The 111053-nt window shown below is 62.1% G+C and carries 117 protein-coding genes and 4 tRNA genes (1 of these 121 running past the window's edge); 28 read left to right on the top strand and 93 right to left on the bottom strand.

Going from position 1 to position 111053, the window contains the following annotated elements:
* The 28 genes from rpsM to rpsL form a co-directional block, all read right to left on the bottom strand.
* Positions 1-50, bottom strand: the beginning of a protein-coding gene (rpsM, locus tag LB536_RS19705) for a 30S ribosomal protein S13 (protein WP_006205445.1). 319 nt of this gene lie to the left of the window's left edge; only the first 50 of its 369 coding nucleotides appear in the window; its start codon is at positions 48-50; the stop codon falls past the left edge of the window.
* Positions 51-269: 219 nt separating this feature from the next.
* Positions 270-866 (bottom strand): adenylate kinase, encoded by a 597-nt coding sequence (locus LB536_RS19700; RefSeq protein WP_224595563.1) that lies wholly within the window; start codon positions 864-866, stop codon positions 270-272.
* Positions 863-2203, bottom strand: coding sequence for a preprotein translocase subunit SecY (gene secY, locus LB536_RS19695; RefSeq protein WP_140758599.1), 1341 nt, complete (start codon positions 2201-2203; stop codon positions 863-865). The genes LB536_RS19700 and secY overlap by 4 nt, the downstream gene beginning before the upstream one ends.
* A 193-nt stretch (positions 2204-2396) precedes the next feature.
* Entirely contained in the window at positions 2397-2870 is a 474-nt protein-coding gene (gene rplO / locus LB536_RS19690; protein ID WP_224595560.1) for a 50S ribosomal protein L15, read from the bottom strand.
* 22 nt (positions 2871-2892) lie between these two features.
* Positions 2893-3090, bottom strand: a complete 198-nt coding sequence (gene rpmD / locus LB536_RS19685) for a 50S ribosomal protein L30 (protein ID WP_006205449.1) — start codon at positions 3088-3090, stop codon at positions 2893-2895.
* A 24-nt stretch (positions 3091-3114) separates the two neighbouring features.
* Entirely contained in the window at positions 3115-3678 is a 564-nt protein-coding gene (rpsE, locus tag LB536_RS19680; RefSeq protein ID WP_032933400.1) for a 30S ribosomal protein S5, read from the bottom strand.
* A 128-nt stretch (positions 3679-3806) separates the two neighbouring features.
* Positions 3807-4166 carry a 50S ribosomal protein L18 gene (gene rplR / locus LB536_RS19675; protein ID WP_027145576.1) on the bottom strand — a complete coding sequence of 120 codons (360 nt, stop codon included), beginning with the start codon at positions 4164-4166 and terminating at the stop codon, positions 3807-3809.
* A 138-nt stretch (positions 4167-4304) separates the two neighbouring features.
* On the bottom strand, positions 4305-4838 hold the full coding sequence (gene rplF, locus LB536_RS19670) for a 50S ribosomal protein L6 (protein WP_013895694.1): 534 nt from the start codon (positions 4836-4838) through the stop codon (positions 4305-4307).
* 88 nt (positions 4839-4926) lie between these two features.
* Positions 4927-5325, bottom strand: coding sequence for a 30S ribosomal protein S8 (gene rpsH, locus LB536_RS19665; protein ID WP_006205453.1), 399 nt, complete (start codon positions 5323-5325; stop codon positions 4927-4929).
* 12 nt (positions 5326-5337) lie between these two features.
* Positions 5338-5643, bottom strand: a complete 306-nt coding sequence (gene rpsN, locus LB536_RS19660; protein WP_010909282.1) for a 30S ribosomal protein S14 — start codon at positions 5641-5643, stop codon at positions 5338-5340.
* A gap of 27 nt (positions 5644-5670) precedes the next feature.
* Positions 5671-6249, bottom strand: a complete 579-nt coding sequence (gene rplE / locus LB536_RS19655; RefSeq protein WP_127278265.1) for a 50S ribosomal protein L5 — start codon at positions 6247-6249, stop codon at positions 5671-5673.
* Entirely contained in the window at positions 6242-6556 is a 315-nt protein-coding gene (gene rplX / locus LB536_RS19650) for a 50S ribosomal protein L24 (RefSeq protein ID WP_006205456.1), read from the bottom strand. Before rplX ends, rplE begins: the two co-directional genes overlap by 8 nt.
* 12 nt (positions 6557-6568) lie before the next feature.
* The gene (gene rplN, locus LB536_RS19645) at positions 6569-6937 is read right to left on the bottom strand and encodes a 50S ribosomal protein L14 (protein WP_006205457.1); all 369 of its coding nucleotides are present in this window, start codon (positions 6935-6937) and stop codon (positions 6569-6571) included.
* A gap of 84 nt (positions 6938-7021) precedes the next feature.
* Positions 7022-7261: a 30S ribosomal protein S17 gene (rpsQ, locus tag LB536_RS19640; RefSeq protein ID WP_010909280.1), complete on the bottom strand. Its 240-nt coding sequence runs from the start codon at positions 7259-7261 to the stop codon at positions 7022-7024.
* Positions 7262-7272: 11 nt separating this feature from the next.
* Complete coding sequence (rpmC, locus tag LB536_RS19635; RefSeq protein ID WP_006205459.1) at positions 7273-7473, bottom strand: 50S ribosomal protein L29; 201 nt, start codon at positions 7471-7473, stop codon at positions 7273-7275.
* A gap of 13 nt (positions 7474-7486) precedes the next feature.
* Positions 7487-7900 carry a 50S ribosomal protein L16 gene (gene rplP / locus LB536_RS19630; RefSeq protein ID WP_006205460.1) on the bottom strand — a complete coding sequence of 138 codons (414 nt, stop codon included), beginning with the start codon at positions 7898-7900 and terminating at the stop codon, positions 7487-7489.
* 27 nt (positions 7901-7927) lie between these two features.
* The gene (rpsC, locus tag LB536_RS19625; RefSeq protein WP_013895697.1) at positions 7928-8653 is read right to left on the bottom strand and encodes a 30S ribosomal protein S3; all 726 of its coding nucleotides are present in this window, start codon (positions 8651-8653) and stop codon (positions 7928-7930) included.
* On the bottom strand, positions 8653-9042 hold the full coding sequence (gene rplV, locus LB536_RS19620; protein WP_006205462.1) for a 50S ribosomal protein L22: 390 nt from the start codon (positions 9040-9042) through the stop codon (positions 8653-8655). Before rplV ends, rpsC begins: the two co-directional genes overlap by 1 nt.
* 2 nt (positions 9043-9044) lie before the next feature.
* Positions 9045-9323, bottom strand: coding sequence for a 30S ribosomal protein S19 (rpsS, locus tag LB536_RS19615; RefSeq protein ID WP_027044977.1), 279 nt, complete (start codon positions 9321-9323; stop codon positions 9045-9047).
* Positions 9324-9339: 16 nt separating this feature from the next.
* On the bottom strand, positions 9340-10173 hold the full coding sequence (gene rplB / locus LB536_RS19610) for a 50S ribosomal protein L2 (protein ID WP_027145574.1): 834 nt from the start codon (positions 10171-10173) through the stop codon (positions 9340-9342).
* 22 nt (positions 10174-10195) lie between these two features.
* Complete coding sequence (locus LB536_RS19605; protein WP_010909275.1) at positions 10196-10489, bottom strand: 50S ribosomal protein L23; 294 nt, start codon at positions 10487-10489, stop codon at positions 10196-10198.
* On the bottom strand, positions 10486-11106 hold the full coding sequence (gene rplD, locus LB536_RS19600) for a 50S ribosomal protein L4 (RefSeq protein ID WP_015317984.1): 621 nt from the start codon (positions 11104-11106) through the stop codon (positions 10486-10488). Before rplD ends, LB536_RS19605 begins: the two co-directional genes overlap by 4 nt.
* A complete protein-coding gene (rplC, locus tag LB536_RS19595) occupies positions 11106-11828 on the bottom strand; it encodes a 50S ribosomal protein L3 (RefSeq protein ID WP_023757978.1) in 723 nt (240 codons plus the stop codon). Before rplC ends, rplD begins: the two co-directional genes overlap by 1 nt.
* 61 nt (positions 11829-11889) lie before the next feature.
* Positions 11890-12198, bottom strand: a complete 309-nt coding sequence (gene rpsJ, locus LB536_RS19590; RefSeq protein WP_010909272.1) for a 30S ribosomal protein S10 — start codon at positions 12196-12198, stop codon at positions 11890-11892.
* Positions 12199-12267: 69 nt separating this feature from the next.
* Complete coding sequence (tuf, locus tag LB536_RS19585) at positions 12268-13443, bottom strand: elongation factor Tu (protein WP_013895701.1); 1176 nt, start codon at positions 13441-13443, stop codon at positions 12268-12270.
* Positions 13444-13510: 67 nt separating this feature from the next.
* Positions 13511-15601 (bottom strand): elongation factor G, encoded by a 2091-nt coding sequence (fusA, locus tag LB536_RS19580; protein WP_140765479.1) that lies wholly within the window; start codon positions 15599-15601, stop codon positions 13511-13513.
* A gap of 29 nt (positions 15602-15630) precedes the next feature.
* Entirely contained in the window at positions 15631-16101 is a 471-nt protein-coding gene (gene rpsG / locus LB536_RS19575; RefSeq protein ID WP_008875664.1) for a 30S ribosomal protein S7, read from the bottom strand.
* A 57-nt stretch (positions 16102-16158) separates the two neighbouring features.
* Entirely contained in the window at positions 16159-16530 is a 372-nt protein-coding gene (gene rpsL, locus LB536_RS19570; RefSeq protein ID WP_006333356.1) for a 30S ribosomal protein S12, read from the bottom strand.
* A gap of 465 nt (positions 16531-16995) precedes the next feature.
* Between rpsL and LB536_RS19565 the strand changes: the two genes are divergently transcribed.
* A complete protein-coding gene (locus LB536_RS19565; RefSeq protein ID WP_140765477.1) occupies positions 16996-17277 on the top strand; it encodes a transcriptional regulator in 282 nt (93 codons plus the stop codon).
* 144 nt (positions 17278-17421) lie between these two features.
* A complete protein-coding gene (locus tag LB536_RS19560) occupies positions 17422-18345 on the top strand; it encodes a Gfo/Idh/MocA family protein (RefSeq protein ID WP_224595614.1) in 924 nt (307 codons plus the stop codon).
* A 23-nt stretch (positions 18346-18368) separates the two neighbouring features.
* Here LB536_RS19560 and LB536_RS19555 read toward each other — a convergent pair whose 3' ends face one another.
* The 14 genes from LB536_RS19555 to tuf (LB536_RS19490) all read right to left on the bottom strand — a co-directional run bounded on the left by LB536_RS19555 (position 18369) and on the right by tuf (LB536_RS19490) (position 35574).
* A complete protein-coding gene (locus LB536_RS19555; protein WP_224595557.1) occupies positions 18369-19034 on the bottom strand; it encodes an O-methyltransferase in 666 nt (221 codons plus the stop codon).
* Positions 19035-19116: 82 nt separating this feature from the next.
* Positions 19117-23313, bottom strand: coding sequence for a DNA-directed RNA polymerase subunit beta' (gene rpoC, locus LB536_RS19550; RefSeq protein ID WP_140620685.1), 4197 nt, complete (start codon positions 23311-23313; stop codon positions 19117-19119).
* A 130-nt stretch (positions 23314-23443) separates the two neighbouring features.
* A complete protein-coding gene (gene rpoB / locus LB536_RS19545; protein WP_140765471.1) occupies positions 23444-27580 on the bottom strand; it encodes a DNA-directed RNA polymerase subunit beta in 4137 nt (1378 codons plus the stop codon).
* Between the two features lie 265 nt (positions 27581-27845).
* The gene (gene rplL / locus LB536_RS19540) at positions 27846-28223 is read right to left on the bottom strand and encodes a 50S ribosomal protein L7/L12 (protein WP_224595552.1); all 378 of its coding nucleotides are present in this window, start codon (positions 28221-28223) and stop codon (positions 27846-27848) included.
* A gap of 54 nt (positions 28224-28277) precedes the next feature.
* Positions 28278-28796, bottom strand: a complete 519-nt coding sequence (gene rplJ, locus LB536_RS19535) for a 50S ribosomal protein L10 (RefSeq protein ID WP_027146631.1) — start codon at positions 28794-28796, stop codon at positions 28278-28280.
* A 411-nt stretch (positions 28797-29207) separates the two neighbouring features.
* Complete coding sequence (gene rplA / locus LB536_RS19530) at positions 29208-29906, bottom strand: 50S ribosomal protein L1 (RefSeq protein ID WP_140811897.1); 699 nt, start codon at positions 29904-29906, stop codon at positions 29208-29210.
* A gap of 4 nt (positions 29907-29910) precedes the next feature.
* Positions 29911-30339: a 50S ribosomal protein L11 gene (gene rplK / locus LB536_RS19525; protein WP_010909262.1), complete on the bottom strand. Its 429-nt coding sequence runs from the start codon at positions 30337-30339 to the stop codon at positions 29911-29913.
* 175 nt (positions 30340-30514) lie between these two features.
* Positions 30515-31042: a transcription termination/antitermination protein NusG gene (gene nusG / locus LB536_RS19520; protein ID WP_015317996.1), complete on the bottom strand. Its 528-nt coding sequence runs from the start codon at positions 31040-31042 to the stop codon at positions 30515-30517.
* A 28-nt stretch (positions 31043-31070) separates the two neighbouring features.
* On the bottom strand, positions 31071-31274 hold the full coding sequence (secE, locus tag LB536_RS19515; protein WP_027146633.1) for a preprotein translocase subunit SecE: 204 nt from the start codon (positions 31272-31274) through the stop codon (positions 31071-31073).
* Between the two features lie 360 nt (positions 31275-31634).
* Positions 31635-31710, bottom strand: a tRNA-Trp gene (locus tag LB536_RS19510).
* A gap of 79 nt (positions 31711-31789) precedes the next feature.
* A complete protein-coding gene (locus tag LB536_RS19505) occupies positions 31790-31960 on the bottom strand; it encodes a putative glycolipid-binding domain-containing protein (protein ID WP_224595551.1) in 171 nt (56 codons plus the stop codon).
* Between the two features lie 39 nt (positions 31961-31999).
* On the bottom strand, positions 32000-32482 hold the full coding sequence (locus LB536_RS19500) for a group II truncated hemoglobin (protein ID WP_224595548.1): 483 nt from the start codon (positions 32480-32482) through the stop codon (positions 32000-32002).
* A gap of 96 nt (positions 32483-32578) precedes the next feature.
* On the bottom strand, positions 32579-34099 hold the full coding sequence (locus LB536_RS19495) for a hypothetical protein (protein WP_224595546.1): 1521 nt from the start codon (positions 34097-34099) through the stop codon (positions 32579-32581).
* A gap of 299 nt (positions 34100-34398) precedes the next feature.
* Positions 34399-35574 carry an elongation factor Tu gene (tuf, locus tag LB536_RS19490; protein ID WP_013895701.1) on the bottom strand — a complete coding sequence of 392 codons (1176 nt, stop codon included), beginning with the start codon at positions 35572-35574 and terminating at the stop codon, positions 34399-34401.
* A 294-nt stretch (positions 35575-35868) separates the two neighbouring features.
* On the opposite strand from tuf (LB536_RS19490), the gene LB536_RS19485 reads away from it, so the two are divergent.
* On the top strand, positions 35869-36756 hold the full coding sequence (locus LB536_RS19485; RefSeq protein WP_140760265.1) for a DMT family transporter: 888 nt from the start codon (positions 35869-35871) through the stop codon (positions 36754-36756).
* Positions 36757-36867: 111 nt separating this feature from the next.
* Here the strand turns inward: LB536_RS19485 and LB536_RS19480 are convergent, their stop codons facing one another.
* Positions 36868-37125 (bottom strand): GlsB/YeaQ/YmgE family stress response membrane protein, encoded by a 258-nt coding sequence (locus LB536_RS19480; RefSeq protein ID WP_127279958.1) that lies wholly within the window; start codon positions 37123-37125, stop codon positions 36868-36870.
* Positions 37126-37256: 131 nt separating this feature from the next.
* Here LB536_RS19480 and LB536_RS19475 point away from each other — a divergent pair, with 131 nt between their 5' ends.
* Positions 37257-37721 carry a YidB family protein gene (locus LB536_RS19475; protein ID WP_224595543.1) on the top strand — a complete coding sequence of 155 codons (465 nt, stop codon included), beginning with the start codon at positions 37257-37259 and terminating at the stop codon, positions 37719-37721.
* Positions 37722-37900: 179 nt separating this feature from the next.
* On the opposite strand, the gene LB536_RS19470 is transcribed toward LB536_RS19475, so the two are convergent.
* From LB536_RS19470 to LB536_RS19410, 13 genes are all read right to left on the bottom strand, one after another.
* Positions 37901-37974 (bottom strand) — tRNA-Gly (locus tag LB536_RS19470).
* Positions 37975-38060: 86 nt separating this feature from the next.
* On the bottom strand, positions 38061-38306 hold the full coding sequence (locus tag LB536_RS19465) for a cytochrome C oxidase subunit IV family protein (protein ID WP_181178677.1): 246 nt from the start codon (positions 38304-38306) through the stop codon (positions 38061-38063).
* Between the two features lie 5 nt (positions 38307-38311).
* Positions 38312-38944 carry a cytochrome c oxidase subunit 3 gene (locus LB536_RS19460; protein WP_140760258.1) on the bottom strand — a complete coding sequence of 211 codons (633 nt, stop codon included), beginning with the start codon at positions 38942-38944 and terminating at the stop codon, positions 38312-38314.
* Positions 38944-40584 carry a cytochrome c oxidase subunit I gene (ctaD, locus tag LB536_RS19455; RefSeq protein ID WP_140811903.1) on the bottom strand — a complete coding sequence of 547 codons (1641 nt, stop codon included), beginning with the start codon at positions 40582-40584 and terminating at the stop codon, positions 38944-38946. The genes LB536_RS19460 and ctaD overlap by 1 nt, the downstream gene beginning before the upstream one ends.
* Positions 40581-41540, bottom strand: a complete 960-nt coding sequence (coxB, locus tag LB536_RS19450) for a cytochrome c oxidase subunit II (RefSeq protein WP_224595540.1) — start codon at positions 41538-41540, stop codon at positions 40581-40583. Before coxB ends, ctaD begins: the two co-directional genes overlap by 4 nt.
* A complete protein-coding gene (locus LB536_RS19445; RefSeq protein WP_224595538.1) occupies positions 41537-42292 on the bottom strand; it encodes an SCO family protein in 756 nt (251 codons plus the stop codon). Before LB536_RS19445 ends, coxB begins: the two co-directional genes overlap by 4 nt.
* On the bottom strand, positions 42289-42786 hold the full coding sequence (locus LB536_RS19440; protein WP_224595536.1) for a hypothetical protein: 498 nt from the start codon (positions 42784-42786) through the stop codon (positions 42289-42291). The genes LB536_RS19445 and LB536_RS19440 overlap by 4 nt, the downstream gene beginning before the upstream one ends.
* Positions 42779-43918, bottom strand: a complete 1140-nt coding sequence (locus LB536_RS19435; protein ID WP_224595534.1) for a hypothetical protein — start codon at positions 43916-43918, stop codon at positions 42779-42781. The genes LB536_RS19440 and LB536_RS19435 overlap by 8 nt, the downstream gene beginning before the upstream one ends.
* Positions 43915-44454, bottom strand: a complete 540-nt coding sequence (locus LB536_RS19430; protein WP_224595532.1) for a c-type cytochrome — start codon at positions 44452-44454, stop codon at positions 43915-43917. The genes LB536_RS19435 and LB536_RS19430 overlap by 4 nt, the downstream gene beginning before the upstream one ends.
* Complete coding sequence (locus tag LB536_RS19425; RefSeq protein ID WP_140760243.1) at positions 44451-44978, bottom strand: DUF3341 domain-containing protein; 528 nt, start codon at positions 44976-44978, stop codon at positions 44451-44453. Before LB536_RS19425 ends, LB536_RS19430 begins: the two co-directional genes overlap by 4 nt.
* On the bottom strand, positions 44975-46354 hold the full coding sequence (nrfD, locus tag LB536_RS19420) for an NrfD/PsrC family molybdoenzyme membrane anchor subunit (RefSeq protein WP_224595530.1): 1380 nt from the start codon (positions 46352-46354) through the stop codon (positions 44975-44977). Before nrfD ends, LB536_RS19425 begins: the two co-directional genes overlap by 4 nt.
* Entirely contained in the window at positions 46347-49331 is a 2985-nt protein-coding gene (locus tag LB536_RS19415) for a TAT-variant-translocated molybdopterin oxidoreductase (RefSeq protein WP_224595527.1), read from the bottom strand. The genes nrfD and LB536_RS19415 overlap by 8 nt, the downstream gene beginning before the upstream one ends.
* Positions 49315-49971 (bottom strand): cytochrome c3 family protein, encoded by a 657-nt coding sequence (locus LB536_RS19410; RefSeq protein WP_140760237.1) that lies wholly within the window; start codon positions 49969-49971, stop codon positions 49315-49317. Before LB536_RS19410 ends, LB536_RS19415 begins: the two co-directional genes overlap by 17 nt.
* Before the next feature lie 188 nt (positions 49972-50159).
* On the opposite strand from LB536_RS19410, the gene LB536_RS19405 reads away from it, so the two are divergent.
* Entirely contained in the window at positions 50160-52616 is a 2457-nt protein-coding gene (locus LB536_RS19405; protein WP_224595526.1) for a membrane-bound PQQ-dependent dehydrogenase, glucose/quinate/shikimate family, read from the top strand.
* Positions 52617-52867: 251 nt separating this feature from the next.
* Here the strand turns inward: LB536_RS19405 and LB536_RS19400 are convergent, their stop codons facing one another.
* The 3 genes from LB536_RS19400 to LB536_RS19390 are packed head-to-tail and all read right to left on the bottom strand — an operon-like array spanning position 52868 to position 56783.
* Entirely contained in the window at positions 52868-55147 is a 2280-nt protein-coding gene (locus tag LB536_RS19400) for a xanthine dehydrogenase family protein molybdopterin-binding subunit (protein ID WP_224595523.1), read from the bottom strand.
* Positions 55148-55150: 3 nt separating this feature from the next.
* Positions 55151-56164, bottom strand: a complete 1014-nt coding sequence (locus tag LB536_RS19395) for an FAD binding domain-containing protein (RefSeq protein WP_224595520.1) — start codon at positions 56162-56164, stop codon at positions 55151-55153.
* A 1-nt stretch (position 56165) separates the two neighbouring features.
* On the bottom strand, positions 56166-56783 hold the full coding sequence (locus LB536_RS19390) for a (2Fe-2S)-binding protein (RefSeq protein ID WP_224595517.1): 618 nt from the start codon (positions 56781-56783) through the stop codon (positions 56166-56168).
* A 164-nt stretch (positions 56784-56947) separates the two neighbouring features.
* On the opposite strand from LB536_RS19390, the gene LB536_RS19385 reads away from it, so the two are divergent.
* From LB536_RS19385 to LB536_RS19375, 3 genes are read left to right on the top strand one after another with little or no spacing between them, the layout of a single operon-like run.
* A complete protein-coding gene (locus LB536_RS19385) occupies positions 56948-57130 on the top strand; it encodes a hypothetical protein (protein ID WP_140760226.1) in 183 nt (60 codons plus the stop codon).
* Positions 57131-57155: 25 nt separating this feature from the next.
* A complete protein-coding gene (locus tag LB536_RS19380; RefSeq protein WP_224595513.1) occupies positions 57156-58442 on the top strand; it encodes an HlyD family secretion protein in 1287 nt (428 codons plus the stop codon).
* Positions 58439-60040, top strand: a complete 1602-nt coding sequence (locus tag LB536_RS19375) for a DHA2 family efflux MFS transporter permease subunit (protein ID WP_140811917.1) — start codon at positions 58439-58441, stop codon at positions 60038-60040. Before LB536_RS19380 ends, LB536_RS19375 begins: the two co-directional genes overlap by 4 nt.
* A 105-nt stretch (positions 60041-60145) precedes the next feature.
* Here LB536_RS19375 and LB536_RS19370 read toward each other — a convergent pair whose 3' ends face one another.
* From LB536_RS19370 to LB536_RS19335, 8 genes are all read right to left on the bottom strand, one after another.
* The gene (locus LB536_RS19370; protein WP_224595510.1) at positions 60146-60754 is read right to left on the bottom strand and encodes a cysteine hydrolase family protein; all 609 of its coding nucleotides are present in this window, start codon (positions 60752-60754) and stop codon (positions 60146-60148) included.
* 11 nt (positions 60755-60765) lie between these two features.
* A complete protein-coding gene (locus LB536_RS19365; RefSeq protein WP_140760220.1) occupies positions 60766-61176 on the bottom strand; it encodes a DUF427 domain-containing protein in 411 nt (136 codons plus the stop codon).
* Positions 61177-61307: 131 nt separating this feature from the next.
* Positions 61308-62201, bottom strand: a complete 894-nt coding sequence (locus LB536_RS19360; RefSeq protein ID WP_224595506.1) for an alpha/beta fold hydrolase — start codon at positions 62199-62201, stop codon at positions 61308-61310.
* A complete protein-coding gene (locus tag LB536_RS19355) occupies positions 62198-62383 on the bottom strand; it encodes a hypothetical protein (RefSeq protein ID WP_140760215.1) in 186 nt (61 codons plus the stop codon). Before LB536_RS19355 ends, LB536_RS19360 begins: the two co-directional genes overlap by 4 nt.
* A 67-nt stretch (positions 62384-62450) precedes the next feature.
* Entirely contained in the window at positions 62451-62945 is a 495-nt protein-coding gene (locus LB536_RS19350; RefSeq protein WP_140811921.1) for a DUF1772 domain-containing protein, read from the bottom strand.
* A 214-nt stretch (positions 62946-63159) separates the two neighbouring features.
* Complete coding sequence (locus LB536_RS19345) at positions 63160-63591, bottom strand: hypothetical protein (RefSeq protein ID WP_140760212.1); 432 nt, start codon at positions 63589-63591, stop codon at positions 63160-63162.
* A 233-nt stretch (positions 63592-63824) separates the two neighbouring features.
* Complete coding sequence (locus tag LB536_RS19340; protein WP_224595504.1) at positions 63825-63983, bottom strand: hypothetical protein; 159 nt, start codon at positions 63981-63983, stop codon at positions 63825-63827.
* A 281-nt stretch (positions 63984-64264) separates the two neighbouring features.
* Positions 64265-64349: transfer RNA gene (locus LB536_RS19335), tRNA-Tyr, on the bottom strand.
* A 198-nt stretch (positions 64350-64547) separates the two neighbouring features.
* On the opposite strand from LB536_RS19335, the gene LB536_RS19330 reads away from it, so the two are divergent.
* Positions 64548-65396 carry a TrmH family RNA methyltransferase gene (locus LB536_RS19330; RefSeq protein ID WP_224595501.1) on the top strand — a complete coding sequence of 283 codons (849 nt, stop codon included), beginning with the start codon at positions 64548-64550 and terminating at the stop codon, positions 65394-65396.
* Positions 65397-65517: 121 nt separating this feature from the next.
* On the opposite strand, the gene LB536_RS19325 is transcribed toward LB536_RS19330, so the two are convergent.
* From LB536_RS19325 to gcl, 3 genes are all read right to left on the bottom strand, one after another.
* Complete coding sequence (locus LB536_RS19325; RefSeq protein ID WP_224595499.1) at positions 65518-66435, bottom strand: 2-hydroxy-3-oxopropionate reductase; 918 nt, start codon at positions 66433-66435, stop codon at positions 65518-65520.
* A gap of 191 nt (positions 66436-66626) precedes the next feature.
* Positions 66627-67424 (bottom strand): 2-oxo-tetronate isomerase, encoded by a 798-nt coding sequence (gene otnI / locus LB536_RS19320; protein ID WP_224595496.1) that lies wholly within the window; start codon positions 67422-67424, stop codon positions 66627-66629.
* A gap of 42 nt (positions 67425-67466) precedes the next feature.
* Positions 67467-69248: a glyoxylate carboligase gene (gene gcl, locus LB536_RS19315; RefSeq protein ID WP_224595493.1), complete on the bottom strand. Its 1782-nt coding sequence runs from the start codon at positions 69246-69248 to the stop codon at positions 67467-67469.
* Positions 69249-69455: 207 nt separating this feature from the next.
* Between gcl and bhcR the strand changes: the two genes are divergently transcribed.
* Both bhcR and LB536_RS19305 read left to right on the top strand, forming a co-directional pair.
* A complete protein-coding gene (bhcR, locus tag LB536_RS19310; protein WP_140760275.1) occupies positions 69456-70277 on the top strand; it encodes an HTH-type transcriptional regulator BhcR in 822 nt (273 codons plus the stop codon).
* Positions 70278-70421: 144 nt separating this feature from the next.
* Entirely contained in the window at positions 70422-70847 is a 426-nt protein-coding gene (locus tag LB536_RS19305) for a hypothetical protein (protein WP_224595492.1), read from the top strand.
* Positions 70848-70927: 80 nt separating this feature from the next.
* On the opposite strand, the gene LB536_RS19300 is transcribed toward LB536_RS19305, so the two are convergent.
* The 3 genes from LB536_RS19300 to LB536_RS19290 form a co-directional block, all read right to left on the bottom strand.
* Positions 70928-71233, bottom strand: coding sequence for a BA14K family protein (locus tag LB536_RS19300; RefSeq protein ID WP_140760197.1), 306 nt, complete (start codon positions 71231-71233; stop codon positions 70928-70930).
* Between the two features lie 313 nt (positions 71234-71546).
* On the bottom strand, positions 71547-71768 hold the full coding sequence (locus tag LB536_RS19295; protein ID WP_140760195.1) for a hypothetical protein: 222 nt from the start codon (positions 71766-71768) through the stop codon (positions 71547-71549).
* Positions 71769-71938: 170 nt separating this feature from the next.
* The gene (locus LB536_RS19290) at positions 71939-72106 is read right to left on the bottom strand and encodes a hypothetical protein (protein ID WP_224595489.1); all 168 of its coding nucleotides are present in this window, start codon (positions 72104-72106) and stop codon (positions 71939-71941) included.
* A 154-nt stretch (positions 72107-72260) separates the two neighbouring features.
* Between LB536_RS19290 and LB536_RS19285 the strand changes: the two genes are divergently transcribed.
* Positions 72261-72336: transfer RNA gene (locus tag LB536_RS19285), tRNA-Thr, on the top strand.
* Positions 72337-72504: 168 nt separating this feature from the next.
* Here LB536_RS19285 and LB536_RS19280 read toward each other — a convergent pair.
* A complete protein-coding gene (locus tag LB536_RS19280) occupies positions 72505-73041 on the bottom strand; it encodes a DUF2569 family protein (protein WP_224595487.1) in 537 nt (178 codons plus the stop codon).
* 159 nt (positions 73042-73200) lie between these two features.
* Complete coding sequence (locus LB536_RS19275) at positions 73201-73815, bottom strand: TetR/AcrR family transcriptional regulator (RefSeq protein ID WP_224595485.1); 615 nt, start codon at positions 73813-73815, stop codon at positions 73201-73203.
* 91 nt (positions 73816-73906) lie between these two features.
* On the opposite strand from LB536_RS19275, the gene LB536_RS19270 reads away from it, so the two are divergent.
* Genes LB536_RS19270 through LB536_RS19250 form a run of 5 tightly spaced genes read left to right on the top strand, consistent with a single transcriptional unit; the run spans position 73907 to position 78503 of the window.
* Positions 73907-74992: a spermidine/putrescine ABC transporter substrate-binding protein gene (locus LB536_RS19270; protein WP_224595483.1), complete on the top strand. Its 1086-nt coding sequence runs from the start codon at positions 73907-73909 to the stop codon at positions 74990-74992.
* A 13-nt stretch (positions 74993-75005) separates the two neighbouring features.
* Complete coding sequence (locus LB536_RS19265) at positions 75006-75893, top strand: ABC transporter permease (RefSeq protein ID WP_224595481.1); 888 nt, start codon at positions 75006-75008, stop codon at positions 75891-75893.
* Positions 75894-75895: 2 nt separating this feature from the next.
* Positions 75896-76678 (top strand): ABC transporter permease, encoded by a 783-nt coding sequence (locus LB536_RS19260; RefSeq protein WP_224595478.1) that lies wholly within the window; start codon positions 75896-75898, stop codon positions 76676-76678.
* On the top strand, positions 76675-77739 hold the full coding sequence (locus tag LB536_RS19255) for an ABC transporter ATP-binding protein (protein WP_224595477.1): 1065 nt from the start codon (positions 76675-76677) through the stop codon (positions 77737-77739). Before LB536_RS19260 ends, LB536_RS19255 begins: the two co-directional genes overlap by 4 nt.
* 2 nt (positions 77740-77741) lie before the next feature.
* Positions 77742-78503, top strand: coding sequence for an MBL fold metallo-hydrolase (locus tag LB536_RS19250; RefSeq protein ID WP_224595475.1), 762 nt, complete (start codon positions 77742-77744; stop codon positions 78501-78503).
* Between the two features lie 7 nt (positions 78504-78510).
* Here the strand turns inward: LB536_RS19250 and LB536_RS19245 are convergent, their stop codons facing one another.
* The 4 genes from LB536_RS19245 to LB536_RS19230 all read right to left on the bottom strand — a co-directional run bounded on the left by LB536_RS19245 (position 78511) and on the right by LB536_RS19230 (position 83013).
* Positions 78511-79212: a TetR/AcrR family transcriptional regulator gene (locus LB536_RS19245; protein ID WP_224595472.1), complete on the bottom strand. Its 702-nt coding sequence runs from the start codon at positions 79210-79212 to the stop codon at positions 78511-78513.
* A 21-nt stretch (positions 79213-79233) separates the two neighbouring features.
* Complete coding sequence (locus LB536_RS19240; RefSeq protein WP_224595470.1) at positions 79234-80661, bottom strand: amidase; 1428 nt, start codon at positions 80659-80661, stop codon at positions 79234-79236.
* Between the two features lie 99 nt (positions 80662-80760).
* Positions 80761-81795: an extracellular solute-binding protein gene (locus tag LB536_RS19235; RefSeq protein WP_140760159.1), complete on the bottom strand. Its 1035-nt coding sequence runs from the start codon at positions 81793-81795 to the stop codon at positions 80761-80763.
* Between the two features lie 288 nt (positions 81796-82083).
* On the bottom strand, positions 82084-83013 hold the full coding sequence (locus LB536_RS19230) for a hypothetical protein (protein WP_224595468.1): 930 nt from the start codon (positions 83011-83013) through the stop codon (positions 82084-82086).
* A 187-nt stretch (positions 83014-83200) separates the two neighbouring features.
* Here LB536_RS19230 and LB536_RS19225 point away from each other — a divergent pair, with 187 nt between their 5' ends.
* Complete coding sequence (locus LB536_RS19225) at positions 83201-84103, top strand: hypothetical protein (RefSeq protein ID WP_224595466.1); 903 nt, start codon at positions 83201-83203, stop codon at positions 84101-84103.
* A 16-nt stretch (positions 84104-84119) separates the two neighbouring features.
* Positions 84120-85304 carry a UDP-galactopyranose mutase gene (gene glf / locus LB536_RS19220; RefSeq protein ID WP_224595464.1) on the top strand — a complete coding sequence of 395 codons (1185 nt, stop codon included), beginning with the start codon at positions 84120-84122 and terminating at the stop codon, positions 85302-85304.
* 33 nt (positions 85305-85337) lie between these two features.
* Here the strand turns inward: glf and LB536_RS19215 are convergent, their stop codons facing one another.
* Positions 85338-86306, bottom strand: coding sequence for an NAD-dependent epimerase/dehydratase family protein (locus LB536_RS19215; RefSeq protein WP_224595612.1), 969 nt, complete (start codon positions 86304-86306; stop codon positions 85338-85340).
* Positions 86307-86539: 233 nt separating this feature from the next.
* Positions 86540-86731: a hypothetical protein gene (locus LB536_RS19210; RefSeq protein WP_127869399.1), complete on the bottom strand. Its 192-nt coding sequence runs from the start codon at positions 86729-86731 to the stop codon at positions 86540-86542.
* Between the two features lie 333 nt (positions 86732-87064).
* On the opposite strand from LB536_RS19210, the gene LB536_RS19205 reads away from it, so the two are divergent.
* Together LB536_RS19205 and LB536_RS19200 are read left to right on the top strand one after the other, a co-directional pair.
* A complete protein-coding gene (locus tag LB536_RS19205) occupies positions 87065-87838 on the top strand; it encodes an NAD kinase (RefSeq protein WP_140813335.1) in 774 nt (257 codons plus the stop codon).
* A 192-nt stretch (positions 87839-88030) separates the two neighbouring features.
* On the top strand, positions 88031-89608 hold the full coding sequence (locus LB536_RS19200) for a DEAD/DEAH box helicase (RefSeq protein ID WP_224595462.1): 1578 nt from the start codon (positions 88031-88033) through the stop codon (positions 89606-89608).
* A 151-nt stretch (positions 89609-89759) separates the two neighbouring features.
* Here LB536_RS19200 and LB536_RS19195 read toward each other — a convergent pair whose 3' ends face one another.
* The 7 genes from LB536_RS19195 to LB536_RS19165 form a co-directional block, all read right to left on the bottom strand.
* Positions 89760-90365, bottom strand: coding sequence for a hypothetical protein (locus LB536_RS19195; RefSeq protein WP_140813334.1), 606 nt, complete (start codon positions 90363-90365; stop codon positions 89760-89762).
* Between the two features lie 255 nt (positions 90366-90620).
* The gene (locus tag LB536_RS19190) at positions 90621-91271 is read right to left on the bottom strand and encodes an OmpA family protein (RefSeq protein WP_140760139.1); all 651 of its coding nucleotides are present in this window, start codon (positions 91269-91271) and stop codon (positions 90621-90623) included.
* Between the two features lie 152 nt (positions 91272-91423).
* The gene (locus LB536_RS19185; RefSeq protein ID WP_224595610.1) at positions 91424-91792 is read right to left on the bottom strand and encodes a GFA family protein; all 369 of its coding nucleotides are present in this window, start codon (positions 91790-91792) and stop codon (positions 91424-91426) included.
* Between the two features lie 116 nt (positions 91793-91908).
* A complete protein-coding gene (locus LB536_RS19180) occupies positions 91909-92286 on the bottom strand; it encodes a hypothetical protein (protein ID WP_224595460.1) in 378 nt (125 codons plus the stop codon).
* Positions 92287-92796: 510 nt separating this feature from the next.
* Positions 92797-93928, bottom strand: a protein-coding gene (gene prfB / locus LB536_RS19175; protein ID WP_224595458.1) for a peptide chain release factor 2 whose coding sequence is annotated in 2 segments (ribosomal slippage) — positions 92797-93861 and positions 93863-93928 — 1131 coding nt in all. Because the reading frame shifts where the segments join, the coding sequence is not laid out codon by codon here.
* 123 nt (positions 93929-94051) lie between these two features.
* Complete coding sequence (locus LB536_RS19170; protein ID WP_224595457.1) at positions 94052-96496, bottom strand: penicillin-binding protein 1A; 2445 nt, start codon at positions 96494-96496, stop codon at positions 94052-94054.
* A 213-nt stretch (positions 96497-96709) separates the two neighbouring features.
* The gene (locus LB536_RS19165) at positions 96710-97972 is read right to left on the bottom strand and encodes an N-acetylmuramoyl-L-alanine amidase (RefSeq protein ID WP_224595456.1); all 1263 of its coding nucleotides are present in this window, start codon (positions 97970-97972) and stop codon (positions 96710-96712) included.
* A gap of 653 nt (positions 97973-98625) precedes the next feature.
* On the opposite strand from LB536_RS19165, the gene LB536_RS19160 reads away from it, so the two are divergent.
* Positions 98626-101583 (top strand): ribonuclease E/G, encoded by a 2958-nt coding sequence (locus LB536_RS19160; protein WP_224595454.1) that lies wholly within the window; start codon positions 98626-98628, stop codon positions 101581-101583.
* 97 nt (positions 101584-101680) lie between these two features.
* Here LB536_RS19160 and LB536_RS19155 read toward each other — a convergent pair whose 3' ends face one another.
* Both LB536_RS19155 and LB536_RS19150 read right to left on the bottom strand, forming a co-directional pair.
* Positions 101681-102610, bottom strand: a complete 930-nt coding sequence (locus tag LB536_RS19155) for a glutaminase (RefSeq protein WP_224595452.1) — start codon at positions 102608-102610, stop codon at positions 101681-101683.
* A 4-nt stretch (positions 102611-102614) separates the two neighbouring features.
* On the bottom strand, positions 102615-103763 hold the full coding sequence (locus tag LB536_RS19150; RefSeq protein ID WP_224595450.1) for a pyridoxal phosphate-dependent aminotransferase: 1149 nt from the start codon (positions 103761-103763) through the stop codon (positions 102615-102617).
* 147 nt (positions 103764-103910) lie between these two features.
* On the opposite strand from LB536_RS19150, the gene LB536_RS19145 reads away from it, so the two are divergent.
* The 6 genes from LB536_RS19145 (at position 103911) to aat (ending at position 109256) form a co-directional block, all read left to right on the top strand.
* Positions 103911-105305: a M48 family metalloprotease gene (locus LB536_RS19145; RefSeq protein WP_224595448.1), complete on the top strand. Its 1395-nt coding sequence runs from the start codon at positions 103911-103913 to the stop codon at positions 105303-105305.
* Between the two features lie 63 nt (positions 105306-105368).
* Positions 105369-106190 (top strand): DsbA family protein, encoded by an 822-nt coding sequence (locus LB536_RS19140; protein WP_140760117.1) that lies wholly within the window; start codon positions 105369-105371, stop codon positions 106188-106190.
* A gap of 145 nt (positions 106191-106335) precedes the next feature.
* Positions 106336-106770, top strand: coding sequence for a type II 3-dehydroquinate dehydratase (gene aroQ, locus LB536_RS19135; protein ID WP_027146847.1), 435 nt, complete (start codon positions 106336-106338; stop codon positions 106768-106770).
* A gap of 26 nt (positions 106771-106796) precedes the next feature.
* Positions 106797-107258 (top strand): acetyl-CoA carboxylase biotin carboxyl carrier protein, encoded by a 462-nt coding sequence (gene accB / locus LB536_RS19130; RefSeq protein WP_140760115.1) that lies wholly within the window; start codon positions 106797-106799, stop codon positions 107256-107258.
* A 10-nt stretch (positions 107259-107268) separates the two neighbouring features.
* Positions 107269-108612: an acetyl-CoA carboxylase biotin carboxylase subunit gene (gene accC / locus LB536_RS19125; RefSeq protein ID WP_224595446.1), complete on the top strand. Its 1344-nt coding sequence runs from the start codon at positions 107269-107271 to the stop codon at positions 108610-108612.
* A gap of 26 nt (positions 108613-108638) precedes the next feature.
* Positions 108639-109256 carry a leucyl/phenylalanyl-tRNA--protein transferase gene (gene aat, locus LB536_RS19120; RefSeq protein WP_140760111.1) on the top strand — a complete coding sequence of 206 codons (618 nt, stop codon included), beginning with the start codon at positions 108639-108641 and terminating at the stop codon, positions 109254-109256.
* A gap of 10 nt (positions 109257-109266) precedes the next feature.
* On the opposite strand, the gene LB536_RS19115 is transcribed toward aat, so the two are convergent.
* The 3 genes from LB536_RS19115 to LB536_RS19105 all read right to left on the bottom strand — a co-directional run bounded on the left by LB536_RS19115 (position 109267) and on the right by LB536_RS19105 (position 110838).
* Positions 109267-109650 (bottom strand): hypothetical protein, encoded by a 384-nt coding sequence (locus LB536_RS19115; protein ID WP_140813356.1) that lies wholly within the window; start codon positions 109648-109650, stop codon positions 109267-109269.
* 63 nt (positions 109651-109713) lie between these two features.
* A complete protein-coding gene (locus tag LB536_RS19110; protein WP_224595445.1) occupies positions 109714-110301 on the bottom strand; it encodes a DUF2155 domain-containing protein in 588 nt (195 codons plus the stop codon).
* 138 nt (positions 110302-110439) lie between these two features.
* Entirely contained in the window at positions 110440-110838 is a 399-nt protein-coding gene (locus tag LB536_RS19105) for an NADH:ubiquinone oxidoreductase subunit NDUFA12 (RefSeq protein WP_140760106.1), read from the bottom strand.
* Positions 110839-111053 lie beyond the last annotated feature (215 nt).

Genomic DNA, 111053 nt, shown 5'->3' with positions numbered 1-111053 from the left:
ATGACGACGCGCTTGTTGGTCGGAATGTTGACGCCGGCTATACGAGCCATGTTCTTCTCTTCTCCATATGGGCCGGCCAACCCTCGAAAACAAGGCAGGTCCGGCGCTGTCCACATTGCCCCGCGTCCGGTGGAGGCCGGCCCTTGCGGGAGTTTCCAGTTCAAAGCGACTACCTTGCCCTTGCGGACAAGCAAAGTGCGCATCTGACAGGAAGACGGGCCGCCATACCGCAGCGAACCGTCTCCGTCAAGCTCAATCTTTAAATTCCCTTACCGCGCCTTTGTAGCCGCCGCGAGCACGGCTTCGATCTCGGCGGTTACCGCGTCGATACTAGCCATGCCGTCCACAGTCTTGAGCTTGCGCTTGGCGTAATAGTAGCCGGTCAGCGGAGCGGTCTTCTTGTAGTATTCCCGCAGGCGCTCTTCGAACACGGCCGGATTGTCGTCCTTGCGCACCGGCTGGCCGGCCGTCTTGGCATCATCGGCGCGCTTGACGATCCGGCCGACCAGGGCCCTGTCGTCGACGACGAGTTCGACAACCGTGTCGAGGCCGATGCCACGCTCCGAGAGCATCGATTCAACCGCATCGGCCTGCACCAGCGTACGCGGGTAGCCGTCGAGGATAAACCCCCTGGCACAGTCGGCCTGATCGATACGCTCGGCGACGATGGCGTTGACGATGGCGTCGGATACCAGTTCACCGGCATCCATCACCGCCTTGGCGCGCTTGCCGACCTCGGTACCCGCCTGGACGGCGGCACGCAGCATGTCACCCGTCGAGAGCTGGGGTATGCCGTGTTTTTCTACCAGTCTTTGTGCTTGTGTCCCCTTGCCCGCCCCCGGCGGCCCAAGCAAAATCAACCTCATCTGGCTTTCTTCCCCCCGCGCAGCTTCGACTTCTTGATCAGGCCTTCATATTGGTGCGCGATCAGGTGACCCTGAATCTGCGCAACAGTATCGAGCGTGACACTGACCACGATCAGAAGCGATGTGCCACCAAGGTAGAATGGTACGCCAGTCGCCGAGATCAGGAACTCCGGCAGCAGGCACACCAGCACTAGGTAGATGGCGCCGACGACGGTGATGCGGGTGAGGACGTAATCGATGTAATCGGCGGTGCGCTCGCCCGGGCGATAGCCCGGGATGAAGCCCGAATGCTTCTTGAGCTGGTCGGCGGTGTCCTTCGGGTTGAAGACAATCGCTGTGTAGAAGAAGGCGAAGAACACGATCATCGCCGCGTAGAATGCCATGTAGAGCGGCTGGCCGTGGCCGAGCGAGGCCAGGATGGTGCTGGCCCAGGCCGGCATGTTGGTCGCCTGCGAGAAACCGGCGACGGTCGCCGGCAGCAAGAGCAGCGACGACGCGAAGATCGGCGGGATGACGCCCGACGTGTTGAGCTTGAGCGGCAGGTGCGAGGTATCGCCCTGGAACATGCGATTGCCGACTTGGCGCTTCGGATACTGGATCAGCAGGCGGCGCTGAGCCCGCTCGAAGAAGACGATGAGCGCGATGACGACAATGGCCAGCACGATGATCGCCAGGATCAGGCCGGTCGACAGCGCGCCGGTGCGGCCGAGTTCCAGTGTCCCCGATATGGCGCGCGGCAGGCCGGCGACGATGCCGGAGAAGATGATCAGCGAAATGCCGTTGCCGATGCCGCGCGCGGTGATCTGTTCGCCGAGCCACATCAGGAACATGGTGCCGCCGACCAGCGTGACAACGGTCGAGAGACGGAAGAACATGCCGGGATCATTGACGATGCCGTTCCCGTTCTCCAGTCCCACCGAAATACCATAGGCCTGCACCAGCGCCAGGAGCACGGTGCCGTAGCGCGTGTATTGGTTGATGACCTTGCGGCCTTGCTCGCCTTCCTTCTTCAGCGCTTCCAACGAGGGAATGACCGAGGTCATCAGCTGCATGATGATGGAAGCGGAGATATAGGGCATGATGCCGAGCGCGAAGATCGCCATGCGCTGCACGGCACCGCCGGCGAACATGTTGAACATGCCGAGCACGCCCTTGCTCTGCGAGGAGAAGGCATGGGCGAAGGCGTCGGGATTGATCCCGGGAAGCGGGATGTAGGTGCCGAGACGGTAGACGAGCAACGCGCCGATGGTGAACCAGATGCGTTTCTTCAGGTCCTCCGCCTTGGCGAAGGCCGAGAAATTCAGATTCGAGGCTAGTTGTTCAGCAGCCGAAGCCATGCCTGATTCTCCGCTTGGTAACGCTTGATGGCCCGTGGGGTCAGGCGGTGCGTTTCACCGAAGCTCACGAGATAAGCTCCGGGCTGTAAACATGCAAGCGGCCGCGTTGACGCGGCCGCTAAATTGAGCAGATCAAAGCGCGATCGAAAGCAAAAACGAATGCCACTCTTGCCGACCGCGCTTCAAATTGCCGTTACTCGGCAGCTGCCTTTTCCGGCAGCTTGACCGAACCGCCGGCCCTTTCGATCTTCTCGATCGCGGCCTTGGAGGCGCCGGCGACGTCGAAGGCGAGCTTGGCCTTGAGTTCGCCATCGGACAGCACGCGCACGCCATCCTTGACGCGACGGATGACGCCGGCGGCGACAAGCGCCTCGGCCGTCACGGTTGCCTTGACGTCAAGCTTCTTGGCATCGACGGCTTCCTGAATGCGGGCCAGCGACACGACAACGAAGCTCTTGGCGAAGATGTTGTTGAAGCCACGCTTCGGCAGGCGCCGATAGAGCGGCATCTGGCCACCCTCGAAGCCGTTGACGGCAACGCCGGAGCGCGCCTTCTGGCCCTTGACGCCGCGACCGGCGGTCTTGCCCGAACCGGAGCCGATACCGCGGCCGAGACGCTTCTTGGAGTGCGTCGCGCCGTCCTTGTCACGCAGATCGTTGAGTTTCATCTTGCTTCTCCTGCGCTTTGGCTCAGCCCTCGTCCACGACGCGGACGAGATGCTGGACGGCAGCGATCATGCCGCGCACGGAGGGCGTATCTTCCAGCGTGCGCTGCTTGTGCATCTTGTTGAGGCCGAGGCCGACCAGCGTCGCGCGCTGTTCCTTCGGACGGCGGATCGGCGAGCCGATCTGCTCAACGGTGATGGTCTTGGTTGCTTTCTTGGCCATGGTCAAAATCCCTGGTCAGATCGACTATTCTTCAGCCGCAACGGCGGTGCCGCGGCGGGCCTGAAGGGTCGAATACTTGATGCCGCGCGCAGCAGCCACATCCTTGGGATGCATCTGGCTCTTCAGCGCGTCGAAGGTGGCGCGAACCATGTTGTAGGGGTTCGACGAACCCATCGACTTGGCGACCACGTCATGCATGCCGAGCGTCTCGAAGACGGCGCGCATCGGGCCGCCGGCGATGATGCCGGTACCCTGCTTGGCGGCGCGCAGCAGCACGCGGCCCGCACCCCAGCGTCCTTCGACGTCGTGATGCAGCGTGCGGCCCGAGCGCAGCGGCACGAAGATCATGTCGCGCTTGGCCGATTCGGTCGCCTTGCGGATGGCTTCCGGCACTTCGCGCGCCTTGCCGTGACCGAAGCCGACACGGCCCTTCTGGTCGCCGACGACGACGAGTGCGGCGAAGCCGAAGCGGCGGCCACCCTTGACGACCTTGGCGACGCGATTGATGTGGACGAGCTTGTCCACCATGCCATCGTCGCGCTCTTCACGCTCGCGGCCGCGGCCGCCTTCCCTACGTTCCTGTGCCATATCCTGTTCCTTGTTCTTTTCCGGAAGCACGGGTTGCTGATTGCTGACGCCACTTTTGGGTCGTCAGCGGTGAACTTCTCCTTTGCATGATCTTGTCCGAAAAGTCTGCAACTTTTCGGGATCATGCATTAGAAGCTGAGACCGCCTTCGCGGGCTGCCTCGGCCAGCGCCTTGACGCGGCCGTGGTAGATGTACGGGCCACGGTCGAAGACGACTTCCTTGATGCCGGCCTTGGTGGCGCGCTCGGCGATCAGCTTGCCGATCGCGGCGGCGGCGGCAGTGTCGGCGCCGGTCTTGAGCGAACCCTTGAGGTCCTTCTCGAGCGTCGAGGCGGCAGCGATGGTGTGGCCCTTGGCGTCGTCGATCACCTGAACGTAGATGTTCTTCGACGTGCGGTGGACCGAGAGACGCGGACGCTCGCCGGCGACTTTCTTGATCTGGCGACGGACGCGTTGCGCACGGCGCTGGATGGCTTCCTTGGTACCCATGATGTCTTCCTTGCCTTCAAAAAACGGGGGCCGCCATATGCGGTAGGCGAAACGCCTCCCGCGACCGCTCCCCGCGGCGTTACACTTCCGTGGCTTGGCCGGGTCCGAAAAGTCCGCGACTTTTCAGGGCCAAGCCGATTACTTCTTCTTGCCTTCCTTGCGGACGATCTTCTCGCCGGCGTAACGGACACCCTTGCCCTTGTAAGGCTCGGGACCGCGGTATTCGCGGATCTCCGCGGCAACCTGGCCGACCTGCTGCTTGTCGATGCCGGCCACGGTGATTTCGGTCGGCTTCGGCACGGTGATCGTGATGCCGGCAGGCGTCTCGTAGACGACATCATGGCTGAAGCCGAGGGCCAGCTGCAGGTTCTTACCCTGCAAGGCAGCGCGATAGCCGACGCCGGTGATCTCGAGCTTCTTCTCGAAACCGTCCTTGACACCCTGCAGGATGTTGACGATCTGCGTGCGCGACATGCCCCACTTGGAGCGGGCTGTCTTGGTCTGGTCGCGCGGCTGGACAGCGATCTCGCTGCCTTCCATCTTGACCAGCACTTCGTCATTCACCACGAACTTCAGCTCGCCCTTGGGGCCCTTCGCCGTAACGGTCTGGCCGTTGACGGTCGCGGTCACGCCCTGCGGCAGCGAAACGGGTTTCTTTCCAATACGAGACATTTTGTTGTCCTCGTCACTTCTCTTGTTTCAGGTCTCTGTCTTCGGAACGATCCGAAGACCGGATTCCAATTTGCGGTGAGCTGCCAGATCAGAAGATCTGGCAGAGGATCTCGCCGCCGACGTTCTGCTCGCGTGCTTCGTGGTCGGCCATCACGCCCTTCGGTGTCGAAAGGATGGCGATGCCGAGGCCGTTGGCGACGTGCGGGATCGACTTGGCCGAAACGTAAACGCGGCGGCCGGGCTTCGAAACGCGGGCTATTTCGCGCACGACCGGAGCACCGTCGAAATACTTCAGCTCGATTTCGATTTCGGACTTGCCGTTGTCGAAGTCGGTCTGGCTGTAATCGCGGATATAGCCTTCAGCCTTCAGCACGTCGAGGACGCGGGTGCGCAGACGCGAGGCCGGCGTCGAGACACTCGACTTCTTGCGGCCATAGGCGTTGCGGATGCGGGTCAGCATATCGCCGAGAGGATCGCTCAATGACATGTTATGTCCTCCTTACCAGCTCGACTTGACCAGGCCCGGGATCTGGCCGTTATTGCCGAGATCCCGAAGCGCGATGCGCGATACTTTGAGCTTGCGATAGTAGGCGCGCGGACGGCCGGTGACTTCGCAGCGGTTGCGGATGCGGATCTTGGCCGAGTTGCGCGGCAGGGCAGCAAGCTTCAGCTGAGCGCGGAAGCGCTCTTCCATCGGCTTGGACTGATCCATGATGATCGCCTTCAGCGCGGCGCGCTTGGGACCGTACTGGTCGGCAAGCTTGCGGCGCCTGTTGTTCTTCTCGACTGAGCTGGTCTTTGCCATTTCAGATTTTTCCTTTTCTCGCTGCCGTTACTGGCGGAAGGGGAAGTTGAAAGCCTTGAGCAAAGCCCTGGCTTCGTCATCCGTCTTCGCAGTCGTACAAACGATGACGTCCATGCCCCAGATCTGATCAACCTTGTCGTAGTTGATCTCCGGAAACACGATGTGTTCCTTGATGCCCATGGCGTAGTTGCCACGGCCATCGAAGCTCTTGGGGTTCAGTCCGCGGAAGTCGCGGACGCGCGGCAGCGCGATGTTCACGAGGCGGTCGAGGAACTCGTACATACGTTCCTTGCGCAGCGTGACTTTGGCGCCGATCGGCATGTTCTCGCGGACCTTGAAGCCAGCGATCGAATTGCGAGCGCGGGTGACGACGGCCTTCTGGCCGGCGATCATCGCCAGGTCCTCGGCCGCGACCGAAGGCTTCTTCGAATCGGCGGTCGCTTCGCCGACACCCATGTTCAGCACGATCTTGTCGAGGCGCGGAACCTGCATGTCGTTGTCGTAGCCGAACTGCTCCTGCAGCGCCTTGCGAATGGTCTCGTTATAGACCTGCTTGAGGCGCGGCGTGTTGTTGGCAGTCGCCTGCTTGGTTTGAGCCTTAGCCATTGATGACTTCTCCCGAGCGCTTGGCGACGCGCACCTTCTTGCCGTCCTTCTGGAAGATGAAACCGACACGGGTCGGCTTGCCATCCTTCGGGTCGGCCAGCGCGATGTTCGACAGCTGGATCGGCGCTTCCTTGGTGATGATCCCGCCCTCTTGGGACTGGGACTGCTTCTGGTGACGACGGATCATGTTGACGCCGCGCACCAGCGCGGTGTCATCCTTCGGCTGAACCGAGAGGACTTCGCCCGAACGGCCCTTGTCCTTGCCGGCCAGCACGACGACCTTGTCGCCTTTTCTAATCTTTTGCATTGGTCCGGCTCCTTACAGCACTTCAGGCGCGAGCGAGATGATCTTCATGTGGTTCTTGGCGCGGAGTTCGCGCGGAACCGGTCCGAAGATACGCGTGCCGATCGGCTCTTTCTTGTTGTCGACGAGAACGGCCGCGTTCTTGTCGAAACGGATCACGCTGCCGTCCGGGCGGCGGATGTCCTTGGCCGTGCGAACCACGACCGCCTTCATCACATCGCCCTTCTTAACGCGGCCGCGCGGAATGGCTTCCTTGATCGACACCACGATGATGTCGCCCACGGAAGCGTATTTCCGCTTCGAGCCGCCCAGCACCTTGATGCACATGACACGACGCGCGCCGGAATTATCCGCCACGTCGAGGTTTGTTTGCATCTGAATCATGACTGGCCGCCTTCTTCTTTTCTAACGGGACGGGCTCGAAGCCCCTCCCCGGTCTGTCCAAAATTCGTTGTTTACGCCCAGAGGTCAGGCTTGGTCCGAGGACACGACGATCCAGCGCTTGTCCTTGGAAATCGGCTTCGATTCCTGGATGAACACCTGATCGCCGACCTTGTGGGCGTTGTTCTCGTCGTGCGCCTTGTACTTCTTGGTCATGCGCACGGTCTTCTTCATCACGGGATGCGTGAAGCGCCGTTCGACCTTGACGACGACCGTCTTCTCGTTCTTGTCGCTGACGACGGTGCCCTGCAGAATGCGCTTTGGCATGGTTTTCGTCCTTAAGCCTTCTTGGCCGCGGACTTTTCCGCAGCGATGGTCTTGATACGCGCAATGTCCTTGCGAACCTGCCTCACGCGCGCGGTCTTCTCGAGCTGGCCGGTGGCCTTCTGGAAGCGCAGGTTGAACTGCTCCTTCTTCAGGCTGGCCAGGTCGTCGGTCAGCTGGTCCTGGGTCTTGGTCCGGATGTCTTCGGCTTTCATGATCAGCCCGTCCTTATTCTGCGATGCGCTGTACGAAGCGCGTCCTGACCGAGAGCTTGGCCGCGCCGAGACGCAGCGCCTCACGGGCGGTTTCTTCATTGACGCCGTCGATCTCGAACATGATGCGGCCCGGCTTGACGCGCGCGGCCCAGTAGTCGACCGCGCCCTTGCCCTTGCCCATGCGGACTTCGGTCGGCTTCGAGGTGACCGGCACATCCGGGAAAATACGGATCCAGACGCGGCCAGCGCGCTTCATTTCGCGAGTGATCGCGCGGCGGGCCGCCTCGATCTCACGCGCGGTGACGCGGTTCGGCTCAAGCGCCTTCAGCCCGAAACCACCGAAATCCAGGTTGGTGCCGCCCTTTGCGGTACCATGGATACGGCCCTTGAACTGCTTGCGGAACTTTGTGCGCTTTGGCTGCAGCATCGTTCTAACTCCAAATTCCTAAATGTCTCAGGCGTTTTCGCGACGACGACCGCGTTCGCGATCACCACCACCGCCATGCGCAGCATCACCCTCGGTCGCACGACGCTCCGAAGCCATCGGATCGTGCTCGAGGATCTCGCCCTTGAATACCCAGACCTTGACGCCGCAAATGCCGTAGGCCGTATTCGCCTCGGCCGTGCCGTAGTCGACATCGGCGCGCAGCGTATGCAGCGGCACGCGACCTTCACGATACCATTCCATGCGCGCGATCTCGGCGCCGCCAAGGCGGCCGGCGCAGTTGATGCGGATACCTTCGGCACCGAGGCGCATGGCCGACTGCACGGCACGCTTCATGGCGCGGCGGAACGCGATGCGGCGCTCGAGCTGCTGGGCGATCGACTGGGCGACCAGGGTCGCGTCGATTTCCGGCTTGCGCACTTCGACGATGTTGAGGTGCGTCTCGGACTTCGTCATCTCCATCAGCTTCTTGCGAAGCTTCTCGATGTCGGCGCCCTTCTTGCCGATGATCAGACCCGGGCGCGCGGCATGGATGGTGACGCGGCACTTCTTGTGCGGACGCTCGATCACGACCTTCGAGATGGCAGCCTGCTTGAGCTCCTTCTCAAGATACTTGCGGATCTTGATGTCCTCGTGCAGCAGCTTGCCGTACTCGCCGGTGTTCGCGAACCAGCGCGAATCCCAGGTGCGGTTGATGCCGAGGCGAAGACCGATCGGATTGACTTTCTGGCCCATTATGCGGCCTCCCCTTTTTCTTCGACTTCACGAACGACGATCGTGAGGTGCGAGAACGGCTTCTCGATACGGCTGGCGCGACCACGGCCACGAGCGTGGAACCGCTTCATGACGATCGACTTGCCGACATAGGCTTCCGCCACGATCAGTGCATCGACGTCGAGGTCGTGGTTGTTTTCCGCGTTGGCGATTGCCGATTCCAGCGTCTTCTTGACCGTGCCGGAAATCCGCTTGGCCGAGAATTCGAGATCGGAAAGCGCTGTCGCGACCTTCTTGCCGCGGATCAGCGCGGCAACCAGGTTCAGCTTCTGCGGGCTGATACGGATCGTGCGCAACACGGCGCGCGCTTCGTTGTCAGCAAGCCTGCGCGGAGCTTTGGCCTTGCCCATGATTATTTCCTCTTCGCCTTCTTATCCGCGCCGTGACCGTAATAGGTCCGCGTCGGAGCGAATTCACCGAACTTGTGACCGACCATGTCCTCGTTCACCGCGACGGGAACATGCTTCTGGCCGTTGTAGACACCGAAGGTGAAGCCGACGAACTGCGGCAGGATGGTGGAGCGACGGCTCCACATCTTGATCACCTCATTGCGACCACCTTCACGAACCTTGTCCACCTTCTTGAGAAGGTAGCCGTCGATGAAGGGGCCTTTCCAAATAGAACGAGTCACTTGGCGTTACCTCTTCTTAGCTCTTGCGCTGATGGCGCGAGCGCAGGATGAACTTGTCGGTCGCCTTGTTGGACCGCGTCTTCTTGCCTTTGGTCGGCTTGCCCCACGGGCTGACCGGATGACGGCCACCAGAGGTGCGGCCTTCGCCGCCGCCATGCGGGTGGTCGACCGGGTTCATGGTCACGCCGCGATTGTGCGGACGCTTGCCACGCCAAACCGTGCGGCCGGCCTTGCCGTCGTTGATGTTGCCGTGGTCCGGATTGGACACGGCGCCGACGGTGGCCATGCAGGAGCCGTGAACGACACGCTGCTCGCCCGAGTTGAGGCGCAGGATCGCCATACCCTGGTCGCGGCCGACCAGCTGGCCGTAACCACCTGCCGACCGGGCGACCTGGGCGCCTTTGCCTGGCTTCAGCTCGATGTTGTGGACGATGGTGCCGACCGGCATCGAGGCCAACGGCATCGCATTGCCCGGCTTCACGTCGACCGCTTCGCCGGCCACGATCTTGTCGCCGGGAGCCAGACGCTGCGGAGCGATGATGTAGGACAGCTCACCGTCATCATACTTGATCAGCGCGATGAAGGCGGTGCGGTTCGGATCATATTCGATGCGCTCGACCGTGCCGACAACGTCGAACTTGCGGCGCTTGAAGTCGATGATGCGGTACGAACGCTTGTGACCGCCGCCGATGAAGCGGGCCGTGATGCGGCCGTGATTGTTGCGGCCGCCCGACTTGGTCAGGCCTTCGGTCAGGCCCTTGACGGGCTTTCCCTTGTAGAGGCCCGAGCGGTCGACGATGACCAGCTGGCGGGTGCTCGGCGTTATCGGGTTGAATTTCTTAAGTGCCATTGTCCTGTCCTCGCGGCCTTGCTCAGAGACCCGTCGCGACGTCGATCGACTGGCCGTCGGCCAGCGTCACGATCGCCTTCTTGACGTCGCTCTGGCGGCCGATCGTGCCGCGGAAGCGCTTGATCTTGCCCTTGCGGACAAGCGTGTTCACGGCCATCACCTTGACGCCGAACAGCGCTTCGACGGCGGCCTTGATTTCTGGCTTCGACGCCTTCTTGGCGACGTTGAAGACGACCTGGTTCTGCTCGGAGGCCATGGTCGACTTTTCGGTGATCGCCGGCGAGACGATCACGTCGTAGTGACGAAGGTCGGTCATTTAAAGCGCTCCTCGAGAGCCTCGACGGCGGCCTTCGAAAGGACCAGCGTGCCGCGGCGCAGAATGTCGTAGACGTTGATGCCCTGGATGGGCAGCACGTCGATGTTGGGGATGTTGGTGGCTGCCAGCTTGAAGTTCTTGTCAAGCTCGGCGCCGCCAATCACCAGGGCGTTGGTCAGGCCCAGCGTCGCGAAATTCGCGATCAGCGCCTTCGTCTTGGCCTCGGTCAGCTTCAACTCGTCGATGATGATGATCGACGCGCTCTTGGCCTTGGCCGAAAGAGCATGCTTGAGGCCAAGCGCGCGAACCTTCTTGGGCAGTTCGTGCTCATGGCTGCGAACGACCGGGCCGTGGGCCTTGCCGCCGCCGCGGAACTGCGGAGCGCGTGCCGAGTGGTGACGGGCGCGGCCCGTACCCTTCTGCTTGTACATCTTGGCGCCGGTGCGCGCGATTTCGGCGCGGCCCTTGGCCTTGTGCGTGCCCTGCTGCTTCTTGGCAAGCTGCCAGCGCACGACGCGCTGCAGGATGTCCTCGCGCGGATCAAGGCCGAAAATTCCGTCGGAAAGTTCCACCTTGCCGGCGTCTTTACCGCCGAGCGTTGTGATCTTGAGATCCATTATTCCGCTCCCTCTGTGGCCGGAGCCTCGTTCTTCGCAGCTGCCGCAACAGCGCGGATCGCGGCGGGCTTCGGCGCATTGGCCGGCAGCGCCACCTTGGCCGCGTCGCGGACCAGGATCCAGGCGCCCTTCGATCCGGGAACCGCACCGCGGATCAGGATCAGGCCGCGGTCGGCGTCGGTCGAGACGATCTCGACATTCTGTGTGGTGACGCGGGTGTCGCCCATGTGGCCAGCCATATGCTTGCCCTTGAACACCTTGCCCGGGTCCTGACGCTGGCCAGTCGAACCGTGTGTACGGTGCGAGACCGAGTTACCGTGCGTCGCGCGGCCACCACCCATGTGGTGGCGTTTGATGACGCCCTGGAAACCCTTGCCGATCGTCGTGCCCGTCACATCGACCTTCTGGCCGGCGACAAAGTGCTCGACGGTGATCTCGGCGCCAACGTCGATCATGTTGTCGGCGGAGACGCGGAACTCGGCAACCTTCGCCTTCGGCTCGACGGAAGCGGTCGCGAAATGGCCGCGCATCGCCTTCGACGTGTTCTTCACCTTGGCGAGGCCAACGCCGAGCTGAACGGCAGTGTAGCCATTCTTCTCCTGCGTGCGCTGTGCCACGACCTGGCAGTTCTCCATCTGGAGAACGGTGACGGGAACATGTTCCCCGGCATCATTATAGATGCGGGTCATTCCCACCTTCTTTGCAATCACACCTGAACGCATCGGTTCAATTCCTTTAGAGTTCCGGGCCAGGGACACCGCCCCTTACCGCGCTCTCATTCCCTTAGAGCTTGATCTCGACGTCGACGCCGGCGGCCAGATCGAGCTTCATCAAAGCATCGACGGTCTGCGGGGTCGGATCGACGATGTCGAGCAGACGCTTGTGCGTGCGCATCTCGAACTGCTCGCGGCTCTTCTTGTCGACGTGAGGCGACCGGTTGACCGTGAACTTTTCGATCCGCGTCGGCAGCGGAATGGGGCCGCGGACGTTTGCACCAGTGCGCTTGGCCGTCGACACGATTTCCTTCGTCGAGGCGTCGAGCACGCGGTGGTCAAACGCCTTCAGGCGGATGCGGATATTCTGTCCGTTCATGCGTCACTTCCTTGTTCTGGCGCGGCGCGGGCAACTCCGGCGCCCGCGACAGATCGGTTTAAGTCCAAATTACTCTTTGATGGTGACGACGATGCCGGCACCGACGGTGCGGCCGCCTTCACGGATGGCGAAGCGCAGCTTCTCTTCCATGGCGATCGGCACGATCAGCTCGACATCGACCGTGATGTTGTCGCCAGGCATCACCATCTCGGTGCCTTCCGGCAGCGACACGATGCCGGTCACGTCGGTCGTGCGGAAGTAGAACTGCGGACGGTAGTTGGTGAAGAACGGCGTGTGACGGCCACCTTCGTCCTTGGTCAGGATGTAGGCTTCGGCCACGAACTTCTTGTGCGGCTTCACCGTGCCGGGCTTGGCCAGAACCTGGCCGCGCTCGACACCTTCACGGTCGACACCGCGCAGCAGCGCGCCGATGTTGTCGCCAGCCTGGCCCTGATCGAGCAGCTTGCGGAACATTTCGACACCCGTGCAGGTCGTCTTGGTCGTCGGACGGATGCCGATGATTTCCAGCTCCTCGCCGACCTTGACCACGCCGCGCTCGACGCGGCCGGTCACGACCGTGCCACGGCCCGAGATCGAGAACACGTCCTCGATCGGCATCAGGAACGGCTTGTCCAGCGGACGAACCGGCGTCGGGATGTAGGCGTCGACCTGAGCCATCAGCTCGCGGATCGCGTCCTCGCCGATCGTCTTGTTCGAATCCTCGAGCGCTGCCAGCGCCGAACCCTTGACGATCGGAATGTCGTCGCCGGGGAATTCGTTCTTCGACAGCAATTCGCGAACCTCGAGCTCGACCAGTTCGAGCAGCTCGGCATCGTCGACCTGGTCGACCTTGTTCAGGAACACCACGATCGACGGCACGCCGACCTGACGGGCAAGCAGGATGTGCTCGCGGGTCTGCGGCATCGGGCCGTCGGCGGCCGACACGACCAGGATCGCGCCGTCCATCTGCGCGGCACCAGTGATCATGTTCTTCACATAGTCGGCGTGGCCGGGGCAGTCGACATGCGCGTAGTGGCGGTTGGCCGTCTCGTATTCGACGTGAGCCGTCGAGATCGTGATGCCGCGCGCCTTCTCTTCCGGCGCCGCGTCGATCTGGTCATAGCGCTTGTATTCGCCAAAATACTTGGTGATCGCAGCCGTCAGCGACGTCTTGCCATGGTCAACGTGACCAATCGTGCCGATGTTCACATGAGGCTTAGTGCGCTCGAATTTACCTTTTGCCATGTGATGTCTCCATTTCCTGCTCGCCCATGCGGGCTCTGAATTGCGTTACCGCGGCAGCTCTTTCGAGTTACGCGTATTTCTTCTGGACTTCCTGAGCGACCGCGGTCGGGACCGGCTCGTAGTGATCGAACTGCATCGTGTAGGCCGCGCGGCCCTGGCTCATCGAGCGCAGGTTGTCGACGTACTTGAACATGTTGGCGAGCGGCACCATCGCGTTGATGACGACGGCCACGCCGCGCGCTTCCTGGCCCTGGATCTGGCCACGACGGCCGTTCAGATCGCCAATGACGCTGCCGACGTAGTCTTCCGGCGTCACCACCTCGACCTTCATGATCGGCTCGAGCAGCTGCACGCCGAGCTTCGGCGCAGCCTCACGGAAGCATGCGCGGGATGCGATTTCGAAGGCGAGCACCGAGGAATCGACGTCATGGTAGGCGCCGTCGATGAGCGTCGCCCTGACGCCGATCATCGGGAAGCCGGCGAACGGACCTGCGCCCATAACGCTCTGGATACCCTTTTCGACGCCCGGGATGTATTCCTTCGGCACCGCACCGCCGACGATCTTGGACTCGAACACGAAGTCCTCGCTCTCGGAATTCGGCTCGAACACAACCTTGACGCGCGCGAACTGGCCGGTACCGCCGGTCTGCTTCTTGTGGGTGTAGTCCTGCTCGTGCTTGCGGGTAATCGTCTCGCGATAAGCCACCTGCGGCGCGCCGACATTGGCTTCGACCTTGAACTCGCGACGCATGCGGTCGACGATGATGTCGAGGTGCAGCTCGCCCATGCCGGAGATGATGGTCTGGCCGCTTTCCTCGTCGGTCTTGACTCGGAAGGACGGATCCTCGGCCGCCAGGCGGTGAAGGGCGAGGCCCATCTTTTCCTGGTCGTTCTTGGTCTTCGGCTCGATGGCGATCTGGATGACCGGATCGGGGAATTCCATGCGCTCGAGGATGACCGGGTGCAGCGGATCGCACAGCGTGTCGCCGGTGGTCGTGTCCTTCAGGCCAGCCAGAGCGACGATGTCGCCGGCGAAAGCCTCTTCGACGTCGGCGCGCGAATTCGCATGCATCTGCAGCATGCGGCCGATGCGCTCCTTCTTGCCCTTCACGGTGTTGTCGACAGAGACGCCCTTGGAGAGCTTGCCCGAATAGATGCGGGCAAAGGTCAGCGAACCGACGAACGGGTCGTTCATGATCTTGAAGGCGAGCATCGACAGCGGCTCGTTGTCGTCCGCATGACGCTCGATCTCGGCGTCGGTCTTGGCATCGACACCCTTGATGGCGGGAACGTCGGCCGGCGACGGCAGGTATTCGACAACGGCGTCGAGCAGCGGCTGCACGCCCTTGTTCTTGAAGGCCGAGCCGCAGAACATCGGGTAGAACTTGACCGCGATCGTGCCCTTTCGGATCAGCGAACGGATTTCGTCATTCGACGGCATCTTGCCTTCGAGGTAGTTCTCGAGCGCCGTCTCGTCCATCTCGACGGCGGCTTCGATCATCTTCTCGCGATATTCCTCGGCACGCGCCTTGAGGTCGGCCGGGATCTCGACGACGTCCCAGGCAGCGCCGAGCGTCTCGTCGCGCCAGACGAGCGCGTTCATCTCGACGAGGTCGACGACACCCTTGAATTCGGTCTCGGCGCCGATCGGCAGCTGCATGACGACAGCCTGCGCACCGAGGCGCGACCCGATCATCTCGACCGAGCGGTAGAAGTCGGCGCCGATCTTGTCCATCTTGTTGCAGAAGATCATGCGCGGCACGCGGTACTTGTCGGCCTGGCGCCAGACGGTTTCCGTCTGCGGCTCGACACCGGCATTGGCGTCGAGCAGCGCGATGGCGCCGTCGAGCACGCGCAGCGAACGCTCGACTTCGATGGTGAAGTCGACGTGTCCGGGGGTGTCGATGATGTTGAAGCGGTGCATCTTGCCATCACGACCCTTCCAGAAGGTCGTGGTCGCGGCGGACGTGATGGTGATGCCGCGTTCCTGCTCCTGCTCCATCCAGTCCATGGTGGCAGCGCCGTCGTGCACTTCGCCGATCTTGTGCGACTTGCCCGTGTAATAGAGGACGCGCTCGGTGGTCGTCGTCTTGCCGGCGTCAATATGCGCCATGATACCGAAATTGCGGTAGTCTTCGATTTTGTATTCGCGGGCCATCGTAGCTGCCTCTCAGTCCTGTTCGCGCTTTACCAGCGGTAGTGTGCGAAAGCGCGGTTGGCTTCAGCCATCTTGTGGGTGTCTTCACGCTTCTTCACGGCGGTGCCGCGGTTGTTGGCCGCGTCCATCAGCTCGCCGGAGAGTCGGTCGACCATGGTGGTCTCGTTGCGGTTGCGGGCCGCGGCGATCAGCCAGCGGATCGCCAGCGCCTGGCGGCGCTCTGGGCGCACGTCGACCGGAACCTGGTAGGTGGCGCCGCCGACGCGACGCGAACGTACTTCCACATGCGGCGCGACATTGTCGAGCGCCTGGTGGAAGACGGTGACCGGCTCCTGCTTGGTCTTCGACTGGACCTGGTCCAACGCCCCGTAGACGATGGTCTCGGCAACCGACTTCTTGCCGTCATACATGACGGCGTTCATGAACTTGGTGACGATCAGATCGCCGAACTTGGGATCCGGGTTGATCTCACGCTTTTCTGCACTGTGACGACGCGACATGGCTTTTGTCTCTCAATCTCATAGCCTTGCGCAGGAAAGCGCCAAGGCCGGAAAATCTTACTTCGGACGCTTAGCGCCGTACTTCGAACGGCGCTGCTTGCGGTTCTTGACGCCCTGCGTGTCGAGCACGCCGCGGATGATGTGGTAGCGCACGCCCGGAAGATCCTTGACGCGGCCGCCGCGGATCATGACCACGGAGTGTTCCTGAAGGTTGTGACCTTCGCCGGGGATGTAACCGATCACTTCAAAACCATTGGTCAGGCGGATCTTGGCCACCTTGCGCAGCGCCGAGTTCGGCTTCTTCGGCGTCGTCGTATAGACGCGCGTGCAGACGCCCCGCTTCTGCGGGTTCTGCTGCATGGCCGGGACCTTGTTGCGCTTCACCGGCGCAATGCGCGGCTTGCGGATCAGCTGGTTGACGGTAGGCATTAAACCCTCTTGTCTCTCAATTCCGTGTCTCGTGCCGGTCAAGGCTCGCTCAAAGCGTCATTTCCATACGCAAATTCGGGCCACAAACCGCGCCTCGCGGTCTTGCCCGAACAAATCGCAGAGGAAGCGGAAACCGCTTCGTGCACGCCGGAAATGTCTTTTCGCTCGTAAAACGAACCCTGTTTGAGGCAAACTCCAAAGCGTGTCGCTTCGGAAGGGAGAGCCTCACATCGGTTCTGACTGGGCGGCTTCTACTCGTAAGCCCGCGAACCGTCAACCCCGCAGCGGCAAATATTGCATCGAAGCCGGGGCTTGGCAGCCATGCGAAAACCGCATGTAATTTTCTTTCGCCGTTTTGCAAGGCCGAGGAAGAAAGTGACCGGCCTTTGGTTGTTGCGGGGCCTTGCTTCGTGCGAAAATGGCCGCATGAACACAGACAATCCCTCGCCGCGGAGGAATCGACCCGTGAACGACAATGAAGAACGCCCGGTCACCATCATCACCGGCCGGGTGTGGAAGAAGAAAGGCGGCACGCCGGAAGGCGTGCATGTCATGCTGGTGGCGCCCGATGACGATTCGGCCGTCCGCCGCGCGCTCGAATCGCTCGCGGCGGAAGGCTACGCCGAAGCCGAACTCGACCAGATCGGCGACATGGAGGGCGAGCCCGACGATGAGCCGCATCTTTCGGCCTTCCAGGGCGCACTCGAAGGCGAAGTGTCGATCGTGACCTTCGACGTGCCGATCTGATCGCAGGCGTGACGCCCCTCGCCTGCCCTGCGCCATGGTGCCGATTCGTTCGGATGGCTGGCATGGTCGACGCTTGCCCGTCATGGCCGATCTGCTAAGAGACGCGCAGTCGTCCAAACCCGGCGGAGCCTCATGTCCTCATCCATCTCGCCCATAAGAATCGGCATTGTCGGCGTCGGCAAGATCGTCCGCGACCAACACCTTCCGGCACTGGCCAAGGATCGGGACTACCAGCTGATCGCGGCGGCCAGCCGGCACGGCAAGGTCGACGGCATCGCGAATTTCCCCGATATTGAGACTATGCTTGGCGCGGTTCCCGAACTCGACGCGGTGTCGCTGTGCATGCCGCCGCAGTTCCGCTACGATTCCGCGCGCAAGGCGCTCGAGGCCGGAAAGCACGTCTTCCTGGAAAAACCGCCGGGTGCCACGGTCAGCGAGGTCGAGGACCTGAAGGCGTTCGCGGCGAAACAAGGCGTTTCGCTATTCGCCAGCTGGCATTCGCGCTACGCGCCGGCGGTGGAAGCGGCGCGGACATTCCTGGCTTCGACCAAAATCAAATCGGCGGCGATCGTCTGGAAGGAAGATGTGCGCCGCTGGCACCCGAACCAGGACTGGATCTGGCAGCCTGGCGGTTTCGGCGTCTTCGATCCCGGCATCAACGCGCTGTCGATCGCAACCTACATCCTGCCGGCCATGTACATCACCTCGGCCGTGCTCGATTTTCCGGAGAACCGTGATGCACCGATCGCGGCCCAGGTCGTCTTCCGCGCGGCGAACGGATCCGATGTGACGATGGATCTCGACTGGTTGCAGACCGGACCGCAGAGCTGGGACATCCTGGCCGACACGGATGCTGGACAGATGGTGCTCTCGGGTGGCGGCTCGAAGCTCGCCGTCGATGGCAATATCGGACACGAGGAGCCGGAAGCGGAATATCCGATGCTCTATCGGCGATTTGCCGAGATCGTCCACGCCCGAACGTCGGATGTGGACCTGGCGCCACTCCAGCACGTGGCCGACGCGTTCATGCTGGGCAAGCGCAATGTGGTGGAAGCGTTTTTCGACTGAAGGTCACCGGGTGCCCCCTGGCCTCAGTCGACGATCGCGATGGCAAAGCCGTCATAACCCTTGGCGCCGACGGTCTGGATGGCGGTGCCGTCCAGGCGTTTGTCGCCGCCGATGAAGGAAAACGCCGCGCGTGCGCCTTCGACATTGGCATCGCGGCCATCCTCATCCAGCACGGCGCCGTCACGGATGACGTTGTCGCAGACGATGACCGTTCCGGAGCGCGACAGCCGCAAGGCCCAGGACAGATAGTTCGGGTTGTTCGGCTTGTCGGCATCGATGAAGACGAGATCGAACGGGCCGGCATTCTCGCCACCGAGTGCGGCGAGCGATTGGAGCGCTGAACCGACGCGCAATTCCACGCGGTCCGCGACATCGGCCCGCTCGAAATTCGAACGCGCGACGCTGGCATGATGCGGATCGAGTTCGAGCGTCACGACCTTGCCCTCGGCGGGCAGTCCCCGCGCCATCCAGATGGTCGAATAGCCGCCCAGCGTGCCGATCTCGAGCACCTTTTTCGCGCCGCTGATGCGCACCAGCAGCGAGAGCAGTTTTCCTTGCGCCGCCGAGACGTCGATCGCCGGCAGGCCATTGTCACGGTTGGCCGCCAGAACCGCGTCGAGAACGGGATCCGCCTCGAAGAGCGAGGAAACGATGTAGTTGTCGACAGCCGTCCAGGTCTTCGTGCTCATCTGCTTTCCTCCGATCGTAGAAATGAAAAAGCCGCCGGGTTGCCCCGACGGCTTCTGTTGCCCGAGATCTTTGCCGCCCCGCTTACTGCGCGGCGGTCGTCATGTCCGCCAGCATCGGCTCGGCGACTTCCACACCGGAGGCCTTGCGGCGCTCGTCGATGATGAGTTCGTCGCGCGAGGTGGCGATGCGCCGGATCTGGCTCATCGTGCCGCCGGTACCGGCCGGGATCAGCCGGCCGACGATGACGTTTTCCTTCAAGCCCTGCAGCATGTCGGTCTTGCCGGCAACCGCGGCTTCCGTCAGCACCCTGGTCGTCTCCTGGAAGGAGGCGGCCGAGATGAAGGACGGCGTCTGCAGCGATGCCTTGGTGATGCCGAGCAGCACCGGCTGGCCTTCGGCCGGCTTCTTGCCGTCCTCGACCAGGCGCTCGTTGACCTCTTCCAGTTCGATCACGTCGACGTGGTCGCCCGGGATGTAGGTCGAGTCGCCCTGCACCGTGATCTCGACCTTCTGCAGCATCTGGCGAACGATCACCTCGATGTGCTTGTCGTTGATCGACACGCCCTGCAGGCGGTAGACTTCCTGGATCTCGTTGACGAGGTAGGAAGCAAGTGCCTCCACGCCCTTGATCGCCAGGATGTCGTGCGGCGCCGGATTGCCGTCGAGGATGTAGTCGCCCTTCTCGATGACGTCGCCGTCCTGGAGATGGAACGGCTTGCCCTTCGGGATCAGGTACTCGACCGGCTCGAGCGTCGAGTCGTGCGGCTCGATGATGATGCGGCGCTTGTTCTTGTAGTCGCGGCCGAAGCGGATCGTGCCATCGATCTCGGCGATGATGGCGTGATCCTTCGGACGACGTGCCTCGAACAGTTCGGCAACACGCGGCAGACCGCCGGTGATGTCCTTGGTCTTGGCGCTTTCCATCGGGATACGCGCCAAGACGTCGCCGGGGCGAACCTGGGCACCCGGCTCGACCGAGAGAATGGCCTCGACCGAGAGCAGGAAGCGGGCATCGCCGCCCTTCGACAGCTTGCCGACCTTGCCCTTGGAGTCCAGGATGGCAATCGCGGGCTTGAGGTCGTTGCCGCGCGGCGTCGAACGCCAGTCGATGACCTCACGCTTGGTGATACCGGTCGACTCGTCGGCCGTTTCCTGAACGGAAATACCGTCGACCAGATCCTCGTACGACACCTTGCCCTCGATTTCCGTGAGGACAGGACGGGTATAGGGATCCCACTCGGCGATACGCTGACCGCGCTTCACCTTGTCGCCATCGTCCACGAAGATGCGTGAACCATAGGTGACACGGTGCGTCGCGCGCTCCTTGCCGGCTTCGTCGAGGATCAGCACCGCCATGTTGCGGCCCATGACCATCTGCTGGCCGTCCGAATTGCGCACCACGTTGCGGTTGCGGATCTCGACCTTGCCCTCATAGGAGGCTTCAAGGAACGAGCTATCCACCACCTGCGCGGTACCGCCCATGTGGAAGGTACGCATGGTGAGCTGCGTGCCCGGCTCGCCGATCGACTGCGCCGCGATGACGCCGACGGCCTCGCCCTGGTTGACCGGGGTGCCGCGGGCTAGGTCGCGTCCGTAGCAGACCGCGCAGACGCCGATCCTGACTTCGCAGGTCAGGGCCGAGCGGATGCGGACCGACTGCACGCCTGCCTTTTCGATCTGCTCGACGTCACGCTCGTCCATCAGCGTTCCGGCCTTGACCAGAACCTCGCCCGACACCGGATGGGTAATGTCGTCGAGCGATGTGCGGCCCAGCACGCGCTGGCCGACCGAAGCGACGACCTGACCGGCATCGACGATCGGCTGCATGGTGAGGCCCTTGTCGGTGCCGCAATCCACGGAGTTGACGATGCAGTCCTGCGCCACGTCGACCAGACGACGGGTGAGGTAACCCGAGTTCGCCGTTTTCAAGGCGGTGTCGGCCAGACCCTTGCGGGCGCCGTGGGTCGAGTTGAAGTACTCGAGCACGGTCAGGCCTTCCTTGAAGTTCGAGATGATCGGCGTCTCGATGATTTCACCCGACGGCTTGGCCATCAGGCCGCGCATGCCGGCGAGCTGACGCATCTGGGTGGGCGAGCCGCGCGCACCGGAGTGCGACATCATGTAGATCGAGTTCATCGGCTTCTGACGGCCATTGTCCTCGAACTCGACCGCCTTGATGCGGGCCATCATTTCGTCGGCGACCTTTTCCGAGCACTTGGCCCAGGCGTCGACGACCTTGTTGTACTTCTCGCCCTGCGTGATCAGGCCGTCATTGTACTGCTGCTCGTACTCCTTGGCCAAGGCCTCGGTGTCCGACACCAGCTTGATCTTGGTGTCCGGGATCAGCATGTCGTCCTTGCCGAACGAGATGCCGGCACGGCACGCATGAGCAAAGCCGAGCGCCATGATGCGATCGCAGAAAATGACCGTCTCCTTCTGACCGCAATGGCGGTAGACGGTGTCGATCATCTTGGAGATGTTCTTCTTGGTCATCTCCTGGTTGGCGGTCTCGTAGGGCACGTTGACGTTCTTCGGCAGAAGCTCGCCGATGATCATGCGGCCAGGCGTGGTGTCATGGATCTTCGACACGACCTTGCCTTCGGCGTCGACCGTGCGGAAGCGGCCCTTGATCTTGGCGTGCAAGGTCACGGCCTTGGTCTCGAGCGCGTGCTGGAGCTCGCCCATGTCGGCAAACACCATGCCCTCGCCCGGCTCGTTCTGGTTGACGATCGAGAGGTAGTAGAGCCCCAGAACCATGTCCTGCGACGGCACGATGATCGGCGCGCCGGAGGCCGGGTGCAGGATGTTGTTGGTCGACATCATCAGCACGCGGGCTTCCAACTGCGCTTCCAGCGACAGCGGCACGTGAACGGCCATCTGGTCGCCGTCGAAGTCGGCGTTGAAGGCCGTGCAGACCAGCGGATGAAGCTGGATCGCCTTGCCTTCGATCAGGATCGGCTCGAACGCCTGGATGCCGAGGCGGTGCAGCGTCGGCGCGCGGTTCAAGAGAACCGGATGCTCGCGGATGACCTCGTCGAGGATATCCCAGACTTCCGGACGCTCCTTCTCGACCAGCTTCTTCGCCTGCTTGACGGTCGAGGAGTAACCCTTGGCGTCGAGGCGGGCGTAGATGAAGGGCTTGAACAGTTCGAGCGCCATCTTCTTCGGCAGGCCGCACTGATGCAGCTTGAGCTCCGGACCGGTGACGATGACCGAGCGGCCGGAATAGTCGACGCGCTTGCCGAGCAGGTTCTGACGGAACCGGCCCTGCTTGCCCTTGAGCATGTCGGACAGCGACTTCAGCGGACGCTTGTTGGCGCCGGTGATGACACGGCCGCGACGGCCGTTGTCGAACAGCGCATCGACGGCTTCCTGCAGCATGCGCTTTTCATTGCGCACGATGATGCCTGGCGCGCGCAGCTCGATCAGCCGCTTCAGGCGGTTGTTGCGGTTGATCACGCGGCGATAGAGATCGTTCAGGTCCGATGTCGCGAAGCGTCCACCATCCAGGGGAACCAGCGGGCGCAGGTCCGGCGGGATCACCGGAACGACCTTCATTATCATCCATTCCGGACGATTGCCGGACTCCATGAAGTTCTCGACGACCTTGAGCCGCTTCAGATACTTCTTCTGCTTCAGCTCGGACGTGGTCGAAGCCAGTTCCGAACGCAGGTCGCCGGCGATCTTCTCCAGGTCCATGCCGGCCAGAAGGTCATGAATGGCCTCGGCGCCGATCATGGCGGTGAAGGAATCCTCGCCATATTCGTCGACGGCGATCATGTACTCTTCCTCGCTGAGCAGCTGGTGCTCCTTCAGCGCGGTGAGGCCGGGCTCGGTGACGATGTAGTTCTCGAAGTAAAGGACGCGCTCGATGTCCTTCAGCGTCATGTCGAGCAGCGTGCCGATGCGCGAGGGCAGCGACTTCAGGAACCAGATATGGGCGACGGGTGCCGCCAGCTCGATATGGCCCATGCGCTCGCGGCGAACGCGCGACAGCGTCACTTCGACGCCGCACTTCTCGCAGATGACGCCCTTGTACTTCATGCGCTTGTACTTGCCGCACAGGCATTCATAGTCCTTGATCGGGCCAAAAATGCGCGCGCAGAACAGACCGTCACGCTCCGGCTTGAAGGTGCGGTAGTTGATGGTCTCCGGCTTCTTGATCTCGCCGAACGACCAGGACAGAATCTTCTCAGGGCTGGCAAGCGAAATCCGGATGGAATCGAACACCTGCGCAGGCGCCTGCGGATTGAAGAGATTCATGACCTCTTGGTTCATGCCGTTCTCCTTTTCGGGGTCCTCGAAAACCCCTTGCATCTAACGCGGGCCGAATGCCCGCTGAGTGGTCGGCCCACCGGCCGTCGAATTTCGTGGACGCGCCGCGGCATTCCGCGACGCGCCATAGCCTTTACTCGGCTGCGTCCGGCAGTCGAACCGGAGCTTCGTCGAGCTTGGTGTTCTCCAACTCGACATTGAGGCCAAGCGACCGCATTTCCTTGACGAGCACGTTGAAGCTCTCGGGAATGCCTGCCTCGAACGTGTCGTCGCCACGCACGATCGCCTCGTAGACCTTGGTGCGGCCGGCGACGTCGTCCGACTTCACCGTCAGCATCTCCTGCAGCGTGTAGGCGGCGCCGTAGGCTTCCAGCGCCCAGACCTCCATTTCGCCGAAGCGCTGGCCACCAAACTGCGCCTTGCCGCCCAGCGGCTGCTGGGTGACGAGCGAGTACGGGCCGATCGAACGCGCGTGGATCTTGTCGTCCACCAGGTGGTGAAGCTTGAGCATGTAGATATAGCCCATCGTCACCTTGCGATCGAACGGCTCGCCGGTGCGGCCGTCATAGAGCTGCGACTGACCGCTGGTGTGCAGGCCCGCCTGCTCCAGCATGATGTTGATGTCAGCCTCATGCGCGCCGTCGAACACCGGGGTCGCAATGGAGACGCCGCGGCGCATCTGCTCGCTGAGGCGAACGATGCTCTCGTCGTCATATTCGCGGACCGGCTCGTTGCGGTCGTTGGACGGCATGAAGCTTTCCAACGTCTTGCGCAACGGCTTGATGTCGCCGGCAGCCTTATACGTGTCGATCAGTTCGCCGATCTTCCTGCCCATGCCGGCACAAGCCCAGCCCAGATGCGTTTCCAGGATCTGGCCGACATTCATGCGGCTCGGCACACCCAGCGGGTTGAGCACGATGTCGGCATGCGTGCCGTCCTCGAGGAAAGGCATGTCCTCGACCGGAACGATGCGCGACACGACACCCTTGTTGCCATGACGGCCGGCCATCTTGTCGCCGGGCTGCATCTTGCGCTTCACCGCCACGAAGACCTTGACCATCTTCATGACGCCCGGAGGCATTTCGTCGCCGCGCTGCACCTTCTCGACCTTGTCCATGAAGCGCTGTTCGAGCGCCTTCTTGGAGTCGTCGTACTGGCCACGCAGGGCTTCCAGTTCGCTCTGGAGCTTCTCGTTCTCCACCGCGAACTGCCACCACTGAGAACGCGGATACTCGTCGAGCGTGTCCTTGGACAGCGTCGAGCCCTTCTTGAAGCCCTTCGGTCCAGCGATCGCTTCCTTGCCGACGAGAACGTCGGAAAGACGCGCATAGACGTTGCGATCCAGGATCGCCTGCTCGTCGTCACGGTCCTTGGCGAGGCGTTCGATCTCCTCGCGCTCTATCGCCATGGCGCGCTCGTCCTTCTCCACACCGTGGCGATTGAACACGCGCACCTCGACGACCGTGCCGAAGGTACCCGGAGGCATGCGCATCGAAGTGTCGCGCACGTCGGAAGCCTTTTCACCGAAGATGGCGCGCAGAAGCTTCTCTTCCGGCGTCATCGGGCTTTCGCCCTTCGGCGTGATCTTGCCGACCAGGATATCGCCGGGCTGAACTTCCGCACCGATGTAGACGATGCCGGCTTCGTCGAGGTTCTTCAGCGCTTCTTCCGAGACGTTGGGGATATCGCGCGTGATTTCCTCCGGACCGAGCTTGGTGTCGCGCGCCATGACCTCGAACTCCTCGATATGGATCGAGGTAAAGACGTCGTCGGCGACGATACGCTCGGAGAGCAGGATCGAGTCCTCGTAGTTGTAGCCGTTCCACGGCATGAACGCGACCAGCACGTTGCGGCCGAGCGCCAGATCACCGAGCTCGGTCGACGGACCGTCGGCGATGATGTCGCCCTTGTTGACCCGGTCACCCATGCGCACCAGCGGACGCTGATTGATGCAGGTGTTCTGGTTCGAACGCTGGAACTTCATCAGCCGGTAGATGTCGACGCCGGACTTGCCCGGGTCGAGATCCTCGGTGGCGCGGATAACGATACGCGTAGCGTCCACCTGGTCGACGATGCCGCCGCGGCGGGCGCCGATGGCGGCGCCCGAGTCACGGGCGACGATCGGCTCCATTCCGGTGCCGACGAACGGCGCCTCGGCGCGCACCAGCGGCACGGCCTGACGCTGCATGTTCGAGCCCATCAGAGCGCGGTTGGCGTCGTCGTTCTCGAGGAACGGGATGAGCGCCGCGGCAACAGACACCATCTGCTTGGGCGACACGTCCATCAGGTCGACGTTTTCGCGCGGCGCCATCATCACTTCGCCGGCGCTGCGGCAAATGACGAACTCGTCGACGAAGCCGCCGTTCTTGTCGAGCTCGGCATTGGCCTGCGCGACATGGTGCTTGGCCTCTTCCATCGCCGAGAGATAGACGACGTCATTGGTCAGCTTGCCGTCGACGATCTTGCGGTACGGGCTTTCGATGAAGCCGTATTTGTTGACGCGCGCGAAGGTCGCCAGCGAGTTGATCAGACCGATATTCGGGCCTTCCGGCGTCTCGATCGGGCAGATGCGGCCGTAATGCGTCGGGTGCACGTCGCGCACCTCGAAGCCGGCACGCTCGCGGGTCAGACCGCCCGGTCCAAGCGCCGAGAGACGACGCTTGTGGGTGATCTCCGACAGCGGATTGGTCTGATCCATGAACTGCGACAGCTGCGAGGAACCGAAGAACTCGCGCACGGCGGCGGCCGCCGGCTTGGCGTTGATCAGGTCCTGCGGCATGACCGTGTCGATCTCGATCGAGGACATGCGTTCCTTGATCGCCCGCTCCATGCGAAGCAGGCCGACGCGGTACTGGTTCTCCATCAGTTCGCCGACCGAACGCACGCGGCGGTTGCCGAGATTGTCGATGTCGTCGATCTCGCCCTTGCCGTCACGCAGTTCGACCAGCGTCCTGACCACGGCCAGGATGTCGTCCTTGCGCAGCACGCGCACGGTGTCCTCGGCCTTGAGCTCGAGGCGCATGTTCATCTTGACGCGGCCGACGGCGGACAGGTCGTAGCGCTCACTGTCGAAGAACAGCGAGTTGAACATGGCTTCGGCGGTCTCGAGCGTCGGCGGCTCGCCCGGGCGCATGACACGGTAGATGTCGAACAGCGCGTCCTGGCGGCTCTCGTTCTTGTCGACGGCGAGCGTGTTGCGGATATAGGCGCCGACATTGACATGGTCGATGTCGAGGACCTGGATCTCCTGCTCGCCAGTGCCGAGCAGCACCTTGAGCGTCTTGTCGTCGATCTCGTCGCCGGCCTCGAGGAAAATCTCGCCGGTGGCGTAGTTGACGATGTCCTCGGCCAGGTAGTTGCCCAGCAGATCCTCATCGGTCGCCTTGATCGCCTTGAGACCCTTCTCGCCGAGCTGACGCGCCTGGCGGGCGGTGATCTTCTTGCCCGCCTCGACGACGATCTCGCCGGTGTCGGCGTCGACAAGGTCGCCGACGGCTTTGAGGCCGCGGAAACGCTCGACGTTGAACGGAATGCGCCAATGGTCGCCGGCGCGCTTGTAGGTGATCTTGTTGTAGAAGGTCGACAGGATCTCCTCGCCGTCCATGCCGAGCGCCATCAGCAGCGACGTCACGGGGATCTTGCGGCGACGATCGATGCGGGCGTGCACGACGTCCTTGGAATCGAACTCGATGTCGAGCCACGAGCCACGGTAGGGGATGACGCGGGCGGCAAACAGAAGCTTGCCCGACGAGTGCGACTTGCCCTTGTCGTGGTCGAAGAAGACGCCCGGCGAGCGGTGCATCTGCGAGACGATGACGCGCTCGGTGCCGTTGACGATGAAGGTGCCGTTCAAGGTCATGAGCGGCATGTCGCCCATATAGACGTCCTGCTCCTTGATGTCCTTGATCGACTTGGCACCGGTATCCTCGTCGATATCGAACACGATGAGGCGCAGCGTCACCTTCAGCGGCGCGGCATAAGTCAGGTCGCGCTGGCGGCATTCGTCAACGTCGAATTTCGGTCCTTCGAACTCGTACTTCACGAACTCCAGCATGGAGGAGCCGGAAAAATCGGAGATCGGGAAGACCGACTTGAAAACAGCCTGCAGCCCTTCGTCCGGACGTCCGCCCTTGGGCTCGTCCACCATCAGGAACTGGTCATAGGATGCCTTCTGAACCTCGATGAGGTTCGGCATCTCCGCAACTTCCGGGATCTTTCCGAAGAACTTGCGTACGCGTCTGCGGCCATTGAAAGTCTGGGTCTGGGCCATCGTCGCTCCTTAGCTCTAAACTCGGGACGAACCTCGCCGCGGTTCGTCTTGCATACTTAGCCACCTGGGCGGCGGCTCTCTGTCTGTTCTCCGGCCGCCTTTCCAATTGCTTGGCGGCTACCGGCTAAAACGGGAGAAAACCCGTTTCCTGAAGGCCGGTTTACGGCCCTCAGGAAAGAGGTTTTCGTACATCTCGCGTCACGCAGCCTCCCTGGTCACCCAAGGGAGTGGCGGACGGCGCGAGGCCGCCCGCCGCTTGATACGCTTACTTCAGGTCGACCTTGGCGCCGGCTGCTTCCAGCTGGGCCTTGAACTTGTCGGCGTCGGCCTTGGAAACGGCTTCCTTGACCGGCTTCGGAGCCGCTTCGACCAGGTCCTTGGCTTCCTTGAGGCCAAGGCCGGTGATGGCGCGGACTTCCTTGATGACGTTGATCTTCTGAGCGCCGGCGTCGGTGAGGACGACGTCGAATTCCGTCTTTTCCTCGACGGGGGCAGCAGCAGCGGCAGCGCCGCCAGCAGCGGCAACCGCGACCGGAGCGGCAGCCGAAACGCCCCACTTTTCTTCCAGAAGCTTCGACAGCTCAGCCGCCTCGAGGACGGTCAGCTTCGAAAGGTCGTCTACGATCTTTGCGAGATCAGCCATTGTTGTATTCCTTCGTTAGGTTCGAACGTGTGTTTTTGATAGCGAGGAACGGCCTCATGCCGCCTCGTCCTTCCGGGCGTAAGCGCCGATGACGCGCGCGACCGAGGCCGCTGGCGCATTGACGATCTGGGCGATCCGGGTTGCCGGCGTGGCGATCATGCCAACCAGCCTGGCGCGCAGCTCATCCAGCGACGGAAGTGTGGCGAGTGCCTTCACACCGTCGGCGTTGAGCGAGGTGGTGCCCATTGCGCCGCCGAGAATGACGAGCTTGTCATTCCCCTTGGCGAAATCGGACGCGACCTTCGGCGCCGCAATCGGATCCTCCGAATAGGCGATCAGCGTCTGTCCCTTGAACAGGTCGATGATCGATGCGGAGTCCGTGCCCTGAAGAGCGATCTTGGCGAGACGGTTCTTCGCGACTTTAACGGTGCCACCGGCGGCGCGCATTTTCGACCGAAGGTCGTTCATTTGCGCGACGGTGATACCGGCATAGTGGGCCACGACGACTGAACCTGCGCCCGAAAACGCATCATTCAGGCCCGTGACGAGTTCGCGTTTTTCCGCTCTGTCCACTGCCTATCTCCAGTTGACCCCAGTCCTGTTGATGGGAACATTCCCATTTTCGAGGACAGGCGTCGGGTTGCCTTTTGCCGGCCGGGCCATCCAGTAACGGATCTCCCGAACGACGCTCGAGGATCCTGCCCCCTTTCGCCACATCGACGGACAAGCCGGCGATGCGCAGACAAAAGGCAAACACGGTTCGAACCTTTCATTGGAGCTTGTTGCTCCGTTGTCCGGTTTTCACCCGTCTCATGCAGGCCCACATGAATTAAGGCCCTCCTCTTGAATCAAGACTTGGGCCGCCCGCAATCTCGGACAGGATGTCCGGAAGCCTTCCGGCTTCCGGTACCGGGCCCAGGATAAATCCAAGGCCCGGAATTCAGTCACGGACCGGCCTTCGAGCGGCCGATCCAAATGGTCCAATCAGGACGCGGCGAGCGTCGAGACGTCGAGCTTGAGGCCCGGGCCCATCGTCGAGGTGACAGACACCTTCTTGACGTAGTTGCCCTTGGCGCCAGTCGGCTTTGCCTTGGTCACCGCATCGGCGAAGGCACGGACGTTCTCTTCCAGCGCCTTGACGTCGAACGAGACCTTGCCGACGCCGGCATGAACGATGCCGGCCTTTTCGACGCGGAACTCGACCGCGCCGCCCTTCGAGGCCTTGACGGCCGCGGCGACGTCGGTGGTGACGGTGCCGACCTTCGGGTTCGGCATCATGCCGCGCGGGCCGAGCACCTTACCGAGACGGCCGACGAGCGGCATCATGTCCGGCGTGGCGATGCAGCGATCGAAATCGATCGTGCCCTTCTGGACGATGTCGACCAGATCCTCGGCACCGACGATGTCGGCGCCGGCGGCCTTGGCCTCTTCAGCCTTGTCGCCACGGGCGAACACGGCGACGCGGACCGAGCGGCCGGTGCCGTTCGGCAGGTTGACCACGCCGCGGACCATCTGGTCGGCATGACGCGGGTCGACGCCGAGGTTCATGGCGACTTCGATGGTCTCGTCGAACTTGACCGAGGAACGATCCTTGAGCAGCTTCAGCGCATCACCGAGCGCGTAAGCCTTGTTGGGATCGATGCCTTCACGGGTCTTCGATACACGCTTTGCAATCTTTGCCATGATCTTAGCCCACCACTTCCAGACCCATCGAGCGGGCGGAGCCCTCGACCATACGCATGGCCGCTTCGACGTCGTTCGCGTTCAGATCCTTCATCTTGGCGGTCGCGATTTCGCGAACCTTGTCGCGCGAAACGGTACCAGCCTTGACCTTGCCCGGTTCCTTCGAGCCCGACTTCAGGTTCGCGGCCTTCTTCAGGAAGTAGCTCACCGGTGGCGTCTTCATGACGAAGGTGAACGACTTGTCCTGGTAATAGGTGATGACGACCGGAACCGGCGATCCCTTTTCCATTTCCTGGGTCTGCGCGTTGAACGCCTTGCAGAACTCCATGATGTTGATGCCACGCTGACCAAGCGCCGGGCCGATCGGGGGCGACGGCGTAGCCGATCCCGCGGAGACCTGGAGCTTGAGCTGGCCTGCAATTTTCTTAGCCATCTCTTTTCCTGCCTTTGTCTATGCCGGCCCCACGATCTGGGAAACACCGGCGGTTGCAGTCTGGTGGTGCGGTTCTTGCGGCCGGCTAAAGCCGCCTTCGCCTCCCACCGTTCTCGAGGCCGCGCGCTGCCGCACCGCCTCCCCTGATCGCCAGACCGGCATCAGGGATTTCGGATCAGCCCTTTTCGACCTGTCCGAATTCCAGATCGACAGGCACGGCGCGCCCGAAGATCGAAACTTCCACCTTGAGCCGCGCCCGCTCCTCGTCCACTTCCTGGACGAAACCGTTGAACGACGCGAAGGGGCCATCCGAAACGCGGATCGCCTCGCCGATCTCGAAGGTGACCGAGGGCTTCGGCCGCTCGACGCCTTCCTGCACCTGGTTCAGGATGCGCTGCGCTTCCGCCTCGGTGATCGGCACCGGCTTGGAATCTCCAAGGAAACCGGTGACCTTCGGCGTGTTCTTGACCAGCGAGAACACGGCGTCGGTCAAGTTGGCCTTCAGAAGCACATAGCCCGGGAAGAACTTGCGCTCGGCGTCGACCTTGCGGCCACGACGAACCTCGACGACCTTCTCGGTCGGCACCACGATCTGCTCGATATCGGCAGACAGGCCCTTCTGCTTGGCCTTGTTCTCGATGTCCTCGGCGACCTTCTTCTCGAAGTTCGAATAGGCGTGGACGATGTACCAGCGCGTAGCCATTTTTACGACTTCTCCGTAATCGCCGGACTTAGCGTCCAATGCCCAGAATCTGCTCGACCGCAAGGCCCATGAGCTGATCGGCGGTGAAGAAGAAGATCATCGCGATCACAGCGAAGGCCAGGACCATGATCGTCGAGATCATCGTCTCGCGGCGCGACGGCCAAGTCACCTTGGCTGTCTCCGCGCGCACCTGCTGGAGAAAGACGAAAGGATTTGTGGTTTTCGAAGCCATATGCCGCCTGTGTTCAAGACCCGTTGGCCGGGCCCCCTGGATGATCCCGCTGGCCGGGACGTGCCGCCTGAGCCCAATCTCGCGCCGAATCAGCGCAATCATTTCGCCCATGCAAATCAGACGCGTAAAGCCGGCTTCCCAGCTTCACGCGTCGCGTGTCTGTTTCGTCTACATAAAACCGATTCTTGATCCACGCAAGTGGCAAGTGCCCGCTTTATGACCAAACGCCGCCTCGGAACCATCCAGTCGTTCCGTCCCGGCTATGGCGCCTTTATGCCCCAATCGGCCCAATATGGCAAGCGGGGCGCCGATTTTCAAAGGCCGCCCGAAAAAAATCGTTGTACTGCCATCTTGGAAAAATGGCACGGGCAGCAGGGCTCGAACCTACGACCTGCGGTTTTGGAGACCGCCGCTCTACCAACTGAGCTATGCCCGTACACGCGCGCCTCGGCGCAGCAGGGGCTTCCTAAAAGCTTCCGCACGCTCTGTAAAGAGCGGTTTGCAGCAAACATGCCTTAACCCCTGCGCCAGAAATCGGGATAGTCGACGACCAGCCCATCGGCACCGATCTCCAGCTCCCGCCAGCAGTCGCTGGCGCGCGATTCATAGAGGTATCGCCTGCCCTCTTCGAGGCATGTGTAACGCTGCGGGTTGCACACGACCGTGCCAGCGCACGATCCTGGCATCTTGCGGCATCGATCATCCACCTCCCCGGTAACCGGAAGCTACTTTGCGTCCGGCACCCGGTACGGCCCGCCAGGCACGCCCCAGTCCCAGGCCGGCATCGGTTCGGTCTCGGGATCGCAGGTCTCGCCGAGATTGGAATTCATCTTGGCCAGCCGCGATCCCCATTCGACATAGCCCATGAAGGCTGACCGGAATTCGGGATCGTCCGGCAGGCCGACCTCATCCGCCGCGTCGGCGAGAAGATTGATCCAGCGGCGGCGCTGCTCCTCGGTCAAATGCTTGCCCAGGTGGTGCATGACCATTTCGCGGTGGCCGCCAAATTCCTCGCTGTAGGTTTTCGGTCCACTGAAGACCTCACCGATGAAGGCCGCGACGTGGGCGGGGTGATCCGGCGACATGTGCTTGAACACCGGGCCAACGACCGGATCTCGTGCCACCTTGTCGTAGAAGGTTTGCGTCAGCCGGTTCAGTGCCTCGCTGCCGCCGGCCCATTCGTAGAGTGTCGGAACGTCCTGGCTCATTTCGCTTCCTCTGTCCGGCCCCCGAAACGATGGTGACGATGACGATAGCGGAAATACCGAGGACGGCTCAACCTGCCTCGATGGCCAGTCCGGACGCTACAGCTTCGCGTGCGCGTCGGCCTCGGCGTTGGCTGACGGCATGACCCGGCAGTTGTCCGGCTTCGGCGCCGACTTGCAGATGGTGGCGCCGGTCAACTCGTCCCCGGACTGGCGCCCGGTCGCCAACCCGAATTTCAGCATTGTGTCCTGATCGAGCTGTCGTTGGCTCGTGGAGAGTTGCATGGCCGCAAACAGGCCGGGCCCGATCGTCATCTCCTTGAGATAGGCCTTGATCTTCTGCGGCTGCTCAAGCGAGCCCACGCTGAGGCGTACATCCGGCCCGACGAGGCGCCTGGCGCCGGCAGCAACCATGATCGGGCAGGCAGAAGCGCATTCGGCGCCTGAATCGATGGTGAGACCGGTGTGGACGCCATCCTTGGCCAGGCAATTCGCCGAGGGTTCACAGTCGACGAAATCGGTGCGGGCGACGACCACGTCGAGCTTGCGTTCGCGGATCAGCCTGCCGGCGGCAAGCGCGCCCTCGACGTCGCCGCCTTGCGAACTGATCACGATCGGCAGCCTCCGCCCGCCCGCGGCATCGAGTGCAGCGCGCAGCCACTCTGGCGTGTCGCCGGTGATCGTGCCTTCCGCCGATATCCATTCCGGACAGTCGGGATTGCAAAGCGGGTTGCTGCCGCGCACGATGATGAAGCGCATTTCCGAGCCCTTCGGCGGCTCGGTCCCGGTCGGTTGAGGAGGAGTGTTGGCCTCGATGGTCGGGACGTCGGCCCGCCTCGCGTCCTTGTTACCCGGCATCTCCCGGCAGTTCGCCGGCACTGGATTTGCCTCGCAGACGGTTCCGGCGGTGAAGAGATCCACGGAATCAAGGGAGGTGACGAGATTCATCCCGAGCATGTCTTCCAGAACCAGCTGATGGATTTCGCTGGCCGGCGTGTTCTTCATCGTTTCAAGCACACCATCGCCTATCCCCATCTCCTTCAGATAGGCCGAGAGCCGCTCCTCAACCGCCTTGCTCATTTCGTAGGTCTTGTAGCTGCCTGCGTCCTTCCGGCTGATCACTTTGGTGCTAATGATCTTCTTCTTGCCGTTCACGATCCGGTAGGTGGTCCGGTACAGCAACTTCTCCCGCTGGTAGGTGGTGGTGATCTGGTGGACGCCGAGATAGGCGAAATCCCCGACCACGCGCCGGATACCGCCAGAAAACATCAGCGGGCAGGCCGAATTGCACATGGCGCCACTGTCATAAGCCATGCCGAGATAGTCGACACCCTTGCCCACATTGCAGTCCCTGATCTCCGGCGCGCAACCGGAAAGCGCCGTCGTGCCGACGGCTATATCGAGCTTGTTCTCGCGGATCATCTGACCTAGCGCCAGCGCAGCGTCGACATTGCCGCCGGGAGAGTTGACGACGACTGGCAGTTGTCGGCCTTTGAGCATCCTGAGCGCGCGCTTGAACAGCGCCGGCGTGTCCGCCTCTATGGTGCCTTCCGCCGAAATCCATTCCGGGCAATTTGGTTCGCAACCGGGGGCGCTGCTGCGCACGACGACAAAACGCATCGACGGAATCATGTCCGATGTCTCGTCTCCGGCATGCGCTGCAAAGGAGACCGGCCCCGTGGCGACCGCAAGCGCGATGCTGACCAGCGCTCGCCAACACCATGCCTTCCCGTCGAAACGGCGCCTTGGAACCACTGTTGGCAAAGCCCCCTCTATGCAATCCATACTAGTTGCAGCCATGGCGCTTGCAACAGCTTTGAACCAACCCTCGCAATACTTGCGCTGCCAAGCGCACGAAACGAAAAAGGGCGGCCCGAAGACCACCCTTTTCTTATCGAACCGGCAGCAGCCGGTCTCGATTATTCCTTGATGGTGACGACGATGCCGGCACCGACGGTGCGGCCGCCTTCACGGATGGCGAAGCGCAGCTTCTCTTCCATGGCGATCGGCACGATCAGCTCGACATCGACCGTGATGTTGTCGCCAGGCATCACCATCTCGGTGCCTTCCGGCAGCGACACGATGCCGGTCACGTCGGTCGTGCGGAAGTAGAACTGCGGACGGTAGTTGGTGAAGAACGGCGTGTGACGGCCACCTTCGTCCTTGGTCAGGATGTAGGCTTCGGCCACGAACTTCTTGTGCGGCTTCACCGTGCCGGGCTTGGCCAGAACCTGGCCGCGCTCGACACCTTCACGGTCGACACCGCGCAGCAGCGCGCCGATGTTGTCGCCAGCCTGGCCCTGATCGAGCAGCTTGCGGAACATTTCCACACCCGTGCAGGTCGTCTTGGTCGTCGGACGGATGCCGATGATTTCCAGCTCCTCGCCGACCTTGACCACGCCGCGCTCGACGCGGCCGGTCACGACCGTGCCACGGCCCGAGATCGAGAACACGTCCTCGATCGGCATCAGGAACGGCTTGTCCAGCGGACGAACCGGCGTCGGGATGTAGGCGTCGACCTGAGCCATCAGCTCGCGGATCGCGTCCTCGCCGATCGTCTTGTTCGAATCCTCGAGCGCCGCCAGCGCCGAACCCTTGACGATCGGAATGTCGTCGCCGGGGAATTCGTTCTTCGACAGCAATTCGCGAACCTCGAGCTCGACCAGTTCGAGCAGTTCGGCATCGTCGACCTGGTCGACCTTGTTCAGGAACACCACGATCGACGGCACGCCGACCTGACGGGCAAGCAGGATGTGCTCGCGGGTCTGCGGCATCGGGCCGTCGGCGGCCGACACCACCAGGATCGCGCCGTCCATCTGCGCGGCACCGGTGATCATGTTCTTCACATAGTCGGCGTGGCCGGGGCAGTCGACATGCGCATAGTGGCGGTTGGCCGTCTCGTATTCGACGTGAGCCGTCGAGATCGTGATGCCGCGCGCCTTCTCTTCCGGCGCCGCGTCGATCTGGTCATAGCGCTTGTATTCGCCAAAATACTTGGTGATCGCAGCCGTCAGCGACGTCTTGCCATGGTCGACGTGACCAATCGTGCCGATGTTCACATGAGGCTTAGTGCGCTCGAATTTACCTTTTGCCATAGTCTCTTTCCTTGGACGGCCTGGACCTTCAGTTCAGTCGAATGCGGGGCGATTAACGAGAAAGGCCAAAAAACACAAGCGTCTTTTGGCCAAGCGCTATCTCACTCGGCCAGAACCCATGATCCGATTGCGGGGATATGGCGTTGATATAGGCACCCGCCGTTGAAAATGGAATGGGCGAAACCCTGGCGGAACGACGGGAGGATTCCGCAAGCCCGAGCATCCGTCACTGTCGGATTTGTTGGCGGTTCATGGCCCATTGCGGCGGCGATCCGCGTCTGATTTCCTGCGCCGATGCATTTCATCCCGACTGCCATTCGCGGCCCGCTGTTCATGATCGTCTCGACCGGGTCTTATCTGGTCAACGACACGATGATGAAGCTCGCCACTGCCGGTTTGCCCTCCTACGAAGTGCTCTTCCTGCGTGGTGCCGCGGCAGCGCTATGGGGCTTTCCGCTGTTGTTTGCGCTCGGCTACGGCAAGCAGGTCCCGCTGATCTTCGACAAGCGGGTGCTGGGCAGAAACCTGCTCGAGCTGGCGGCGATCCTCTGTTACGTCGTCGCGCTCGCCAACATGCAGATCGCCGATTCCACCGCGCTGGGGCAGATAACACCGCTGCTGATGCTGGTCGGATCCTCGATCCTGTTCGGCGAGCGTATCGGCGGCCAGCGCATGGCGCTGATCGGGCTGGGCTTCATCGGCGCGCTGATGGTGGCGCAGCCGACCATGCAAGGCATTTCGGTCTACGCCTTGCTGGCGCTCGGCAACGCGACATTCGCCGCCGCCCGCGATCTGGCGGGCCGCAAGATCACCGCCGAAGTGCCAGGAATGATCGTGGCGATCTCGGCGGTCGTCGTGGTCCTGATCGGCGCCGGCGCCGCGCATCTGGTTTCCGAGCACTGGGTGGCGCCGGAGGCGCACCACCTGCTGCTGATGGCGGGAGCCGGTTTCTTCCTGATCTTCGGCCACTTCTTCATCTTCATGGCCTATCGCGTCGGGCCGACCGGAGCGGTAGCGCCGTTCTACTACTGCTTCACGGTCTGGGCCGTCATTTCGGGCCTGCTGGTGTTCGGGCAATTCCCCAATGCACTGGCGGTCTGCGGCATCCTGCTGGTCGTCTGCAGCGGGCTGACCATCGTGTCGCTGGATCAGCGCAAGCGTCGCCTGGCCGTGGTCGCCTGATCCGCGGCGGCGCACCGGCATTGTAGATTCCAAAGCCGTGGGCGCAGGCAGCACCGACGGCGGATTACCGCAATTCAGGATTCGGCAGAGCTGGTAATCTGCCGATCACGTCTAAATCGTCCGCTTGCCGCTGAACTGATGGTAGGCCCAGAGGACAACGACCGCGCCGACCACGGCGACGATCAGGCTGTAGATATTGAGGCCTGTGACGCCCGAAGCACCGAAGGCGCTGAAGATCAGGCCGCCGACAATGGCGCCGACAATGCCGAGCACGATATCCATGATCATGCCCTGACCGGTCTTGTTGACGATCTTGCTGCCGATGAAGCCGGCGATGACGCCGAGAATGATCCAGCTGATGATACCCATTTTTTCCTCTCCATCCCTCCGCCAACCGGACATTTTCATATGATTGTCAAAAGCTCAAGCCAGCTTGAAATTCCGCCCGAATGCGCCATTGTTGGCGACGGGCTGGGCTTGGTTGAAATGGAGGATCCACTATGGGACTTTTTGACAACGCCGTTCCCGGCGGCAACATCACCAAACCGCTGATGATCGCGCTCGGTGCGCTGCTGGTCGGAAAGATGCTGAGCGGCAGAAGTGCCGAACAGCCGGACCAGCCTCAAGCTCCCGCGCCGGCCGATCCCACACCCGTCGGAACCGCCTCGGGTGACGGCGGCCTGCTCGGCGGACTGGGCGGCCTGCTCGACAAGCTCAAGAATGCCGGCCATGGCAATGTCGCGGACTCCTGGGTCGGCACAGGGCAGAACCAGTCGATCAATGCCAATGAGCTGGGCAACGCGATCGGACCGCAGGTCATTCGCGAGATCGCCCAACGGACAGGGCTCGACGAGCAGGAACTGCTCAAACAGCTATCCGCGGCCCTGCCCGGCATCGTCGACAAGCTGACGCCGAACGGCCAAGTGCCGCAGCAGCACCAGGTCGCGTCAGCGTTCAACAGCTAGAGCAATTCCAGGAAAAGTGCGTAGCGGTTTTCCGTCCGGAATTGCGTGAAAACAAAGAGTTAGAGCGGTTCGGCGATCCTATCAAACGCTGAACCGCTCTAGCGCGGCGCACACCAATGCCTGAAACACTGCGCGCCTGCCGCGCAGTGTTTCGGCTTACCCATGTGTAGCTGAAAATCTGGAGCGGGTAGCGGGAATCGAACCCGCACCAAGAGCTTGGAAGGCTCATGTGATACCATTTCACCATACCCGCGCACGCAGGCCCTAGCTATTCGACAAGGTTCCCAAGGTCAAGAAGCCTCTCGCGATCCAAACCGATATTGCAGGCCAGGCTCGACGTCATTGTCCGATCAACGTCAAGCCAAACAGAACGACTAACCACAAGCCTGTCGCTGCTACCGCCAGCCGGGGCAAGATGCCCTCGCTGGTCAATTGCATGAACAAAATGGCGATGATCGCGGCCTTGGCCGCGGCGATCGCCAGGTTGAGCGCCGAATTCAACCCACTGAGGTCGAGGAACGACGAGCCGACCGTCAAAGCCAGCAAGGCCAGGAGCCCGAGATAGGCGAATGTAAGCTTGCGCATGTGGTTCATCGGTTGATCAGATAGAGAACGGGAAACAGGAAGACCCAGACGATATCGACGAAATGCCAGTAAAGCCCGATTGCCTGGACACGATGAGCGCGGCTGGCCTCCGCCGTGCGTGGCCACAGCAGGAGCATGCCGGCAATCACGGCGATGCCGCATATCAGGTGCAGCGCATGCAGCGAAGTCATGGCGAAATAGAGCGCGAAGAAGAACTCGGCATGGGCCGGATCTGGGCCTGGGAAGTTGAACGGCGCGCCAAGAACCGGCGCCAGGCCCTCCTCGAATTCCCTGCCGTACTCGATGGCCTTGACGAACAGAAAGACAATTCCAAGCAGGGCCGTGCAGATCAACGCCCAGACGGCCGGGCGCCAACGCCGGCTGGCCGTGAACATGTGAGCAAGCGCCATTGCGAAGCTGCTGGTCAAAAGAACAGCCGTGTTCAGCGTGCCGAGCGGCAGCGATAGATGTTGTGATGCAGCGGCGAATGCGGGTCCGTAACTCGACCGTGCGAAGAAAAACACCAGCAGGATCGCGCCGAACAGCATCGCCTCGGAACCGATGAACACCCACATGCCGAACGTGTCGGCAGCCTTCTCGCGGGCCTTTGTATCGAAGGCGACACTTTCGGTACTCATCAGGCTTCGTCCTTGTGGGGACTGAATGTCTCGTGCTGCAACCCTTTCATCGCATAGTCATAAGCGGGCCGGCTGACGCTCGGCATGGTGTCGAAATTATGCGGCGGAGGTGGTGAAGCCGTCTGCCATTCGAGCCCGGTCGCGCTCCACGGGTTGGCGGGCGCTCGCGCACCTCGAAACATCGACCAGCCGAGATAGAACAACGGCATCAGGTAGCCCACCGCCAGCACCACCGCGCCAGCCGACGACAGGACATGCCAGAACTGAAATTCGGGCGGATAAGTGTGATACCGCCGTGGCATGCCGAGAAAACCGAGCACGAATTGTGGAAAGAAGGTCAGGTTGAAGCCAAGGAAGGTGACCGTCGCGGCGATGCGTCCCCAGGTCTCGGAATACATGCGGCCGGTCAGTTTCGGCCACCAGAAATGCAGCCCCGCCATGTAGGCCGTCACCATGCCGCCGACCATGATGTAGTGGAAATGCGCCACGACGAAGTAGGTGTCGTGGACATGGACATCGATGGCGAGCGCTGCCAGGAACAGCCCAGCCAGCCCCCCAAAAGTGAACAGCGCCAGGAAGAACAACGCATAGAGCATCGGCGTCTCGAAGCTGATTTCGCCCTTGCGCAGCGTCAGGCTCCAGTTGAACACTTTTATCGCCGAAGGGATGGCGACGCAGAACGACAGGAACGAGAACAGCACGCCGGCATAGGCCGATTGGCCGGAGACGAACATGTGGTGGCCCCAGACGAGGAACCCGAACACCGCGATTGCCATCGAGGACAAGGCGACGGCCTTGTAGCCAAACAATGGCCGGCGGCTGAAACAGGGCAACACCTCCGAGACCACGCCCATGCCGGGAAGGATCATGATGTACACGGCCGGATGCGAATAGAACCAGAACAGATGCTGGAACAGCAGCGGGTCGCCGCCAAGCGCCGGGTTGAAGATGCCGATGCCGAAGACCCGCTCGAGCACGATCAGGAGCAGCGAGGCGGCCAGTACGGGCGTTGCCAGCACCATCACCAGCGCGGTGGCGTACATCGTCCAGACGAAGATCGGCAGCCGGAACCAGGTCAGCCCCGGCGCGCGCAGCGTATGGATGGTGACGATGAAATTGATGCCGGTCATGATCGTCGAGAAACCGACGATGAAGACGCCAAGGGCCGCCATCGACACGAAACCATTGGCATAAAGCGTCGAGAGCGGCGTGTAGAAGGTCCAGCCGGTGTCGACGCCGCCGGCGAGCACCGAGGCCAGGGCAAAGGCACTGCCGAGGATGAACACATACCAGCTGGCGAGGTTGAGACGCGGAAAGGCGAGATCGCGAGCGCCGATCATCAATGGCAAAAGGAAATTGCCTAACGTCGCCGGGATCGAGGGCACCAGGAAAAACCACACCATGATGATGCCGTGCAGGGAGAACAGTCGGTTGTAGGTGTCGTCGGAGACGAGGTCGCCGGCAGGCGTGGCAAGCTCCACGCGCATCAGCACGGCAAAGGCGCCGCCGAGGAAGAAGAAAGCCGTGAGCGACACCAGATAGAGCCAGGCGACGCGCTTGTGGTCGGTGGTCAACAGCCATGCCGCGGGACCGGCGCCCTCGCCAAGATAGCTCGAAGGCCTCAGCGCTTCGGTGCTCATTGGATCGCCTCGTTCTTGGTCGCCGTCCGCGGTGAAAGCGATTTGAGATAAGCGAGCAGCATCTGCATCTCGCCCTCGTCGACAATTCCATCGAAGCTCGGCATCACCGGATCGTAGCCGGCGGCGATTTCCTTCTTCGGGTCGAGGATGGAATCGCGCAGATAGCGTTCGTCGGCGATGACGGTCTGCTGGTTGTCCAACGCCACCGGCCGTCCGAAGACCCCGGCGAGATCCGGCGCCCTCACCTTGCTGGACTTTTCATGGCAGCCGGAACAGCCGAGCGCCCGAAACAGTTTTTCACCATCTGCCGCGAGCGTGTCGCCCTTGCCCTGGTTTTCCAGCCATGTCGCATAATCTTCCAGCGGCATCACCGTTACCCAGCCGCCCATTTCCGAATGCTGGGTGCCGCAATATTGCGCGCAGAACAGATGATAGCGCCCCGGCTCGTCGGCGATGAACCAGACATGCGTGGTGCGGCCCGGCACGGCGTCCTGCTTGACCCGGAAGGCCGGCACGAAGAAGGAGTGGATGACATCCTGCGACGCCAACGAGACGATCACCGCCTTGCCGACCGGCACATGCAGTTCGTTGATCTCGCGCTGGCCGCCGGGATGACGGAACTCCCACATCCACTGCTTGCCGAGGCCGGCGATTTCGAGCGCATCGGGTGGCGGATGTTCGCGACGCAGGAACAGCACGGCGCCCCACCCGAAGATGACGAAGGCGATCAGCAGGCTCGCTACTGTCCAGGCCACCTCCAGGGGCAGGCTGCGCGCGCGCTCGCCGGTTCGTTCGGCCCTGGAGCCGGCGCGATATTTGATGGCATAGAAGACGACGAGGCTCGCCAGGAAGATCCCCAAGGCCGCGGTGAACGCCAGCAAGGCGTAGAACAACGTGTCGACGCTGCCGGCAATCGACGATGCCTCGGGCGGCGTGAAGGGAATGCCGAAGCTCAAACCCGCCTCCCCCGCGTCAGCATGAAAAGGCTGGCGCCGAGCACCAGCAGCATTGCCAGTCCCGCTATCTTCAGAACCGCCTGTATCGTCGAGGTGTACTGCCCTTTCGAGGTATCGAAGCCGGCGCAGAGCAGGAAGACATGGTCGGCGATCGATCCCAGCCGCCCTGCCGACGCCTCGACCAGAGCGAGCCTGAGATCGCGCGGCTCGAAGGTCAGCGCTGGCAGCACCTGCGCGATCCGCCCTTGCGGCGTCAGCGCGATGACGGCGATCGGATGGACGTATTGGGCGATGCGGTCACGCCGGTCGAAGGTGATGCCGGCCTCCGATGCAAGGTCGGCACCCGCGCCATCGGCACTGGTCAGAAAACGCCAGGCCGACAAGCCGGACTGACCGGCGGACCCCGCGACCTCGCTCCGGACTGAGGCCGCGTCTCCGGCGGTTTCCGAAGGATCTATCGAGACGAAAAGCGCGTGATAGGTCGAAGGATCCAGGCCGGTCTTGGTCAGATCCGAGGCCACGGCCTGCTGTGTGACACCGCACAGGTTGGGACATTTGTCATAGCCGAAGATGACGAGCGCCGGCCGACCTTCGAGAATGCCCGATAACGGCGTCTGCTTGCCGGAGCTGTCTTGAAAAACCCGGTCGAGATCGAGTTGGGCGCCGATTTGCGGATCGAAAGACGGTCGCGCCGCGGCACTGGCGGCAGTTGGAAGAAGCAGCAAGAGTATCAGCAGCCCCAAACGCGTCATGGGCTCGCTCCCGTGGCCGGTGCGGCTTGGCTCGGCTGGCGCGCCTTGTCGTTTGGCTGCGCGGTGAATGATCCGGCGTGGCAATTGCTGGCCTGTGGCGCGCGTGGAACCTGGCCTTCGAGCAAGGCGCAATCCTTACCTGCCGAAGCGGCCGCGCCCGCCCAGTCCGGCAGACCTTGCGCCGCAACCAGCTTCATCGCGTCTTCGATTGGAATGCGCGCTATGCCGGCACCGCGGTCAACCCAGGCAAGCTTGCCGAGTTCCTCCTCTTCCTGTTTGCGGAATGCCGCGAGGTCGGCTCCCGGCAAGTGCTGTAGTGCGGGACCCGCTTGGCTGGCCTTCTCGGTATTCACCAAGGGCCGGTATGGCGCCGTATCGAAAATCAGCTTCAGTGCCAGCGCCGCAAGCGCCAGGAAGACCAGCAGGGCGACCCCGAAGAGCAGCAGGGCGCGTGGCCAGACATCACGCGTTTCGGGATGCAAGGCCTTAGCCACGGACCAGCCTCCTGCGCCACATAGCGATCCGATCCGGCCTCGCCCAGAGGTAAAGGAAAAACACATACCAGGCGCCACCCGCCCCTGCGAACGCCGCAAGGTCCGGCCAGGACACCTGCGCGCCGGCTGCCGACAGCGACGGGCGAACGCGCCAGACGACGTCGAGGATATGTCCGGCAAGAACGGCCGCGCCGAGCCCCAGCAGGCCGCGATGGCTGCGTTTGACCGAGCGCATGAGGAAAGCGAAGAAGGGCACCACGAACTGCAGCGCGATCAGCAACCAGAGCAGATATTGCCAACCATCCTGGCCACGAAGCACGTACCAGTGGATTTCTTCCGGCAAGTCACCGGCCCAGACGATCAGCCACTGCATGAAGGAGAGGTAGGCCCACATCAGCATGAAGCCGAACAGCATATTGGCGACGTCTTCGCCAAGCGCCACGTCCTCCTCGCCACCCGGCATCGTCTCGATCGCGCGGCCGGCGGCCAACACGACCAGAGCCAATGCACATGCGCCGACGACTTCCGCCGCGGCTTCGAGCATCGCGTAGATGGTCGACGTGAACTCCGGCTCGATCGACAGCATCCAGTCGATCGCAAGCACTGTTACGGCCAGGCCGTGGACAATGAGCCCGATCGCATAGCCGGTGGTGGTCCCCTGTCTCGATCTGTCGCCATCAGGCTCTGTCCAGCCGATGACGAGCCAAGCGAGCACCAGCCACGCCAGTGCGCACGCCAGGAAGCGACCGACGAAGAATGGCACGTTGAGATAGGCGAGTTTCTGCCGCACCGCTTCCGGCAGTAACGCAGGGTCGGCTCCCGCCCAGGGAAAGACCAGATCGAGCCGCGCAAGGGTCGGCAGGAGCAACAGCAGCGCCACCGGCAGCGTCGCGACGATGGCGCGCAAGGGCGGACGCAGCACGTCGCCCCAGCGACCGCCGGTCAGGCCATGGACCATCAGGACAGTCATCGCGCCAAGCGGCAATCCGACAAGGAACAGGCACATCGTCAGCCAACCGGCAAACGTCGTGCGCGGATCGAGGAAAAGTCCGACACCGCAAAGCAGAAGCCCTGCGGCGGCCACCACGGCCAACGGCGCAAAATATCCATTGGGCCATGCGAGACCTCTCATCGCGCGGCCTCCGCGTCGAGTTTCGCGCGAAGGGTCTCCGGCAGCGCATCGGCGGGTGCATGGCGTGAATATTGCAAGGCCCTGATATAGGCGACGATCGCCCAGCGATCGGTCGGTGGCACCCGCGCGGCATAGGAGTACATCGCGCCATAGCCATTGGTGATCACATCGTAGAAATGGCGATCGGTTGCCTTGCGCAGCGCGTCCTGATGATAGCTCGGCGGCGCCGGGAAACCACGCTGGACCACCATGCCGTGACCGTCGCCGGTGCGGCCATGACAGGGAGAGCAGAAGATGTCGAAGCGTTGCTGCCCGCGCTGGAGCAGCGCCATGGTGACCGGGTACGGAAATTTGTCCCGCGTTGCCGCGATGTCGGCGTCGCGCGCCACGGCGCCTTCGACCGGCGTCCGGGCCGACATGCCGTCGGCGAATTGCTTGCTGGCGTCGAGCGGGTTGTAACGCGGTTGGTCGGCCATGTCCTGTTTGCAGCCGGCGAGCAGCAGGAGGAATGGCACAAGTAGCGTGCGCCGTTTCATGCCTCCACCTCCTCGACCGTCTCCGCGCCAAGCCGCGTCAGCTGTCCCTTGGTGACGCCCTTGCGGTATTTCGGATCGGCCGCTTCGACGAGCAGGTAGAACTTGCCGCCCCGCGCATAAGTGAAGGTCTTGGCATTGAAGACTGGATGGTAGTATCGCGGCAAACCGTTCGCCCAGAGCATGCCCACGAACCCGGCCAGGGCGGCGCCCAGGATGGCTGCCTCGAAGGCGATCACCGTAAAAGGCGGCCAGGAATGCAGCGGCCGGCCGCCGACATTGACGGGGTAGTCGATCTCGACCGAATAGAGTATCAGTGCGTAGACCAGCAGGCCGCCGGCAATGCCGCCCGCCAGCACGGCCCATGGCAGCCGCGTCCTTGGCATGCCCAAAATCCCGGCAAGGCCGCGCACCTCGAAGGGCGAGAACGCGTCCATGCGCCGGTAACCCTTGTCGCGCATCGTCCGTGCCGCTTGCGTCAGCGCATCGGGATCGGCGAATACCGCGATGACGCCATGCAGGCTCATGCGGCCCCGCTTTTCTCTTCGACCAGTTCCTCGACCTCGAAGATGGTGATCGCCGGCAGGATGCGGATGAACAGGAAGACCAGCGCGAAGAAGGTGCCGATCGAGCCGAACAGGATGCCGAAATCGAGCCAGGTCAGCGACTGTTCGCCCCAGGACGATGGCAGGTAATCGCGGCTCGGACCAGTCACCACGATGACGTAGCGCTCCAGCCACATGCCGATGTTGATGACGAGCGCGATCGAAAACAAAATCGGCATATTGAGCCGCACGCGGCGCAGCCAGAGCAGCTGCAGCGCGATGCAATTGCAAAACAGCATGATCCAGAACAATGGCGCGTAAGGACCAACGGCGCGCTGGACCATTATGGCGCGTTCATAAGGCTGCCCGGAATACCAGGCGAAGAATGCTTCCGACGCGTAGCCGTAGATGACGATCATGCCGGCCGCGATCATCAGCTTGGCGGCGTTCTCCATGTGGCGCAACGTGATCAGGTCTTCGACCGCGAAGGCCCAGCGCAAGGGAATGGCGATGGTCAGCACCATGGCAAAGCCGGAGAGCAGCGCGCCGGCGACGAAGTAAGGTGGGAAGATCGTCGAGTGATAACCCGGTGCGATGGCAAAGGTGAAGTCGAGCGCGACGATCGAATGCACCGAGACGACCAGCGGCGTGGCGAGCGCCGCCATCAGGAAATATACGGTCCGATAGCGCGCCCAGTGGAAGGCCGAGCCGCGCCAGCCAAGCGCCAGGATGCCGTAGAAGAGTTGCGCGGCGCGTGATCTGGCGCGGTCGCGCAGCACGCCGAGATCCGGCAGCAGGCCCATGTACCAGAACAGCAGCGAGACGGTGGCGTAAGTGGCGATCGCGGAAAAGTCCCATACCAGCGGACTGCGCCATTGCGGCCAGTGCATTTGCGTGTTGGGCAAAGGCAGCAGCCAGTAGAAGAACCATGGCCGGCCGAGATGCAGGATCGGGTAGAGCCCGGCCATTGCCACGGCAAACAGCGTCATAGCTTCGGCGAAGCGGTTGATCGAGGCGCGCCAGGGCTGGCGCAGCAAAAGCAGCACCGCCGAGATCAGCGTGCCGGCATGGCCGATGCCGATCCACCAGACGAAGCTGGAAATCATCGTGCCCCAGGCAACGGGGATGTTGATGCCGTAGGCGCCGACGCCGACCGAAATCAGATAGGTGATGGAATAGAGGAAAAGCAGTACCAAGGCGAAGCAGACGAAGAACGCGGCCCAAAAGAAGCGCGGCAGCCTGCCTTGCAGGACGATCGCGCTGATGCGGCCGCTGATCTCGGGGAAATCATGGTGGCCGCGCAGCACCGGTGCTCGCGGCTGGGCTTTTTCGGCTCTGGCGCCGACCGCTTCAGCCATCGCCGGTCTCCGCACCAGGTTTGCCGGCGATCCCGGCGTTCGGATTGCTGATCTTGCCGAGATAGGTTGTGCGCGGCCGCGTGTTCAGCTCTTCGAGAAGCGCATAGTTATGCGGCGCGGCTTTCTCGCGCGACACGTGAGAATCCTTCTTTTTTAGATCCCCGAAGGTGATGGCCTGCGTCGGGCACGCCTGCTGGCAGGCGGTGACAACTTCGCCGTCGCCGATCTCACGGTTCTCGATCTGCGCGCGAATGCGCTTTTCGGCAATGCGCTGGACGCAATAGGTGCATTTTTCCATGACGCCGCGCGAACGCACGGTGACGTCAGGGTTCTGCACGGCCTGCCGTGGCCCCGCGCTGTCCTTGTCGAATTCCTGGTATTCGAGGAAATTGAAGCGACGCACCTTGTAGGGGCAGTTCTGCGAACAGTAGCGCGTGCCGATGCAGCGGTTGTAGACCTGCGCGTTCAGGCCGTCATGGGTGTGGACCGTCGCGTTGACCGGACAGACCACCTCGCACGGCGCCTTCTCGCAATGCATGCAGGGCACCGGTTGGAAGAAGATGTCGGGGTCGTCGACAGCGCCGGCATAGTAGCGGTCGATGCGCAGCCAATGCATTTCGTGACCGAGTGCCGCCTCACCCGGTCCGACGGTAGCGATGTTGTTCTCGGCCTGGCAGGCCGAGACGCAGGCCATACAGCCGATGCAGGCCGAGAGATCGATCGACATACCCCAGGCTTCCTGGTCGTATTTCCAATCGGGGTACAGCGATTCCGTCGGGGCTGGCGGCACGCCTTCACGGACGAAATGCGGATTTTGCCTGAAGGCATCGAGCGTCGCGTGTCGCACGATCGCCCTGCCCTCCATCGCCTGGTGGTGCTGGGTCGTCACCACGCGCGCCGTACTGTCGCGCGCAGCCAAGACGAGGCCATCGGCAAACCAGGGAGCCTCGGCGGTGCGCAGGGGGAAAGCATCGTAACCACCCGACAGCGCGGCGACCGAACCGACCTTGCGGCCAAAGCCGAGCGACAGCGTCACCGTGTCGTCGGGCTGTCCGGGCATGATCCAGGCCGGCGCGTCGATATCCTTGCCGCCTCGTGCCAGATTGACCATTTGCCCGTTTTCTAGTTCCAAGCGCTGCGCGGTCGCCGGTGAGATCAGGGCCGCATTGCCCCAGACAAGCTTGCTCAGTGGGCGGGGCAGTTCCTGCAGCCACGATGAATTGGCGTGACGGCCATCGCGCAGCCAGGGATCGGCCACGAAGCGGACGTCCAGCCGATCGGCAACGGAAGCATGCGGCGTGGGACCGCCGATATCCGCCGGCATCGAGACGGCGACAGGAGCAGTGACGGTATTCGGCACGACACCATCGCGCAGTGCCTTTCGCCAAGCCGGCTCGTCCATGGCCGTCCATGTCGCGCGTACCAGGGCCTGCATATCGGCATTGAACTCACCGCCGAGCGCCGCCAGCAGTTGATGCAGGCTCTTGCCACCGAACAGAGGCTGGATCAGCGGCTGCACGATCGAGACCGTACCGTCATAGGCGCGGATGTCGCTCCAACTCTCCAATTCGTGCGCGGCGGGAATGTGCCACTGCGCCAGAAATGCAGTCTCGTCGCGATAGAGCCCCCAGTGGAAGAGAAGCTTCAGCTTCAAAAAGGCCTTGCGTACATCGACGTCCGACGGCGCCGTATGCAAGGGATTGGAACCGAGCACCATGGCGCTGTCGACCGATCCGGTCGCGATGGCCTGGCAAAGCGCGGCAAGATCGCCGTCGATCGGCATGGTGTCCGGCGGCTCGATGAAGTCCAGCGTATTGCCGATGGCTCCAAGTCTGGCATTCATGGCAAAGGCAACGGCATGGACAAACGGCGTGTGATGCGCGCCAGGCATCACCAGTGCGTTGCGGCCGGCGCTGCGGAGATCGTCGACAAGCGCGTTGATCCATTCCGGGCCGAAGGGTGACAAGCTGGCCGCATGCAGGTCGCCTTCCAGGGCAGCCTTGATTGCGACGGCAACGCCCTCGACGGCACTCGGTCTGACAGCACGGCGATGATCCGCCGCCGCACCCGTGATTGTGGGTGTCGACTCGACGACGTAGAGACGGCTCATCGTGTCCGTCGATTGACGCACGCGCCGCCGCCCGGCGAAATCGCGGGCGTAGGCCAGACGCCCCGGCCCTTCGCCGAGGAAATCGGCATCAAGGCTGACGATCACATCGGCGCGGTCTAGATGGTAGATCGGCGTCAGCGGCCTGCCGAACAGCTTGGCCGTTGCCTGCTCGTTCGCGCTGGCTGCAAGCGGATCGTGCTTGAAGACGCGAAGTTTGGGATAGCGCTGCCTGAGCGATCCGATCTGCGCCTTGGTCGTCGGCGACGTTGTTGCCTCGATCAGCAGTGCCAAACCTTGTCCGCCCGAAGCGGCCAATCCGCCGGCAAGCTCCGCTATGTCCTTGAGAAAGTCGCCGTAACTCGCCGGCTCGCCTCGCCTTAGCGGCGTACGCGACCGTTCGGGATCGAACAGCGACAGCACCGCCGCCTGCATGATGGCGTCGGTAGCGCCGCGCGACGCCGGATGATCCGGATTGCCCTCGACCTTGGTCGGCCGGCCTTCATGGCTCTCGACAACCGCGCCGATACCGTAACCATCGCTGGAGAGTGCGGTCGCATAGTAGAGCGGCTTGCCTGGAATGATGTCTTCCGGCTGGCGCACGTAAGGCACGATGCGCTCCGCTTCGCTGCAGGCGGTCAGACCGGCCAGCGAAAGCGACGCGCCCATCAGCTTCAACAAGGTGCGCCGGTCGAGACTGAACGGCAGGCGTTCGGCGATCGCTGGAAATTCCGCCTCGACGAAGCGCCGGAACTCCGCCGTTTCGGCCAGTTCGTCCAGGCTCCGCCACGGCTCGCGTCCCGTCGCGGCCCGGCGCAATGCCGCTAGATCCGTGGCTGGGAACGGCTTGATGTCAGCGATGGCAGACATAGCAATCCGTCATCGTCTCGGGGTGGATATCAAGGATGCTGATCAGGGAACGCCTGACCTCTTCGATGTCCTGCGGCGGTTTCCAGTGCAGCTGAAAGACATCCTGCGGCGGACGGAGATTGGGACCGGGATCGCGATGACAGCCCAGGCACCATTCCATCGACAGCGAATGCGCGCGCTGCATCAGCGGCATCTCATCGACGTCGCCGTGGCAGGTCTCGCAGGCGACGCCCTTGGCGATATGGATGGAGTGGTTGAAGTAGACGAAATCCGGCACGGAATTGACGCGCCGCCATTGCAGCGGCTGACCTGAGGCAAGGCTTGCACGCACCGGTGCCAGCATGTCGGCATCGGTGAAGAGTTGCGAATGGCAGGTCATGCACACCTCTGTCGCCGGTAGTCCCGCCGAAGCCGACGTCTCGACGCCATTGTGGCAATAGCGGCAGTCCAGTCCGATATCGCCGACATGGTGCTTGTGACTGAACGGGACTGCCTGTGCCACGGGCCGGCCCACGCCGGTGATGAACCCCGAACGCAAAAGTGCCGTGCCGCCCATGGCCGCGAAAATCGCGAAGAAACAAAGTCCCCACAACACGAAGCGGGCAATTCCATTGGCATTGCTGGAAAAGACCTGCGGCATCCCCTCGCCGATTTGCATGTTTTTTGGATCGAGCGCCTAACGGCGGGGACGTGCCAAAGGTTCCGTAGGCGCGGAATGCTCACAAAATGGTGACGTTCGGGCGCTGCCGAAAACAGCAGCAAACCGCAACCATGCGCAATGGCGGGCGTTCGACATGATCACGATAAATGCCACGTGGAAATGTCGACATGACACACGCCAATCCAAACCCCGCCACTCTCACCCGCTCAGGTCTCGCCTTCTGGTGGTCAATGTTCATAGGCGTATTGCTGGTGATACTTGGCTTGCTGATCGGCGCAGGCGGCGCCTGGCTGATCGCGCTGGGCGGGTCTTGGTACTACCTGCCTGCCGGAGTGGCGCTCCTGGTCGCCGGGATTTTGCTTTTGAGCGGCAATGCCGCAGGCGTCTGGCTTTACGCCCTAACCTGGATGGCGACGCTTGCCTGGGCCTATTGGGAAGTGGGCATGGACGGCTGGGGGCTGATGCCCCGCGTGCTCGCCCCGACAATTATCCTAATTTTCGTTCTGCTGACCTTGCCGGCCTTCAGCGCTGACCGCGCGAAGCGCGTTCGCGACGCTGCGTACGCGACCACATCCGCTGGCGTTGTCATTGTCGGCTGCGCAATCGGGCTCCATCATTTCACGCTTGCGGCACAATCGCAGGAAGCGATCGCTCCTGCCACGCCGCCAGTTGGAGGCGCGGTGGAAACCGCCCCGCCGGCTCAGGCCGACACCGCGATCCACCAGGCTGGATCGAATTGGCCTGTCTACGGCGGCTCGGAGCTGGCGACGCGGTATTCGCCCCTCAAACAGATCACCGCCGGCAACGTGGCGAAGCTGACCAAGGTTTGGGATTTCCACACCGGCGACATGCCAAGCAAGGCGGCGGCCGACAAATACTCTCCGGAAAACACACCGCTTGAGGTCGACGGTCATCTCTTTGCCTGTTCGGCCAAGGGTATCGTCATCTCCGCCAATGCGGCGACCGGCAAGGAGGAGTGGCGATATGATCCGAAAGTGTCCGACGACGCCATTCCGTACGGCGCCAGCTGCCGCGGTGTCGCCTATTACGCCGCTCAGGGAGCAAACGCCGAGCAGCCATGCGCGACACGCATCCTGTGGGGCACGCTCGATGCCAGGTTGATCGCCATCGATGCCAGGACCGGCAAGGCATGCGGTGATTTCGGCCAGCAAGGCGTCGTAGACCTCACCCAGGGGCTCGGCAAGACGGTTCCCGGCTGGTACTCGGTGACCGCGCCGCCGACCATCGTGCGCGGCATAGCCGTGCTTGGCGCCCAGGTGAAGGACGGACAGGCTGAAAATGCCCCGTCGGGCGTGGTGCGCGGCTATGACGTGATATCAGGCAAACTGGTCTGGGCGTGGGACATGGGCCATCCCGACCGCACCGGCGCGCCGCCCCAAGGCGCCACTTATACGCGCGGCACGCCCAATATGTGGACCGTCGCGGCCGCCGATCCTCAGCTCGGCTATGTCTATTTGCCGCTCGGCAACGCCTCGGTCGACTATTACGGCGTGGATCGCAAGGACTTCGAAAATCAATACAACTCCTCGATCGTGGCGATCGACGTCGCCACAGGCAAGCCGGCCTGGCATTTCCAGACCGTTCATCACGACCTTTGGGATTACGACCTCGGCTCGCAGCCGACGCTCGTCGACTTCCCGACAGCTGATGGAAAAGTCCCCGCAATCATCGTGCCGAGCAAACAGGGCCAGATATACGTGCTCGACCGTAAGACCGGAAAATCGCTCTTCCCGGTCGAGGAGCGGCCGGTTCCGTCGGGTGGTGTCGAACCCGAAAAGCTGTCCAAGACGCAGCCCTACTCCGGCTATGCGCATCTCGACCAGCCGGTGCTGACCGAGAAGGACATGTGGGGCATGAGCCCGCTCGACCAGCTCTACTGCCGCATCCAGTTCCGACAGGCCTCCTACCAGGGCGAATATACGCCGCCGACCGTGGACAAGCCTTTCATCGAATATCCCGGCTACAATGGCGGTTCCGACTGGGGCAGCATCGCTGTCGATACCGATGACGGCATCCTGATCGCCAACTACAATGACATGCCCAACTACAACCAGCTGCTGCCGCGGGAAAAAGCCGATCAGATCGGTTTCAAGTCGATCGAGCAGGGCGGCGGTTCGCAGAAGGCCAAGGACATGGGCGATCCGCAGATGGGATCGCCCTATGCCATCGCCGTCAACGCGGGTTGGCGACTCTCGACGGGACTTTTGTGTTCCGAACCGCCTTATGGCCACATCCGCGCCATCGACCTGAAAACTGGCAAGACGCTGTGGGACAAGCCGCTCGGCGAGGCGGTCAAGAACGGCCCATTGGGCATCCCGTCCATGCTGCCGATCGACATCGGCACGCCGAACAATGGTGGGCCGCTCGTGACCGCGGGCGGGCTGATCTTCATTGCCGCGGCGACGGATGACAAGCTGCGCGCCATCGACATCAAGACTGGCAAGGTGGTTTGGCAAACAGACTTGCCGGCAGGGGGCCAGACCACGCCGATGACCTATGAAGTCAGCGGCCGGCAGTACGTCGTGATCGCACCTGGCGGCCACCATTTCATGGAGACCAAGGTCGGTGACGAGGTCATTGCTTACGCATTGCCCGCGGGCTGAGCCGGAAGCGGTCCTCAGGGGAGCCTGAGGGCCTGGCTTGAGATGCTCTCGGCACGGTCATCCCGCAGATACCACCTGGCCCCGACAGCTTGTTGGCAGAGGAAGCCGCAAGCGCGTAGTCGATGCCGTGCGCCGTCTATTCCGCCACTGCTCCGACATGAGGTGGCACGACGGGCCGGCGCTATACCGCGCGCCACCGCGCCGTTTGCATCGCGCCAGCGAAGCCACCTTCCCGTCGCGGCCCTTGATCATCAGCTTATCAAATCGTCTATCCTGATCGGCAAGTCTCGAATGCGTTTGCCCGTAGCATGGTACACGGCGCTTGCAACGGCCGCCGCGGTCCCGACATTGCCTAGCTCCCCCAAGCCTTTGACGCCAGCCGGGTTGACGTCTAGGTCGACCTCGGGAACAAGGATGACGTCGACCTGTTTGATGTCGGCGTTGACCGGCACCAGATAGTCCTGCAGGTCACGATTGACGTAGCGGGCGTTGCGCCGGTCGATCTCCGTCGCCTCGTGAAGGGCTTGGCCGATACCCCAGATCATGCCGCCCATCAGTTGGCTGCGCGCGGTGCGCGTGTTCATGATGCGGCCGGCGGCAAAGGCACCGACGATGCGCGGCACCCGGATCTCGCGCGTGTAGCTGTTGACGCGCACTTCGACGAATTCAGCGCCAAAGGCGTATTTCACTGAATCCTTGTCCTGATCGCCGCCGTGGAATTCCGCCTGCCCGGCATAGAGTTTCTTCAGTGCTTCCGGCGTCGAACCCCTTGGTGCAAACTCGGCGTACTCCTCTATCGCGCCGACCTGCATCACCTTGAAGACATCCGACAGCCTGGCGGATTTGCCGCCGCTTGCCACGATCTTCTCTTGCTCCATGTCCAGCTTGGCATTGCCGGAACCAGCCAATGGGCCATCTCCGGCGACGGCTGCCGCGAAAAGTTTTCCGCGCACCGCGTCACAGGCCTTCAGAACCGCCGAGCAGACGCTCGCGGTCGAAATCGAGCCACCCGAGACCGGCGCGGGCGGCAGGGCGCTGTCGCCCATCTCGACACTGACCTTGTCCATCCCTATGCCGAGACGCTCGGCGGCCATCTGTCCGGCGACGGTGCGCACACCGGTGCCAATCTCGTGCGAACCGCACTGAACGCGAACCTGTCCATCGGCGGTCAAGCGAACTCGGGCCGCGCATGGCGCGCTGGCCGTTGGATAGATGGCTGTCGCGCATCCCAGGCCGACCAGCCAGTCGCCCTCGCGCATCGATCCGACCGCGGCGTCACGCTTCGACCAGCCAAAGGCTTCGGCGGCCTGGTCGTAGCATTTGACCAGCGACCGGCTGGAGAATGGCTTGCCGCCGATAGGCTCTTTTTCAGGCTCGTTGATGCGCCGAAACTCGACGGGATCCATGCCGAGCGCCACAGCCATTTCGTCCATGGCGTTCTCGAGCGCGTAGACGTATGGCGTCTCCGGCGGCGAGCGCATGTAGCCCGGTGTGTTGCGATCGGCATGGACGATAGAAACGTGAGTGAGCACCGAACCATAATTGTACATGCGACCGGTGGCTGACGTGCCGCCGACGACATAAGGGTCAGGGCGTGATGTAACCTCCCAGCCCTCGTGTCCGAACGCCGTGATGCGGCCGTCCTTGCCGGCGCCGATGCGGATTCGATGCCTGGTCTCGGCCCGGTAGGTCTGGGTGTTGAAAGCCTGCATGCGGCTGACGACGCAGCGTACCGGCCGTCCAACACGACGCGCGGCAACCGCGACAATTGCAGTGCGAGCCGTCATCGGTCCCTTGGAACCGAACGCGCCCCCGACATAAGGGCTGACAATCCGCACATTGGCGGGGTCGATCTTCAACTGCCGGGCAAGTTCGATTTTCCAGCCGGTGACATTCTGGCTGGGCTCATGGACAGTGAGTTGATCGCCTTGCCACATCGCCGTGGTCGAAAACAGTTCGATCGGATTGTGGTGCTGGGTCGGCGTCGAATATTTTTGGTCGATCTTGACGGCAGCGGATGCATAGGCAGCGTCGAAGTCGCCGGCTTTGACATCCTCCTGCAACATCGGGCTCTTGCCGGCCGCCGGTTCCACCTTCACGCCTTCGGAATCAAAGCTGGCACTTGGCGATTCGTCTTCGTAGTCGGCGCGGATCAACATCGACGCTTCCTCCGCCGCCTCGAATGTCTCGGCAACAACCAGGGCGATGATCTGGCCGTCGTGGAAAATCGTCTTGTCGTGCAGCGGGGCGATGGAGCTTGCACCGGTGCTGCCAAATTTCGGCGTATCCGTCTCGTCCATGTCGCCATAGGTCACGATGTCCAGCACTCCGGGCACGGCCCTGGCATCATCCGTATGGAGTTTGGAAACCTTGCCCCGAGCGATGCTGCTCGTGGCTAGAGCGCCATAAGCGACATTGGCCGTGGCGATGTCGGCCGGATAGCTGGCCTGCCCGGTAACCTTCAGCCTGCCGTCGATGCGGACGACCGGTTCGCCTTGGTTTTCTTTTGGAGCTGGAGCGGCTTGATTCATGGCTCAGACCTTCATGTCACGGGTTTCGAGCAGCGCTCGCACCAGCGTGCGCTTTCCGAGCGGTATCTTGAACGCGTTGTGTTCTCGTGGCCTGGCATCAGCGAATGCGGCTTCGGCAGCAGCCGTCGCGGCCTTGTCGTCGAGGGCATTGCCACGCAGCGCATCCTCCGCCGCTCTCGCGCGCCATGGCACCGTCGCGACGCCACCGAGTGCTATGCGCGCTTGCCTGACCGTGTCTCCGTCCATCTCCAGCGCCACCGCCGCCGAGGCCAGCGCAAATGCGTAGGATTCGCGATCGCGTATCTTCAGGTAGCGCGAGCGACGGCTCCATCCACCAAGCGGAACATCAATGGCGACGATGACTTCATCGGCGGCCAGATCCGTCTCGATGTTGGGCGTGTCGCCGGGAAGCCGGTGCAGGCTGGCGAATGGGATCTTGCGCGGGCCACGCCGCCCCTCCACTTCGACGACCGCATCGAGCGCAATCAGCGCCTGCGCGAAATCACCGTGATAGGTCGCTATGCAGGCATCGCTGGTGCCCAGCACGGCATGCTGGCGGTTTACCCCTTCCATCGCCGCACAGCCGGAACCGGGCTCCCGCTTGTTGCACGGCCAGGAGGTTTCCCGAAAATACTCGCACCGCGTTCGCTGCAACACGTTGCCGGCAAGGCTGGCCATATTGCGAAGCTGGCCGCTGGCAGCGAATTTCAGGCTGTCGGCAAGGAGCGGGCAGCGGCGCCTGACGTCCTTGTTGTCGGCTGCCTCACCCATGCGAACCAGCGCACCGAAACGGATGGTGTCGTCGTCCGTTTTGATCTGCCGCAAAGCAGGCTCGGCAAGCTCGTTAAGGTCGAGCAGTCGCTCCGGCTGCGCGACACCCAGCTTCATGTAGTCGGCCAGATTGGTGCCGCCGGCGATGAACTGGGTGTTGGCCTGAGTTGGCGCAGCGTCGAGATGAGACGCCATGGCGATCGCCGCGGTGACGCTCGTTGGTCTTTCATAGAGGAAGGGACGCATCCTAGGCCCTCCTGATCTCGTCGCGCGCCTGGATGATCGCCGCGACGATGTTCGGATAGGCTGCGCACCGGCACAGATTGCCGCTCATATACTCCCGGATATCATCCTCCGAACCGGCATGGCCTTCGTCGATGCAACCGATGGCGGACATGATCTGGCCCGGCGTGCAGTAGCCACATTGAAAGGCATCATGGTCGACAAACGCCTGCTGCACCGGGTGCAGTTCGCCGTCGGCCGAAGCCAGGCCTTCGACAGTCGTGACCTCGCGGCCCTGGTTCATGACGGCAAAGCTCAGGCAGGATAGCACCCGCTTCCCATCGACAAGAACGGTGCAGGCACCGCACTGGCCGTGGTCGCAACCCTTCTTGGTGCCGGTCAGACCAACATGGTCACGTAGAGCGTCAAGCAGACTCGTGCGATTGTCGAGTGCGAGGGTGTAGGCCTGCTTGTTGATCCGGAGCGAAATCGTCGACAGGTCGTGCGGTTCGACCGCTCTGGCAGGCGACGGCTCTGCGGCTTTTGTCGAGGTAGTCATGAGAGGCATTGCGGCTGCCGCCGTAACAGAACCCGTCATGAAGGTGCGTCTGCTCAGGCCGCTAGGGCTTGTGGGATTGGACATGGCGGCTTTCCGGCTGGCTGGAGTCTCAAGCGGACGAAACTGTTCGCGGGAAGCAAAGTTCCCTCCTCACATCGCTGTGATCGTTTCCTTTGCAGGACGGCCATGCGGAACTTCAGCCGCAAGGCCGTGGTTGTCCTCGATAGGTTCCAAGGAAGGAGGCGATCATGAGCAATGATCGGAGCGATCGGCGAAGCGATCGGCTTGATGACGAAGGCCCTGTCTTTTCGGCTGAACAGGCGCGACAAGGTGAGATCATCCTGCGAACCCGCACACGGCGGATCATCTTCATCGCAGGGCTGGTCGGCATCGTGATCCTCATCACAGTGATCAGATTTGCCGTCGGTTGAATGGCTTTGGCTACGATGCCGACGAATGCCGCCGAGCCGGTTCGTCAGGAACTTTTGTGAAGAGCTGTCGTTGAATCGGTCGTTAAAGCGGTCGGCGCCTTCCCTGAAAGTTCTCCCCGTGGATGCAAAAACCGAGACTGAAGAACCAGACAAAGTCAGAGATGCGCGCGGCGTTTCGAGCAAGGCCGGACAGGATGCGTCGCCAAAACGCAGGGGCGATGTGGCGCAGCCTAACGCTCCGGAGCGCGAAGCGCGGGACAAGCAGGCGGATGAACAAAAGCCCAGCCTCCTAGGTTTCCCCCGGCGGCATCCTTACGTGGCCATTGCAATCTTGATCGTGATGTTGCTAGCCGCCGTGGCACTGATCATGTGGTGGCTGAATGCCCGCCAGTATGAATCGACCGACGACGCCTTTATCGACGCCCGCACGATAACTATCAGCGCCGAGATATCAGGACGGGTCACTGACCTTGCGGTGACCGACAACCAACCGGTCAAGGCGGGCGACGTCCTGTTGCGCATCGATGACAGCGACTATCGGGCCAGCCTTGAACAGGCCGATGCCGGCGTGGTTTCGGCGCAGGCCGACATTGTCGAACTAGGGGCTCAGATCGAAGCACAAAACGCAAAGATCGATGCGGCGCAGAAGCAGACGGCGGAGGCACAGGCCGCGCTCGATTTCGCCAAAGCCGAGGACCAGCGCAACCGTGAACTTCTGGCCAAGGGCACGGCTACCCAACAGCAGGCGCAGCAGGCCGCTTCGACGCTGCGCCAGGACCAGGCTGCTCTCGACAGCGCTCAAGCCAATGTAACAGCCGCCAGGAGCCAGGTCGCTGTTTTGCAGGCGCAGACCAAAAGCGCCGAAGCCAAGCTCAATCAGGCCAAGGCCAGCCAGGACCAGGCGAGGACCATGCTATCCCGCACAACCATCACCGCACCGGTCGCCGGGCGGGCAACCAGCATCTCGGTCGCCAACGGTACCTATACCCAGCCAGGCCAGGTGCTGATGATGTTTGTTCCGGACGAAGTCTGGGTGAAGGCCAACTTCAAGGAAACACAGCTCGATCTGATGCGGCCCGGACAGCCGGTCGACATCGAGATTGACGCCTATCCGGACAGATCTTTTCATGGCCGCGTCGACAGCATCCAGGCGGGCAGTGGCACCGCCTTCAGCCTGCTGCCGGCAGAAAACGCCACCGGCAACTTCGTCAAGGTGGTGCAGCGCGTGCCGGTGAAGATCGTCTTCGACAAACCGCCCGGCGTGCTGCTGGGTCCGGGCCTGTCGGTGGTGCCGACGGTCAAGGTGCGATGACTGGCGAAATCTCCAGCGCCCAAAGCGAAAGCCGGTCCGCCGCCGGCGGGCGCAATCCCTGGCTGATCGCCATCGTCGTCTCCATCGCCACCTTCATGCTGGTGCTGGACACTTCGATTGCCAACGTGGCCCTGCGCAACATCGCCGGCAGCCTGGCTGCCGGCATGGACGAGAGCACCTGGGTGATCACTACCTATCTGGTCGCGAATTCCGTGATCATCCCGGTCAGCGGCTGGTTGGCCAGCGTGATCGGGCGGAAGCGCTACTACATGCTTTGCGTGGCGACGTTCACCATCGCATCGCTGTTGTGCGGCCTCGCGCCCAATCTGGAAATGCTCATTTTCTTCAGGATCCTGCAGGGTCTCGGCGGCGGCGGCATGGCGCCGAGCGAACAATCCATCCTTGCCGATACCTTTCCGCCCGAGAAGCGTTCCCAGGCTTTTGCCCTTTATGGCATCGCCGTCATCGTCGCACCGACAGTCGGGCCGACCCTCGGCGGCTGGCTGACGGACCATTTCTCCTGGCACTGGATCTTCTTCATCAACGTGCCGTTCGGCATCATGTCGCTTGCCTTGGTGCAGTGGCTTCTCGTCGAGCCGGACGTGATCGAGCGCGAACGTCAGGAGCGGCTGAAGGGCGGCCTCAGAATAGATTGGGTCGGGTTCATCCTGGTCGCCACCGCTCTTGGCTGCCTGGAAATCTTCCTCGATGAGGGTCAGAGAAACGACTGGTTCGCATCGGGTTTCATCACGACTTTTGCAGTGATTTCGGCGATCTCGTTCCTGCTGCTCATCCCATGGGAGTTCAGTCACCGCGATCCGATCGTCGACGTGCGCCTGCTGTTCACCCGCCAGTTCGGCGCGTCGTTCCTGGTGATGATGGCTGTCGGAGCCGTGTTGTTCAGCACCACGCAGTTGATGCCGCAGCTGCAACAGACCGCCTTCGACTATACGGCCACCCTGTCGGGCCTTTCCATGATGCCCGGCGGCATCGCCATGCTGATCTTGATGCCGATTTCCGGATTTGCCGCCGGATTGGTGCAGCCCAAATATCTGATCATGATGGGCATGTCCGTTGTCGTGGTCGCCCTGTGGCACATGACGTCCCTCACCCCGGACGCCAGTTTCCGCTTCTTTGCCTTCGCGCGCATCTTCCTGATGATCGGCCTGCCGTTCCTGTTCATCCCCATTTCGACTGCGGCCTATGTCGGCCTCGCTCCGCAGAAGACCAACCAGGCGTCGGCGCTGATCAACGTCGCCCGTAACATCGGCGGGAGCATCGGCGTGTCATTGTCGAACACCGTGATCGCTCAAAACGCGCAGCTGCATCAATCGAACCTTGTCAGCCATACCGTGCAATCGTCACCCGCCTATCAGCAGCTGCTGCGTCAGGTGACGGATCACTTTGTCGCCCAAGGCTCGGGCATGCTTCAGGCCAAGCAGCAAGCCATCGGCTGGCTTGGGCAGTTGATCGCACGCCAGGCTTCGCTGCTCGCCTACATCGACGTTTTTCGCTACTGCGCCATCGCGACGGCACTGTTTGTTCCCCTCGCCTTGCTGCTGCGGTCTCCAAAACCCGACGGACGCCAGCCGAAATAGCCGGCCCGCCCCGCCAACCTATTCCAGGACTTCCGCCGCCTGCCATTTTTCCCGGCAAGCATCGCAAGTCGCAAGCATTGAATGCTTGGCGAATGACCGGCAACGTCAGATCCAGTTCGAGAGAACCGTTTCCATCTCGACCGTCTCCACCTGCTGCGCGAACCGTTGGTGATAAACGGTCAACAGCGCGTCATGCGTTGCGTCGGATGAACTGCACAGCGCGTCCGTAACAAGAACCACGCGATAGCCGAAATCGATCGCTCCGAGCACCGTGGCCAGAACGCACACGTCGGTTTCGCCGCCGGTGATAACCAGCGTGTCGATGTCGCGTTCGTTCAGAAAGGCCCTGAGGTGACCTTCGAACCAAGGCGAGTATATGTGCTTGTCGATGACTGCCGCTGGCGGGCAGTAAGTGACCAACGCCGGCAACAGGTCGACCATGTCGGAACCAATATTTTCGATCGCCATCGAGGCCCAGCGCTCATAATAGCGCTTCCATGTGCCGACGCCCTGCCCCGGCTTTTGCGCCGGCAGGAAGCGCGTGAAGACGGTCTGTGGCGCTCGTCTTTCGACCAGCCTCTCGATTTGAGGAAGGACACGGGTGATCCAGGGGGTCGCCCACCGCGACGGCTCGGCAAACAGCTTTTGCATATCGACACAAACATGCATGCATCGGTGCCCCAACGGACCATATGCCAGGCCCGGCATCGACATCGAAGATAATCCTATTCCATGACATGGGGGGTGTGCCGTTGGTCCTCCACCGGGTCGACATCGATGCGCGCCTTTCCCGGATCGAAGGTGCCATGACCTGCAATGGCCAGCGCTGCCGTATCGGGCGTCTCGTATGCCCACATGAAGTCGTCGGCCGAGCTACCGACAGCATGGACCCGCCAGTAACTCGCGGTCCCCTTGAGCGGTGAGCTGCTTGTGGTGTTGGTCTTTTCGAAAAGGTCGAAATAGATGTCCTCGAAAGGGATAAAGAACGTCGGCTCCTGCCCCTCTTCCCTGACTACCTTCGCGTGCTCCGTGGCTGCGACCACAGCATCGGAAAATCGCACGGTCACCGTCCCGGCAAACGGCTCTATGGTCAGTGGGCGAAAGTCGTGTTCTGACGTTGCGGCTGAAGTTTGCATCCGAATTCTCCCTGACTATCGATTGATCGTTGGACTGCGTCTCGATCCATCGATGGAGACGAAATGCGCGGCGATGCATCAGGTTCCAGCTTGTGCGGTGAAGCCGAGCGGGCCGCCGAGCCAAGCGATTATCAGCTGCCGAAACTGTCGAGAAAGCTCGCCAACAGCCTCGAAACCTCGTGTGGAGCCTCACGTGTCGGGAAGTGCCCGACCGCGTCCAGGACCACTCGTTTGTAGGGCGCCGTGAAATGCTCCTCCAGTCCTTCCGAGGATGCGGTCAGTACGACACGGTCGTCGCCACCATGAAGCGTCAAGGTCGGCACCGTGATGATCTTGACCGATGTTTGCCGGCGGGCCAGCTCCGCGTAGCGCGCTTCGGGCTCCGCCTCACCCCAGCGAACCCGATAGGAATGCAACGTCACGTCCGGCCAATCCGGGTTGTCGAAGGATGCAGCCACTTCATCGAAAATGGCGTCGTCGAACCAGCCCAACGGGCTCCAGCTGTCCCATTGGAATCTGGCGAATTCCTTGCGGTTCTTTCGCACGAACTCGGCGCCGCGCGCTGTTGCCATGAACCATTGATACCAAAATGCTTTCGCCTGTTCAGGCGCCGGCGTTGCCGGTTTGCCGGGCTGCCAGCCAAGCGATAGCGCGGCACAGCAACTGATGCGATCGGGAAAGATCGAGGCCAGGAGGTAGGCGATCCGTGCTCCCCAGTCGTGACCGACGACCGCAAAGCGGCTGAGGCCAAGCGCGTCGGCAAAGCCCAGCACATCCTGCGCCATTGCGGCAATTTCGCCGGATCGCATGGTCTCGTTCGACAGGAACGATGTCTGCCCAAAACCTCGCAACCACGGCGAAAACGTCCGAAAGCCGGCCTCGTGGAGGACCGGCGAAATGCGCGCGTAAGTGGTCGCGTCGTCCGGCCAGCCATGCAGCAGGACGACCGGCGGACCGTCTTGCGGGCCACCACCGAGATAAGCGATGCGCAGCAGTGGCGTATCGCAAAATGAGACGAGGTTCATTTGCTCTCCGGCGCTGTAACCGGCTGGTCACCGCCAGTCGTCGACTTGGGTCTGACATCCTGGTCAACCTGCGGATTCTTGTTGACGGAGTCGGTGTTGGCTTTCGTCGGTTGGGTGCTGTTATCACAGGCACCGAGCGCAAGAGCAGCAGCCAACACCAGAAGCGACAAGGATTTCTTCATCGAAACCTCCCCTGACTGATGGTCGACAACGAGGTTCCGCGAATTTGGTTGCCCGGGGCGCCCCCGATCAGCCATCCGCAAAAAGCGTTGCCGCAACGGCGATCGAGGTCAGGCTCGACATTGCAAGGCTTGCCCTGATGGCGTGCGACATCTCCCAGATATTCCGGAAATCTCTCCAATCACCATCTTGCTTCCGAGCGAATATGGAGAAAAACGCCGCGCCCGATCTCGACATGGCGACGTCCTTCACCCAGAAATTATTGACGGGATGCGTGACCAGCCAATAGGTCGCGTGTTGCGCCGCCAGGAAAAACAGCGACGCGAGCGTCCACCAGAACCGAGTACTTGCAGAAGGCGTCAAATAGAGCAGGATGGCAAGCGCGAGGATGCCTCCGATTTCGGAAAAACCGCCAATCGTGAAGCCGGGATAGTAGATCGTCTGCACTGCCTTGTAGGTCGCCTCTTTCAGGCGCATTTTGCCCGGTAGCTCCAATGCATGTGCAAGCGAGAGCGCCGTTGCGATTGCGACCAGCAGGAGCGTGAAAACCATCAAAACGCGCATGCTCTTACTCCATTAACCGCGCTCTTTCGCAACCGGCATGGAGTGGCCGTTGGCCGCCGCCGTAGCCGGCGGAACGCAGAGAAGTCATCGTGCAGCCGTTCGGCTATGCCACGAGCACAGGGACTGATCGACAAGACGGGTCAGGTGGGGTCGCACCGCGCGCGGTTGCGAATGCGAACAGGTGACGATCCTCACCTAAGCCGCCCCGCGCGCGTCAGAACATGATCCTTTGCCTCAACCACGTAAGAAACCTGTTGCCGCCAATTGTCGCGCGGACCCGAGCGGCAGCCCACCGTGCTTTCATGGTAGAGCCTACGTGACAATCGCAAACGATGTCATGCAGTTGCCAGTCGTTCAGTTCGAAGAAGCGCTTGGCCTCGCCATAAGTGTCATCCCGAAGACCCAACGCGCGCAGCATCGGGTCTTCGAAGGCAACAGTAATTGCCGACCCTTCGCCGCGTGCGATGGCGCGTGCCTCCGGATGCATATGTTCGGTGCCTGTAAACGCGCCAAGGCATCGCTCGGGATTCTGATCGAGAAGTTCAGCCCATCGCGCGATGCGCTCATCCCGTGTCATTTCCGAATATGGCGCCGAGGGTTCAATCCTGGCGACGGCCTGTAGTTGGTCGAGTGTCTGGTGTTTCATGGTCAGCTCCTGTCGTGAAGGGGAGGAGTGCCCACCCCTTCAATGGAATTACCGCGCGGCGGTACTTCGACAAGAGCGCGAAACCGGAAGAATTCGGCTCCACCAAATGCGTCTGGGCAGGATCACAAATGCGCTGACCGCGTTCACTCAATGGCGCGCTTTTCCACAGGCTCTGCCGACGGAGGAGCGGTCCAATAGCGGCCTAGCACCCCGGCGGTTGCCTTTATGGCATCCTACTTTTTGATAATGTTGCCGTCGCGCAGGTCGAATGCTTCGGCGCCGCGAGCCTGGCGGTAGAAATCGTCCTGCAATTCACCCCATTCGCCGAGGAAGGCACCGCAATTGCTGCAATAAATTGGCGTCGACTCCGTGGCGTCGTCGGGAATGTCCATCTGGATCGTCCCGCAAGCCTTGCAATCGAGTTTGTCGTCCAATTTGCGTGCCATTTTCCAATGATCGCGCATTTTCACACAGGAGCCAATTGTTGATTTCGTACGGAGCGGTGCCTGCGATCACCCTCAGCCTCATTCCGATCCGGTCCAAGATGGAGATCAAGCGATGGCACGATTGCGTGCGAGCGGCTCAGACGGCAAGCTGACGTGCCAGATTGCCCCGAAAGCGCCGTGCACTTTCGGTCCGATATTTGTCGGGTTCAGAGCTTCCGGGCCGGCAGTGGTGGAGAGGGTTGGATTCGAACCAACGTAAGCTAAGCTAACGGATTTACAGTCCGTCCCCTTTAACCACTCGGGCACCTCTCCATTCTGCCGCCGGAGCCATGCAACGAGGCATTCGCACCAGTTCGGACCCGAGTTGTGTCTTCTCCGAAACCAGCGAAGCGCCTTATGGCGGCAAGGCCAGTGGGTGTCAACCGCGCAGGAAGGGTTTTTCGACGTTGTTCGCCGGCTGCGGCGACAGGGCATATCCCTGACAGCAGGAGACCGCTATAGAAGCCGGCCATGAGCAACAATTCCAATACCCCGAAAGACACCCACTACGCCAAGCTGCGCCGCGCCTTTCGCGACGAGAAAAGCGGCGGCGCGCCGGCGTTCAGGCCCCGCCAACCCGTGCCACCAGGCGAGAACGCCGGGGATGGCCTGGTGCGACTTTATGGCCTGCACACAGTGCGCGCGGCACTCGACAATCCGCGGCGTCGGATCAAGAAAATGCTGGTGACGCGCAATGCGGCCGAACGGCTCGAGATCGGCGATCTCGCCGCGCTGCCCTTCAAGGCTGAACTGGTCGAACCCAGGGACATCGACAAAGTCACCGGCTCGGACGCCGTGCATCAGGGCGTGCTGATCGAGGCGGAGCCACTGAAGCCGAAGCGTCTCGACGCACTCGGCGACACCAGGCTGGTGCTGGTGCTCGACCAGGTCACCGACCCGCACAATGTCGGCGCCATCCTGCGCTCGGCGGTCGCTTTCGGCGCCGGGGCGCTGATTACCACGGCCCGCCATAGTCCGCAGGAATCCGGCGTGCTGGCGAAATCCGCCTCCGGCGCGCTGGAGCATATCGACCAGATCGAGGTGAAGAATCTCGCCAATGCGCTCGGCCAGTTGCACGAAGCCGGCTTCCAGACCATCGGGCTCGATTCGGACGGGCCGGCGGAACTCGAAACGAGTTTTGCCGGCGACAGGATAGCCTTGGTGCTCGGCGCCGAAGGCAAGGGCCTGCGCCAGAAAACGCGCGAGACGGTGACGACGTTGGCCAGGCTCGACATGCCCGGCGCTATCCGCTCACTCAACGTGTCGAACGCAGCGGCGGTGGGCCTTTATGCAGCGCGGGCATTTCTGAAGCGTGGCTGATTGGAAGCGGCAAGCTTCCCGCCATGAATCAAAACGGGTTCCGGCGAACGCTTGCCGGAACCCGTTCCTGGGTTAAGACAAAAGTTTGCGGCTTGGGAACGTTATGCCGCCCTCTTCCGACCTATGCCGCTTTGCCTTTGCTTTCTTTTGCCTCCTTGCCGATCTCGAAATTCGCCATCCGCTCCAGCGCCCTCACCAGCGCCGAGTGATCCTCCTTGGCGCCACCGTTGGCGGCGCAGGAATTGAACAGTTGCTGGGTGGTCGATGTGTTGGGCAGCGACACGCCAAGCGCCTTTGCACCCTCCAGCGCCAGGTTCAGATCCTTCTGGTGCAGTTCGATGCGGAAACCCGGAGCGAAGGTGCGCTTGACCATGCGCTCGCCATGCACTTCGAGGATGCGTGACGCTGCCAGCCCGCCCATCAGCGCCTGCCTGACCTTGGCTGGATCCGCGCCGGCTTTCGATGCAAAAACAAGCGCTTCGGCGACGGCTTCAATGGTCAGCGCGACGACGATCTGGTTGGCGACCTTGGTGGTCTGGCCGACGCCGTTCGGCCCGACCGAGGTGATGTTCTTGCCCATCTTTTCGAAAACCGGTTTCGCACGCTCGAAGGCGCTTTCCTCGCCGCCGACCATGATGGTGAGGGATGCGGCCTTGGCACCGACCTCGCCGCCCGAAACCGGCGCATCGAGATAGTCGCAACCGAGATCGTTGATCCTTTTTGCGAATTCCTTTGTCTCGATCGGCGAGATCGAGCTCATGTCGATAACGAGTTTGCCCTTGGAAAGGCCAGAGGCGACGCCGTTCTCACCGAACAGCACCTCGGCCACCTGTGGGGTATCCGGCACCATGGTGATGATGATGTCGGCGGCCTTGGCCACGGCGGCATGGCCGGTAACCGTCTTCAGGCCCTTGGCGACGAGATCAGCCGGCGGCTTGGAGCGATGGTCGCTGGCGATGACGCTGTAGCCGGCGTCGAGCAGATGCCCCGCCATGGGCGCGCCCATGATGCCGAGGCCGATGAAGCCGATGGTCTCCATGTGGTTTCTCCTGCAAGTTCTTTCGAATTCATCAAAAGTTGGTGCCGCCCCTCATCCGCCTGCCGGCACCTTCTCCCCGTATAGTGACGGGGAGAAGGGACGCGCTTCAACGCTGACGATCCCCTCTCCCCGTTCTTCACGGGGAGAGGGTAAGGGTGAGGGGCAGCGCCGACGTTGACATTTCCCAGCCGCTACGCCGCCGCGCTTCCCTGCCCAGCCAGCCCCCTGAACCACCCCAGTCCGGCTTCCGTCCCCGCCTTCGGCTTGTATTCCGCCCCCACCCAGCCGGAATAACCAATCCGATCGATATGGTCGTAGAGGAAGGGATAGTTGATCTCGCCCGTCCCCGGCTCGTGACGGCCGGGATTGTCCGCAAGCTGGATATGCGCGATGCGGCCGAGGTTTGCCTCGATTTTACGGGCGAGATCCCCCTCCATGATCTGCATGTGATAGATGTCGTATTGCAGGAACAAGTTCTTCGAGCCGACACGGTCGATCAGCGCCAGCGCCTGGTCGGAATAGTTCAGGAAGAAGCCGGGAAGATCGCGCGTGTTGATCGGTTCGACCAGCAGCTTGATGCCGGCTTGCTCCAGCTTCTCCGCCGCGAAGGCGAGATTTTCGGCAAAGACATTTTCAAGCGTGTCCCGTGCAATGTCCTGCGGCGCGATCCCGGCCAGGCAGTTGACCTGCTGGCAGCCAAGCGCCTGCGCATAGGTGATCGCCTTGGCAATGCCCTGGCGGAATTCCGGCACGCGATCCGGCAGCACGGCGATGCCGCGCTCGCCCTTGGCCCAGTCGCCCGCGGGAAGGTTGAACAGCACTTGCGTCAGACCATTCTTCTTTAGCCTCGCGGCCACTACCTCGGGCGCGTGATCATAAGGGCCGATATATTCGACACCTTTGAAGCCGGCGCGGGCGGCGGCATCGAAACGGTCGAGGAAATCATGCTCGCCAAAGAGCATCGACAGATTGGCTGAAAAACGTGGCATTCTTTTTCTCCCTGGAGCATGGGACCCGATGCTCGAACAAAATTAGTCGAGCATCACGATGGCGGTCGGAGCGTCTTCCTGACGTTCGGCAAGGTCCTCGAATTCGGTGATCTTGTCGATCTCGGTGCCCATCGAGATGTTCGTGACGCGTTCGAGAATGAATTCGAGCACGACCGGAACCTGATGTTCCTTCATCAACCGCTCCGCTTGCTTGAAGGCGCCGGCGAACTCCTCCGGCTTGCGCACCCTGACCGCCTTGCAGCCCATTGCCTCAGCGACGGCGACATGGTCGACGCCGTAGCCGGCCTCCGGATCGCCGGTACGGTTGATGTTCTCGAAGGCCAGGCTGACCTCATAATCCATCGAGAAACCGCGCTGGGCCTGGCGGATCAGGCCGAGATACGCATTGTTCACCACGACGTGGATGTAGGGCAGCTTGTGCTGGGCGCCGACCGCCAGTTCCTCGATCATGAATTGGAAATCATAGTCGCCCGACAGCGCCACGATGGTGCGGTCTGGATCGGCGGCGCGCACGCCGAGTGCTGCCGGCAAGGTCCAGCCAAGCGGGCCGGCCTGGCCGCAATTGATCCAGTTGCGCGGCTTGTAGACATGCAGGAACTGCGCCCCGGCGATCTGCGACAGGCCGATCGTGGTGACATAGGTGACGTCGCGGCCAAACGCCTTGTTCATCTCCTCGTAGACACGCTGCGGCTTCAGCGGCACCTGTTCGAAATGGGTCTTGCGCTTCATCGTCTTCTTGCGGCCCTGGCATTCCTTGGCCCAGCCCGACCAGTCGCGCAGCTTGCCCGCCGTCTTCCACTCGGTGGCGACGTCGAGCAGCATCTTCAGCGCAGCGCCGGCATCGGAGACGACTCCGAGATCGGGCGCGAAGACACGGCCTATTTGAGTGGGCTCGATGTCGACATGGATGAATTTCTTGCCCTTGGTATAGACGTCGACCGAGCCGGTGTGACGGTTGGCCCAGCGGTTGCCGATGCCGAAGACGAAATCGGCTTCCAACATGGTGGCATTGCCGTAGCGGTGCGAGGTCTGCAGCCCGCACATGCCGGCCATCAGCCGGTGGTCGTCGGGGATTGCGCCCCAGCCCATCAGCGTCGGGATGACCGGAACGCCCGTGATCTCGGCAAATTCGATCAGCAGGTCCGATGCGTCGGCGTTGATGATGCCGCCGCCGGCGACGATCAGCGGCTTCTCGGCCGCGTTGAGCATCGTCAGCGCCTTTTCCGCCTGGGCGTGTGTCATTGCCGGCTTGAACGGCGCCAGCGGCTCGTAGGCATCGATGTCGAACTCGATCTCGGCCAACTGGACGTCGACCGGCAGGTCGATCAGCACCGGACCCGGCCGCGACGACCGCATCAGATGGAACGCCTTCTGCAGCGCCATCGGCACCAGATAGGGCTCCATGACCGTCACCGCCCATTTGGCGACGGGCGCAGCGATGGCGGCGATGTCGACGGCCTGGAAATCCTCCTTGTTGAGGCGCGCACGCGGCGCCTGGCCGGTGATGCACAGGATCGGGATGGAATCGGCCGCGGCCGAATAGAGCCCGGTGATCATGTCGGTGCCGGCCGGCCCCGAAGTGCCGATGCAGAGACCGATATTGCCTGATTTCGCGCGGGTATAGCCTTCCGCCATATGCGAGGCGCCCTCGACGTGGCGGGCAAGGACATGGCGGATGGTGCCCCTCGCCTTCATCGCCGAATACAGGGGATTGATCGCCGCGCCCGGCACGCCGAAGGCGCAGGAAATGCCTTCCTTTTCGAGAACGAGAACAGCGGCATCGACAGCGCGCATCCTGGCCATTTCCAGCCTCCACGAGATGATTGTTGGATGGCTAAGGATGTCATCGACTCGGTGATTTTTCAATTTTTTCAGAATATTTTTTCATTTTTAGAAAACAAACGCTACCGCCTGAATTTATTTGGTTTTCCCTTTTCCAGTATTTGCGCCCGGAATTTCATGGAAAACTTTTTCATTGCTTTTTGGGAAAACCGGCCGAGAATGCCGACCATGGAAACGACCGAAAAACGGCAACGTGGGCGCCCGCGTGCCTTCAATGGTCCGGCCGAAGCTTCCTCGGTACAGTCGCTCGACCGGGCCTTGCGCATTCTGGCCATTGTCGCGGACGGCAGCGGCCTGTCGCTGAGCGAGATATCGGCGCAAAGCGGGCTCGCCGCCTCCACCGCCTACCGCATGCTGACGACGCTCGAAAACCACGGCATGGTCGAGTTCGATACGTCTGACCAGCTCTGGTCGATCGGCGTCGAGACCTACCGCATGGGCGCGGCGTTCCTGCGCCGCCGCAAGCTGGTCGACCGTGCCCGCATCGTCATGCAGGACCTGATGGAGAAGACCGGCGAGACTGCCAATCTCGGCGTCGCCGAGGACGACTGCGTGGTCTTCGTCAGCCAGGTCGAGACGCACCAGGCGATCCGCGCCTTCTTCCGGCCGGGCACGCGCAGTCCCTTCCATGCCTCGGGCATCGGCAAGGCGGTGCTGGCGCATCTCGAACCGGAGCGCGTCGGAGCCATCCTGCGCAAGGCGGGCCTGCAGCGCTATACTGACAGGACCCTTTCCGACATCTCCGCCCTCGCCCACGATCTGGCGGCCACCAAGCATCGCGGCTGGTCGGTCGACGACGAGGAGCGCCACCCCGGCATGCGTTGTGTCGCCGCCGCCATCTTCAACGAGTATGGCGAACCCATTGGCGGCGTTTCCGTGTCCGGGCCGACGGTACGGGTCACGCCCGACCGACTGGCGGAGATCGGCCCGCTGGTGCGCGATGCCGCAGCCGAGGTGACCAGGATGATAGGCGGCGTGGCGGTCAGTTGATCACGAAGCGCCTGCCTAGATGCTTGTAGCCGCCATGTCGAAGAAATCGAACACCATCGCCAGTCCGACAGGGCGCACGTTGCATAGGATTTGGCCGTCTTGCCGTGGCGCCCGAATGCATGCGAAAGGGCGCGAATGAGGACAATGGTTCAGCTTCTGCTTGTCGTTTCGCTTTGCGGATGCGTGGCGGCGACACCACGACCCGATACCGGCGGCCAACGGGTCAATCCAATTCCGATCTCACTCGCGCTGGAGGAGATCATCACGACCGGTATCCGCCAGCACCTGCCGGATCCGGCCTCCGCCAGGTTCGGAACCATGCTCGCCGGCGAGCGAACGCTTGATGGCCGCCAAGAGATCGTGGCCTGCGGCACCGTCAGCGCCAAGACCTTGTCCGGCGCCCATGGCGGCGACAAGCCATTCATCGCCAAGGTCTACCCGGAAGCCGCAAGCAGTTTTGAACTGGTCGCGATGGGCGACGAGACGCAGGCTGCCCGGCTTCAGATTGGCGGCTCCTGCCGCGCGGCCGGTCTGCCGATCCTCGACGCCGACCCGAAGACGCACCTCTAGACGGGCGGTCTTCAAACGAGGAAGAGGGGCTGCCTCGCAACCCCTCTTTCCTGTTGGTCCACTTTCCTGTCGCTGGTCCCTCAGAGCCGGCAGTAGTGGCTGTAGCCGTCATGGCCGATATAGGTGTCGGAGTCCGGATCGTAGCTCGCGTAACGCTCGAAGCAGCGACGGACGTGCCAGGAACCACCATCTTCATCGACATAGACCGTACGCGGCTGCTGCTGGGCAAGCAGGCTGCCGAGGACGAAACCGCCGACGCCGGCGGCGATGCCGATGCCGAGGTCGTGGTGATGCGAATGGGCCGCCGAGGGCTGGACGGTGCCGACCAAAGCGGTGGCGGCGACGGTGGAGGCGATAAGGCCGGAAACGAGTGTGCGCTTGAACATGACGATCTCCTTGCTTCGTTGACCGAGGCGATCCATCCGCCTCTTGATCATCTGTCGCCGCGGCGTCGAAAAAGGTTCGACGGGGTTTTTATTTTTTCGAAGAATTTTCGAAGAAGCAGATAGCCGCAGCCTAAATGGCTCGGCGCCCTCGCCGGTGTTGATCAACCAGACTCGTGCGCTTCAGGTACCTTTCGCCAATCAGGTCATCGTCCGTGACTGCGACAGGGAGGCCGCGTCAATGCAAAAGCAAAAAGGGCGGCCGAAGCCGCCCTTTCCTGGAACTGGTTTCTTCAGTCACGCGGCCAGGCCGCGCTCAGTAGACGATGATGTGGTGGTGGTGATGATGGTGATGGTGATGGCCGTAGACCCACCAGTAATCCGGGTAGTCCGGATAATCCTGGTAGTCGAGGTAGTCGTCGTAATGATCATGATGGTGATGCATGCCATGAGCCGACGAAGACTGTACGGTGCCGGCGAGCGCGCCGGTTGCAACGAAGATGGCGACGAGGGCGGAAACGAAACTGCGCTTGAACATGATGATCTCCTGGATCTTTGATCGAGGCGACCATTCGCCTCTGAAGATCAGTCGGCGCGGCCCGGCAAAAGGTTCGACAGATCCGGAGATTCTTTTGAAACACGGTTGGTGTGTAGCGAGCAGGCCATATCGGTTCGCGCCATGACCACTACTGACTATTCGCCACGGGCTCAGCCCATGCCGGTGATATGGCGAAGCCAGAAGGCGAGCGCGATGAAGCCGATGATGGTGGTGACGCCCGTCCAGTCGACATTGGCCTTCTTCACGTCACTGATGAGCTTCACCAGCAGCATCCACGCCACGATGACGACAGGGAGAATGATGACGAGCCTGATCATGCGACACTCCAGTCCGAAGCGATTGCACCCTTACCTTCATGTAGGAAGCGCGTTTGCGGATTTCAGCACGGGCCATGGCGTCATCCACCACGACGGGGCCAAAAATGGAGTTTTGTCTTTACTGGCGCAACAAATATGCTAACCGGGGCACCGTGCCCTTGTAGCTCAGCTGGTAGAGCAGCGGTTTTGTAAACCGAAGGTCGGCGGTTCGATTCCGTCCGGGGGCACCACCCTTCGCTCTTCGAGCTCCGGGTGGCAGGCCACCCTAAGCCCGTACATGCTGGCCACCCCAAACCTTAAGACGCAGGCCACCCCAAAGCTTAGACGCAGGCCACCGCAAGCCCGTAGACGCAGGAGCGTCCTCCGAAACCCCGGTGTAGAGCGATTACGAGCGCCCTCTACGACGCGCTTGCGATTTGGGCCGACACGTTCGTCCTGGTGAACGTATTCCTCACCCTCACGGACTTGTAGACATAAGCAGCCCAGATGCCGGCCCCCACAAAAAACGCCAGGGGTGCCACCAGCGCATCGCCTGCGAGCACCTGGTTCACCGGGACGCCTAGAATTGACGAAATCCAGATCGTATCCAGGATTAATACGGCAGGGATCGCAAGCCACTGAAGCAGAAACAATTGCGGGAATCGATGGCTTCGCCGCAGCATCGAAACCAGCACAACCAGTTGAAGGGCCAGAAATGCGAGATTGAGGGCGACCTCGCCATACACCGCCAGCGGCCCATTTGGGAGGGTCATGAGTTGCCGGTAGCCGTCGGCGGAATTGGCGAACTCGGCGAGTGTGCGCAACGGTGACAATGTCTGACCGATCGCCAGCAGCATCAGCCAGCCACCGAAGGCCACAAGTGACTCAGGATTCAGCGACGGCTTCGCGGCTGACCGGACAGCAAAGAAAACAGGCACGCCGATCAACAGCAGCACGATCGCCCAATGCAGATGGAAAACGCCCCCATTTACCCCTCCCCTTTTTTATGCCCCTTTAAGTTGTATCATATTTCAAATTCAACTCAAGAGCTGAACTTTGCGTAAGACAAGGTCTGATGCCGAAGCGACGCCTTCTCCTGCCTGATCCTGACTCCTTCACACCCCGATCGCCGCAACCAAAATCCTGTTCTGCCTCCGTATCGCCGCCCTCAACTCCGGTATCCTCGCTTCGTCGCGTTTCACGAATTCGATGAACATCATGTTCATGTTGTTGAAGATCAGTTCGCCGAGCGCCGTGCCGTCGATATCCTGCCGCACCAGGCCAATCTCCTGCAGCCGGGCGATCAGCGCGCGGATCTGTTCGGTGAGCGAGCGGTCGAGGCCAGTGTAGGCCTGGCCGAATGGGCTGTCGGGCAGTTGCGTCGAGATCGCCATCGCCTGCCGCCACATCTCCTTGCTGAGGTAATGCAACGAGTGCTCGATATAGATGCCGATCAGCGTATCCAGCGCATCGCCGACATTGGCCGGCGGCCTGGCGACCACGCCGCGCCCGGCGTTGAGCACCTCGTTGACCTCCAGCGAGACGATGGCGCCGAGGATGTCGCCCTTGTTCCGATAGTAGTTGTAGATGGTGCCGATCGACACCTCTGCCTGCGCGGCGATCGCCTCGATCTTGGCGCCCTCATAGCCGGCCTCGCGGAAAAGTGCCGCAGCAGCCTCGATGATGCGCCTGTGCCGGTCCGCCTTCTGCCTTGCCCGCAATCCGCTCATATCAGCCTCTTGCCACAAAAATCGAATTGACTCAATTTTAGAATTGGTTCAATTTTTTGCAAGAAGCCACAAAGGCAAGGGAGAACACTCGATGTCCGTCAAATCCGGGAATCCGCTTTCCGTCATGAAGCGCCGGCTACACGCCGCGTGTGCCGCCACCGCAATGCTGCTTGCGGCAGGCAGCCTCGCCGAGGCCGCCGATCTCAACGCGCTGATCTGGTGCGATCATTCCGATCCGGCGCTGCTGCAGCCCTTCGAGGAGGCCAACAACGTCAAGGTCAACGTCAAGGAGTTCGAAGGCACCGGTGCTGGCCTCGCCATCGTCGAGCAGTCGCAGCCGGGCGATTGGGATGTGATGGTGATCGACAGCATCGACGTGCCGCGCGGCGTCGAGAAAGGCCTGTTCGAGCCGCTGCCGGAAGACAAGCTGCCCTTCGCCGACCTCTTCCCGCAGGTGAAGATGGACGGGTCGACCATTGTCGGCGGCAAGCGCTACGGCATCACCGAAAAGTTCGGCTACAACACGATCGGCTACAACAAGACCAAGGTCGATCCGGCCGATATGCAGTCCCTGACGTCGCTGACCAGCGACAAATACAAGGGCAAGGTCGCCATCTACGATTACTACCTCCCGGTCATCGGCATGGCCGCTCTCGCCATCGGCAAGAAGACGGCTGAACTCACCGAAGCCGATCTGCCCGCCCTTAGGGAAGAGCTGCTCAAGATGAAGGCCAACGCCAAGCTGGTCGGCGAAGTCACCGCCAGCCAGACGGCGCTCGCCACCGGCGAGGTCGACATCCTGGTCGGCGGCGGCGAATGGGTAACGGCGGGGCTGGCGAAGGAAAACCCGGCGTTGGACTTCTCCATTCCCAAAGAGGGTGCGGTGCTGTGGTCGCAGTCGCTGGCCATGTTCAAGGACTCCAGGAACAAGGACATGGCGCTGAAATTCATCCAGTACATCATGAGCCCGGAAGGCCAGGCGCGCCTTGCCACCTCGTCCTGCTACTGGGGCATGCCGTCCAACACCAAGGCCGCACTGACCGACGACCAGAAGAAGGTTTTGCGCTTCGACGAGCAGCCCGGCTTCCTCGCCCGTGCACAGGCCTACCCGGCGCCGAATGCCGACCTCGACAAGAAGATGCAGGATATGTGGACTGAAATGCTGCAGGCGAAGTGAGCGACCGTTGCCCATGAACTCTGCGGGAAACAGCGGGCGTGCCCCACCCCGGGCGGGGCGCGCCCTGCCCCGGGCGGGCCGCGCCCTGCCCTGGGCGATGGTCACGCCGGCACTCGGCTGGACGCTTGCTTTCTTCGTGCTGCCGTTCGTCGCCATGGGGTTTTCGAGCCTCACGGCGCATGAGGGCGGCGGCTTCACGCTCGCCAACTACAGCCAGTTCTTCAGCAATCCCTCCTACTGGCAGGCGATGGTGAACTCGCTGCAGGTCACCGCAATCGTCACCGTGGTCTCCGTGCTGCTCGCCTATCCCTTCGCGTGGATCCTGGCCGAACAAGTGCCGGAGCGCTGGCAGCGGCTGGCACTGATGCTGGCTGTGCTGCCGTTCTGGACGTCCTACGTCGTTCGCTCCTACTCATGGCTGCTGGTGCTGGCGCAGAACGGCGTCATTAACCGCGCGCTGACCGGCTCCGGCCTGATCAGCGAGCCGCTGCAGCTCGCCAACACGCGCTTGGCCACCGTCACCGGCTTCGTGCATTTCTTCGTCATGCTTTTGACGCTGACCATCTTCGCCAATCTGAAGCAGCTCAGCCCAAGTTATCGCAAGGCGGCCGCCGATCTCGGCGCCGGGCCGGTGCGCACCTTCCTGCATGTCATCCTGCCGCTGACCTTGCCCGGCATCATGGTGGGCGCTTTCCTGACCTTCGTGCTGTGCATCGGCGACTACATCACGCCGCAGATCCTCGGCGGCAACAACGAGCTTTTGATGCCGCAGCTGGTGATGATGCAGATCGGCCGGCGCGGCGATTTTCCGCTGGCCTCCGCGCTGTCGATCATACTGATGGCGGTCGTGACCATCGCCTATCTCGCCTGCGCCCGCTGGCTGAAGATCGAGCGGGCCTGACCATGCGCAGGATTGTCCGCATCGCTTCCTGGATCTACGCGCTTGCCGTCTACGGCTTCATCTTCCTGCCGGTCGTCGTGCTGGTGCTGTTCTCGCTGCAGTCGACCTCCTTCCCGATTCCGCCTTTCACCGGCCCGTCGCTGCGCTGGTACGAGGCGGTTCTCTCGGACGCGCGACTGACGTCGGCGCTGGTCAATTCGCTGCTGGTCGCGGTGCTTTCCTCGGCCGCCGCCGTCACGCTCGGCTTCCTCTCGGCCTGGGGTTTCGCGCGCTTCGTGCTGCCCGGCTCTGGCCTGCTGCGCGGACTGATCACCTTGCCGCTCACCGTCAGCTATCTCATCATCGGCATGGGATTGCTGGTGCTGTTCAACTGGGCCGGCGTGCCGAAATCGCTGCTTGCCGCAGGCATCGGCCACGTGGTGATCAACCTGCCGCTATGCTTTGCCATCATCTACAGCCAGATGGGCGACCACCAGATCAACATCGAGCGCGCCGCGCGCGACCTCGGCGCGCCGGAATGGAAGGTGCTGCTTTTGATCAGCGTACCGGTGATGGCACCGGCCATTTTCGCCGCCTTCTTCCTGTCGATGACCTTCTCCTGGGACGAGTTCGTGATCTCCTTCCTGCTCACCCGCTTCGACACCACGCTGCCGGTGGAAATCTGGAACCTGCTGCGCTCCGGCCTCAACCCGAAGACCAACGCCGTCGGATCGCTGGTCTTTGCCATCTCGATCGTGCTGGTGGTGTTCTTCGAACTGACCTTGCTGCGGAGAAAACCGGCATGAACGCGCCCCTGGTCGATATCCGCGACGTCTCGCACCGCTTCGGCCAGCATCCCGTGCTGAAGAATGTCTCGCTGACGATAGAGGCCGGCAGCTATACGATCCTGCTTGGACCATCCGGTTCCGGCAAGACGACGCTGCTCTCCATCCTGGGCGGGTTCGTCAACCCCAGCGAGGGCCAGGTTGTCATCCGCGGCCAGGATTGCACCTCGGTGCCGCCGGCCAAGCGCCCGACGACGACGGTGTTCCAGGATTATGCGCTGTTCCCGCATATGAGCGTCGGGGGCAATGTCGCCTTCGGCTTGCGCATGCAGGGTGTAGACGGCGCAACGCGGGCGGCAAAGGCACGCGAAGCCCTGACACTGGTCGGGCTGGCCGCCGCCTTCGACAAGAAGCCGCACCAGCTTTCCGGCGGCCAGCGCCAGCGCGTGGCACTGGCACGCGCGCTGGTCATCGAGCCGGCGGTGCTTCTGCTCGACGAGCCGCTCGGTGCGCTGGACCTCAAACTGCGCCGCCAGATGCAGGATGAATTGAAGGCGATCCAGAAGCGCGTCGGCACCGCCTTCATTCATGTCACCCACGACCAGGAAGAAGCGATGGCGCTGGCAGACCATTGCGTGGTGATGAATGATGGCCGCATCGAGGACGAAGGGCCGCCCGAGCGCGTCTATGCCAGGCCGGCGACGCGCTTTTCCGCGACCTTCATGGGCGAGAGCACGATCCTCGCCGGCACGGTCGTGGAGACCGGCGACAGGACGAGCACCGTCGCGACGCCGGTCGGATCGGTGTTGCTGCCCCATGCGTTGCCGTTGGGGTCGGCGGCCGCATTGGCCATACGGCCCGAGCACCTTGTGCTGGGCACCGCCTCGGGTGCCACGAAGCTCGGCGAGGCGGAAGTGAGCGACGTCGTCTTCCAGGGCAGTTTCAAGCGCGTGCTTGCGGCCTCCGTCGAAGAGCCCTCCTTGCAGTTCATCGCCAAGCTGCCCGCTGCCGCCACTGTCCGGCCGGGCGACACCGTGGCGGTTTCGTGCGATACCGACCAGATCATCCTTTTGACGGATTGAACATGGGCATGCTCGCGGTCATCGACGCACCGGACTGGTACGAGACGATCCGCATGGCGGACGGCATCACGCTGATCCACGAGCCCTGGATCAAGCCGTTCTTCCGCTGCAATATGTGGCATGTGCGCGGCCGCGACCGCGATCTGCTGTTCGACACCGGTCTCGGCCATTTCAGCCTGCGCATGTATGTGCCTCTGGTGAGCGAGCGCAAGCTGGCCTGTGTCGCCAGCCACACGCATTTCGACCACATCGGCTGCCACCATGAGTTCCCCGATCGTTGCGTGCATTCGGCCGAAGCGGCAATCCTCGCCGATCCGCGCAACGAATGGACCGCCGCCGGCACCTATGCGACCGACGAGATGTTCGATGGCGTGCCAAAGGGCTGGGAGACAGCACGCTACCGCATCCAGCTGGCGCCGGCCGACCGTCTGCTCGCGCATGGCGACATCATCGATCTCGGCGACCGCGCCTTCGAGGTCGTCCACACGCCAGGCCACTCGCCCGGCGGCATCGCGCTTTACGAGAAGAAGACCGGCATCCTGCTGTCCGGAGACATCATCTATGACGGCCCGCTGATCGATGATGTCTATCACTCGGATATACCAGACTACATGGCGACGCTGCTCGCCATGCGCGATCTCGACGTCTCGGTCGTACATGGCGGCCATTTCCCGAGCTTCGGCAAGGTGCGCTATCATCAGTTGATCGACGAGTATCTCGCACGGAAGCGGCAGGCCGGGTGCCATCTTCGGCAGAGCCCCTGAGAAACGGCTAGCGCATCAATTCAAAGTGCCGTGGAAAGGCCTGGTGCAGCAGCAGCAGCATGGTCTTGCGCACGACGTCGGTGTCGCGGCCAGCCGGATTGAGGTGATCCCAGTACCACGCCCCGTGAACGAGGTAATTCAGGCTCTCGGATAGCGTATTTATGTCGACGCCGGCGTAACCGCCGCTGCGCGAGATCTCGACCAGCAATTCGCGCGCTTCGGCGGTGTAGGCGAGATCGCTGGGCAGACCAATTTCATTGTAGATCTGCATGCTCTTGCGGTCGCTGGAGAAGGCGACAAAGACCGACACCCATTTCGGATGCTGCCTGGCGAAGCGCTGCGCGCAGCCGACCGCGCCCAACAGCCGTTCGACCGGCGACAGGCCGGGGGCTCGCACCAGATTGAGCCACAGCGCGTCATATTGATCGCTGAGATACTTAAGCACCGCCCTGAACAAGTTCTCCTTGCTGCGGAAATGAAAGACCACCAGGGCGTTGGACGAGCCGACATGCTCGGCGATGCGCTGCATGGTGACGCTCGCCAGCCCCTCCTCCGCAATGAGTTCGATGGTGGCGTCGATGATGCGCTGCACGCTGGCTTCACCGCGTTCCCGGCGACGGTCCTTGGGCGCGGCGTCATTGGCCGAAGCCCTGCCCTTGGCCCTCTCGGCCGTGCCTTTTGCCGTTGCCTTGCGTTGCACCATCTTCATCCACTTCCCTTGCACCGCCTGTCAAAGCGATGGGCGCGTTTCGGCGTCTGTGTACCATTGCCCCTGCGCCGTTTCATAGGCCATCGCCGCCCGGAAGACATCGGCGTCGCTATAGGTGCGCCCGACGATCTGGAAGCCCGTCGGCACACCGCTCGCCGCCCGCCCCGAAGGCATGGAAAGCACCGGACAGCGGCTCAGCATGTTGAACGGCGTCGTCATCACCCAGCCCAGCGAAGGGTTCACCTCTCTGTCGTTGATCTCGACGGTTCCGGTGGTCTGATCGAACTCCGCCGGCACCGCGGGAAGCGCATTCGTCGGGCAGATCATCACATGGTAGGTTTCCAGCAGCGGACCCAGCGTCTGATACATCCGTGCCGCCACATCCAGCGTCGCGACGAAGTCGGTTGCCTTGGACTTTTGCCCGTCCTCGGCAAACCGCCTGGCATAGCTGGTCATGTCGCTGCCGTGCTCGGCGAGCAATTGCGATAGCGAAGCGCCGAAAAGATGCTCCAGATAGGCCATTCCTGCCTTGAGCACTCCGTCATCCCAGCCAAGATCGACTTCCTCGACCGTCGCCCCAAGCGAGCGGAACACATCGCTCGCGGCAAGCATGTTGCTGCGGACGTCGGCATCGACCTCGAAAGAGCCCAGGTCCATCGAGAACGCAATCTTCCAGCCTTTGATCGGCTTGTAATCGAGCGGCAGGCGCAGCTTGGGGCGAAGCGTGGCGATGTCGAGCGGGCTAGGCCCCGCCATGACATTCTGCAGCAGGATCGCATCCCGGACGTTCCGCGCCAGCGGCCCGGTATGGCAATAGAAATCCAGGTTGAAGGGCGGCTCGTCCGGGTTGCGCCCATAAGGCGGCTTGTAGCCGACGAGACCGCAGGCCGACGCCGGAATTCGGATCGATCCGGCGATGTCGGAGCCGGTGGCGATCGACGATGTGCCCGAAGCCAGCGTTGCCGCCGAACCTCCCGACGAGCCACCCGGTGTGAAGTCGCGGTTCCAAGGGTTGCGGGTGACGCCCCACCGCTTCGACCAGGTATAACCGGCGCAGCTGAATTCGGGCGTCGCCGTGCGCGCATGGACGATGCCACCGGCCTTGATGATGCGCTCGTTCATCGTCGAGGTGTGTCCGCTTATGGCATCCCTGGACAGCAGCGAGCCATGCGACGTCGGCTTGCCCTTGATGTAGCTCTCGTCCTTGATGCCGATCGGCAAGCCTTCGAGCGCGCCGGTCCTGGCGCCCTTGGCATATTTCGCCTCCGCCTTAGCGGCCAGCTTCATCGCCTCCTCGAAATGCGTGAAGGTGAAGCAGTTGATCGTCGATTTGGTAGCCTCGGCGCGGCGGATGGTGGCCCGCATCAGTTCGACGGGCGAGAGTTTTTTCGCCTTGAACAGCCGCAGCGCCTCGCTTGCCGGCATGTAGCAAAGGTCGAGATCGGACATCGAAAATCTCCCGCGATCACGTGATCGCACCTGGCATTGGGGGTGACCGGACCGCGCGTCGCGGCCCGGTGGCTTTTTTGTTGGGTCCGGCTGGTGGCGCTACTTCTGGAGGTCGGTCCAGATCTTCGTGTAAAGCGCCTGCACATCCGGTGGGCAGGCCGGCATGAACTGGCCCTTGGCGGCGAATTCGGCCGGAATATTCACCTCGGGTGCGTTCTTCATATCGTCGGGCATGAAGGCTTCCGAGCCCTTGATCCCGTTCGAATAGCGAGCGAAAGCCGAGATCATCGCGGCGTTCTTCGGGTCCATTATGAAGTTCTGGAAGAGCTTGGCATTGTCGACGTTCTTGGCGTCCTTGAGAACGGCGACATTGTCCATCCAGATCGGAAAACCTTCCTTCGGATAGCCGTAGACGATCTTGTCGTTCTGCAGCCGCTCGCGCAGCGATATGCCATTCCAGTCGACGCCGGCGGCGATGTCGCCCCTGCCCAGGCCGTCGACGGCCGCGTAGTCGAGCGAAAGCCATTTCGCCTTCGCCTCGACCAGCTTGTCACGGACCTTCTTCAGCACCTGCATGTCGTTGGTGCAGTATTTTCCGCCTTCATAAGCGATTGCGAGGAACATGATGTCCCCCATTTCGGGGACGACATTGATCTTGCCGACAAGCTCGGGCGGTGGGTCGAGGAACAGCGCAGACGTGTTCGGGTCGCCTGAATAGACCGACTTGTTCACTGAAATGCCTGTCGTGCCCCACTGCCAGGGAACGGTGTATTTGCGGCCCGGATCGAAGGGAACGTCGACCCATCGCGGATCGACATTCTTGAAATTCTCCATCGTGTTGGGATCGGTTTCCAGCAGGAGGCCTTCGCTGATCCAGATCGGCACGACGCTGGCGGAAGGCACGACGATGTCATAGCCGGAAGCGCCCTGGCGGACCTTAGCCAATGCGGTGTCGTTGGAGTCGTAGTCGGTCACGGTGACCTTGATCTTGTAGGTCTCCTCGAACTTCTTGATCAGGTCCGGACTGGTGTAGTTGCCCCAGGTGTAGATGTTGAGTTCGCCATCGGCGCGGGCGACGCCTGTTGCGGCGAACAGCGACAGCCCGACGGCCGCAGCGGTCAATTTCCAGTTCATGCGAGTTGCTCCCATTGTTGGGACCGGCGGCGTCGCCGCCTCAGGTCCATTCCTGCTGATGAACAAGCCTGAGCCTTCCGCCCCAGCAACGGGCCGAATGGCGGTCAGGAAAGTCCCCCTCTTCGCGGCCATTCACTGGCTGACGCCAGCTGACCAACTCGGTGTTCGCTTTCGAAGCTAGATTATAACTAACTATACAGTCAATATCTTTTCGACAGGCTTGGTGTTGGCCGGCAATTGCCTGACGTTTTCGACCTGAGTGAAAAAGCGAAGAGAAGGCTCCAGCCTTCAGGCGTCATGCCTGTCGGCTGGAAGGGAAACCCTATATTTAGGCGCGGGGTCCTTCCGCTTCCGCCATGGCCTCAATCGGTCCTTCAATCTCGTTTTGACAACCGGCTTCTCGTAAGCGGGAGCGGGCAGCCCGGCGAGCGCGTAATAGTCGTCAAGGATGGTGGTTTGCAGCAGGCGCTGCTCCTGTGTGAAGAAGCTGAAATGGGCGGCGACCAGATCGCCGAAAACCTTGCCTGGGCGATCGAGCTTCGCCGGCAACGTCACTGACAGCCATTCCTCTTCGTCATTTCCCGGCGGAAAGAAGACTTCGCCGATGTCCAGCACTTCCGACCCGAAAAAACCGATCGCGTTGATCGAGAAGCGCCCCAACCTGACTTCCCGATCAGGGACGCGGAAATCACTAAGCCGGTTCGTCCGAACGGCCTCGATGAAGACCGGATGCAGCGCCATTGGAAAGCTTGCGTGCGCCCAAGAGTACGGACACATCGCCTGACAGGTGAGTGGCCCATCGATCAGCACCCTGGAAAAATTCTTGATCAGGGTGCTGCAAACCGCGTTGTTGATGATGAGCGGCGCATACCAGAGGGCCGAGCCTTCTTCCGCCATCGCCCGCTCCTTAAATCTGAGAAGAAAACCCTCCTCCAGAAACACCACGTCGTCGTCGAGGCGCAGATAGAGAGCGTCGGCGTCGTCACAGAAGCGGAAAAACCTGCCGATGATCTCTAGGCTGCCGTCGGCGCTCGGGAGCGTCTTGATCTTGCAGCGAGGATCGCTGGCTGCCAATTTCTGGAGATAGGCGCGGTCTGCCTCATTGCGGCAATTGTCCCACAGATGCCATTCGTCCACCTCGGGACTTTTCAGTACATGATGGCTCAGCAGACGAAGATATTTCTCGCGGCCGGCCGGGGTCACAACAATCAGCTTCATGAGAGTCCCGCCTGCAATGGTTGCGCATCGAGCCTAGAATCGATCGAGCGGCGAATCTAGATTCGCGGTGTGTCGCAAGCACAGTACAAGACATCAGTGCTGGACGATCATTTTCTTCGGATGTTTGGCTCTTCGCTTTCATTCGGGTTTGGTGTAGGGGCTCACCATTACAGCTTTGGACTCATGAATGGACGCCGAAACCAAGTCCTTGACGAGTACCCGCCGCAATCTCGTCATCGTCAGGGCTGGAGACAATTCTCTCCATCGCGGATGGGGAGCGGATGTGTCCGAATGCGAATTCGACCTGATTGTCAGTTACTATGGAACTGATCCGTCATCATTTCGGCAGCCGTATGAAAACAGGGTCGACTACAAGGGCGGCAAATGGGATGGCATCCATGCTCTGTTCAGCCAGCGGCCGGACCTGCTCGATCGTTACCAGTATATCTGGTTCCCCGACGATGATCTGGAGGCTGACCGGACGACTATCGAAGCAATGTTCGCCAAAATGCGCCGACTGGATCTGCACATTGCCCAGCCGGCACTGACGCTGGACAGCTATTTTTCTCACCTACCATTTCTCCGCTGCAAGAGCTTCGAATTTCGCCTGGTCGATAAGATCGAGATCATGGCTCCCTGCCTGAGAGCCGACGTCGCGGCCAAGATGCTGCCCCTTTTCAAAGAATCCATGAGCGGTTTTGGCCTCGATTCCCTGTGGACGAGGCTTGCCGCGCAAAATCTGGGAAGATCGGCTGTTTTCGACGCCTTGCCCGTTCGTCATACGCGGCCGGTGGGAGTTCATCTGGCGACAGCGATGCTCAAGTCAGGCAGAACGCCTCACGACGAATATCGCCAACTGGCGTCGCAATATGGATTTGGCGAGTTCTTTCCATTGTCCTATGAGGCCGTCGATCGCGAAGGCAGGCGCTGGCGATCGAAACCCATGATCGGCCTGCGTATGGTGGCCGACTATCTCTTGGACAGGAAAGCTTTTCGCCAGGCGAACCGATTGATGAAATTGTTATGGCGCCTGCTACGCAGGCAATATTCCAAGTCGGTCGACCTGTCCCAGATAATTCTCAAGCCCTAAGGATTCGGATAGGCGAATGGACAGGAACCTGCTGGCCAAGGCCGACATCCTCATCGTCGGCGCAGGCTTTTACGGTGCGACACTCGCCGAGCGCATCGCTACGCAGCTTGGCCGGCGCGTGCTGGTGATCGACCGGCGCCGGCATATCGGCGGCAATGCCTACACCGAACAAGATCCGGTCACCGGCGTCGAGATCCATCGCTACGGGCCGCATCTGTTCCATACATCCAACGAGGAGGTCTGGAATTATCTGCGCGCCTTCACCGGTTTCACGGCCTATCGCCATCGTGCGTTCTCAACTTATCGCGACAAGGTCTATCCGCTGCCGATCAACCTTGCCACGATCTGCCAGTTCTTCGGCAAGCGGCTGAGCCCCGACGAGGCGCGTGGCATGATCGCCGAGCAGGCGGCGGAACTGGGCGACCGCCAACCGGCCAATCTCGAGGAGAAGGCGATCTCCCTCGTCGGCCGCCACCTCTACGAGGCCTTCATCAAGGGCTACACCGCCAAGCAATGGCAGACGGACCCGCGCGAACTGCCGGCGCAGATCATCGCGCGCCTGCCCGTCCGTTACACGTTCGAGGACGGTTATTTCAACGACCGCTTCCAGGGGCAACCCGTGGATGGCTATACGGCGATATTCGAAAGGATGCTCGCGCACGAGCTTATCGAAACACGGCTTGGCATCGACTTCTTCGATATCAAGCCCTTGCTGCCGAAGGGCCTGCCGGTCGTCTACACCGGCCCGATCGACCGCTATTTCGACTATAGCGAGGGCGAACTCGGCTGGCGAACCATCGATATCGATCTGGAGGTCCTGAACATGCCGGACCACCAGGGTACGGCGATCATGAACTACGCGGACGAAGCCGTGCCTTATACCCGCGTCGTCGAATTCCGGCATTTCAACCCGGAGCGCCAGCACGGGAGTGACAAAACGCTCATCGGCCGCGAGTATTCCCGTTTTGCCGGCCGCGCCGACGAGCCTTATTATCCGATCGACACGCGCAAGGATCAGGCGGTCTATCGCCGTTATCTCGATCGGGCGAGTGCGGAGAAAAACCTGCATCTCGGGGGACGGTTGGGGACCTACCGCTACCTCGACATGCACCAGGCGATCGGTGCCGCCCTAAAGGCCTTCGAAACCGTGCTCGAGCCCTATTTCGCCGGTCGGCTCGATTCTGTTTCGCGGTCGCCATGACGGACCGAGTCTGAAGCCGCAAATCTCTGGTTCTCAGGCCGTCGCCGCCAATTTGCCGCCGTCGGCAATCTGTTGCCTGAACCATTCGAAAGTACGCCGGATCCCCTCCTGGTAACCGGTCGTGGCTTCCCAGCCGGGAAGAACCTGCCTTGCCAGTGTCAGGTCCGGGCACCGGTTCGTGGGATCCTGCGGGACAGGCGCATGGTGTTCGATACGACTGCCGGGAACAAGCGAGCAGACGAATTTCGCGGTGTCGAGAACCGAGATTTCGCGGTTGTTGCCGATGTTCAGGGGACCACGGTGCGAGATGCTGTCGCGCCAGAAGAAGCGCTCCAACCCATCGACGATATCGTCGATATAACCCCAGCTGCGTGACTGGAAACCGTCGCCGTAAACCGTCAGGATTCCGGTCGTCAGGGCCTGGCTGACAAAATTCGAAACGGCGCGGCCATCATCGATGCGCGTTCGCGGCCCATATGTGTTGAACAGCCTGACGACTCGGACATCGAGCCCGCTGACGCGCTGCTGTTCGAATAGCAGCGCTTCGGTGCAGCGCTTGCCCTCGTCGTAGGACGCCCGTGGGCCGGTGCAGTCGACGGATCCCCGGTAGCTCTCCGGCTGCGGCGACACCAGGGGATCGCCATAGACTTCCGAGGTCGAGGCAAAACAGAAGCGGCCGCCGGGCCGCAGCAGCGACAGGAGATTGAGCGCGCCGCCTATATTGGCTTTGATCGTGCGGACCGGTTCGCGCATGTACCATACGGGCGAAGCCGGTGACGCCAGATGGATGATCTCATCGAAATGCCCACTCGCCGCGAAGCTTTCGGCATCGCCAATCCGCAGGCTGAAGCGTGGATCCGAGACATGGGCTATGTTGTCGCGCAATCCGGTCCACAGATTGTCGACGACGACAAGCGTTTCCAGGTCGTCGCGCCGCAGCAGGCGATCGACAAGATGCGACCCGATGAAGCCGCAGCCCCCGGAAACCAATACGCTACGCAGCATGCCCCACCACCCAGATTCGGCCGGTCAACCCGGCGCGCGGCTCGATTCCCAGAGACGAGGGAAACGGAATCCAATGTCAGATCCAAAGCGCTTCTATCAGTGCTTTTGTCTATGCCGCAATTGCAACGATCCAACTTGTCTTGCGCCAGCCGGTGATCGGTCACCTCCGGATCACGGCTGGTGCCTGCCGAGTTCGGCGAATATTGGTCCGGTCAGCGTGTTTGGGCGGCCTACAACGCCCTTTGCGGGCAAGGCATTCCGGCGGCATCACCGCAGCGTGACGCCGTCGGGACCGGCCTGGCGCTCATTTGTTCCGACTGGCGCACCAGTTCGGCGAAGACAAGCGCGAAACTTCCCAACATGACAAAGACGATGATCAGGCGTGCTACCGGCAATATGTCGGCCTCGTCTGGCTGGCGCATGTCCCCGGCATCAGGATCCGCGGGATCACGCGCACAAATCTAACGTGCCGCAACGTCCTTTGCGTCCCGAAGGATAAGGTAGTGCTGCGGGCGCCCCACGCCACCCATGCCGGCTAACATGATCGATCCGGCTTTACGAGACCTTAAGCCTGGCCTTAACCATCACATTCGATCGCGCCACGACATCAACCGCGACCGGCCCATGTGGCGGCACTGCCGCACGTCACTTCGTGAACTGGCGGAGGCTCTCTTTGCAGACCCGCCCGCCCCATGCTACCCCGGCGCTGGCGCGGCCAGAACCTGCCGGCGCCAATCGGTCGCGATCGGGAATCCATGAGCACAGCCGCCAACAGCATCGCCTTCGTCTCGTCCGAGACAACAGACGCCAAGGCGGCTGTTGAAAGCCTGTCGGCGCGCTATGGCCAACGTTCGGTCGCCGAGGCGACCGTCGTGGTGGCGCTGGGAGGCGACGGCTTCCTGCTGCAGACCTTGCGCGACACGATGGGCACCGGAAAGAAAGTCTACGGCATGAACCGTGGCACCATCGGCTTTCTGATGAATGAGTACCGGTCCGGAGGGCTCACCGAGCGCATCGCGGCCGCGGTCGCCGAGACGATCCGCCCGCTGGAGATGCTGGCAACCACCTCGGATGGCGATCACGTCACGGCGCTGGCGATCAACGAAGTTGCGCTGTGGCGCCAATCCTATCAGACGGCCAAGATCCGCATCAGCGTCGATGATCAGATACGGATCGAGGAACTGAACTGCGACGGCGTCATGATCGCGACGCCGGCCGGATCGACCGCGTACAATCTTTCCGCGCACGGACCCATCCTGCCGCTCGATGCGCCGCTTCTGGCTCTCACGCCGGTCAGCCCGTTTCGTCCGCGACGCTGGCGCGGCGCATTGCTCTCCAACAAGGCGACCGTGCGCTTCGACATTCTGGAGCCGGAAAAGCGGCCGGTGAACGCCGCCGCCGACCACACGGAGGTCAAGGCGGTGACATCGGTCACGGTGCGGGAATCGCCGACCGCCACCGCGACTTTGCTGTTCGATCCCAACCACTCCTGGAACGAACGCATCCTGGCCGAACAGTTCCGTTACTGAGCCGGCACGGAGACAAGCGGCCGAATTAAGCATCGCGATTAAGGTTACAACTTCACAATCGCACCAATCCTGCCCGTTTCTGTTGACAAATCGCGGGCTTGCGCCTAATCGCAATACCAATCTTGCAGGCGCGTGGCGCTTGCCGCGACGAATGACGTTGCGCTTCCCCGAACCAGCCAAAGACAGCAACACTTGTCCTCAGACACGACGATCGCTCAAGAAGCGTTGACCTTTTCGGACCTTGGCCTGTCGCCGAAGGTGCTTTCCGCAGTCACCGATGCCGGCTACACCCAGCCGACCCCGATCCAAGCTGGTGCGATCCCGCACGCCTTGCTCGGCAAGGACGTGCTGGGCATTGCCCAGACCGGCACCGGCAAGACCGCCTCCTTCGTGCTGCCGATGCTGACCCGGCTGGAAAAGGGCCGCGCCCGCGCCCGCATGCCGCGCACGCTGATCCTGGAGCCGACGCGTGAGCTTGCCGCGCAGGTCGAAGAAAACTTCGTCAAATACGGCAAGAACCACAAGCTCAACATCGCATTGCTGATCGGCGGCGTGTCGTTCGACGAGCAGGACAAGAAACTGGAGCGCGGCGCCGATGTGCTGATCGCGACGCCAGGCCGCCTGCTCGACCACCGCGAGCGCGGCAAATTGCTGCTCAACGGCGTCGAGATCCTGGTCATCGACGAGGCCGACCGCATGCTCGACATGGGTTTCATTCCCGATATCGAGCGTATCTGCGAGATGATCCCGTTCACCCGGCAGACGCTGTTCTTCTCGGCGACGATGCCGCCGGAGATCACCAAGCTGACGGAAAAATTCCTGCATGCGCCGGTCCGCGTCGAGGTCTCCAAGGCCGCGTCGGCGGCCACCAACATCACCCAGCGGCTGGTCAAATCGGGCTCGAAGCCTTGGGACAAGCGCGAAACGCTGCGTAACCTGATCAAGGCCGAGGACGCGGAGCTGAAGAACGCGATCATCTTCTGCAACCGCAAGATCGAGGTTTCGGAGCTGTTCCGCTCGCTGCTGAAATATGATTTCGACGCCGGTGCGCTGCATGGCGACATGGACCAGCGCGCGCGCATGCAGATGCTGGCCAATTTCCGCGACGGCAAGCTGCGCTATCTCGTCGCCTCGGATGTCGCCGCGCGCGGCCTCGACATTCCCGATGTCAGCCATGTCTTCAACTACGACGTGCCGATCCACGCCGAGGACTATGTCCACCGCATCGGCCGCACCGGCCGCGCCGGGCGCTCGGGCAAGTCCTTCACCATCGCGACCAAGTCCGACACCAAGTATATCGATGCCATCGAGCGGCTGATCGGCGCCAAGATCGAGTGGCATGACGGCGACCTGTCGACGGTGGTTGCCAGCGAAGGCGAGGACGATGCTCCGCGCCGCGGCAAAGGCGCGCCGCGCCGTGCCGGCCGCAAGGACGAGGACCGCAACGACAGGGGCGGGCGCAAGAAGGGCGGCGAGCGTCGCGGCAGGCACAGCGAGGAAGATGCCGCGACCGCGATTGCTCAACCGCAGCCCGATGTGGCCGAGACGGCCGATATTGTCGAACGGCGCGCGCGCAAGGATGCAATCCGTTCGGAAAACACGGAGCGCAAATCGTCCGACCGCAATGAGCCGCGCGCACCTGAGCGCGGTGATACCAGGCCGCAGCGCAGCAATAACCGCCCTGCCCGCCATCATCAGGAAGACAACGACACCACAGTCGGCTTCGGCGACGACATGCCGGCCTTCATGCGCATCGTCGCCAAGGTCTGATTCCAGCCAGCAAGCCGGCTACCCGGCTTGCATCCTTTTTCGCCCTGTAGCCAAGAGCAATTCAAGGAAAAGCGCATAGCGTCCCGGAATTGCCTGGGAACGAAACATTGGGGCGGTTCAGCAATTCCATTGGACGCTGGTCCGCTCCAGGTCACATCGGCCCGGGCATCATCTTGGTCGGCTTCTCCAGCATCGGAAACTCGGCCTTGTCGCATTTCACCTTCGGGTTCGTCGGGCTGAACATGCCGTTCGGATTGTCCTCGAGCCAGGCGTGAAGATCGTAGTGGACGAACTCCTTCGGGATGAGCGGATAGTGCCCCTCCATCGGGCCCATGAAGGTTTGACCAAACAGCTTGGGTGGTTCCTTGATGTCCGGGGTCAGCGGCACCAGCCACTCCACGCCGACCAATTTCAGGCCTTTCTTGGTCGGCTCGTAGATCAATACATTGGGATGCATCGGATCTAGTTTCTGGCCGACACTTGGGACGTTGACGAAATGGATGCCCATGGCGCCCTTCGGATAAACCATGGAGCCGGGTATCTTTTCTCCGCTGTAGTAGACGCAGCCGACCGTCGACAGATAGAGATCGCGGACGGCGGCGGTGTAATCCTGATATTTGGCGAGCGATTTCTTCAACGCGTCGATGTCGGCCTTGTTGGCGTCCTCGGCATGAGCCGTGGCGAGGCCTAACCATGCGCCTACAACGCTTGTCAAAGCGAGGACGCCGCAGCGCCCAAGACTGGCTGTTCTTGTCATGCATTCCTCCCAGATTTCATGATCTGGCCGTGCAAGACCGAGGCGGCAACGATGTTGATTGCGCGGCCGATTAAACCGCCCCATCCTCTCTGGAACAGCGTCGATGCTAATCCTTTCCACGGCCGCGGAAAAGAATTTATTAGATATTGCTAATTTTCTTTGACTGCTGTCACGAAACCGAGCGCCAATACACGGCTGGATGAAAAACGGCCCCATTTGGGGCCGTTTCTCGCATCGCTTGAGACGCGATTCTGCTCAGGTGAGCGGCGAAAGCTGGATCTCGACGCGTCGGTTCTGGGCCCGGCCCTCGGCCGTGGCATTCGACGCGACGGGCCTTGTCTTGCCAAATCCGGTGACGGCGAAGCGGCGTTGATCGACGCCCTGGCCGGACAGATAGTTCGCGACCGCCAGCGCACGGCGCTGCGACAGATCGAAATTGTGCTGGTCGCCACCGGTCGAATCGGTATGGCCGAAAACGTCGACCGTGGTCTGCTTGAACTTCTTCAGCACCAGCGCCACCGAATTCAGCACCTGGTAGAAGCCGGGCTTCACCGCGTCCTGGTCGGTGTTGAAGGTGATGTCGGACGGCATGTTGAGGATGATCTGATCACCGCTGCGGGTGACGCTGACGCCGGTGCCCTGGAGCTGCCGGCGCAGTTCAGCCTCGTTCTGGTCCATGGTTGCACCGATGGCGCCCCCGGCCAGCGCGCCGATGCCGGCGCCGATCAGCGCGTTGCGACGATCATTGCCTCCAGCAAGCAGACCAAGGCTGGCGCCTGCCAGGGCGCCAAGACCCGCGCCCGCGGCCGTGTTGGAAATCTTCTGGTCGCCCGTATACGGATCGGTGGTGGTGCACGCGGTCACGAGCAGAGCCGTCGCCATCGCGACGAGCACGGTCTTTTTCATAGGATGGTCCCTCTCCAAGTCACGCCTTACGACGGCGCCAAATCAGCCCTTACCGCGACTTGTACCATGAAATGCGGCGAAAAACGGAACGGGAAAAGTGGGCGTCGCGGCTTTTCCCGGGCTCTGTTGCGCAACGAAGCACCCTTGACGGGCTACCAGAGATTCTTGCCGTCAATGACCACCACTTCGACCTTGTCGAGATCGAAGTCATCGAACAGCCGCGAGTTGACGCTGATCTTCGGATTGTCGAAATCCGGTTCGCCGGTCGACCAGTCCGGTGTTTCGGTGAAGGTGCCGCAGCCGCAGCTTGCGCAAAAACCATGCTTTACGGTCTTCGAGCCCCATTGATAGAAGGAAACCTTCTTCAGCGGTGTGACGAGCTTGAACTGCGATGGCGTATAATAGGCCCAAAGCGAGCCGCGTTTCGAACAGAACGAACAGGTGCATTGTGTCACCGTCCGCGGCGCCTCCGACACCTCGAATATCGTCGCCTTGCAGTGGCAGCTTCCCTTGATGGCCATGAACATCACCTCTCCATTGTCCTGCGCCCAAGCGGCAAGGCATCATAAAGAAGCGATCCTGACAACCGTCCGTCAACAGAGGCGTCTGCCGAAGGGCGTTGGCCGCCAGCGCGGCATCAAAAAGAACGCGGCGGCACGAACAGGCATATCGTCTTGCCGGCATCGAGACCGGCTTGATGAGCGCACCAGTGAAACTCCCCGTCAGGGCTGTCCTTGACGCGCTTGTCCGTCATCGGAACCACCTCGCCGGTGCCGGCGATCACGTAACCCTCGGGTTTCTCCAGCACCTCGCCGGTATGCGTGGCACGACAGTCATAGTTGGCACAGCAGGCGAATGGATAGCTCCAACCCTGCGGCTTTGCCGCCGTAGGCTTGGCGTCATGAGCAAAAGCAGCTGGCGCGAACATCGCGATCACGCCGATAGCGAACAGGGGAAACATAAGTCGGCCGACCGGTTGAACGGCTCGGGCCGATCTGGGCGTGGCAGCAGACATGGGACGTTCCTTTCGAGCGTCAAGCATTTCGCCTGCCCGTTCCCGGAACGTGTCTTCCCAGTGGCCGGATCGTCAGTCGCAGATATGCCGCGTCCGGCCATAAATGCTTTTTTGTCTCCCAGCGTTTGGATGCTGGGCTGATTCCTTGGTCGGCGCAAGAAGCCGCAGCGCCCAGACCATGGGGCGCACGCGCATGACATACTGCTACCCCTGACGAGATTCAGACCAGGTTCGTTCCCGGAAGGCGGTGCATGCAAACAACGGGATTGGTCCGGAGTGGTTCCAGCCGGCAGATCGTCAGATGCGCGCGATCACATGCTCTTGATTGCCGGTGATATGGTCGCAGATCGTCAGCAATGGAGAACCAGTCGCCCCGCAGCCCACGAAGATGTGGGGCGGTCGGACGAGCGACAAACATGCGACGCTCCCGTTTTGGGGACAGGAAAAGACCCCGTCCCGCACGAAAGCAACACGCCGAATCAGAAGCCTTGCGGTGACCGCACAAGCAGCCTAATCCAGGTCGGCTACCACTTCGCCCGCGCCGCCCTCGATGCGTTGTGACAGCGAGGCCTCCATGAAATCGTCGAGGTCGCCGTCGAGCACGCTCGACGGGCTGGTGCTCTCGACGCCGGTGCGCAGATCCTTCACCAACTGATAGGGCTGCAGCACGTAGGAGCGGATCTGGTGACCCCAGCCGATATCGCTCTTCGACGCCTCCGTGGCGTTGGCGACCGCTTCGCGCTTCTTCAGCTCTTCCTCGTAGAGTCGCGAGCGCAGCATTTCCCAGGCCTTGGCCTTGTTCTTGTGCTGCGAGCGTTCGGCCTGGCAGGCGACCGCGATACCGGTGGCGATATGGGTGATGCGCACGGCCGAATCGGTGGTGTTGACGTGCTGGCCTCCCGAGCCGGACGAACGATAGGTGTCGATGCGCACGTCCGATTCGGAGACGTCGATCTCTATCCTGTCGTCGACGACAGGATAGACCCAGACGCTGGAGAACGACGTATGGCGGCGCGCATTGCTGTCATAGGGTGAGATGCGCACCAGGCGATGGACACCGGATTCGGTCTTCATCCAGCCATAGGCATTGTGGCCCTTGATCAGCAAGGTTGCGGACTTGATGCCGGCCTCTTCGCCGTCATGCACTTCCAGCACCTCGACCTTGAAGCGGCGGCGCTCGGCCCAGCGCGTGTACATGCGCAACAACATCGAGGCCCAGTCCTGGCTTTCGGTTCCGCCGGCGCCGGCGTGGATTTCGAGGTAGGTGTCGTTGGCGTCGGCCTCGCCCGAGAGCAACGTCTCGACCTGGCGGGCCTTGGCCTCGCCCTGCATCGAGCGGATCGCGGCTTCGGCTTCGGCGACGACGCCTTCGTCGCCCTCTTCCTCGCCCAGCTCGATCAGGCCGATGTTATCTTCCAGCGCCTGGGTCAGCCCCTTGACCGCCGCGATGCCTTCCTCGAGGCCCTGGCGTTCGCGCATCAGCTTCTGCGCTTCCAGCGGTTCGTTCCAGAGGCTGGCGTCCTCGGCCCGCACGTTCAGGTATTCAAGCCGCTTTATGGCCTGATCCCAGTCAAAGATGCCTCCTCAGCAGGGTTATCGCCTGCCTGATCTCGTCGACAATATTCTGCGTTTCCGCGCGCATGGCCTGGTAATTTGTCCTGTTGCTGAAATGACGCTTCGGTCGGCGCGATACATAGGGACGGTGCCGCCAAGTGTAAAGCGAAATGGGCCAGTTCGAGGCTGGCCCATTTGGACGTGTGAACCGTCAGTAAAGGCCGCCGCCGCCGTCCTGGATGGCCTGGTTGGCCTGTGGCGACAACGCGCCGCCGGAGGCATTGGAGCCGTCGGCGCCCATGCCGATTACCCAGTAGCTATCGGCGGGGCCGGTGCCCGGCTTGAAGGCCTCGATGATGGTGCCCGGATCGCCCGAGGTGGCGCGCATGCCGGTCTTGCGGTTGATGGCGATCAGGTTCATGCCGTCAGGCACCTTGAAGTCGACATTGGGCGTGCCGTCCAGCGCCACGCGCATGAAATCCTTGAAGATCGGGGCGGCAAGACCGCCGCCGGTGGCGCCATGACCAAGGCCGCGCGGCGTGTCGTAACCCATGTAGAGACCAACCACGAGGTTCGGCGTGTAGCCGATGAACCAGGCGTCCTTCTCGTCGTTGGTGGTGCCGGTCTTGCCGGCGATATGGCGGCCAAGCTCGCCGACGGTGGCACCGGTGCCGCGCTGGACGACGCCTTCCATCATCGAGGTGATCTGGTAGGCGGTCATCGGATCGAGCACCTGCTCGGAATTGTCGACAAGTTCCGGCTCCGGCTGATTCTTCCACTCAGTCGCGTTGCAACCTTCGCAGCCACGCTCGTCCTGCTTGAACACCGTCTTGCCGTAGCGGTCCTGGATGCGATCGATCAGTGACGGCTTGATCGACTTGCCGCCATTGGCCATGATCGAATAGGCCGAAACCATGCGCATGACGGTCGTCTCGCCCGAACCCAGCGCCATCGGCAGATATGGCGCCAGGTGATCATAGACGCCGAAGCGCTCGGCATATTCGACGACCAGCTTCATGCCCATGTCATTGGCAAGCCGCACCGTCATCAGGTTGCGCGACTTCTCGATGCCGGAACGCAGTGTCGCCGGGCCGGCGACCGTGCCGTCATAGTTCTTCGGCGTCCAGGTGGTGTTGCCGCTCTGGATGGTAATCGGTCCGTCCATGATCACCGAGGCCGGGGTATAGCCATTGTCGAGCGCGGCCGAATAGACGATCGGCTTGAACGAGGAGCCCGGCTGGCGCATTGCCTGCGTGGCGCGGTTGAATTCCGACTGCGAATAAGAAAAACCGCCGACCATGGCCAGCACGCGGCCGGTGTGCGGATCCATCGCGATCAGGCCGCCTTCCACCTCGGGAACCTGGCGCAGGCTGTAGGCATTGTCGGAACCGTCGTTCTTCTGGACGAAGATGACGTCGCCCGGCTTCAGCACGTCGGCCGGCGACTTGGCCTTGACTGTCTTGCCGTCGACCACATGGCGCATGGCAAAGCCCATGTCTTCCTTGCTGACGGTGCCTTCGACGCGTTCCTTCACGATATCGCCCGACGCCTGGCGTGCGGGCTGCAGGCCGATCGACAGCCCGGACGCCGAACTGTCGAGCACGACGGCCAGCGACCACTCGGGAACGTCTTCCAGTCCCTTGACGGCGCCCAACGGCACACCCCAGTCGCCGGTGACGTCGATCGTCTTCACCGGCCCGCGATAGCCGCGCAAAGTATCGTATTTCATCAATCCATTCTGCATCGCCTTGCGGGCAATGAGCTGGACCTTCGGGTCAAGGGTGGTGCGAATCGACAGCCCGCCCTCGTAGAGGGCGTTCTCGCCGTAGCGGGCGATGATCTGCCGACGAACCTCTTCCGTGAAGTACTCGCCGGCGAAAAGGTAGGAGCCGGTGCGGCGCGGAGCAACGCCAAGCGGCTCGGCCTTCGCCTTCGCGCCCTCTTCGGGCGTCACATAACCGTTTTCGACCATCTGGCCGATCACCCAGTTTCGCCGTTCGATAGCCCGGTCGGCGTGCTTGAAGGGATTGTAGTTGGCCGGACCTTTCGGGAGCGATGCCAGATAAGCGGCCTCGGCCACGGTCAGCTCGTTCACCGATTTATCGAAGTAGGTCAGCGCGGCGCCGGCGACACCATAGGCATTGAAGCCGAAGAAAATCTCATTGAGATAGAGCTCGAGGATACGATCCTTCGAATAGGCCTGTTCGATGCGGAATGAAAGGATGGCTTCCTTGACCTTGCGTTCCAGGGAGCGCTCGTTGGTCAGCAGGAAGTTCTTGGCAACCTGTTGGGTGATCGTCGAGCCGCCCTGCATGGGGCCACCCGAAACATAAGTCATCACCGCCCTGCCCAACCCCGTTATGTCGACACCAGGGTGGCTGTAGAAATTCTTGTCCTCCGCGGACAGAAAGGCGGCCTTGACGCGATCCGGGATGGCCTGGATTGGCAAATACAGGCGCCGTTCTCGTGCATACTCCGCCATCAGCGAGCCATCCGAGGCATGAATACGGGTGGTCACCGGCGGCTCGTACTTGGCCAACACTTCGTAGTCGGGCAGATCCTTTGCTATATGGCCGATGTAGAGGGCAACGCCCGCCGCGGCCAGAAGGGCCAGCGTCGTTCCGATGCCGAAAAAATAGCCAATGAGACGAATCATACCCGCTCCAGTCCTTGGTTCGGGAATTTCCTAAACGAAGCCGCCTTCCACGCAAGCTTTCGAGCCGGTCCCAATCCGCAATCGAAAACCCATGTCGCCACCATGTGGACAAAATACGGCAGGGCCGCGTTTCACGGCCACAAGCCGGAAATAAAAGTGCCGGGTGTTGTCATCCCGCAACGCCGCCTTTGGTTGCAGTCGCCGCGACAGAGGTCAACCTCCGGTTCCGATCCCGGCGCGCGCGGAAGCGAACAATGCGACGGCGTTGGCGATGCTTTGCGCTGCCTTGCCGCGCCACTCGGCGTCGAGCAGTTGCGCCTCGTCCTTGGCGTTCGAGAGATAGCCGAGCTCGACTAGCACGGACGGCACGTCCGGGGCCTTCAGCACTTTGAATCCGGCCGAACGCTGCGGATTGTTGATAAGGCCGACGCTGGTCGAGAGCTGACCGACCAATGTGTGGGCAAAACTCATCGAGAAAGTGTGCGTCTCGCGGCGGATCAGGTCGATCAGGATATCGGTCACTTCCTTGTTGTCGTCCTTGATGACCATGCCGGCGAACTGGTCGGACAGGTTTTCACGGTCGGCAAGCGCCTGCGCTTCCGGGTCGGAAGCCTTGTCGGAGACCGTATAGACAGTGGCGCCGCGGATGCCCTTGACGCTGATCGTGTCGGCATGAATGGAAATCAGCAGATCGGCCTCATGCTGGCGGGCAATGCGGACGCGGTCGTCCAGGCGCAGATATTCATCGGTATCACGGGTCATGAAGACATCGTATTTGCCGATGGCCGCGAGCTTGTCGCGCAACTCCGTGGCAAAGGCCAGCGTGACGTTCTTCTCGATAGTACCGTGCAGGCCCTCGGCGCCGCCATCTATGCCGCCATGGCCGGGGTCGATGACGACGGTGAATCGGTGGCCCGGATTGGAGACTGGTCCCGTGCCGACCCGGCCGCCCTTGTCGGTCGAAACCGTGGAACCGGTGCTCAGTGCCTGATTGGCAAGGGCAGCGTCAAACTCACGTTCGGACGCCGCCGACATGTCGATGGCAATGCGGTAGCCGCTTCCGTCCTCGTTCTTGAGCACATCGAGCTTGTCGACGGCGAACGGCCCCTTGCCGGTCAGGATCAGTCGCGAGACGCCCTTGCCGAGTTCGCCGAGCCGCACGCCCTTGACCAGGCCACGCGGCTTCAAATCCTTGGCATCGATGGCAAATCGGGTGTTCGCAAGATCCATGACAAGGCGGTTGGGCCCGCGCAGCAGGAACCATTTGATGTCAGGCTCGCGATCGAAATCCATGACGATGCGCATCTTGGTGGCATCACCGGCCATTTTGTAGCCCTTCGCCACGAGCGGCGCGTCGGCGGCATCGGCAATAGTGGAAAAGGCGGACGAAAACACCACCAGCAGCACGAAACAGAAGGCACCGAGAATCTGGCCGCCAACACGACATCCCTTGTCTGTGAAGTCCGCCAGTCCCATCTCTCTTCCAGTCGCTCCCGGTTTGGCGCCAGGCGCCGGCTCGTTTCGTCGAAGTGCCGGTTAGGCCGCGAACTCGATTAACGATTGGTATCCAGAGAAGGTTAACCAAGCCTTTTCATGCAGGATCGGAACCCAGGCTTACGCAACGGAACTGCTTTTTGCCGGCATCGGAAATCGGGGTTGCCTTCCAACCCGCCAAATCATAAAAGCGATGGTGGATCACTGCAATCCTGGAACCGCCCTCCTCCGCAGCTTCCTGCTACAGGGTCAGATGAAAGGCGGCTCCTTTCGCTTCAGGCGAAAAGGCTTCAGGTGATTGCGACGAATTTCGCAGGTGTGCTCCCGTGGCGGGGGAATCGCCTGCGTGAGGAAAACGGCCGGGTTTGTTCCCGCGCCGGCTCTGTATGAGCAAACAAGCTGGTCCGGTTTCCGGGCTTTGGTTCAAAAGGTTCTGCTGGTGACGATGGCTTCAAGCGCAATCATGGAAAGGTCCGCATCAAACCGCGCCAATATGGCTGCGGGCGGCACCGCCATGACACGCGGGCAGCGTCCGGCGGACGTTCAATTATCCGGCACCCACTCTCATCCAGACACACAGCAGCGGGCTTTGCCCCGCCAACTGCGGCTGACGGCTGCCGGGGGGAAACGAAATAATGCCCAACAAAATGCTGATAGACGCCTCCCACCCGGAGGAAACACGCGTTGTCGTCGTACGCGGTAACCGTATCGAAGAATTCGACTTTGAATCCCAGGACAAGAAGCAGCTCAAAGGAAATATCTACCTCGCCCGCGTAACGCGCGTCGAACCCTCCCTTCAGGCAGCCTTTGTCGAATATGGCGGCAACCGTCACGGTTTTCTCGCCTTCAGTGAAATACACCCCGACTACTACCAGATTCCGGTCGCCGACCGTCAGGCACTGCTGCGCGCGGAAGCGCAGGAGGCCGAGGACGAAGAGAACGAGGACAGCGAAGGCGACGATCGCCAGAGCCGGGATCGTGGACGGCGCGGTCGCCGGCGCGGCGGCAAGACCCGCGACCGTGGTGAAAGCAGGCGCGATGCCGGCACGGCCGATACCGGCGAGGCAAACGAAACCGCTGGCGAGGCAGACGAACACAGCGACAATGGCGCGGATGCCGTCGCCGAGGACATGCCCGACCTTTCCGGGATCACGGAACACGCGGCGGATGCCTCGGAGCACGCCGGTGCATCCGAACAGGACGGTGCATCCGAAGATGACGGGGGCTCTTCAGTACAGGACGAAAGCGAGACCAGCGACGGCGACCCCAAGTCGATCGCCGCCTCCGTCGAAGCCGATGTGATTTCCGAGCCTGTTCCGCACCCGGAACAGGGCAGCGAAGCCACTTCCAGCGACAATGATCGCGGGATGCTCGAGGAAGTATCCTCTTCCCATCCCGACGATCATGAGATCGAATCCGTCGGCGCCGAGGATGCACTCGAGGAAGTGCGCAACCGCCGCAAGCCGGTGCGCCGCCAGTACAAGATCCAGGAAGTGATCAAGCGCCGGCAGATCCTGCTGGTGCAGGTCGTCAAGGAAGAGCGTGGCAACAAGGGCGCGGCGCTCACCACCTACCTGTCGCTCGCCGGCCGCTATTCGGTGTTGATGCCGAACACGGCGCGCGGCGGCGGTATTTCGCGCAAGATCACCAGCGCGGTCGACCGCAAGCGCCTCAAGGAAGTCGTTGCCGATCTCGAAGTGCCGCAAGGCATGGGGGTCATCCTGCGCACCGCCGGCGAGAGCCGCACCAAGGCCGAGATCAAGCGCGACTACGAATATCTGATGCGACTGTGGGAGAACGTGCGCAATCTCACGCTCCAGTCCACGGCCCCTGCCCTCGTCTATGAAGAAGGCAGCCTGATCAAGCGCTCGGTGCGCGATCTCTACAACAAGGATATCGACGAGATTCTGGTTTCCGGCGAAGAGGGCTACCGCGAAGCCAAGGACTTCATGCGCATGCTGATGCCGAGCCACGCCAAGGTGGTTCAGCCGTTCCGCGACACGACGCCGATCTTCGTGCGCAACGGCATCGAGGCGCAGCTCGACCGCATGCTGCAGCCGCAAGTGACGCTGAAGAGCGGCGGCTACATCATCATCAACCAGACCGAAGCGCTGGTCGCCATCGACGTCAATTCGGGACGCTCCACCAAGGAGCACTCGATCGAGGACACCGCGCTCCACACCAATCTGGAAGCGGCCGAGGAAGTCGCCCGCCAGCTCCGGCTACGCGACCTTGCCGGCCTGATCGTCATCGACTTCATCGACATGGAGGAGAACCGCAACAACCGCTCCGTCGAGAAGCGACTGAAGGATCACCTCAAGAACGACCGCGCCCGCATTCAGGTCGGCCGCATTTCGCATTTCGGCCTGATGGAGATGTCGCGCCAGCGCATCCGCGCCAGCGTGCTGGAATCGACCATGAAGCCGTGCCCGCATTGCGGCGGCACCGGCCATGTGCGCTCCGATTCGTCGGTGGCGCTGATGGTGGTACGGGCGATCGAGGAATTCCTGCTCAAGGATTCGCGCAGCCACATCACGGTACGCACGCCGGCCGCGACCGCGCTCTACGTGCTCAACCACAAGCGCGGCACGCTGGTGGAACTGGAAAGCCGCTTCGGCCTGACCGTCACCATCGAGGCCGACGATACGGTCGGCTCACAGCACTATGCGATCTTCCGCGGGGCACTGGCCGAGAAGCCGGAAGGCTTCGTCGAGGTGCGCAGTCTGCCGGCCTATGTCGAGCCGGAAGAGCCCGAGGACGAGATCGTCGTCGTCGAGGAAGATGACGAAGCACCGGTACAGGCGGAGCAACCACGGCACGCGCAGCCGTCGCAGCATCAGCAGCCCAGATCCGGCGAGGAAGGCGAAGGCCGCGACCGCAAGCGCCGCAAGCGTCGCAGGCGGCGCGGCGGCAAGGATCGCGACCGCGAGCATGGCGCCCCGACGGACGGCACTTCTCTCTCCACGTCAGATGACGGCTTCTCCGCGTCGGAAAGCGCGGCGGACCATGACGATGCCGAGACAGACGACGAGGCCGCGGGCGCCGCAAGCGAGACCGTCGAAACGGCGGAAGCATCCGACGATGGCCAGGGCAAGAAGCGCCGGCGCGGCAAACGCGGCGGCAAGCGCAACCGTCGCGAAGACGGCGAAGGCGAGACCGAGGCGGAAGCCGGTGAAACAACCGAGCCTGCCGAGGCTGACGCTTCCCTAAGCGAGCCTGTGTCGATCGAGCCGGTGGCTGCCGCTGCCGTCGAAGAACCAGCGGCTACCGTGAGCGACGAAGTGCCAAGCACCGAGAAGCCCAAGAAGCCGCGTCGCGCAGCCAAGCCGAAGAAGGCAGCCGCCGAAGCCACCGCCGAGGAGCCGACCGCGGAAGTAGCCGTGCAGGCACCCGCCGAAACGCCAGCCACGGCATCAGACGAGGCAGCGGCCGCCGGGGAGACACCGAAGGCCCGGCCGTCACGCCGCAAGGCGGCAGCAGCCGATACACCTGTCGTGCCGGTGGTTTCCTCGACCGTGGCCGATGAGCCCGAAGCCAAGGCCGAAGAAAAGCCGAAGCGTGCCGGCTGGTGGCAGCGGAAAGGGTTTTTCTAAGCTTTTCAAACTGTTGAATTGATTTTCTGACAAAAAGAATCCCGCGCCGATCGAAACGAACGGCGCGGGATTTTTCATGTCCGGCAGGTCGTGATCCTTATGGCGCGAAGATCGACCAGTTCATCATCCTGGCGAGCTTTTCCAGCGCGATCGAACCCAGCTTGGAATTGCCGTTGGCATTGAGGCCGGGCGACCAGACGGCGAGCGAAGCGACACCCGGCACGATGCCCAATATGCCGCCGCCGACGCCGCTCTTGCCGGGAATACCGACGCGGAAGGCGAAATCGCCCGAGCCGTCATAGTGGCCACAGGTCAGCATCATGGCGCCGATGCGCCGCGCCCGCTCCGCCGAGACCACGGAATGCCCGGTAGCCGGGTTCTTGCCGCCATTGGCGAGGAAGCGGCCGGCCATTGCCAGCTGCCGGCAGTTCATGGCGATGGCGCAATGGTGAAAATAGACGCCCAGCGCCAGTTCCGGCGCATGATGGAGGTTGCCGAAGGATTTCATGTAATTGGCGAGTGCGAAGTTGCGGTAGCCGGTCGCGCGTTCGGAGGCCGCGACCTCGCGGTCGATAATGATTGTCTCGTCGTCGCAGAGGAACTGGATGAAGCGCAGGATCTCGCCGATCGCCTCCCGCGGCTGGTGGCCGGCAAGCAGGATGTCGGAAATGACGATGGCGCCGGCATTGATGAACGGATTGCGCGGAATGCCGTTCTCATGCTCGAGCTGGACAATCGAGTTGAACGGGTTGCCGGAGGGCTCACGCCCTACCCGCTCCCACAGCGCGTCGCCGACATTGCCGAGCGCCAGCGTCAGGGTGAACACCTTCGAGATGCTCTGGATCGAAAAAACCTGGTCGGCATCGCCGGCCACCAGCGTGCGGCCATCATTGGTGACGGCGGCGATGCCGAATTTCTTCGGGTCGACCTTGCCCAGTTGGGGAATGTAGGTCGCGACATCGCCGCGATCGGTGCGTTCAGCCATTTCCGCCGCGACTTCCGCCAGCGCCTGTTCGAGCTCCGGCATAGCGCTACCTCAACCAGCGTTCGATGCGTGCCAGCGCCTCGACCATGTCGTCGTGGCTGCCGGCATAGGAAAACCGCATCGTACGGTGCCCAGCCCGGGTGTCGAAGTCGCGGCCGGGCGTCGCCGCCACATGCGCTTCGGCCAGCATCTTGCGGGCAAAGGCCATGCTGTCATTGCTGTGCCGGGTGACATCGCAAAAGGCATAGAAGGCGCCATCCATGGGCGCGGCCAGGGGAAAACCCAGCTCCGGGAGACGCTTCATCAGAAGCTCGCGGTTCCAGGCATAGCGCCGCTTCACCGCCTCCAATTCCTCCGTTGCGGCAAAGGCCTCGATCGCGGCGATCTGCGACAGCTCCGGCGGCGAGATGTAGAGGCTCTGGGCGATGCGCTCGACGGGGCGCACGAGTTCGTCCGGCAACACCATCCAGCCGATGCGCCAGCCGGTCATGCAGTAGTATTTCGAGAAGGAGTTGATCACCGTCACGCTGTTGCTAAAGGCGAGTGCCGTGGTGTCCGGGGCGCCATAGGCCAGCCGATGGTAGATCTCATCGGAAATGACGGCGATGCCGAGTGACTCCGCCGTGGTGACCAGGGTCGCCAGCTCGTCGGCCGGTATGACGGCGCCGGTCGGATTGGCCGGACTTGCGAACAGCACGCCCTTCAGCGGCTTCTCGCGATGCGCGGCCTCCAGATGGCCGGCATGCAGATAAGCCGCATCGCCGAGCTCGATTTCGACCACGTCCATGCCAAGGGCCGCCATGATGTTACGATAGGCGGGGTAGCCGGGCGCGGCGATGGCGACCCGGTCGCCCGGATCGAACATCGCCAGGAAGGCGAGATTGAAGGCCGCCGACGATCCGGTGGTCACCCCGATCCGGCCGGGGTCGACATCGAGGCCATAGTGGTCCGCGTAATGCCCGGCGATCGCCTTGCGCAGCGAGGCAAGACCCAAGGTGTCGGTATAGCCTATGCGTCCATGCTCCAGCGCCTTGGCCGCGGCGGCGCGAACCCGTACGGGCGCTGGATCGGATGGCTGGCCAACCGCCATGGAAATCACCGGCACGCCTTGGGCCTTCAGCCGGTTCGCTTCGGCCAGTACATCCATGGCGTGGAACGGCTCGACATTGCCGCGATGGGAGAGCGAAACGACCATTTTTACCCCTGTTCCGAGGATTGAGCGCGCCAGGTCCTGACGCATGCGCCGCACAAATGCCCGATTGATGTTAGGATCACAAGTTGAGGAAGTTTTTCCGGCGCCGACTTTTCATCTTTCGCCCGCTCGTCTACCAGTGGACACATTATGTTGAGCCGATCCAGATCGACGATTGCCAAGACAGCGCGTGTCTTCGCGACGATTTCGCTTGCCGCCGCGGTTGCGGTGGCCGGTTCGGCGACCGCCTTCGCCCAGGGCGTGCCAGTGGTACGCGACGCCGAGATCGAAGCTCTGGTGCGCGATTATGCGCGGCCGATCTTCAGGGCGGCCGGGCTGGCGAATGACGGCATCGACATCGTGCTGGTCAACGATTCCAGCTTCAACGCCTTCGTCACCGGGCGCCGTCTGTTCATCAACACCGGCGCGCTGATGACGGCTGAGACGCCGAACGAGATCATCGGCGTCATCGCGCACGAAGCCGGGCACATCGCCGGCGGCCACCAACAGAAACTGCGCGAACAGCTCGAACGCGCCAAGACCATGGCCATCATCGCCACTTTGCTCGGCGCCGGCGCCATGGTTGCCGGCGCGACCACAAACAGCCGCGGCCTTGCCGGCGCCGGCATGGGCGTTGCGGCTGGCGGCGGCGAGATGGCGCAGCGCAGCATCCTCGCCTATCAGCGCACCGAGGAAATCACGGCCGACCGCTCGGCGATCACCTATCTCAACGCCACCGGCCAGTCCGGCATGGGCATGCTGAAGACCTTCCACCGCTTCCAGACCGCGCTGTCGCTGTCGGGCGCGCAGGTCGATCCCTACCGGATCAGCCATCCCATGCCGCAGGACCGCATCGCCAACCTCGAAGTGCTGGTCAAGCAAAGCCCCAACGTCGACACGCTCGACCCGCCGACGCTGCAGCAGCGCCATGACATGATGCGGGTGAAGATTGCCGTCTACATGGAAGGCCAGGCCGCCGCGGCGCGGCTGATGCAGAAGATGCGGGGCAGCATGGCGGCGCTCTATGGCGATGCCCAGTCGACCTATCTCTACGGCAATCTCGCCTCGGCGCTCGCCAAGACCAACGCCCTGATCAAGGCGCAGCCCAAGAATGCCTACTTCCAGGAGCTGCGCGGCGACATATTGATGAAAGCGAACAAACCTGGAGATGCGGCCGACGCTTATTCCAAAGCGGTCAGCCTCGATCCGGCACGATCCGGCCTGCTGCCTGTCTCACTTGGCCAGGCGCTGATGGCGGTCGGCACGCCCGACTCGCTCAAGAAAGCCGTCGTACAGATCAACAATGGCCTGGGGCGCGACAAGGAAAATTCCACGGGGTATCGTTATCTGGCGCAGGCTTACGGCAAGCTGGGAGACATACCGGGGGCCGAGCTTGCCACCGCCGAAGGCCACTTCTATTCCGGCGACTACAAGGATGCGAAGATCTTCGCCATGCGGGCGCAACAGCAGATGAAGCGCGGCGAGCCGCGCTGGATACGCGCCCAGGACATCATTAACTACAAATCATCAGGCAAGAGCCAGTAATTTCATGAACCCTCCGGCCGCGTGCTGCGACAGACCGGAAAACAGGCAGAAGGAACGAGAACGATGAAAAAGGCACTGCTGCTGGGCACCACAGGGGTTGCGGTCGCCCTTGCCATGCTGGCTTTCGGTTTCGTGGCCGGCAGTCCGCAGATTGCGAAGGCCGGAACGGCACAGCCTGTCCAGGCGGCTCAGCCCGTCCAGACGGCCGTGGCCGACACTAAAATCGACCGCACCGAGGTCGAGGGAATCATCCGCGACTATCTCCTGAAGAATCCGGAAGTGCTGCTCGAAGTGCAGGATGCGCTCGAAGCCAAGCAGAAGGAGGAACAGCGGCTCGCGGCGCTCGGCGTCATCAAGAACGCCAAGGACCAGATCTTCAACTCCACTTTCGACGGGGTCGTCGGCAACCCGAACGGCAAGGTCACGATCGTCGAGTTCTACGACTATAATTGCGGCTTCTGCAAACGCGCCATCGAGGACATGCGGGCGCTGACCAAGTCCGATCCGGATCTGCGCTTCGTCCTCAAGGAATTCCCGATCCTGGGCCCGGATTCGCAGAAGGCCAGCGTCGTTTCGATGGCGTTCCACATGATGATGCCGGAGAAGTACGGCGCGTTCCACAATGCGCTGCTCGGCGGCCAGGGGCGCGCCACCGAGGCAACGGCGATCAAGATCGCGCTTTCGCTCGGCGCCGACGAGGCGACGCTGCGCGAGAAGATGAAGGACGCGTCGATCCCCCAGGCCTTCTCCAAGACTTACGATCTTGCCAACAAGCTGCAGATCACCGGAACCCCTTCCTACGTCGTCGGCAACGAGGTCGTATTCGGGGCGCTCGGGCAGGAAGTGCTTGCCGAAAAGATCGAGGCGGCGAAAGCCGCGCTTTGACCGGCAAGCGGTTTTCTTCACGGGCGCATTTCGGCCTGTTGTGGACAGTGAAAGAACGCATTTGCGCTCTTTCCGCGGACGACTATGCCCGGTATAGAGGCCCAGCGCGCCGGCTTGACGCTGGCGCCGGAAAAGGTCGGCTTTTTTGAAAACGGTTTTCGTCCTGAACGGTCCCAATCTCAACGCGCTCGGCAAGCGCGAGCCGGGCATCTATGGCGGCAAGACGCTCGCAGCCATCGCGGACGACTGCAAGCAGGCAGGCAAATCGCTTGGGATCGAGATCGATTTCCGCCAGTCGAACCATGAAGGCGATCTTGTCGACTGGATCCAGGAAGCCGGCGACAAAGCCGCAGGCATCGTCATCAACCCAGGCGCCTATAGCCATACCTCGATCGCCATCCACGACGCCATCCGCTCGATCGCGCCGCTGCCGGTCGCCGAAGTTCACCTTTCCAACATCCACGCGCGGGAACCGTTCCGCCACGTCTCCATGGTCGCGCCGGTCGCTGTCGGCATGATCTGTGGCTTTGGGCCGCTCGGCTACACGCTGGCGCTGCAAGCGCTGGCCGCACGCCTATGACCGGCCAACAAACAGAAGGCTCGAAAATGTCGATAAAGAAGACCGGTGTTGACCAGCAACTGATCCGCGATCTCGCGGGCATACTGAACGACACCAACCTGACCGAGATCGAGGTTGAACTCGGCGACCTGAAAGTGCGGGTGTCGCGGCAGGCGCCCACCGTCCATGCGATCGCCGCACCGCAACCGACCTATGCGCCGGCAGCGGCCGCCCAATCTGTCGCCGCGGCTGCCCCGGCGGCGGTCGACGTGTCCAAGAACGCCGTCCCTTCGCCCATGGTCGGCACCGCCTACCTCGCGCCCTCGCCGGACGCCAAGCCGTTCATCGAGATCGGCCAGAAGGTCAAGGAAGGCCAGACGCTGCTGATCATCGAGGCGATGAAGACAATGAACCAGATCCCCTCGCCACGCGCCGGCACCGTGACGGCGATCCTGTTCGAGGACGCCACGCCGGTCGAATACGGCATGCCGCTCGTCGTGATCGAGTAGAGCCGACCGGATGTTCCAGAAGATCCTCATCGCCAATCGCGGCGAAATCGCGCTTCGGGTGCTGCGTGCCTGCAAGGAACTCGGCATCCAGACCGTGGTGGTGCATTCGACCGCCGACGCTGACGCCATGCATGTCAGGCTCGCCGACGAGAGCGTGTGCATCGGTCCGCCGCCGTCGCGCGACAGCTATCTCAACATTCACCAGATCGTCGCGGCCTGCGAGATCACTGGCGCCGACGCCGTGCATCCGGGCTACGGCTTCCTGTCGGAGAACGCCAAGTTCGCCGACATTCTGGCGGCCCACAACATCACCTTCATCGGCCCGTCCGGCGACCACATCCGCGTCATGGGCGACAAGATCGAGGCCAAGCGCACGGCAAAACGCCTCGGCATTCCGGTGGTGCCGGGTTCCGATGGCGCGGTGACCGAGGAGAAGGAAGCCAGGCGCATCGCCGCCGAGATCGGCTATCCCGTCATCATCAAGGCGTCGGCCGGCGGCGGCGGGCGCGGCATGAAGGTGGCGCATACCGAGACAGACCTCGAAATCGCCCTGCAGACGGCGCGCTCGGAAGCGGGCGCGGCCTTCGGCGACGACGCGGTCTACATCGAGAAATATCTTGAGAAACCGCGCCACATCGAGGTGCAGGTGTTCGGCGATGGCTTCGGCGGCGGCGTGCATTTCGGCGAGCGCGACTGCTCGCTGCAGCGGCGCCACCAGAAAGTCTGGGAAGAGGCCAATTCGCCGGCGCTCAACGCCGAGGAACGGTCGCGCATCGGCGGCATCTGCGCCAAGGCGATTGCCGATCTCGGCTATTCGGGCGCCGGCACCATCGAGTTCCTGTACGAGAACGGCGAGTTCTATTTCATCGAGATGAACACGCGCCTCCAGGTCGAGCATCCGGTGACGGAAGCGATTACCGGCATCGATCTGGTCCACGAGCAGATCCGCGTCGCTTCCGGCGGCGGCCTTTCGGTCAGGCAGGAAGACATCAAGTTCAACGGCCACGCCATCGAATGCCGCATCAATGCCGAGGATCCGCGCACCTTCACCCCCTCGCCCGGCACTATCACCCATTTCCACACGCCCGGCGGCCTCGGCATCCGCGTCGATTCCGGTGTCTACTCCGGCTACAAGATCCCGCCCTACTATGACAGCCTGATCGGCAAGCTGATCGTGCATGGGCGCAACCGCGTCGAATGCATGATGCGGCTGCGCCGGGCGCTCGACGAATTCGTCGTCGACGGCATCAAGACGACATTGCCGCTGTTTCGCGATCTCGTCGGCAATGCCGACATCGCCAACGGCGACTACGACATCCATTGGCTGGAAAAATATTTGGCCAAGGGCGAATAGCCCCAACTTGCCGCTATAATGACGCGATGACCCGTCCCTACGCGCCAGGCTATCGCATTCCCACCGACCTTCTGCTCAAGGCATACGCCTCGGGCGTCTTTCCGATGGCCGAGAGTGCTGGTGACCCCGAGGTCTTCTGGGTGCGACCGGAGACGCGGGGCGTCATTCCGCTCGATGGCTTTCACACGCCCAAAAGCCTGAAGAAGACGATCCGTAGGCACCCGTTCGACATCCGTTTCGACTTCGATTTCGAGGCGACGATCGACGGCTGTGCCGAAAAGCGCGAGGAGCGCCGCTCGACATGGATCAACGCGCCGATCCGCGAAGCCTATGTGCAACTGCACCGGATGGGACACTGCCATTCGGTCGAGGCATGGCGCGAGGGGCGTCTGGTCGGCGGGCTCTATGGGGTCTCGCTCGGGCGGGTGTTTTTCGGGGAAAGCATGTTTTCCAAAGAAACGGACGCGTCGAAGACCTGCCTCGTGCATCTCGTCGAGCGCCTGAAGGCACGCGGTTTCGCGCTCCTCGATACGCAGTTCACCACCGAGCACCTGAAGCGCTTCGGCGCGGTAGACGTGCCGCGCGGCAAATACGAAAAGATGCTGGCCGACGCGCTGAAAGGTGAAGCGGTCTTTTTTCCGTAGGGATCAAGGCCTATTTGGGCGAAGCCTCGAGCGGCGTCTGCGCATGGAACATCATCTTCCAGCCGTTGGCGCGATGGACGTAGCCGGTGCTGACCAGCGCCGCATAGGGCTCGCCATTCTCCCTCGTCGCGCGCGCTTCGTAAGTCAGCATGACGATATCGCTACCGGGTTCGATTATTCCCTTGAGCTCGATGTCGAGGTCGCGCCAGCGGTTGGGTTTGGTTGCGGTCTTGGCCAGATCGGCATTGTCCATCGCCTGTGCCATCTGCGGAAACGCCACCAGGCATTCGGTATCGACATTGGCAGCATAGTAGGCGGCGTCACCGGTCCAGAAACCTTTTTCGAGTTCCAGCAACTCGGCCTTGTTGGCCATGATCCGCTTGCTGTCCGACATTGGCGTGTCCTCCACGCGCGTGGTGATTGTCCAACGCGCGCCAGCCATGGCGGTTCCAAGAGATCAGTTGTTGGTGTCCGTCGTATCGGGTTCCGCGGCGTCGTCGGGCTGTGCCGCGTCCGGACCGACCGTGGCCGCGGCTGGCTTCGACGCGTCGGCTTTCGCCCCGTCGGCCTTGGTCGCACCGCTCTTGCCGGCATCGGGCGCCGGCACATCCGACTTCTGCTTGCACGCCTTCAGCCAGATGTCATAGACGGCATGTTCGACAGCATTGAGCCCCGGGCTTTCGGCAAACATCCAGCCAGTGAAGATGCGGCGGATCTTGCGGTCGAGCGTGATCTCGTCGACCTCGACGAAGGAGTCGGTCTTCGGCTCTTCGTTCTGCGGCCGGGAATAGCAGACGCGTGGCGTCACCTGCAGGGCGCCGAACTGCACCGTCTCGTCGATATAGACATCGAAGGTGATGATGCGGCCGGTGATCTTGTCGATGCCGGCGAACTCGGCGACCGGATTGGTGATCCGATCCGATCCCGCGGGCGCCGCCGGCGCCGGGGCGGCGGGTGCAGGTGAAGCCGCAAAGGCGATGGTGCTGACGGCGAGGCTGGCGGCTAGCGTCAGGCCGCCCGTCCATATCGGGTTGAAAAAGCTCATGCAGGGGTACCGGTGGTTCGCGCCCAGGTGATTCCGTCGATCGCCAAGGCTAGTCGCCGTTTTCTGATCAGCAAGCAGCTAAACACCAATTGTGGCGATAAAGGACCGGCCTGCACCTTACCGTTACAACCCGCGCCGTTACGACCCCGGCGTCCAGGCGTCGTAGTCGCCGGTGACCTGCGGGCGATGTTGATTGGTCAGCACCGAGCCCTTCGGACGATAGGCCGCTGGCGTGCCGGTCAGATTGGGCAAATGTGGCTTTTGCCAATCGCGCGGCCGGTAGTCGTCGCTGGGGGGAGCGACATCGACCCGATGGTGAATCCAGCCGTGCCAGCCCGGCGGAATGGCCGAAGCTTCCGAATAGTTGCGGTAGATGACCCAGCGGCGCGTACGGCCTTCCGAATCGATGCCGCCTTCGTAGTAGACGTTGCCGGCCTCGTCCTGGCCGACCTTCTTGCCGTACCGCCAGGTGTGCAGGCGCGTTCCCAGCGTCTGGCTGTTCCACCAAGTGAAAAACTGCGTCAGGAAAGTCTTCATCTCAGAACCCTCGCGCTGGCGGCGCCCGTTTCCTGCTTATGGCGTCAGGCTTTCGGGAAGGCAAGAGTTTTGCCATGGGGAGCGCGCAAATGGCGCGCCAGGGACCCGACACAAGCCTGTGATCCCCGGGGGTGACCGGCAGGGCTGCGAATCCAGGTTAACGGGGAAGTTGACCGAGGATTGAGGCGAGGTAGTCGGGGCTCCATCCGGCCTTT

The organism is Mesorhizobium sp. ES1-3, from assembly GCF_020164795.1.
In the GTDB taxonomy this organism is placed as follows: Bacteria; Pseudomonadota; Alphaproteobacteria; order Rhizobiales; family Rhizobiaceae; genus Mesorhizobium.
The sequence above is the reverse complement of the archived record's forward strand: the minus strand, read 5'-3'. Positions and strand labels throughout refer to the sequence as shown.

What these genes read in the sequence shown, in the direction of transcription:
- LB536_RS19700 (WP_224595563.1), bottom strand. Translation starts at nt 866, where the DNA reads ATGAGGTTGATTTTGCTTGGGCCGCCGGGGGCGGGCAAGGGGACACAA.
- secY (WP_140758599.1), bottom strand. Translation starts at nt 2,203, where the DNA reads ATGGCTTCGGCTGCTGAACAACTAGCCTCGAATCTGAATTTCTCGGCC.
- rplO (WP_224595560.1), bottom strand. Translation starts at nt 2,870, where the DNA reads ATGAAACTCAACGATCTGCGTGACAAGGACGGCGCGACGCACTCCAAG.
- rpmD (WP_006205449.1), bottom strand. Translation starts at nt 3,090, where the DNA reads ATGGCCAAGAAAGCAACCAAGACCATCACCGTTGAGCAGATCGGCTCG.
- rpsE (WP_032933400.1), bottom strand. Translation starts at nt 3,678, where the DNA reads ATGGCACAGGAACGTAGGGAAGGCGGCCGCGGCCGCGAGCGTGAAGAG.
- rplR (WP_027145576.1), bottom strand. Translation starts at nt 4,166, where the DNA reads ATGGGTACCAAGGAAGCCATCCAGCGCCGTGCGCAACGCGTCCGTCGC.
- rplF (WP_013895694.1), bottom strand. Translation starts at nt 4,838, where the DNA reads ATGTCTCGTATTGGAAAGAAACCCGTTTCGCTGCCGCAGGGCGTGACC.
- rpsH (WP_006205453.1), bottom strand. Translation starts at nt 5,325, where the DNA reads ATGTCATTGAGCGATCCTCTCGGCGATATGCTGACCCGCATCCGCAAC.
- rpsN (WP_010909282.1), bottom strand. Translation starts at nt 5,643, where the DNA reads ATGGCAAAGACCAGCTCAGTCGAGAAGAACAACAGGCGCCGCAAGCTT.
- rplE (WP_127278265.1), bottom strand. Translation starts at nt 6,249, where the DNA reads ATGGCTAAGGCTCAAACCAAGCAGGCGACTGCCAACAACACGCCGCGC.
- rplX (WP_006205456.1), bottom strand. Translation starts at nt 6,556, where the DNA reads ATGCAAAAGATTAGAAAAGGCGACAAGGTCGTCGTGCTGGCCGGCAAG.
- rplN (WP_006205457.1), bottom strand. Translation starts at nt 6,937, where the DNA reads ATGATTCAGATGCAAACAAACCTCGACGTGGCGGATAATTCCGGCGCG.
- rpsQ (WP_010909280.1), bottom strand. Translation starts at nt 7,261, where the DNA reads ATGCCAAAGCGCATTCTGCAGGGCACCGTCGTCAGCGACAAGAACGAG.
- rpmC (WP_006205459.1), bottom strand. Translation starts at nt 7,473, where the DNA reads ATGAAAGCCGAAGACATCCGGACCAAGACCCAGGACCAGCTGACCGAC.
- rplP (WP_006205460.1), bottom strand. Translation starts at nt 7,900, where the DNA reads ATGCTGCAGCCAAAGCGCACAAAGTTCCGCAAGCAGTTCAAGGGCCGT.
- rpsC (WP_013895697.1), bottom strand. Translation starts at nt 8,653, where the DNA reads ATGGGCCAGAAAGTCAATCCGATCGGTCTTCGCCTCGGCATCAACCGC.
- rplV (WP_006205462.1), bottom strand. Translation starts at nt 9,042, where the DNA reads ATGGGCAAGGCCAAAGCTCCGCGCAGGCTTGCTGACAACGAAGCGCGC.
- rplB (WP_027145574.1), bottom strand. Translation starts at nt 10,173, where the DNA reads ATGGCACTTAAGAAATTCAACCCGATAACGCCGAGCACCCGCCAGCTG.
- LB536_RS19605 (WP_010909275.1), bottom strand. Translation starts at nt 10,489, where the DNA reads ATGACCGACCTTCGTCACTACGACGTGATCGTCTCGCCGGCGATCACC.
- rplD (WP_015317984.1), bottom strand. Translation starts at nt 11,106, where the DNA reads ATGGATCTCAAGATCACAACGCTCGGCGGTAAAGACGCCGGCAAGGTG.
- rplC (WP_023757978.1), bottom strand. Translation starts at nt 11,828, where the DNA reads ATGCGTTCAGGTGTGATTGCAAAGAAGGTGGGAATGACCCGCATCTAT.
- rpsJ (WP_010909272.1), bottom strand. Translation starts at nt 12,198, where the DNA reads ATGAACGGACAGAATATCCGCATCCGCCTGAAGGCGTTTGACCACCGC.
- tuf (WP_013895701.1), bottom strand. Translation starts at nt 13,443, where the DNA reads ATGGCAAAAGGTAAATTCGAGCGCACTAAGCCTCATGTGAACATCGGC.
- fusA (WP_140765479.1), bottom strand. Translation starts at nt 15,601, where the DNA reads ATGGCCCGCGAATACAAAATCGAAGACTACCGCAATTTCGGTATCATG.
- rpsG (WP_008875664.1), bottom strand. Translation starts at nt 16,101, where the DNA reads ATGTCGCGTCGTCACAGTGCAGAAAAGCGTGAGATCAACCCGGATCCC.
- rpsL (WP_006333356.1), bottom strand. Translation starts at nt 16,530, where the DNA reads ATGCCTACCGTCAACCAGCTGATCCGCAAGCCGCGCATTGCGCCGGTG.
- LB536_RS19555 (WP_224595557.1), bottom strand. Translation starts at nt 19,034, where the DNA reads ATGAGCACGAAGACCTGGACGGCTGTCGACAACTACATCGTTTCCTCG.
- rpoC (WP_140620685.1), bottom strand. Translation starts at nt 23,313, where the DNA reads ATGAACCAAGAGGTCATGAATCTCTTCAATCCGCAGGCGCCTGCGCAG.
- rpoB (WP_140765471.1), bottom strand. Translation starts at nt 27,580, where the DNA reads ATGGCCCAGACCCAGACTTTCAATGGCCGCAGACGCGTACGCAAGTTC.
- rplL (WP_224595552.1), bottom strand. Translation starts at nt 28,223, where the DNA reads ATGGCTGATCTCGCAAAGATCGTAGACGACCTTTCGAAGCTGACCGTC.
- rplA (WP_140811897.1), bottom strand. Translation starts at nt 29,906, where the DNA reads ATGGCAAAGATTGCAAAGCGTGTATCGAAGACCCGTGAAGGCATCGAT.
- rplK (WP_010909262.1), bottom strand. Translation starts at nt 30,339, where the DNA reads ATGGCTAAGAAAATTGCAGGCCAGCTCAAGCTCCAGGTCTCCGCGGGA.
- nusG (WP_015317996.1), bottom strand. Translation starts at nt 31,042, where the DNA reads ATGGCTACGCGCTGGTACATCGTCCACGCCTATTCGAACTTCGAGAAG.
- secE (WP_027146633.1), bottom strand. Translation starts at nt 31,274, where the DNA reads ATGGCTTCGAAAACCACAAATCCTTTCGTCTTTCTCCAGCAGGTGCGC.
- LB536_RS19505 (WP_224595551.1), bottom strand. Translation starts at nt 31,960, where the DNA reads ATGCCAGGATCGTGCGCTGGCACGGTCGTGTGCAACCCGCAGCGTTAC.
- LB536_RS19500 (WP_224595548.1), bottom strand. Translation starts at nt 32,482, where the DNA reads ATGAGCCAGGACGTTCCGACACTCTACGAATGGGCCGGCGGCAGCGAG.
- LB536_RS19495 (WP_224595546.1), bottom strand. Translation starts at nt 34,099, where the DNA reads ATGCGTTTTGTCGTCGTGCGCAGCAGCGCCCCCGGTTGCGAACCAAAT.
- tuf (WP_013895701.1), bottom strand. Translation starts at nt 35,574, where the DNA reads ATGGCAAAAGGTAAATTCGAGCGCACTAAGCCTCATGTGAACATCGGC.
- LB536_RS19485 (WP_140760265.1), top strand. Translation starts at nt 35,869, where the DNA reads ATGCATTTCATCCCGACTGCCATTCGCGGCCCGCTGTTCATGATCGTC.
- LB536_RS19480 (WP_127279958.1), bottom strand. Translation starts at nt 37,125, where the DNA reads ATGGGTATCATCAGCTGGATCATTCTCGGCGTCATCGCCGGCTTCATC.
- LB536_RS19475 (WP_224595543.1), top strand. Translation starts at nt 37,257, where the DNA reads ATGGGACTTTTTGACAACGCCGTTCCCGGCGGCAACATCACCAAACCG.
- LB536_RS19465 (WP_181178677.1), bottom strand. Translation starts at nt 38,306, where the DNA reads ATGCGCAAGCTTACATTCGCCTATCTCGGGCTCCTGGCCTTGCTGGCT.
- LB536_RS19460 (WP_140760258.1), bottom strand. Translation starts at nt 38,944, where the DNA reads ATGAGTACCGAAAGTGTCGCCTTCGATACAAAGGCCCGCGAGAAGGCT.
- ctaD (WP_140811903.1), bottom strand. Translation starts at nt 40,584, where the DNA reads ATGAGCACCGAAGCGCTGAGGCCTTCGAGCTATCTTGGCGAGGGCGCC.
- LB536_RS19445 (WP_224595538.1), bottom strand. Translation starts at nt 42,292, where the DNA reads ATGACGCGTTTGGGGCTGCTGATACTCTTGCTGCTTCTTCCAACTGCC.
- LB536_RS19435 (WP_224595534.1), bottom strand. Translation starts at nt 43,918, where the DNA reads ATGAGAGGTCTCGCATGGCCCAATGGATATTTTGCGCCGTTGGCCGTG.
- LB536_RS19430 (WP_224595532.1), bottom strand. Translation starts at nt 44,454, where the DNA reads ATGAAACGGCGCACGCTACTTGTGCCATTCCTCCTGCTGCTCGCCGGC.
- LB536_RS19425 (WP_140760243.1), bottom strand. Translation starts at nt 44,978, where the DNA reads ATGAGCCTGCATGGCGTCATCGCGGTATTCGCCGATCCCGATGCGCTG.
- nrfD (WP_224595530.1), bottom strand. Translation starts at nt 46,354, where the DNA reads ATGGCTGAAGCGGTCGGCGCCAGAGCCGAAAAAGCCCAGCCGCGAGCA.
- LB536_RS19415 (WP_224595527.1), bottom strand. Translation starts at nt 49,331, where the DNA reads ATGTCTGCCATCGCTGACATCAAGCCGTTCCCAGCCACGGATCTAGCG.
- LB536_RS19410 (WP_140760237.1), bottom strand. Translation starts at nt 49,971, where the DNA reads ATGCCGCAGGTCTTTTCCAGCAATGCCAATGGAATTGCCCGCTTCGTG.
- LB536_RS19405 (WP_224595526.1), top strand. Translation starts at nt 50,160, where the DNA reads ATGACACACGCCAATCCAAACCCCGCCACTCTCACCCGCTCAGGTCTC.
- LB536_RS19400 (WP_224595523.1), bottom strand. Translation starts at nt 55,147, where the DNA reads ATGAATCAAGCCGCTCCAGCTCCAAAAGAAAACCAAGGCGAACCGGTC.
- LB536_RS19395 (WP_224595520.1), bottom strand. Translation starts at nt 56,164, where the DNA reads ATGCGTCCCTTCCTCTATGAAAGACCAACGAGCGTCACCGCGGCGATC.
- LB536_RS19390 (WP_224595517.1), bottom strand. Translation starts at nt 56,783, where the DNA reads ATGTCCAATCCCACAAGCCCTAGCGGCCTGAGCAGACGCACCTTCATG.
- LB536_RS19385 (WP_140760226.1), top strand. Translation starts at nt 56,948, where the DNA reads ATGAGCAATGATCGGAGCGATCGGCGAAGCGATCGGCTTGATGACGAA.
- LB536_RS19380 (WP_224595513.1), top strand. Translation starts at nt 57,156, where the DNA reads ATGCCGCCGAGCCGGTTCGTCAGGAACTTTTGTGAAGAGCTGTCGTTG.
- LB536_RS19375 (WP_140811917.1), top strand. Translation starts at nt 58,439, where the DNA reads ATGACTGGCGAAATCTCCAGCGCCCAAAGCGAAAGCCGGTCCGCCGCC.
- LB536_RS19370 (WP_224595510.1), bottom strand. Translation starts at nt 60,754, where the DNA reads ATGTCGATGCCGGGCCTGGCATATGGTCCGTTGGGGCACCGATGCATG.
- LB536_RS19365 (WP_140760220.1), bottom strand. Translation starts at nt 61,176, where the DNA reads ATGCAAACTTCAGCCGCAACGTCAGAACACGACTTTCGCCCACTGACC.
- LB536_RS19360 (WP_224595506.1), bottom strand. Translation starts at nt 62,201, where the DNA reads ATGAACCTCGTCTCATTTTGCGATACGCCACTGCTGCGCATCGCTTAT.
- LB536_RS19355 (WP_140760215.1), bottom strand. Translation starts at nt 62,383, where the DNA reads ATGAAGAAATCCTTGTCGCTTCTGGTGTTGGCTGCTGCTCTTGCGCTC.
- LB536_RS19350 (WP_140811921.1), bottom strand. Translation starts at nt 62,945, where the DNA reads ATGCGCGTTTTGATGGTTTTCACGCTCCTGCTGGTCGCAATCGCAACG.
- LB536_RS19345 (WP_140760212.1), bottom strand. Translation starts at nt 63,591, where the DNA reads ATGAAACACCAGACACTCGACCAACTACAGGCCGTCGCCAGGATTGAA.
- LB536_RS19340 (WP_224595504.1), bottom strand. Translation starts at nt 63,983, where the DNA reads ATGGACATTCCCGACGACGCCACGGAGTCGACGCCAATTTATTGCAGC.
- LB536_RS19330 (WP_224595501.1), top strand. Translation starts at nt 64,548, where the DNA reads ATGAGCAACAATTCCAATACCCCGAAAGACACCCACTACGCCAAGCTG.
- LB536_RS19325 (WP_224595499.1), bottom strand. Translation starts at nt 66,435, where the DNA reads ATGGAGACCATCGGCTTCATCGGCCTCGGCATCATGGGCGCGCCCATG.
- otnI (WP_224595496.1), bottom strand. Translation starts at nt 67,424, where the DNA reads ATGCCACGTTTTTCAGCCAATCTGTCGATGCTCTTTGGCGAGCATGAT.
- gcl (WP_224595493.1), bottom strand. Translation starts at nt 69,248, where the DNA reads ATGGCCAGGATGCGCGCTGTCGATGCCGCTGTTCTCGTTCTCGAAAAG.
- bhcR (WP_140760275.1), top strand. Translation starts at nt 69,456, where the DNA reads ATGGAAACGACCGAAAAACGGCAACGTGGGCGCCCGCGTGCCTTCAAT.
- LB536_RS19305 (WP_224595492.1), top strand. Translation starts at nt 70,422, where the DNA reads ATGGTTCAGCTTCTGCTTGTCGTTTCGCTTTGCGGATGCGTGGCGGCG.
- LB536_RS19300 (WP_140760197.1), bottom strand. Translation starts at nt 71,233, where the DNA reads ATGTTCAAGCGCACACTCGTTTCCGGCCTTATCGCCTCCACCGTCGCC.
- LB536_RS19295 (WP_140760195.1), bottom strand. Translation starts at nt 71,768, where the DNA reads ATGTTCAAGCGCAGTTTCGTTTCCGCCCTCGTCGCCATCTTCGTTGCA.
- LB536_RS19290 (WP_224595489.1), bottom strand. Translation starts at nt 72,106, where the DNA reads ATGATCAGGCTCGTCATCATTCTCCCTGTCGTCATCGTGGCGTGGATG.
- LB536_RS19275 (WP_224595485.1), bottom strand. Translation starts at nt 73,815, where the DNA reads ATGAGCGGATTGCGGGCAAGGCAGAAGGCGGACCGGCACAGGCGCATC.
- LB536_RS19270 (WP_224595483.1), top strand. Translation starts at nt 73,907, where the DNA reads ATGTCCGTCAAATCCGGGAATCCGCTTTCCGTCATGAAGCGCCGGCTA.
- LB536_RS19265 (WP_224595481.1), top strand. Translation starts at nt 75,006, where the DNA reads ATGAACTCTGCGGGAAACAGCGGGCGTGCCCCACCCCGGGCGGGGCGC.
- LB536_RS19260 (WP_224595478.1), top strand. Translation starts at nt 75,896, where the DNA reads ATGCGCAGGATTGTCCGCATCGCTTCCTGGATCTACGCGCTTGCCGTC.
- LB536_RS19255 (WP_224595477.1), top strand. Translation starts at nt 76,675, where the DNA reads ATGAACGCGCCCCTGGTCGATATCCGCGACGTCTCGCACCGCTTCGGC.
- LB536_RS19250 (WP_224595475.1), top strand. Translation starts at nt 77,742, where the DNA reads ATGGGCATGCTCGCGGTCATCGACGCACCGGACTGGTACGAGACGATC.
- LB536_RS19245 (WP_224595472.1), bottom strand. Translation starts at nt 79,212, where the DNA reads ATGAAGATGGTGCAACGCAAGGCAACGGCAAAAGGCACGGCCGAGAGG.
- LB536_RS19240 (WP_224595470.1), bottom strand. Translation starts at nt 80,661, where the DNA reads ATGTCCGATCTCGACCTTTGCTACATGCCGGCAAGCGAGGCGCTGCGG.
- LB536_RS19235 (WP_140760159.1), bottom strand. Translation starts at nt 81,795, where the DNA reads ATGAACTGGAAATTGACCGCTGCGGCCGTCGGGCTGTCGCTGTTCGCC.
- LB536_RS19230 (WP_224595468.1), bottom strand. Translation starts at nt 83,013, where the DNA reads ATGAAGCTGATTGTTGTGACCCCGGCCGGCCGCGAGAAATATCTTCGT.
- LB536_RS19225 (WP_224595466.1), top strand. Translation starts at nt 83,201, where the DNA reads ATGGACGCCGAAACCAAGTCCTTGACGAGTACCCGCCGCAATCTCGTC.
- glf (WP_224595464.1), top strand. Translation starts at nt 84,120, where the DNA reads ATGGACAGGAACCTGCTGGCCAAGGCCGACATCCTCATCGTCGGCGCA.
- LB536_RS19210 (WP_127869399.1), bottom strand. Translation starts at nt 86,731, where the DNA reads ATGCGCCAGCCAGACGAGGCCGACATATTGCCGGTAGCACGCCTGATC.
- LB536_RS19205 (WP_140813335.1), top strand. Translation starts at nt 87,065, where the DNA reads ATGAGCACAGCCGCCAACAGCATCGCCTTCGTCTCGTCCGAGACAACA.
- LB536_RS19195 (WP_140813334.1), bottom strand. Translation starts at nt 90,365, where the DNA reads ATGACAAGAACAGCCAGTCTTGGGCGCTGCGGCGTCCTCGCTTTGACA.
- LB536_RS19190 (WP_140760139.1), bottom strand. Translation starts at nt 91,271, where the DNA reads ATGAAAAAGACCGTGCTCGTCGCGATGGCGACGGCTCTGCTCGTGACC.
- LB536_RS19185 (WP_224595610.1), bottom strand. Translation starts at nt 91,792, where the DNA reads ATGGCCATCAAGGGAAGCTGCCACTGCAAGGCGACGATATTCGAGGTG.
- LB536_RS19180 (WP_224595460.1), bottom strand. Translation starts at nt 92,286, where the DNA reads ATGTCTGCTGCCACGCCCAGATCGGCCCGAGCCGTTCAACCGGTCGGC.
- LB536_RS19170 (WP_224595457.1), bottom strand. Translation starts at nt 96,496, where the DNA reads ATGATTCGTCTCATTGGCTATTTTTTCGGCATCGGAACGACGCTGGCC.
- LB536_RS19165 (WP_224595456.1), bottom strand. Translation starts at nt 97,972, where the DNA reads ATGGGACTGGCGGACTTCACAGACAAGGGATGTCGTGTTGGCGGCCAG.
- LB536_RS19160 (WP_224595454.1), top strand. Translation starts at nt 98,626, where the DNA reads ATGCCCAACAAAATGCTGATAGACGCCTCCCACCCGGAGGAAACACGC.
- LB536_RS19155 (WP_224595452.1), bottom strand. Translation starts at nt 102,610, where the DNA reads ATGCCGGAGCTCGAACAGGCGCTGGCGGAAGTCGCGGCGGAAATGGCT.
- LB536_RS19150 (WP_224595450.1), bottom strand. Translation starts at nt 103,763, where the DNA reads ATGGTCGTTTCGCTCTCCCATCGCGGCAATGTCGAGCCGTTCCACGCC.
- LB536_RS19145 (WP_224595448.1), top strand. Translation starts at nt 103,911, where the DNA reads ATGTTGAGCCGATCCAGATCGACGATTGCCAAGACAGCGCGTGTCTTC.
- LB536_RS19140 (WP_140760117.1), top strand. Translation starts at nt 105,369, where the DNA reads ATGAAAAAGGCACTGCTGCTGGGCACCACAGGGGTTGCGGTCGCCCTT.
- accB (WP_140760115.1), top strand. Translation starts at nt 106,797, where the DNA reads ATGTCGATAAAGAAGACCGGTGTTGACCAGCAACTGATCCGCGATCTC.
- accC (WP_224595446.1), top strand. Translation starts at nt 107,269, where the DNA reads ATGTTCCAGAAGATCCTCATCGCCAATCGCGGCGAAATCGCGCTTCGG.
- aat (WP_140760111.1), top strand. Translation starts at nt 108,639, where the DNA reads ATGACCCGTCCCTACGCGCCAGGCTATCGCATTCCCACCGACCTTCTG.
- LB536_RS19115 (WP_140813356.1), bottom strand. Translation starts at nt 109,650, where the DNA reads ATGTCGGACAGCAAGCGGATCATGGCCAACAAGGCCGAGTTGCTGGAA.
- LB536_RS19110 (WP_224595445.1), bottom strand. Translation starts at nt 110,301, where the DNA reads ATGAGCTTTTTCAACCCGATATGGACGGGCGGCCTGACGCTAGCCGCC.
- LB536_RS19105 (WP_140760106.1), bottom strand. Translation starts at nt 110,838, where the DNA reads ATGAAGACTTTCCTGACGCAGTTTTTCACTTGGTGGAACAGCCAGACG.